The organism is Cryobacterium sp. MP_3.1 (assembly GCF_035984795.1).
Taxonomy (GTDB): domain Bacteria; phylum Actinomycetota; class Actinomycetes; order Actinomycetales; family Microbacteriaceae; genus Cryobacterium; species Cryobacterium zongtaii.
Map to the genome: position 1 here is coordinate 1 of NZ_JAXCHV010000012.1, position 103,542 is coordinate 103,542.

Below are 103,542 nucleotides of genomic sequence, written 5' to 3' on the forward strand. Positions count from 1 at the left end.
CGGGGACCTCCCCGTCAATTCCTTCATCCACCCTGCTGGACGCCCCATCGGACACCTCCATGATCGGGGCGTTGCTTCGACTGGTTGAATTCGCCCAGTACGCGTCGGAACAGATCACCCTCTTCGCCGCCCAGAACGGCATCACCCGGTCGATGGGATACACCGGGATCTGCTGGGACAACGCCATGGCCGAGAGCTTCTTCGCGACCTTGAAAACCGAGTTCTACTACCGCCGGGTTTGGCCCACCCGAGCCCGCGCGATCCAAGGCGTCGCGGACTGGATCGAGGACCGCTACAACCGCCGCCGCCGGCACTCCTCGATCGGGCACGTCACCCCAGTGGACTTCGAGATGCAATACTCGTCACAGGCCGCAGAGATCCAACTCGCCGCTTAACCCGTGTCCACTCTCCGGGGTCAAGGCCACATTGGGGCTGTCTGCGTAAGAATTTCGAGCGCTTGGTGCAACCGAACGAATATCTGGGCTCCATCTTCCGCCGCTACCAATAAGCTGGCAACGATCTGGCTAAACGCTGGGTACCGTCGTGCGCCCATGATTTGCCGGGCACGAATCAAAGCATCAGGGGACTTTCATGACACAATCGCTCGCGCCCGCCGTTGTTCCGATGAATGATCTGTCACGCGGCATCGACCGTGACAGGGAAGACTTCGCTCGCGTATTCGACGAGGTACTGGCATCCGGATACGTGATCATGGGCCCCAAGCACGCCGCGTTCGAGCAAGAGCTGGCGAAGTACCTCGGGGTTCTGAGTGCTTCCGGCGTTGCGTCTGGCACGGATGCCTTGGAGATCGCAATCAAGGCGGCTATGCCCGCGGGGCGGAGCATCGTGATGACGGCCGCGAATGCGGGCGGATACACCACGACCGCTGCTCGCCGAGCGGGCTACAACGTGCGATACGCGGATGTCGACGCGAACTCGATGTGCCTGAGCGTGGAGACCGTCGAACAGCACCTGTCGTCCGAGATCGGCGTGGTCGTGGTGACCCATCTCTACGGTAATCTCACCGACATCAACGAACTCGTTGCCGTGTGCCATTCCCACGGAGTGAAGGTCGTCGAAGACTGCGCGCAAGCGATTGGAGCGCGTTTGAGCGGGGTCGCCGCTGGATCTATCGGTGATATCGCGGCTACCAGCTTCTATCCGACGAAGAATCTAGGTGCCCTTGGCGATGGAGGAGCAATTTTCACGAATAGTGAAGAGCTCGCCGTGCGCGTCCGAGAGCTCCGCCAGTACGGATGGTCGTCGAAGTACCGCGTCACGCGCGCGGGTGGAACCAACTCCCGGCTCGATGAGCTACAAGCCGGCTTCCTTGGTGTACGCCTGCCGCTTCTCGACGGGTTGAACGAGCGCCGACGGTCTATCGTGGCGTCCTACGTCGCCGCCGCCATGGACGGACCGCTGCAGGTGCTGCCCGCCGCCAGTGCCCACCACGTGGCCCACCTGGCTGTCGCGCTCACAGATCGCCGCGACGAGATACGGGCCGCACTCAGCCTCGGTGGCGTACAGACCGATGTGCACTTCCCTGTTCCGGACCACCTGCAGCCTGGTTTCGCTGCTGCCGCGCAGTCCCTTCCCATCACCGAACGCCTCGCGCAGGAAGTACTGTCCCTACCGTGCTTCCCGGAGATGACCGATGATGAGATCGACGCAGTGTGTACTGCGATCTCGGCGTTGCGGTGACCCAGCCGGTGAAGTACTCAATCGTCATTCCGGTTTACGGCAACGCCGGGAGCATCCCCGCACTGCTGGAACGGCTCGAGAGCATCTCTGGCGTTCTCGACAACGAGGTCGAAGCAGTGTTCGTGGTCGACGGATCACCCGATGATTCGTTCGAAATTCTCGGCCGGCTCCTGCCCCGATACTCTGTTCCTTCCCAGCTCATCCACCACTCGCGGAACTTCGGCTCTTTCGCCGCCATCCGAACCGGCATGGCAGAGGCCAGAGGCGATTTCATCGCAGTGATGGCGGCGGATCTGCAAGAGCCCCCGGAACTGGTCATCGACTTCTTCCGCATTCTCGCCAACGATGAGGCAGACGTGGCCGTCGGCCGCAGAGAAGGCCGGAACGATCCTGCGATCAGCAGCTGGTCTTCATCGACCTTCTGGCGGCTGTATCGTCGCTGGGTGTTCCCGAGCATGCCAGCCGGCGGCGTTGATATCTTTGCCTGCAGTCGTCCGGTTATGGAGGAAATCCTCGCTTTAGACGAGTCCCATTCCAGTTTGGTCGGGCTGTTGTATTGGGTTGGGTTCCGTCGAGCAGAAGTTCCTTACGAACGCCAGGAGCGGGAGCATGGCAAGAGCGGGTGGTCGATCTCAAAGAAGATCAGATACCTGCTCGACAGCGTGTTCTCCTTCACGGACCTTCCATTGACTTTGCTCATCGCGGTCGGGGCATTCGGAGGATTTCTGACGCTGGTGATCGGGCTTGTCGTACTGATCGCGTATCTCGCTGGAGCCATTGCCGAGCCCGGCTATACGCCGCTGATGTTCGTCATGCTGTTCTCAACGTTTAGCATTCTCGTCGCCTTGGGAATTGTCGGAACCTATGTCTGGCGGACATTCGAGAACACCAAGCGGCGCCCACATGCCGTGACCTCGAGTCGCTGGAGGTCAGATGTCGATGCAAAGGTCTGAGCCCTGGCACCACAGGCCCTCTTTTCGGTTCCTGCTCGTCGGTGGTACCAACACCCTGGTCACCTCAGCCATCGTGGTTGTCCTCAGCTTTGTCATGCCAGGCATTTGGGCCTTCACAATCGCGTTCTCTCTTGGCCTTGTTTATTCGCTCCTGCTCACCGGGCGCTGGGTTTTCAAGTCCCAACTGACGGCCAGTCGGTCTGCAACCTATGTGGGGGCCTATGCGGGCATCTACCTGTGTGGACTCGCTTTCGTATGGGCTGTGGGCGCGGTCGGCGGTCCGCCCTGGGTGAACGGCGCCAGCGTTCTCCTCACCGCGCCACTGAGTTTTGTGGCCGGCCGCTTCATCTTTCCCCGTACCCAACCAAGTCAGGTAGAAATCGCATGACCACACCATTCGTTCACCCCCAGGGCATTTGCGAGTCTGACAAGGTTGGGGTCGGCACGACGATCTGGGCCTTTGCGCACGTGCTGCCGGGCGCCGTGATTGGCCAAAACGTCAACATCAATGACCACGTCTTTGTTGAAAATGACGTCGTTATCGGTGATCGGGTGACGGTGAAGTCGGGCGTTCAGCTATGGGACGGCATCGAGCTTCACGACGACGTGTTTGTCGGTCCGAATGCGACGTTCACCAACGACCGCTTCCCTCGCAGCAAGCAGTACCCTGACGAGTTCCCGCGCACAGTGGTGGAGCGTGGCGCTTCTATCGGGGGAGGCGCGGTGATTCTCCCCGGAGTGCGCATCGGGCAGAGTGCGATGGTCGGAGCGGGTGCCGTTGTCACCCGGGATGTCCCTCCGTTCGCGATCGTAGTCGGCAACCCCGCCAGAATCACCGGTTACGCTGACGGTGCCGGCCGCCGTATGTCGAACTCCGGCGTTCAAAATGTCGTGCGACCGAGTGCGACGCGAGTGGCACCACTGGTCGCTCTCAAGCAGGCGACCGACATGCGCGGCAGCCTGATGGTCGCTGAGTTCGGCACGGACCTGCCCTTCGTACCTCGCCGATTCTTCAGTGTGTTCGACGTCCCCTCTATCGATGTGCGCGGCGAACACGCCCACAAAGTGTGCGAGCAATTTTTGGTCTGCCTGTCGGGATCGGTACGGGCAATAGTCGATGACGGTGCCAAGCGGGAGGAATTCCTGCTTGACAGCCCGGACCACGGTCTCCACATGCCCGCTATGACCTGGGGAACCCAATACGCCTATTCTCCTGACGCCGTCTTAGCCGTTTTTGCGTCTCACCCGTACGACGGCGATGACTACATTCGCTCATACGCCGAGTTCCAGGTTCTGGTCGCGGCTCAGTAAATGGTCGACGTCGGCACGCGCGACCTGTCGCGCCCTGAAACATTCTCCACGGAGTCCAGAATGCGAAGGGCCGGCCCGATTGCCGCATTTGTGCTGGCGATTACGATGACCTACGGCTTCGAGATCTTCTCGTTTCACTTGACCCTTGACGAGGAGCTATTCGGCGAGGCTGCCCAGGGCTCGTATAGCCTCCTCTGGCTCGCGCAGGGCCGCTGGGCAATGGGCGCATTGACGATGTTGGTGCCGAGTCCGGTTGTGCCCGTCGTGTCGGCGCTGCTGGGCGTGGTGCTGACGTCCGCGGCTGTCTGGATCGTGTGCCGGCGGTGCATGCGGATGGGGCTGTGGCCGACCGCGCTTGCTGCCTCTCTGGCCTGCACGTTGCCGACTCTTCCGTTCATGTTCTCGTTCTCAACGATCGCGTACGGAATAGGGGTCGGAAACTTACTCCTGGTCGCCTACTTCGTCGGCATCACGTCTAAGTCATGGCTCTGGCGATCTGTCGGGGTCTTTGCCTTTGCGTTCGCCATCGGCATCTACGATTCCTTCCTCGCCGCCGGGGCCGCGCTGGCGATTGCCGTCATTTGCCGGCGGCCCACGTGGTTGAAGACCGTGATGGTTCTCGCATCCATCGGGCTGGCACTCTTAGCATCCAAAATCATCGCCTCGATTGCCCAAGCTGTCTTCGGCGTCGGGCAGGACGCCTACGTCGGCAAGTTCATCGACCTCGCCGGGGTCCTGGCAGATCCAACCGGCCGTGTCAAACGAGCGCTCTCCAGCGTGTGGGACGTGGCGTTCCTGTCGCAGGAACGTTTCGGTCTGCACTCGCCGTGGCTGGGTGTGATGCTGGTCGCGATGATTGCCCTCGCGATCCTAGGCGCGCTTCAAAACAAGGACGTGCGAGGTAAGGCCGTGAGTCTGATGGGTCTGGCAGCACTTTTAGCGCTCCCAGTCGCCGTGGAGTTGGTTTCCGTCAGTCCCGTGCTGTTGAGGTCCATGGTGTACCTGCCGATGGTTGTTGCAGTCCTAGCGGGTTGGGCGGCGCAGGGATTAGGTACTCTTCCGTCGAGGTCAGCTGCGATCACGTCCGGACTCCTAGCAGCGGTGACGGTGCTTGCTGTCGTTGGACAGGCGACAATTTCGAACAGGCTATTTGCCGCCTCCGAGATGACCTACGCGCAGGACCAGAACCTGGCCTTCGACATCGGTCAGGAGAAGGAACGCTTGGTCGACACCGTCACAGGCGAGAATGTTGCGCTGTACATTTCCGGAACACATCAGTGGCCGTCATCAGTCTTCGTCCCCGCCAAGGAGAACCTTGGGGTGTCGTTCTTCTCAGGGCAGGTCGGACCGGATGGCATGCAATATCGGACGGCGGCATTTCTTCGTAGCCAAGGTGTGGCGGTGAGGATGCCCGACGGCGCAGAGGCGGAGCGCAGCAAAATCAAAGCAGACTCGATGCCAAGCTATCCGCAGGCCGGCTGGGTCTCCTACGACGAGGGCGTGCTGATTGTGAATTTTGGGCCAAGCGCGCCCTAGCTTCCTAGGACGAGGGGCCGGAAACGGCCCCGCATCGTGTGGGCGAAGCCGAGTGGGTGTGGCCTAGGCTGGGACGGCAGGGGCTCAGATGGGGGAGCGATCAGCTGGTTTCCGGTATCTCGGCTACCACCGAACTATTGCCCGATTCAGGGGAGCCTTCACCGATGACGACCGAGAATTCAACCAAGCGTCGACGCCCGAAAGCGCCAAGGCTCACGCGACGCACGTGGTGGATCGCCGGGATCGCCGCAGTACTGGTCCTGTCACTTGGCGCGGTCGTTGTTGCTCAACCCTGGGCTGGGGTGGAGACCGTGCGGGAGGGTCCTACCGCCACGCCGACGGCTACTCCAGAGGCGGCCCCCGTCATCGAGACGCTGCCCACTTCTGACGACTTTGACTGGTGGACGCCCATCACACCATCGGACAGTGCGGAATTCGTGGGCTCTTCGACAGCCCAAGGCGGACAGTCCGCTTTGGAGATCCGGAGTGCCGGACCACAGTCTGAGACCGACCCACCTCGGCTTCAGCAGGCCATTAGTGTCGAACCCGGCGGTGACTACACGCTGACCTTCTGGGCAAAGGGCACGGACGTCGGCGAGAACGCCATTCAGGTGCGCCTGGGTCCGTTGGCGGGGGAGACGACCTCCGTGTCATTGCCTGCAGGAACATACGACTGGACGCAGATGTCGCTCGACTACGTCTCGCCGGGGGACAGCTCGAAGATGAATGTCATGGTCATGGCCGTTGGTCAGGCAGGTTCCGCCCTGGTCGATTCTTTCGTGGCGACCGGAAACGGTATCGCGGTTGCGCAAATCATGAACTCGGACTTTGAGACCCATTCAGGTCAGGTCGCTCTGACGAACAAGTCCCTCATGCTCACCCAGGGTGAGGCTCGACTGGATGTTGGCTCGCGGCAATTCGCCGGCGGCGACATCACTTGGTCGATCGTCGATGAACTCGGCGCTGCGGTTATCGACGGCACCGAGAAGCTCGAGGACCACTACACATCCATTGACCTGACCGAACTCCCGCTCGGCTACTACCGACTCAATCTCAATGCGGCGCTCGAGAGTGGTCCGCAGGACAGGTCCACAACCTTCGGCGTGATCGATCCCTATGACGGTGTCGCTTCGACATCGGCATTTGGCACCCACCTCCACTTCCACGGCGGTGAGGCGCGCATCGACAATCTCATCGGCACACTGGCCGATATCGGAGTCGGGCACGTGCGTGCGGACGTCGGCTGGTGGGCGACCGAAGGTGAACCAGGCGTGTACAACTACGAGGCCGTCACGGTGAATGCGATGGAGGAGTACGCCAAGGTTGGCATTGATGCACTTCAGCTGCCTGTGTACTCGAACCCGTTCTATGACGACGGGCGCACGCCGAGCACGCCGGAGGGTCTCCAGGCGTATGCAAACTTCGCTGGTGACCTTCTGAACCGGTTTCCCAACGTGGGCAAGGACGTCGAGGTCTATAACGAGTTTGACCACACTTTCAACAGTGGAGTCTGCGGCCCGACACCCGAGTGCTACATGGACATGCTGTCGGTCACGTCCGACTACGTGAAGTCCGTGGATCCCGCGACCACCGTGGTGGGCCCGGGGAACGCCGGAATGGGCTTCAAGCTCGAATGGCTGCAGAAATTCTTCGATCTGGGTGGCTTGAATTACGTCGACGCGGTGAGCGCACACCCGTATGTCCAGCCTGGGGCTCCGGAGAAGCTCGCCGCGGATCTGGACACCATCCAGCAGATGATCCTGACCGCAAACAACGGTGAGTCCAAGCCGATCTGGCTGACAGAAATGGGCTGGGCCACCAAAGAAGGCTGGGTGAGCGACCAAAGCCAGGCGGACTACCTTGTTCGAGTTATGGCCCTGTCGTTCGGTCACGGTGTGGAACGCTTCTATTCCTACGAAGCCGCCGATTCGAGCCTGATGGCAGGCGACATCGAGTCGAACTTCGGACTGTTCGAGGCGTCCACATCGTTCGTGCCGAGTGCCTTCGTACCCAAGTTGGCTGCGGTAGGGCAGGCGCAGATCGCCCAGCAGCTGCAAGGCAAGACGTTCACCGTTCAAGAAGACGCCGGAGAGAACGTCAGTTCATACGTATTCGGAGAAAAGAAGGATGCCATCCGTGTGATCTGGACGGCGGCTGAAGGCTCGACCGTCACACTGGCAAGTAAGAAGCCGGTCACAGTGACTTCGTTGGACGGCGGAAGCACAGTTATGGACCCGGTCAAGGGCGTGGTGACCCTCCAACTCACCGGGACTCCTGTCTACCTGGCGGGGTCCGTCGGCCTGGCAGCCGCGGTGGGCTAGTACGGCGGGTCCGTGCACACCGCTACGATACAAATTGGGGAGTCTCCAATTTTGTGGGGCAGATACGGTGCGCGCGCACGACCCTTGCTGCGGTCCTCGACTGCGGCCGCCCGTAGTTTCCCGACACTTGGAGTTCGAATTCCGTGAATACCCGCTGGACCCTGATCACCGTCACCTGGAACAGCGCGGAGACTCTGCGTACATTCTGGGGCAGTCGACCCCCGGAAAACGTGCAGTGGATTGTCGTCGATAACGCGTCCACGGACACAAGCGTTGGAACGGCGGAGTCACTGGGTGCATCCACTGTCATCGCACTGGAGAAGAACATCGGATTTGGCGCGGCCAATAATCGCGCCCTTGCGTTGGCCACGGGGGAGTACATCGCGTTCGTGAATCCCGACGTCTCGGTTGAGTACGCCGACCTTGACGGGCTCGCTCGAATGATCGACGTTCGCGGTGGCTTAGTCGCTCCCCAACTGGTCAACCCGGATGGAAGTCTTCAGGCCAACGGGCGGGGAATGCCCACTCTCTCGAACAAGATCAGGAATCGCACTCGCACCACCCCTGGCGTCGAGGATTCGTACAATATCTACGCCGCATCCGGCGAAGCCCGTTACGTCGTTTGGGTGATGGGGGCCGTTGTCGCCGGCAGCGCACAGACGATCCAAGCGCTCAAGGGCTGGAATGAAAAGTTCTTCCTGTACTACGAGGACAGCGAGATCGGTGTCCGCGCTTGGCACGAGGGGTACACAGTCGTTCTCGATGGTGCCTTCCGTTGGGTACACGGGTGGGCGCGGGAGACGAAGACCTTCCGGTTGAGGCCGTGGATGCGTGAGATAGCGTCAATGACTCGTTTTTACAGTCTTTTTCCGGAGTTTCTCTGGCGCAAGGGCAAGATCGCGTCTCGACACGGCAGCGCTCATCAAAAAATGGGTCGGGTTCTGGCGGAGGTCTCGTGACGCCTGTACGGTTCGTGCCCACTCCAACGAGCCTCATCTTCACGGTGCTCAACGAGGAGCTCGCGATGGCCGCGTTCCTGCAAAGCATCCACGAGCTGTCCGAGAAACCACAGGAGATCGTGATCGTGGACGGCGGCTCAACGGACGCCACGGTGGCGATCATCCACAATTGGATCCCACCGGAGGGCGTGGAGGTCCGAGTCGTGGTGACACCGGGAGCAAATATCTCCGCCGGGCGGAACCAGGCGATCGGGATGGCCTCCAATCCCATCATCGCGGTGTCCGATGCAGGCGCCACCCTGGATAACCGCTGGTTGGAGCGACTTGTTCGACCGCTCGGAGTCAACGCTGACGTCGCGAGCGGATTCTTCGTCTCATCTGGGACGACCTTCTGGGAGCGCGCCATCGGAGCCGTGATCACGCCCTCGCTGTCTGAAGTGGACGGCGAGTCCTTTCTGCCGTCGAGCCGCTCAATTGCCTTTCGCAAGTCGGTGTGGGAAGCAGCCGGGGGGTACCCGGAATGGCTGGACTACTGCGAAGACCTTCTGTTTGATCTTCAGCTCAAGGAAGACGGCGCTGTTTTCGTTTTTGTGCCCGACGCCATCGCATCGTGGAACGCCAGACCTAGCCTGAAAGCCTTCGCCAAGCAGTACTACCGGTATGCGCGCGGAGACGGGAAATCCGGTCTCTGGCGACGACGGCATCTGGCCCGTTACAGCGCGTATGCCCTGGGCCTGGCTCTGGTGGCTGCAGCCTGGCTGAGTCCGTGGTTCCTTGTGATCCTGCTCGCCGGAGCCACGGTCTACCTCGCGAAATTCCTGCGCCGTGTGGTGAAGGCCAGAGGGTCACTGGGTGCCGAGACCGCCGGAGTCTTCTTGTTGGCGCCGCTCATTGTTGTGACGGGGGACATCGCCAAGATGGCTGGATACCCGGCCGGACTCTCGTGGCGTTCGCGTAACCAGCACTTGTGGCAGGTGGCCGTATGAGCGTCAGCGACGGATTGCAGCTTTCCTGCATCGTCGTGCATTTTGAAAGCCCTGCGACGTTGCCGGCAACTCTGGCGGCGCTAGAAGCGGCGCAGGTGCTGAGCGCGAAGACCGTGGTGGTGGACAACAGCATGTCCGACGAGGCGAGCGAGTCTGCCCGAGCAATTGCGGAGAGCGCTGGGTGCCTCTTTCTTCGTGTCGACAATCGGGGATACGCTGCGGCAGCAAACTCCGGCTTGCAATTCCTGACGTCGCGGGGCCTTCGCACAGAACGGGTCTTATTGTCGACTCACGAGTCGCTCCCCGAGCCGGATGCTGTGAAGAAACTCCTGGCGGCCTTCCAGAGCGATCAGGCCATCGCGGTCGCGGGTCCGCTGCTCTTCAACAGCGGGACCGTCGGGTCAGAAATCTGGTCCGCCGGCGGGCGTCTGTCGCGAGTGTTGAAAAGGCCTCGCCACCACACCGACAAGCTCGACCTTCAGGGCGCCCCGGTGGACCGGGCTTGGCTGGACGGCGCATTCACACTGTACGAAACCGCTGTCCTCGAAGAGGTGAAGCTCGACGAATCGTATTTCCTCTATTTCGAAGAGACGGATCTGCACGTACGCCTCGCCCGGCTGGGCCGCCGGGTTGTTGTCGTTCCTGGAGCGCATGCTTCGCAGAGCTCGAACGGCATCCCACCGCGGCTGCTGGGACGGAACCTGTTCCTCTTTCAGGCGAAACTGTTCTCGCCCTGGCGGGGCAGGCTCGCAGTCGGCTTCGAAGCAGGCCGGTCCCTCGCGAGAAAGCTGCTCACCAGGCGCGGCCAATGGAGAGATTCAGCAAGCATCATCAGCGGCTGGCTGGAAGGCGAAAAGAGCGTTCGCGCCGGCGCCCGAAGTGATGAGTCAGCAATAGCAAGGAGCGCCCATTGAACGGGGTCTCGACCGCAACCAAAGCACCGCCGAAGAGCAGGGCTCGCACGTCTATCGGGGGGGTCTTGCTGGCGTCGTACGTCGTCGTCATCCTCCTCGCCACCCTGTGGCCGACCCCGCTGGACCAGGGATACAGTGCGGCGATTCAGAAGGTGCTCGATGTCGTGCATCGCAACGGCGTGCCGGAGTGGTTCGGCTACAACAAGCTCGAGTTCACGGCGAATGTGGCGATGTTTGTGCCGCTCGGATTTCTGGCCGCCCTTCTGTTGCCCACCAGGGTCTGGTGGCTGGCACTGCTGATCTGTCCTGCGTTGTCCATCGCTATCGAGTGGACCCAGGCGACCTTTCTGGCGGCCCGATTCGCCACTGCGACCGATGTCATGTCGAACAGCATTGGTGCCGTGATTGGGATACTTGCCGCCGTAATCCTGCGATCGATCGTTTATGAGCGCGATCAGAAGATCATTGCGCGCGCGTTGTGGCAAAACGGTATCCGCACCTGAGTCGCCGAGGCCGACCGTAAACGGGTGGTCTAAGATCCTTGTCGTCTCGTTGTACACGAACTAAATACCAATACTGACCAGGGGTGAGCACAGTTTCGGACTTTGCAGATGAGACGACGACAATATGACAAGCATGACAGCGCGGCCGCCGAGGTCCAGCGAGTCCGTGGTTAGACGTCAGCGCACGCGAACCTGCCTTCGGATCGCGAGTGCTTTACTTCTATCGTTCGGGCTCTTCTTCCCCTATTTCCTCGAGCAGCTCGGTAGCTTGCGTCTCTTCACCGTGGGGATCGGCTTCGCGGCACTCGCGCTCGAGATATTCCTCATGGAGCTTCTCCTGAGACTCCGGATTATTGCGATTGCTGTCGTCGGCGGGTATCTGGCCGTGGCTGTGGGGGCAATTGAACTCGTGGCACGCCGCATAGACGATCGACTGTTCGCGGTAAACGCTGAGCACCTGTTCGTAATGCTGCCACTCTTCGCTCTCCTTGCGTGGCTCATCTATCGATCAGGCCAGGGTCGAATCTACGTCGTCGTTCTTCTCTGCGTCGCGACTTCGGTATCGGTCCTGGCGATCGCTGAGTCTCTGTTGGGCCAATCGCTCTTGGGCCGTGAGTACAAGTTCGCTACCAGCCAACGAGAGGGGCTCACACGAGCACTCGTTGGCTCCGAGAACGTACTGGTACTGGGCGCAATCCTGGCGACCATGGTTCCGCTGTCGCTCAAATTCCGACGGCTCCGAGTCAAGCTGCTCGTGAGTGCGATCCTGGTGGCCGGGGTATGGGCAACGGGTAGTCGAGCCCCGGCGGTTATCTGCACCGCGATTGCGGCTGTCCAGCTGTTCCCGGTGCTCCGTGCGCTTCTCGTGCGATTCTTGTGGGTTGTCCATGCAGCAGCAGCAGCTGCCCTAGCAGGCCTGGGCTATATGGCCCTCTTCGTGTGGGCCCCATTTATCGCCGGAGCGACGGGACTGGAGTACAGCTCCAATTATCGCTGTGCGATCTATTCATTGGCGCCGCAGTTCCTGGCAGACCGCCCACTCGGATACTTCCTCCAATCGGCACCGGCAGGGCGATGGCTCGTCGATTCTGAACTACACGGTGGCGTCGACATCGCCAGATCGGTCGACTCTGAAATCGTCTGGGCCATCTTCGGATTGGGCTGGATTGGGCTCGCGATGTTCGTTGCCGCGGTCTTCGTCTCGATCGCTGCGATCAAGTACGACGTTGCGATCGGCCTGTCAGCGCTGACCCTGACATCGTTGGGCTTCATCCTTGCGCTGCATGGGTGGGACGCGATGAGTGCACTGTGGTATGCCCTTCTCGGCATCTGCGTGGGTATTGCGGTTCTGCCGTGGGTTCGACGCCGGATGGGACCAAGACGCCCACTTCGTGCTGATAAGAATCCGTTGTCTGTCGATAGCCGCTAGGACCTGCCCGCCCTCTGGCGCAGCGACGAGGGTTGTCTACCGTCGGTGCTCTCGCAGGGCAGCGCGTTCCGTCAGCTTAGGGACGACGCCGAGACCTGTGGGCGAGACTGGCCAGCCGGATTTTGACCTTCGAACGCAGCGCGTCGGGAACCATGAATTTCAGGGCGTCACGGCGATGCCCGGTGGGCACGGATATGAGCAGTCGCGCGCGGTCCAAACCGGGCATGTATGGCGCGTCACGTAGCCGGGAGGCCCACAGCGGTTCGGCCAACCCTGAGGCAGACTGGAAGTCGACGAGCGCCTCTTCCAGCTCACTGAGCCCAGTGGCGGGCGGGCCGCTTCGCGCGGGCGTCGCGGCTGCCTCGTCGGGCGAGGTGGCCGACGTTTCAAGGAGCCTGTCAAGGTACCTGTTCCATCCTGGTGACAGGTGATCCTCGACAACTGCCCTCTGAATGACTTGACCCTGCTGTCGACGTTCGTGCGGCTGGGTTGTCAACGCTGCGAGTGCCTGGATGTACTGGGCCCGGTCTGTGTAGTGCACGCCATGGTCCGTGAGGGACAGGTCATTCGAGGTGAGGACTGAGTCCGCAACAGTCTCGCTGAGCGCCAAGACTGGCACGCCTCGCGCTGCGGCATCCAGGAGCGAAGTGAGCGACGCGAATGGGATCGAGTCGACATAGAGGTCAGCCGCACCGTAGTAGTCGTCCAGGCCTTGGACCATCCCGACGGCCCTGAACCGCCCGTTGGTCTCCTCACTGACGGCCTGCCATCGCCCTTCTGGTTCCGGGCCAATGACCAGAAGAATCGCCTCGGGATGCACCAGCACGAATTCTCGGTGGATGTCAATGAAATGGTCCCCGGGCAAGGCTCCGTATTTATAGCCTGATGCGATGGAAATGATCACGACGGCATCCTGCGCAATGCCGAGTCGATCACGCGCAAGTCGTCTGTCGGTCTGCGGCGGAGCAGTGAGAGGAATCGGCAGAATGGTCGAAATGGACCCGGGCAGATTTCGTTCCGCGATCGTCAACTGTTGACCGGCGGGCCTGATGTCAGCCACCGCATCCGCTATCGAACCGCCAGCCCAGAAGACGTGATCCGCGTGATTGAGGAAGACGATCCTGGCAGGGACGTTGGCGAGGGCGATTGACGGGACCACGTCGTAGGGGTGCACATGAAGCACCATCGTGTGGACGCCGCTCTCGGCGATTCGCCTCAGCTCAGCCGCGCGAACAAGGAGACTGCTCGACGTCACTCCAAGCGAGACGATCTGGCCCCCCGAGGCCGCAACCGCATCCGCCAGCTGGTGCGGCACTGGGATACCTTGCTGTCCCGTGAGAACGACGGAATTGATGTGGCTGGCGTCGTTTTCGATCCACCGCCAAACCAACCTTGTGTGGCCACCCGCTGCATAAGCTTGAGAGAGCACGTGTACGACGTGGCCTGAGAGATCAACTCGCATCCCCTGCGCTGGAGGGAGGCGCTCGCCTATTCGTGCTGCCAAGTCCTCCAATTTCACACTCCGGAACATCCCTGGGTGGTTGTACCAGGCAAACCTCGCGGCCGACTGCAGCGAGACGGCAGCACTGCGAAAGCGGTTCTTGTGGATGGCGTGAGCTGCCTGAGCAACGAGTCCGTCGAATGCAATGCGGTTCTCAGCGGCATGGGCGCGAGGATGATCGGCAACAGGCTTAGACAAGGACGTTCCCTTCGTTCTCGGCCTGTCGCTCTGTGGCCCGCATACGAAACAGGCCCGTAAGGGCGGTGGCGGAAACGACTACGGCGACGACGATGCCAACGATGAGGCCCGCGGGCGTATCCGCCTCCATGCCCCACAGTGCAAGGGCGCCACCGGCGAGCAGCGCGAGAATCAGAAGCCATGTGGCACGACGAAGCGCGAATCCCGTCTCGCGATACGCGAGAACCAGGACTACGAGGACATAGAGTGCGTATGCGCCCACGTATGCAACGCCGAGCCCCGCGAGTCCTCCCTGCGAAGCGATGGGAATTCCGAGGGCAAGATAACCGACGTTGAAGCTCAACTCACCGATGAAGAATGCCCCGCGAGCCTTGCGAGCCAGAAGCAGAAATGCCACTGCCCAACCGACAACCTTGAAGATATCGCCGAAGAGCTGCAGGCGAAGAATCCCTGTCGCGGCTTGAAAATCCTCCGCGTAAAGAATGTGAAGAACGACCGGCGAGAACACAATCATCCAGAGCAGGACCGGGCCGCCCAAGAGCAAGGCGATGCGGACTTGATAATCGACGCTTGCGTTCAGGCTGCGGAGATCCTGGATCTGTGCGCTGATGCGCGGATAGTACTCAACCGCGAGAGCTGAGAGCACGAAGCCTAGATACATGCTGGTGATCGTCCAGGCGGCCTGGAAATGCCCCGCCGCAGTGATGCCTCGGCCCTGCTCAAGCCACACCCGAATAGCCAGCTGTGTGCCACTCGTGAGGAGCAGACCAAACATCACTACCCCGCCGAGTGTGACCAAGCCCCTCAGCTCTGGCCACCACTGACTGCGCGTGGGGAGAGAAGCCGCCTTGGGCTCCCGGAAGACGAACCAGGAGCTGCACGCCAACGTGGCGAGGGGCGCAGCCGCAAGGGCGGCGATGACTCCCGCCTGCCCGGAAATCTGAAGTGCGCCGATGGTCGCCACGGTTCCCACGAGGGCGCCAAATGTATTGCAGATGGCCAGCGATTTGACGCGGCCCATCCCATTCAGAAGCGCGATCTGGGCGCCCGAGATCACCATGGCGGTGAGGGCTACCCCGAGGGCCACCATGGTCGCCGGGTCAGCGTCGCCGGGGAGGAGGAGGCCGCCGAGCGTGAGCCCGAGCAGAACGACGATCAACCCGCCGAGTCCACCGAACCAGCTCGACGCGATGAGGAGCGCGGACTTCACTCGTTGGAACTTGGCCGGATCGGCTGCGGCTGCAGCAGTGGCCTGGATTCCGCTGGTGTTCATTCCCAGGCTGAACAGGACAACGCCGAAGTTCGCTGCTGAGGTGAGAATCCCGAGCAAGCCGACGCCAGGTGCGCCGACTTCGAGTGCGATGAATTTGTAGCGTACGGCCCCAAGCGCAACCACCATGATGGAACTGAGTCCCACGGTCGCAGTTGCCCAGAGAATTCGTTTCATTTTTCAGTCCTAAAGCCCAGGCGCGCCGCGAGCCAGCGAAGACCTTGATTAAAATATGCGGTGATCAGCACGTCTGGCCTTGCCGCATAGACGCATACGAGTCTATCTGTATGTCAGAACGACTCTGGAAAGGCATCCTGGCCAATGGGGCTCGACCACCACACAACAGAGTGCTCGCGAGGGAATTGCGAGCGCGTGCCACGATCACGGCGTCCGAGGCAATCCTGCGTCAGCTAAGGCTGAGGATATTTGTGCGGCAAGGAAAGGCGCGAGCGTTCGGGAGAAGTCCAACGTCATGTGGTGGCTGTCGAAGTACGTTATGAGCCCGCCGATGACGGCGTGGCAACGCCCGTCAGCTGAGCAGAAGTTCGAAGAAATATCGATGTATGGAATTCCTCGCGCCTCGGCAATCGCCGCATCCGTTTCAGCGAGGGCGACGGGAATCCACGAGCACGGGTCGTAGCTCACTTTGCTCGCCTCCACGCATTCCGCAGCGGTCGTGGCCCCCGGCAGGGCGGGCGAATCACCCAACATAACGACTGCCTTGCCCGCATCCACCAATCTTTGTATTTGCGCGGTTGCCTCAGGATTCGCGGACACGCCAGATGCCGAAATGATGACAGCGTCGATGTCAGCGCGCTGAGCAAGACTGTCGATCACGGCGTGCCCCCACTTATAGCACTCCGCCTGATCCTCGGCGATAGAGCTGTCGGCGCTTCGCTGTTCGATCTCTTCCGCAGACTCCAGACCTGAGCACCGGGCGCGCACATGCGGTATCAGACGCCAGTTCTGCGCTTTAGACGCAAGGGCGAGCGGCTCGACCATGTGCTCGCCATGAGAGTTTCCGATCACGGCGATCGTCAGATCGGGATTGTCGACGGCTCCGAGTTCACAGGTAGCGAGGACCGAGCCTGCTTCGGGCTGGCACCCGCCTCCAGCCAGCGCGCTGCCTTCGTTCCAGTAAAGGTCGCTCGACGCGTAGCCGGGGTCTACCGATTCGGTGATTGCGAATGGGGCGTCACAGCCGTTCTTCGTGTTTATGGCGCCGGCCCCGAGGCAGACTCCGACTTTGTCGAGGGTCTCGGCGCGAGATTGATAGGTCGCAGCGAGGTGGATGCTCGAGAGGACTGTGACTGTGGTCAGAACCAATATCCCTGCAGCCATGAATGCGTAAGAGGGTGTCTGTCGCGCGGCAAGCTTTTTTGCCTTTCGGACGGGATCCTCAATCACAAGTTTGGTAGCGACTGCGAGGACCAGTGTGACGGCCAGGATGCCTAGCTTGCCCGCGAGGGTGAGGTCGTGACCCAGAACGAACGGAAACAGCACGATGAGCGGCCAATGCCAGAGGTAGATCGCGTAAGAGGTGTCGCCGACGAGCTGTACGGGCGAGGCCTTCACTAACCAGCCTGGTGTCCATCGCGTCTCCCGCTGGCCGGCATGGAGGAGCAGCATTGACCCAACGACCGGGATTAGTGCGATGTAGCCGGGGAACTGCGATTCAGCGCTGAACCGGAGCGCAGCGTAGAGGATGAGGCCCAGGCCGCCCCAACCTGCAATCTGACGCAAGGCACTGTCGAGACGTGGTCTGGTCCCGCTCACTGCCCACGTTGGGAAGAATGCCAGCAACCCACCGCCGGCGAACTCCCAAGCACGAGTGAAAGTGCTGAAGTACGCGGAGGGCTGGCTGCGTGCTGTTTCAAATATGGAGTACGCCAGGGACAATGCAAAGACGATGGTCAGGGCGATGCCAACAGCTTTCCGATTGACTTCGTCGGTGCGTCGGATCTTTGACGCTACCCAAACAGCGATCAGGATGATGATCGGCCATGCAAGGTAGAACTGTTCCTCGACGGACAGCGACCAGAAGTGTTGCGCCAACGTGGGCTTGTTATCGGCGCCCAGGTAGTCCACGGAGCTGCCCGCCAACACCCAGTTCTGGACGTACAACGCACTGGCGCCGAGCTCATTCAGGGTCTGTTGGAGCAGAGATTTAGGCACGAACACCAACGCCGCCAGCAGGGACGCGCCCAACACTGTGAACGCGGCAGGAAGGAGTCGCCGGATGCGTCGCGCCCAGAACTTAGCCAATCCGACGGTGCCGGTGCGCTGCACTTCGCTGAGCAAATGGCTTGTGATCAGGAAGCCCGAGATCACAAAGAAGACGTCAACCCCGACGTATCCGCCCGGAAGATACCTGGGCCACACATGGAATACAACAACGAGAGCAACTGCGATGGCGCGAAGCCCCTGAATGTCTAACCGTTTCCCCTGCACCGCGCGAGCCTATCGTGACGGCAAGGTGAGGAATGAACCGTCTAGCCGCAGGCCGGTTCCACGTCCTGGACCGTGGCATGGATCATCGGGGTGCCCCGGACTTCAAGAGGTCCGTAATCCCCCTCGGCGCCGGTGAACGAGGCGGTGACCGTACTCGACTCGCCAGGGGCGAGATAAGCCGTGAACGAAGCCACGGGCCGTCCAAGGTCATTTCCGGCAGCGTTCACGGTGGTGTCATGGCCCGCAGCGTCAACATGGGCGTCGGTGAGAGTCGCTCCTACCGGCCCATACACGAAGACTTTGGTGCTCGTGAGTTGTGGACCGTAGTTCCCGCTCGAGACGTAGTCAGGGAGCGCGTTCGCCTCATCGGGCGTCAGCTTGGACTGCAAGGTCACCGAGGTACTGAAGCTTGGGGTTGGCCCCGCGACGCAGATGTCGCTCGTCGTGGTCGTTGCGGTGTGAAGAAAGTAGTCCATTTTGGACGCGGAAGTGTCCTGGTAGTAAACGCCGATGGCGGTGCTAGCGGTGTTGTCCTTGGGCAGAACTCCCTGGATCCGAGTTCCGTCCAAGGCCTGCTGTTCCGTTGGGTCAGCACTCCAAGCCATGATGCTGCCCTGGTTCACCCCTTCCGTGACGGCCGAGATCATGGCATTCATGTCGAACTCGCCACTGATTACCTTGTTGAGGATGGCGGACGCGGCGGATTGGAAGAAGGCATCGATCTTTTCCGGCTCCTGGTACGAGTCATAGCGGTAGTAGACGTCGTGCACGAGCAAACTGACAGCGTTATCGCTGGACAAGATGTCGCCGCTGGGCAGGTCGATGGGTCCCGTAGCGGCGAGAATACGCGCGAGAGCGAGAGGGTCAACGGAGATCACGCCGTTGGCCGTCAGTCCCTTGTCACGGATCCAGTACGCACGCATGAGTTCAGCCGCGGTCGGAAAGTCGGGGCGGCTTGTGGAGGTATTCGGGTAGCGAACCAGGTAGTCGGAATAGAGATCGATTGCGCTCTGGTCAACAGCCACGTCAAGTTTCGTTCCCTCAATCAGGTCCTGACTGCCGGCGCCCTGGGCCGCTATGGAAATTGCGCCATTATCAACATTGATGAGGGTGTACGAGGCCGCGCTGCCTCCAAGCGCCGTGCTCTCTGCATTGTTCTGGAAGGCCAATAAGTACGTTCGAGGGCCATCTGCCCCAAGGGCAGGTCCCGCCAGTTGCAACAACGGCGCGGCACTTTTGACGGCAGAGTTGGCCTTGACCAGGAGGTCGTCCACCTTCGTCACTGCAGCTGAGACTGGTCCGACGGTCGCGGATGCGTCCACTGTTGCCATTCGCGCCAACGACGCCTCGAACACAGTTTGAGCGGTTGCTGCGATGTCTTTCACGTCCTCGAGGGGCGTGATGTCGAACCCACCGGTAACGGGGTCTCTGGCCGTGATGTCGTAGCTCGCAATGAGTTCGACCGCGGGCGTGGCGACGTCCTGGACTATCGCGTCGATGCTTTCCGAGACGGCACGCACGGCTCTGAGATTCTCACCGGCGAACGGGATGAACTCGGCGGCGCGCCAGGTCAGGTCCCGGGTCCCAGCGGCAGCGCTTGCGGACTTGTCCTGCAGTTCAGTACTCGTCGCGGTCAGAGTGGTGGAATCCCCGCTCCCGATCTCGGCTTGCAGCTGGTCGACGAGTGCCTGGGACGCTTCCAAGTCTGTCTTGACGACGAGCACGCGCGTGGCAAGCCACGTGACGGATCCCAGCACGAGTATCCCGGCGATAACGAGGCCGATTTTCACTCGCCGTTTCGCGACGGACTTGCGACGACGGTGACGTACGTCCGTGCGCGAAGGGCGGGAAGACGCTCGTTTGGATGCTCGTGAATTCACAGGTCCACCTTATGGGAGTGCGGCTGAGAGGTCTGGGACCGCACCGCAAAGGTGTCGCGAACGGCCCCAGTAAAGGGGACGCACATGCACCCTGGCAAAGCACTGAGTAGTGTCGAGTCTGTGTAACTATGAATTTGGTGTGTCTGGGACAGAGGTTTCCAGATGCATGTATGTCAGGCGACGGGGGAACGAGTGGCAATCGGCGATACACGCACCGCGGGGGTGTTGCGACGTCGTTCTTGGCAACGTGCCTATGCGGTGCGGCTTTTCAGTACCGACATCGTCGTGGTTTTGGCTGCTGTTTTCGGATCCCAGTTCATCTGGTTCGGGCTCGAGACTGTGGAGGTGGCGGCTCCGGAAGTTTTCAGCTTGGGCGCCAGCTACACGGTCGTCTCGCTTGTTCTCGTGGTCGCCTGGATGATCATGCTCGACGTGTTCGCCACTCGGGACCACAAGGTGATCGGCAGCGGAACGCTCGAATACAAGCGGGTCGCCGATGCAACCATCCGACTCTTCGGCCTCTTTGCGATTATCGCGTTCCTCTTCAAGATCGAGGTTGCGCGGGGGTACTTCCTCTTGGCGCTGCCTCTTGGTTTGGCGCTGCTGATCGGCACACGCTGGCGCTGGCGCCAGTGGTTGCGTAGGCGGCAGGCCAGGGGCTTCTATCTCTCCCGGGCATTGCTCATGGGGGAGCGGCGGAAGTCCGCCCATGTGGCGACCACCATCGCCCGCACGCCCGGCTCCGGGCTGCTGCTCGTTGGTGCCCTCACGCGCGAAGGCAGCCTCAGCGAGGGACCGATCAACGGGGTCCCAATCTCGGGGGACTACGCGGATCTACTCAGCGCCGTGGACGAGACCAACGCCGACACCGTGATCCTCACCGGCGCGGACGACATCGACCCCGAGGACATGCGCCGGGTGGGCTGGGAGCTCGAGGCCCGCGGCGTGGAGCTGATCGTGGCGCCGGCGCTCACCGACATCGCTGGGCCCCGCATCCATTCACGGCCCGTGGCCGGTATGCCGCTCATTCACGTGAGCTACCCGCAGTTCGAGGGCGCGAAGCGGGTGACCAAGCGCACCTTCGACATCGTCGGTTCGGCGTTGCTCATTCTGCTCTGCTCGCCCGGGCTCATTTGGGTGGCCATTGCGGTCAAGCGCTCCAGCCCCGGCAACATCGTCTACCGGCAGGAGCGTATCGGCCGGCATGGCGTCACGTTCGGCATGTACAAGTTCCGCTCCATGGTGCAGGATGCCGACGACCAGCTGGAGAGCTTGCTCGACGCGCAGGGCACCTCGGACACCCCGCTGTTCAAGGTGACCAACGACCCGCGCATCACCCCGGTCGGCAAGATCCTGCGCAAGTACTCCATCGACGAGCTGCCGCAGCTGTTCAACGTGTTGTTCGGTGAGATGAGCCTGGTGGGTCCGCGGCCGCAGCGCGCCGCCGAAGTGGCTCTCTACGACGACGCCGCACACCGCCGGTTGATCATGAAGCCGGGCATGAGCGGGCTTTGGCAGGTCAGCGGCCGTTCCAACCTCAGTTGGGAAGACAGCATCCGCCTGGATCTGTATTACGTGGAGAACTGGTCGCTCACGGCCGACGTCCTGATTCTGTGGCGCACGGTGCGTGCCGTGGTGACTCCCGAAGGGGCCGTTTAGTCGGCTGCTGGAGGGGTCGCGACAGGCTCGACCAGCGAAAGAAAACTCGGGGTCTCGACACGCTCCACCATCGGATGAATTCAGGGGTCTCGAGGAGCTCGAGCAGCGGAGGGGCGTGGCTGAACTCCCGCGGAACGACGCGGATCGCGCGACACGCCCAACGCGACACGCCCGGGTTGCACAATGACCTATTCCTGTGGCAGACTCTTCTAGTTCAACACTTTCGGATCGCGCTGCACGCGAGACCGGAATCACTACCAGGCAGTGCATAGCTCGCCCCTTGAGGGTCGGAGTAAGGCCGCGGGTAGCAGAACGAAGCTTAAATCAACTCCTTGGATGCTTGGGTAAAACCATGTCATCCGCCAGGCCCCGGCCTGGGGGAGTTGGCTCGAGAAGGTCGGATTCCCGGCCGGATCGAAATTGACAGATGAACAGTGGTGCGATAGCAGCAGTGCTACTACGGCGTCCAATGCAGCCCTCGGGATGTAAGAAGCCTTGACAAGAAAGAGAGTTCGACATGGCGGGACAGAAAATCCGCATTCGACTTAAGTCGTATGACCACGAGGTCATCGACATCTCGGCGCGCAAGATCGTCGACACCGTCACCCGTGCGGGTGCAACCGTTGTCGGCCCCGTGCCGCTTCCGACCGAGAAGAACGTGGTGTGTGTCATCCGTTCCCCTCACAAGTACAAGGACAGCCGGGAGCACTTTGAAATGCGCACCCACAAGCGTCTGATCGACATCATTGACCCGACGCCGAAGGCCGTCGACTCGCTCATGCGTCTCGACCTCCCGGCAGACGTCAACATCGAGATCAAGCTCTAGGGCCCGCGATGTCGTACGCAGATACCAAGACCACCAAGGGCCTCCTCGGCAAGAAGCTCGGCATGACTCAGGTGTGGGACGAGAACAACAAGCTTGTTCCCGTTACCGTCATCGAGATCTCGCCGAACGTCGTCACCCAGATCCGCACGAAGGACATCGACGGCTACGCCGGCGTCCAGATTGCCTCTGGCGCCATCGACCCCCGCAAGGTGAACAAGCCGTCCGCAGGACACTTCGAGAAGGCCGGCGTCACGCCGCGCCGTCACGTTACCGAGCTCCGCACCGCGGATGCCGCTGACTACACCCTGGGCCAGGAGCTCACCGTTGACGGTGTGTTCGTCGCCGGCACCAAGGTTGACGTCATGGGCACTTCCAAGGGCAAGGGCTTCGCCGGTGTTATGAAGCGTCACAACTTCAAGGGTGTTTCCGCTTCGCACGGTTCGCACCGCAACCACCGCAAGCCCGGTTCCATCGGTGCCTCCTCGACCCCCAGCCGTGTCTTCAAGGGCATGCGCATGGCCGGTCGTATGGGTGGCGAGCGCGTGACCGTGCTGAACCTCAAGGTTCACGCGATCGACGCCGACAAGGGCCTCATTCTGGTCAAGGGTGCCGTTCCCGGCGCCAAGGGCCGCCTCGTATTCGTCCGCACCGCAGTGAAGGGAGCGTAGTCCTATGGCTACCGCACTCGACCTCATCGATGCCAACGGCAAGAAGGCCGGCTCCGTTGAGCTGCCCGCCGAAATCTTCGACGTCCAGACCAACATCCCGCTGATTCACCAGGTTGTTGTCGCGCAGCTCGCTGCCGCACGCCAGGGAACGCACAAGGTAAAGAGCCGCGGAGAAGTTTCCGGTGCCGGCCGCAAGCCGTTCAAGCAGAAGGGAACCGGTCGCGCTCGTCAGGGCTCGATCCGCGCCCCTCAGATGACCGGTGGTGGCATCGTCCACGGACCGACCCCGCGCAGCTACGACCAGCGCACCCCGAAGAAGATGATTGCCGCCGCGCTCAAGGGTTCACTCTCTGATCGCGCCCGTGGTGACCGTCTGCACGTGGTGACCGCGCTGTTCTCGTCCGAGACGCCCAGCACCAAGGGCGCCATCACGCTGCTCACCCAGATCGCCAGCAGCAAGCACGTGCTGGTCGTTCTCGAGCGCACCGACGAGATGACTCTCCGCAGCATCCGCAACCTCCCGACGGTGCACGTGCTGTCGTGGGACCAGCTGAATGCCTACGACGTTCTCGTCTCTGACGACATCGTCTTCACCAAGGGCGCGTTTGACGCGTTCGTGGCGCACAAGACCAAGAAGGAAGAGGTGTCCGCATAATGGCTACCCCGATTCAAAAGGACCCCCGCGACGTCATCATCGCTCCGGTCGTCTCTGAAAAGAGCTACGGCCTGATCGACGAGGGCAAGTACACCTTCATCGTGGACCCGCGTTCGAACAAGACCGAAATCAAGCTGGCGATCGAGAAGATCTTCAAGGTTGAGGTTGCGTCGATCAACACCATGAACCGCATCGGCAAGACTCGCCGTACCAAGTTCGGCATGGGTAAGCGCAAGGACACCAAGCGTGCCATCGTCACGCTCAAGTCCGGTTCCATCGACATCTTCACGGCCGTCGGCTAAGCGGCCAGGACTAGAGGAATAAGAAATGGCTATTCGTAAGTACAAGCCCACGACCCCCGGTCGTCGCGGTTCATCTGTTGCGGACTTCGCAGAGATCACCCGTTCGACGCCCGAGAAGTCGCTGCTTCGTCCGCTGTCCAAGACCGGTGGTCGTAACAACCAGGGTCGCATCACGACGCGTCACATCGGTGGTGGCCACAAGCGCCAGTACCGCGTGATCGACTTCCGTCGTAACGACAAAGACGGTGTCAACGCCAAGGTCGCTCACATTGAGTACGACCCGAACCGCACGGCGCGCATCGCGCTGCTGCACTTCATGGACGGCTCCAAGCGCTACATCATTGCGCCGAACAAGCTGAACCAGGGCGACATCGTCGAGTCGGGTGCCGGTGCTGACATCAAGCCCGGCAACAACCTGCCGCTGAAGAACATCCCCACCGGTACCATCATTCACGCCATCGAGATCCGTCCGGGTGGTGGCGCCAAGCTGGCCCGCTCCGCCGGAGTGTCGGTTCGCCTGGTCGCGAAGGATGGCATCTACGCCCAGCTGCGCCTGCCGTCCGGAGAAATCCGGAACGTCGACGCTCGCTGCCGCGCCACGATCGGTGAGGTCGGCAACGCCGAGCAGTCGAACATCAACTGGGGCAAGGCCGGCCGGATGCGCTGGAAAGGCGTTCGCCCGACCGTTCGTGGTGTTGCCATGAACCCGGTCGATCACCCGCACGGTGGTGGTGAGGGTAAGACGTCCGGTGGACGTCACCCCGTCAGCCCCTGGGGCCAGAAGGAAGGGCGCACCCGCCACCCGAACAAGGAAAGCGACAAGCTCATTGTTCGTCGCCGTACCGTCGGCAAGAAGCGTAAGTAGGAGTAGACGATGCCAAGAAGTCTTAAGAAGGGCCCCTTCGTTGACGACCACCTGCTTCGCAAGGTTGTCAAGGCGAATGAAGCCTCAAGCAAGAACGTAATCAAGACCTGGTCGCGCCGTTCGATGATCATCCCCGACATGCTCGGGCACACCATCGCGGTTCACGACGGTCGCAAGCACATCCCGGTGTTCGTCACCGAGAGCATGGTTGGGCACAAACTCGGCGAGTTTGCTCCCACCCGCACCTTCCGTGGTCACGTGAAGGATGACAAGAAGGGTCGTCGCCGCTAACGCGGTGACGTGAAGGAGGAGAAATGGTGGAGTCGATCGCACGCGTGCGTCACATCCGCGTTACCGCCCAGAAGGCCCGTCGCGTTGTCAACCTGATTCGTGGCAAGCAGGCGCACGAAGCGCTGGGAATTCTCAAGTTCGCGCCGCAGGGCGCGTCCGACCCCGTGTACAAGCTGGTCGAATCGGCCATCGCGAACGCACGGGTCAAGGCCGATGCTGCGAACGAGTTCCTGGACGAACAGGATCTGTTCATCTCCCAGGCATTCGTCGACGAGGGCACGACGCTCAAGCGTTTCCAGGCCCGCGCACAGGGTCGCGCATTCCAGATCAAGAAGCGTACGAGCCACATCACTGTTGTGCTCGCCACTCCTGAGGAGGGTACGAAGTAATGGGTCAGAAAGTAAACCCGTATGGCTTCCGTCTGGGAATCACGACCGACCACGTGTCGCGTTGGTTCTCTGACAGCACGAAGCCGGGCCAGCGTTACAGCGACTTCGTCGCTGAAGACGTCAAGATCCGCCGCCTGTTGAGCACTAGCCTCGACCGCGCCGGCGTGTCCCGCATCGAGATCGAGCGCACCCGCGATCGTGTCCGTGTCGACATTCACACCGCCCGTCCGGGCATCGTGATCGGTCGTCGCGGCGCGGAAGCAGAGCGCATCCGGTCCGACCTTGAAAAGCTCACCGCCAAGCAGATCCAGCTGAACATCCTCGAGGTCAAGAACCCCGAGCAGGATGCACAGCTCGTCGCGCAGGGCATTGCAGAGCAGCTCTCCGCTCGTGTGGCTTTCCGCCGCGCGATGCGTAAGGGCCTGCAGGGCGCCCAGCGCGCCGGCGCCAAGGGTGTTCGCATCCAGGTGTCCGGTCGTCTCGGTGGCGCTGAGATGAGCCGTTCGGAGTTCTACCGCGAAGGCCGTGTGCCGCTGCACACCCTGCGCGCGAACATCGACTACGGCTTCTACGAAGCCAAGACCACCTTCGGCCGCATCGGCGTGAAGGTCTGGATCTACAAGGGCGACATCACCAACAAGGAACTCGCTCGTGAGCAGGCCAACGCTAAGTCGTCCCGCCCCGAGCGTCGTGACGACCGTCCCCGCCGTGCGCCTCGCGCAGAGGGCGCGGCTCCGGTTGCAGCAGGAGTTGAGGCTAAATAATGTTGATTCCCCGCAGAGTTAAGCACCGCAAGCAGCACCACCCCGGCCGTACCGGCCACGCAACCGGTGGTACCACTGTTTCGTTCGGCGAGTATGGCATTCAGGCCCTCACCCCCGCGTACGTGACCAACCGTCAGATCGAGTCCGCTCGTATCGCCATGACGCGTCACATCAAGCGTGGCGGCAAGGTCTGGATCAACATCTACCCGGACCGCCCGCTCACCAAGAAGCCTGCCGAAACCCGCATGGGTTCCGGTAAGGGTTCGGTCGAGTGGTGGGTCGCGAACGTCAAGCCGGGCCGCGTGCTCTTCGAGCTTTCCGGTGTCTCTGACACCGTTGCTCGCGAAGCGCTCACCCGTGCAATTCACAAGCTGCCCCTCAAGGCACGCATCATCAAGCGCGAGGAGGGCGACGCATAATGGCGATCGGATCCAAGGAGCTCGCCTCAGTCGAGCTCGACACCTTTGAAAACGAACGACTGTTCGACGAGCTGAAGAAGGCCAAGGAAGAGCTGTTCAACCTGCGCTTCCAGTCGGCCACCGGCCAGCTCGAAAGCCACGGCCGCCTTCGCGCGGTCAAGCGGGACATCGCACGCATCTACACGGTTCTCCGTGAGCGCGAGCTGGGCATTCGTGCCACTCCCGTCGCAGTCGAGGCTCCGGCCAAGGCTGAGAAGAAGACGACCAAGAAGGCCAAGGCCAAGGACGCATCCACGGATGCTCCCGAGGCTGACGCCGTCGAGACGAAGGAGGCCTAATCATGGCGAAGACTGACGAAACGGTCGTCCCCGCCGAGGCTCTCGTGCGCGGCTACCGCAAGACGATGCGTGGTTACGTGACCAGCGACAAGATGGATAAGACCATCGTTGTCGAGGTCGAAGACCGCGTGAAGCACCCCCTGTACGGCAAGGTCATCCGCCGTACGTCCAAGCTGAAGGTTCACGACGAGGCGAACACCGCCGGCGTCGGCGACCTGGTCCTGATCAGCGAAACTCGCCCGCTGAGCGCCACCAAGCGCTTCCGCCTGGTCGAGATTCTCGAGAAGGCCAAGTAAGCCTCGCGCTTACTTGATAGAAGGAGTTAGAAAGTGCTTCAGCAAGAATCACGACTCAAAGTTGCCGACAACACCGGTGCCAAGGTCCTGTTGACGATCCGCGTTCTCGGTGGCTCCGGCCGTCGTTACGCCGGCCTGGGTGACGTTATCGTCGCCACCGTCAAGGACGCCATCCCGGGCGGCAACGTCAAGAAGGGTGACGTCGTCAAAGCCGTCATCGTTCGCGTCAAAAAGCAGACCCGTCGTCCAGACGGCTCGTACATCAAGTTCGATGAGAACGCCGCAGTGATCTTGAAGGCTGACGGAGACCCCCGTGGTACCCGTATCTTCGGACCGGTCGGTCGCGAACTCCGCGACAAGAAGTTCATGAAGATCATTTCGTTGGCACCGGAGGTTATCTAAATCATGGCCAGAATCAAGAAGGGTGACCTCGTAGAGGTCATCACCGGCCGCACCCAGGCTCGCGGCGGAGACCGTGGCAAGCAGGGTCGTGTGCTCGAGGTACAGGTCGAGAAGAACCGCGTCCTGCTCGAAGGAATCAACTTCGTCAAGAAGCACGTTCGCGTCGGCCAGACCCAGCGCGGCTCCAAGACCGGCGGCATCGAGACTGTGGAAGCATCGATTCACGCTTCCAACGTCGCGCTCGTCGACCCGGAGACCAAGAAGCCGACCAAGGTCGGGTTCCGTCTCGAAGAGGTAACGAAGGACGGCGTCACCAAGACGGTCCGCGTTCGTTACGCCAAGAAGTCAGGTAAGGACCTCTAATGACTGACATCGCAACCGAGGGCGCAAAGCCCGTCGTTCTGCCGCGTCTCAAGCAGAAGTATCGCGAAGAGATCTCCCTGCAGCTCGCCAAGGACCTGGGTTTCACCAACGTCCACCAGGTACCCAACCTGACGAAGATCATCGTCAACATGGGTGTCGGCGAGGCAGCACGCGACGGCAAGATCATGGATGGCGCCGTCGCCGACCTCACCAAGATCACCGGCCAGAAGCCGCAGGTCACCAAGGCACGCAAGTCCATTGCGCAGTTCAAACTGCGTGAAGGACAGCCCATTGGCACGCACGTCACACTTCGTGGCGACCGCATGTGGGAGTTCCTCGACCGGCTGCTCAGCCTCGCCCTGCCCCGTATCCGCGACTTCCGCGGCCTCTCGGACAAGCAGTTCGACGGCGCCGGCAACTACACGTTCGGTCTCACGGAGCAGGTCATGTTCCACGAGATCGACCAGGACCGGATCGACCGTGTTCGCGGTATGGACATCACTGTTGTGACGACCGCCAAGAACAACGACGAGGGTCGCGCGCTGCTCAAGGCGCTCGGCTTCCCGTTCAAGACGGCCGAGAACTCCTAAACTAGCTTTACCCCGGGGGCCGGACAACCGTTCGGCCCCCTCCACCACCACAGGTCGTCATCCGTGTAACGGGTGCACGAAACCAGGCGAGAAAGGCACCACAAATGACAATGACAGATCCGGTCGCAGATATGCTGACCAGACTGCGCAACGCTAACTCGGCGTACCACGACACAGTGTCGATGCCGCACAGCAAGCTCAAGGCGCACATCGCAGACATCCTCAAGGCACAGGGTTACATCTCTGCCTGGGATGTCAAGGATGCAGAGGTCGGAAAGACCCTCACGCTGAACCTCAAGTTCGGCCCCAACCGCGAGCGTTCCATCGTCGGCATCAAGCGGGTTTCCAAGCCCGGCCTGCGCGTGTACGCAAAGTCGACTGAGATCCCCACGGTTCTCGGCGGCCTCGGCGTTGCCATCCTGTCCACCTCCAGCGGTCTGCTCACCGACCGCCAGGCTGAGAAGAAGGGCGTAGGCGGAGAAGTTCTCGCCTACGTGTGGTAGCCGACAATGTCACGTATTGGAAGACTTCCGATCGAGATCCCCGCGGGTGTCACGGTCGAAGCTAACGGCCAGGCCGTTAGCGTCAAGGGTCCGAAGGGTGAGCTCGCGCTCACCGTCGCCAACCCCATCGAGGTTCAGGTCACCGATGGCCAGGTTCTGGTCACGCGTCCCGACGACGAGCGCGCTTCGCGTTCGCTGCACGGACTGACCCGTACCCTGATCGCCAACCAGATCATCGGCGTCACCGTGGGTTACACCAAGGGACTCGAGATCGTCGGTACCGGTTACCGCGTTGCGCAGAAGGGCACCTCCGTTGAGTTCGCCCTTGGCTTCTCGCACCCGGTCCTCATTGAGCCGCCCGTTGGTATCTCCCTGACCGTCGAGGGCGTTAACAAGCTCACGGTCAGCGGTATCGACAAGCAGGCCGTCGGTGAGGTTGCCGCAAACATCCGTAAGATTCGCAAGCCTGAGCCCTACAAGGGTAAGGGTGTGCGTTACGCCGGCGAGATTGTTCGCCGCAAGGCCGGAAAGAGTGGTAAGTAACCATGGGTCTCGGAACTAGAGGAAAAAGCAAGTCGGCTGCCCGCGGACGCAGGCACGCACGTCTTCGCAAGAAGATCGAGGGGACCGCGCTTCGTCCGCGTCTCGTCGTCACCCGCTCGGCTCGCCACGTATTCGTGCAGGTCGTTGACGACAGCAAGGGTTTCACCCTCGCGTCGGCGTCGACTCTCGAAACCGGTCTGCGCACCTTCGATGGTGACAAGACCGCCAAGGCGCACAAGGTCGGCGAGCTCGTCGCCGAGCGCGCCAAAGCCGCCGGTATCGAAGCCGTCGTATTTGACCGTGGTGGCAGCAAGTACGCAGGACGCGTCGCAGCCATCGCCGAAGGAGCCCGAAAGGGAGGGTTGGACCTGTGAGCACTGAATCCAGTAGCACCGCAGCAGCGAAGGAAGCTGACGTCGTCACTGAAGTTCCGGTGGAAACCGCAGCTTCGACCACGCCGCCGCAGAACGAGCCTCGTGAGGCTCGCCGTGGTGGCCGTGAGCGCAGCCCGAACCGTGAGCGCGGAAGCCGTGACGCCGAGAAGAGCCAGTTCCTCGAGCGCGTCGTCACGATCAACCGTGTTTCCAAGGTCGTCAAGGGTGGTCGTCGCTTCAGCTTCACCGCTCTGGTCGTCGTCGGAGACGGTAACGGCCTGGTAGGCGTTGGTTACGGTAAGGCCCGCGAGGTCCCGACCGCAATCAGCAAGGGCGTCGAGGAAGCGAAGAAGAACTTCTTCCGCGTTCCCCGCGTCGGCCTGACCATCCCGCACCCCGTTCAGGGTGAAGCAGCTGCCGGAGTCGTTCTTCTCCGTCCGGCCGCAGCAGGTACCGGCGTTATCGCCGGTGGCCCGGTGCGCGCCGTACTCGAATGCGCCGGCATCCACGACGTTCTGAGCAAGTCGCTCGGTTCGTCGAACACCATCAACATCGTGCACGCCACGGTGGAGGCCCTGCACCAGCTCGAAGAGCCTCGTGCAGTCGCGGCTCGCCGTGGCCTTCCCTACGAAGACGTGGCTCCGGCCCGTTTTCTGCGTGCCGACGCGGCTGCAGCAGCAGCCGCCGCAAGCGCGAAGGCAGGTGCCTAATGGCTCAGCTGAAGATTACGCAGATCAAGTCCAAAATTAGTGAGAAGCAGAACCAGCGCGACACACTGCGCAGTCTGGGCCTGCGTCGCATTGGCGCCGTCACGATCCGCGAGGACAACTCGCAGAACCGTGGCTACGTCAACACCGTTGCTCACCTTGTGAAGGTCGAGGAGATTGACTAATGGCTGACGAGAAGGAAGCTACCGAGAAGGTAGCAACCAAGCCCGCCGCTAAGAAGGCCGCCGCCCCCAAGGCGACGACCACGAAGGCTGCTGCAGCCAAGGCTCCGGCCAAGACTGTTGCCGCTAAGAAGGCCGCCGCGCCGACTGAGCCCACTGAGGTCCGTCCGCAGGTACTGAAGGTGCACCACCTTCGTCCCGCGCCCGGATCGAAGAAGGACAAGCAGCGCGTTGGCCGTGGTGAAGGATCCAAGGGTAAGACCGCGGGTCGTGGAACCAAGGGCACCAAGGCGCGCTACACCGTGCGTATCGGTTTCGAGGGTGGGCAGATGCCGCTGCACATGCGCACCCCGAAGCTGCGCGGGTTCAAGAACCCGTTCCGCGTCGAGTACCAGGTTGTAAACCTGGAGCGCCTCGCCGAGCTGTACCCGACCGGTGGCGATGTAACCATCGCTTCTTTGGTCGCCAAGGGTGCCGTTCGCGACAACGAGAAGGTCAAGGTTCTCGGCAATGGTGACATTGCGGTTAAGCTGACTGTTGCAGTCGATAAGGTCTCCCGCTCAGCAGAGCAGAAGATCGTCGCAGCAGGTGGCTCGATCAAGTAGTAAGACCCGTAGACGAGATCGAGCTTGTCGAGCCTGCCCAGCGATTAAAGCGCTGGTGCTGACTCGGCAAGCTCGTTCTTTGTTACTAACTGGAGGCCTTTTTTGTTTAGCGCCATTGCGCGGATATTCCGCACGCCGGACCTTCGTAAGAAGATCGGGTTCACCCTGGGCATCGTCGCCCTGTTCCGTCTGGGCTCGTTCATCCCCGCCCCGTTCGTGGACTTCGGCAACGTGCAAGCCTGTCTTGCAGCGAACCAGGGAACGAGCGGCCTCTACGAGCTCGTGAACCTGTTCAGCGGTGGCGCCCTGCTGCAGCTGTCAGTCTTCGCGCTGGGGATCATGCCGTACATCACGGCCTCCATCATCGTGCAGCTGCTGCGCGTGGTGATCCCACACTTCGAGACCCTCTACAAGGAGGGTGCGGCGGGCCAGTCCAAGCTCACGCAGTACACCCGGTACCTCACCATCGCCCTGGGCATCCTGCAGTCGACCACGCTGATCACCGTGGCCCGCAGCGGCGCCCTGTTCGGCACCTCCGCCTCCTCCGAGTGCTCCCAGCTGCTCACCAACGACGCCTGGTACGCCATCATGCTGATGGTCATCACCATGACCGCCGGTACCGGCGTGATCATGTGGATGGGTGAGATGATCACCGAGCGCGGCATCGGCAACGGAATGTCGCTGCTGATCTTCACGTCGATCGCTGCCCAGTTCCCCAACTCGCTGATCTCCATCGCCCAGCAGAAGGGCATCGAGATCTTCCTGGTCGTCCTCGCGATCGGCCTCGTGGTCGTGGCGGGTGTGGTCTTCGTCGAACAGTCGCAGCGCCGCATCCCGGTGCAGTACGCCAAGCGCATGGTGGGTCGCCGTACCTACGGCGGCAACAACACCTACATCCCGATCAAGGTGAACATGGCCGGCGTTGTGCCCGTCATCTTCGCGTCGTCGCTGCTGTACCTGCCGGCCCTGATCGCCCAGTTCAACCAGCCCGCCGCCGGCGAGACGCCGCAGGCCTGGGTCACCTGGGTCACCAACAACCTCACCCAGGGCAGCCACCCGCTGTACATGGCGTTCTACTTCCTGCTCATCGTGGGCTTCACCTACTTCTACGTCGCGATCACCTTCAACCCCGAAGAGGTCGCCGACAACATGAAGAAGTACGGCGGCTTCATCCCCGGCATCCGTGCCGGCCGGCCCACCGCCGAGTACCTCGACTACGTGCTCACCCGCGTGACTCTGCCCGGTGCTCTCTACCTCGGCCTCATCGCGCTGATCCCGCTGATCGCGTTCTCGCTGATCGGCGCCGACCAGAACTTCCCGTTCGGTGGCGCCAGCCTGCTGATCATCGTCGGCGTCGGCCTGGAGACGGTCAAGCAGATCGACTCCCAGCTGCAACAGCGCCACTACGAAGGGCTCCTGCGATGACCCGTCTTCTCGTGATCGGACCCCCCGGGGCCGGCAAGGGCACTCAGGCCGTGCGCCTGGCCGAAGCGTTCGGCATTCCCGCCATCTCCACCGGCGACATCTTCCGTCACAACGTGAAGACCGAAACCGAGCTGGGCCTGAAGGTCAAGGCGTTCATCGAGGCCGGCAAGTACGTGCCCGACTCCCTGACCAACGAGATCGTCGCCGACCGCCTTCAGGAGCCGGATGCCCGTGGCGGCTTCCTGCTGGACGGCTACCCGCGCACCACCGACCAGGTGCTCGAGCTCGACCGCCTGCTCGACGCCGAGGGCACCTCGCTCGACGCCGTGGTGCAGATCGTCGCGGACACCGACGAGGTCGTCGCCCGGCTGCTCAAGCGGGCCGCCGAGCAGGGCCGCGCGGATGACACCGCCGAGGTCATCCGGCACCGTCTCGACGTGTACGAAGAGCAGACCGCACCGCTCATCGACCTGTACGACAAGCGCGGCGTCGTGGTCACCATCGACGGCCTCGGTGCCGTCGACCAGGTCACCGACCGCATCGTGGCCGCGCTGGCCGAACGCGGTCTGCACGCCGTCGGGCCCACCGACGCCGTGGCGGCATCCGTCTAGATTTGCTGTGATGGGGCGTCGGCTTCGGTCGGCGCCCTTTCGTTTTTTCACCCGGGCGCTTTCCGGCACCGGCTCCGCACGACGACTTAGTTTGCAGGTATGACCGTGGCCCTTCGCCGCTCCATCTACAAGTCCCCGGCGCAGATGCGCCTGATGCTGGCCCCCGGCCTGGCGACCGCTGCGTCGCTCGTGGCGGCGCGGGAAGCCATGCAGGTGGGTGTCACTACCCTCGAGCTGGATGCCGCCGCTGAGGCGGCCATCGTGGCGCTGGGCGGCCAGCCCAACTTCAAGCTCGAGCAGGGCTACTTCCACACGGTGTGCGCCTCCGTGAACGACGACGTGGTGCACGGCATCCCCAACGGTCGAGTGCTCGGTGCCGGCGATATCGTCTCGATCGACAGTGGCGCGATCATCGACGGCTGGAACGGCGACGCGGCATTCACCTTCGTGCTGCCGGACCCGTCGCGGCCCGAGCTCGTCGCCGAGCGCGAGGAACTTTCGCGGGTGACCGAGCAGTCGCTCTGGCACGGCATCGCCCGCCTGGCCGAGGCGCGGCACCTCAACGAGGTCGGCGAGGCCATCGAGGACTACATCGAATCGCAGGGCAACTACGGGATCCTCACCGACTACGTGGGCCACGGCATCGGCAAGTCGATGCACGAGGCACCGCCGGTGTTCAACTACCGGGTGCGCCAGAAGGGCCCGGACGTGAAGCCCGGCCTGGTCGTGGCGATCGAGCCGATGGTGGTGCTCGGCGACATCGAGACCTACACCCGTGATGACGACTGGACCGTCGCCACCAGCGATGGCAAGGCCGCCGCGCACTGGGAGCACAGCGTCGCCGTGCACAAGGACGGCATCTGGGTGCTCACCGCCGAAGACGGCGGCGCCGCTGGCCTGGCCCAGTTCGGCATCACCCCCACGCCCCTGGCGTAGCCGCCTGGCGCCCGTCCGGCCGCAACTGTTACCGGTGCGGACAATTGCGCCCGGTGTGCCGGGTGCATTTGTCCGTTTCGGTAACAGTTGGCCGTGGAGCGGGGGAGCGAGCGGGGCTAGGCGTCCATGACGTGGACCAGCTCGTCGATGAAGGACGCGAAGTCGACGGAGCGCTTGATCAGGCGCTGCACCTCGAGGCGGTCGGAGAAGACCTCCACGAACTGGTCGAAGACCGCCTGGAAGGTGCTGCGGCCGGCGGCGCTGAAGGCGATCAGTGCGACCACATTCACCCGGTTGTCGCCCCAGTCCATCGGGGCGTCGTTGATCACGATGGCGATCGAGGTCTGCTGGGCGCTCATCGCCATGGCGTGCGGCACGGCAAGGTTGTCGGTGAACGCGGTGGATGACATCAGCTCTCGCTCGATGGCGCCATCCACGTAGCTCTGATCGATGATGCCCCGCGCCATCATGCGCTCGCCCAGCGCGGTGATCATCGCGGTCTCGTCGGGGGCGTAGAAGTTGCGGGAGAACAACGACTCGTCGAAGAACTGCAGCAGGTCGTCCTTCAGGCGTGCGCGCCGGCGCATCCGTCGCACCCGGCTGGCCTGCTGGCGGATGCGGTCGATGTCGTTCTGGGTGAGGAACGGCTGGATCACGATGACCCCGTCGGTGTGCAACTGCGGGTCGATGGTGGTGAGCACCAGATCGGCGTCCAGAGCGTCCCAGTCCACATCGGAACGGGTGATCACCGCGACGACCTCGAGGTCGTCGCCGAGCACCCGTTCGATGCGTTCGCGCAGCAGCACGTGCATGTCGTAGTAGTTGGGGCACACTATCGCGCAGGTCACCAGCTCCACCCGGCGCACCTGCTGCTCGAGGTGGGCGCCCACGTGCATGGCGATGTAGGCGATCTCGTCGTCGTTGATCACGATCTGCTCGGCGCGCTGCAGTTGGCTGGCGATGTACACGGCCAGCTCGTAGATCAGCGGGTACGAGGTCTTGATCGACCGGGTGAGCGGGTTGCGGGAGTACGACTTGTCGTGTGCCCGGTTGATCAGGTTGCGCACGTGCAGGGTCAGCCGCACGATGAAGTCGTCGTCGTCGAGGTCGACGAGGTACTCCCGGCTGGCCCGGTCCACGATGGCGCGCATCATCGCGAGCTCCTCCGGCCGCACGTAGCTTTCGATGAGGGTCTCGGCCGGCTGGTCATGGCCGGGGGTGATCACCCGGGTGGTCAGCAGGAACGCCAGGTAGGCGAGGTCACCGCTGCCCAGGCGCACGTCGAAGTGCTTCGTGATCAGGCCGGACAGAGAGGTGGCGAGCTCCGACGGGGGTTCGGCGACGGCCGGGGCGGGGGAGAGGTGCTTGGTGACCCTGTCGATCGCGATGGCCACGTGCAGCAACACGTTGTTGATGCCGTACTCGTTGACGAAATAGCCCTGGCCGTCGAGCAGCTCGATGAGGTCGGTCTTGAACGCGCCCAGGCTGTCGGCGCCGGCCTGCCCGGAGGTGAACTCGCGCTGGATGGTCTCCAGGTCGATCATGCCGCGGGCGCTCTCCTCGCGGAACATCCGGCTGAGCAGCCGCCGCCGGTCGGTCTCCGAGCCGGTGAGGGTGACCACGCTGCCGTGCCGCACCAGGGTCAGGCCGCTGTCGGGCAGCATCAGCCGCACCCGGGCCAGGTCGGCCTCCACCGTGGAGTCGCTGACGAAGTTCTCGGCGGCCAGTTCGTAGACGTCCAGCCCGTCGGGCGATTCGGTGAGCCGACGCACCAGGCTGGACAGCCGTTGCTGCGGGGTGTCCGCATCCGTTTCGCGCGGCTTGGACCGGTGCTGGGCGGTGAAGCTGGCGAACTCGTCGCGGTTGAGCCTGTAGCCGGCGGTGCCGGATTCGATGACGGTGAGCGGATGCGCGGCCGCCTTCACCGCCGTGACATAGCTGCGCACACTGCGCGGGGTAACCCCCAGGCGGTCAGCAAGTTCGCCTGCCGTGATCCAGCTGGATGTCTGGGACAGGAAGTCCAGCATCCGCGTCTGTTTATCACTCATCGTGCGCAACTCCATCGTCTCAAGAGTAGTCAAGCAGAGTGCGAGCCCGGCACGGTAGGACCCCGACGTGTTTCCGCACCCTGCGGAAAAGGGTCTGGTGGCGCCGCAAGTCCGAAGAGAGGACAGTAAGTGTTGAATTCAAAAGATCGATGAAAGGAAAGAATCAATGAAGATTCTCATCGTGTGTGGTGCCGGAGCGTCCAGCGCATTCGTGGCGCACAGGCTGCGGGTCACCGGCAAGGAACGCGGGCTCACCCTCGCGGTCGTCGCCGGTAGCGAAGGGGATCTACCGTCCTCGCTCGACACCATTGACGTACTCCTGGTCGGTCCCCACCTCGCCCCCCGCTTCGAGCGCATCAGCGCCCAGGCGAAAGAGCGCGGCGTGGGCGTGGCACTTCTGCCCGAATCGGTGTTCTCGGCGCGTGACGGCGTCGTGGCACTGGATCTGGCCGTGGATGCCGAACACGAGCGGTCCTGGGTCTGACTTCGTAGGTCACCCGCACCGTTCCATCCGTTATTTGTTGTGCCGGCCGCCGCCGGCTGCCCGCACGAAGCCGGGACCTCGACTGAGGCCCCGGTGACACTCCCGCACGTTGGAAAGGCAGGCGCGACACATGGTCGAACGCACCGTACAGATCGGATCGACGCACGGGCTGCACGCGCGCCCCGCGAAACTCTTCACGAAGGCCGCCGCCGCCGCGGGAGCCCCGGTCACCCTGCAGAAGGGCGACGGCAAGCCGGTCAATGCCGCCAGCATCCTCGGCGTCATCTCGCTGGGCATCAACCACGGTGACAGCGTCACCCTCACCACCGACGGCGACAACGCCGACACCGTGCTCGACGGCCTCGTCGAGCTCCTCCTCACCGACCACGACGCCTAGGCGGGACGCGCACATGATTGAGCTGCAGGGCATCGGGATCGGCCAGGGCGTTGCCATCGGCCGGGTCCTGCGCATGCCCTCACCGTTGCCGGAGCCGGTCACCACCCGTAGCACCCTCGACCCGGATGCCGAATTGGCCCGGGCGACCGCGTCGATGCACACCGTCGCCGAAGACCTCGAAGCCCGGGGCGAACGCGCCGGCGGCACCGCCCAGGAGGTGCTCGAGGCCCAGGCCATGATGGCCGAGGACCCCACCCTCCTCGAGGAGGTCACCGCCCGGCTGCACAAGCACCAGACCGCAGAACGCGCCGTGTTCGAGGCCTTCGCCGTCTTCCGCGACCAGATGCTGGCCCTCGGCGGCTACCTCGGTGAGCGCGCCGCCGACCTCGACGACGTGGCCCAGCGGGTCATCGCGGACCTCGGCGGCCTGCCCGCGCCTGGTGTGCCGGACCCCGCAGAGCCTTTTGTGCTCGTCGCCCACGACCTCGCCCCCGCCGACACTGCCCTGCTCAACCTCGACAAGGTGCTCGGCCTGATCACCATCGACGGCGGACCCACCTCGCACACCGCCATCCTGGCCCGGGAGAAGTCGATCACCGCGATCGTGGGCACCCACGCCGCCGCGCAGCTCGCCGACGGCGACGAGGTCATCATCGATTCCGCCAACGGCATCGTGCTCGTGGCCCCCACCGCGAAGCAGCTCACCGAGGCCCGAGCCCGCATCGCCGCCCGCGAGGCCCGCGCGCTGGCCCCGATCGGCCCCGGCCGGCTCAAGGACGGCACGCCGGTGCCGCTGCTGGCCAACCTCGGTTCGGCGGATGGCGCCGCCAAGGCTGTCGCCCTCGGCGCCGAGGGTGTGGGCCTGTTCCGCACCGAGTTCCTCTTCCTCGACTCCACCTCCGCGCCCACCGTGACGCAGCAGCGTGAGCAGTACGAGCGGATGCTGCGCGCCTTCCCCGGCCAGAAGGTCGTGGTGCGGGCGCTCGACGCCGGCGCCGACAAGCCCCTGGCGTTCCTCAACGACGCCGCCGAGGAGAACCCCGCCCTGGGCCTGCGCGGCCTGCGCGCCCTGCGCGCCAACGAGGACATCCTGCGGGAGCAGCTCACCGCCCTCGCCGAGGCCGACGCGGCCACCGACGCGGACCTCTGGGTGATGGCGCCGATGGTGTCCACCGTGGAGGAGACGGTGTACTTCACCGCCCTCGCCCATGAGCTGGGTCTGAAGACTGCCGGGGTCATGGTCGAGGTGCCGAGCGCGGCGCTGCTCGCCACCCACATCCTGGCGCACGCCGACTTCGCGTCGATCGGCACCAACGACCTGACCCAGTACACGCTTGCGGCCGACCGGATGCTCGGCAGCGTCGCCGCGTTCCAGGACCCGTGGCACCCCGCGGTGCTGCGCCTGGTCGGCGAGGTCGGCGCCGCCGGCGCGAGCCTCGGCAAGCCCGTCGGTGTGTGCGGCGAGGCCGCGGCCGACCCGCTGCTGGCCGTGGTGCTCGTGGGCCTCGGCGCCACCACCCTGTCGATGTCGGCGTCAGCCCTCGCCGACGTTCGGGCCTCCCTGGCCGACTTCACACTCGAGCAGGCCCGGCACCTCGCCGACGCCGCTCTGTCCGCCGACGGCGCAGCATCCGCTCGCGCCGCGGCAACCGCAATCGCACACAGCTACACCAGCACCGCCCCCACCGGCACGGGCCCTACCGTGCTTGCCAACCCCGAGAGAGGTATACAGAAATGACAACGACGTCTGTCACCGAGAAGAAGGGCGCGAGGGTCCACGTACAGGCCTTCGGCACCTTCCTGAGCGGCATGATCATGCCCAACATCGCGGCGTTCATCGCGTGGGGCATCATCACCGCCTTCTTCATCCCCACCGGCTGGACCCCGAACGAGACCCTGGTCACGCTCGTCGACCCGATGATCTTGTACCTACTGCCGTTGCTGATCGCCAACACCGGTGGCCGGATGGTCTACGGTACCCGCGGTGGAGTGATCGCCTCGATCGCCACCATGGGTGTCATCGTGGGCAGCTCGATCCCGATGTTCATCGGCGCCATGATCGTCGGCCCGCTGTCCGCATGGATCCTGATGAAGGTCGACAAGATCTGGGCCGGCAAGATCCGCCCCGGCTTCGAGATGCTGGTGGACAACTTCTCCGCCGGTATCCTCGGCTTCGCCCTGGCGCTGGGTGCGTTCTTCGGAATCGCCCCGCTGGTCACCGGCCTGAGCGCCTTCCTCGAGATGATCGTGGACTGGCTCATCGTCAACGGCCTGCTGCCGATCGCGTCGATCTTCATCGAACCGGGCAAGATCCTCTTCCTCAACAACGCCATCAACCACGGTGTACTCACCCCCATCGGTGTGCAGCAGGTCCAGGAGTCCGGCAAGTCCATCCTGTTCCTGCTTGAGGCGAACCCCGGCCCCGGCCTCGGCATCCTGCTCGCGTTCTCGTTCTTCGGCGTCGGCCTGGCCCGCGCGAGTGCACCCGGCGCGATCATCATCCAGTTCCTCGGTGGCATCCACGAGATCTACTTCCCGTACGTACTGATGAAGCCGATGATGGTGCTCGCCGCCATCGGTGGCGGCATGACCGGTGTCGCCGTGAACGTCGCCTTCCAGACGGGCCTCCGCGCCCCCGCCTCGCCCGGCAGCATCATCGCCGTGCTGGCCCAGACCCCGGCCACCGACTTCATCGGCGTCCTCCTCTCGGTCCTCGCCTCTGCCGGTGTCTCGTTCGCGATCGGTGGTGTCATCCTCCGCGCCAGCCGCAAGAAGGACCTCGCCGCTGAGAACGACAACGAACTGGCCGCCGCGATCGCCAAGACCGAAGCCAACAAGGGTAAGTCCAGCTCTGTTCTGGGCAACCTCGGCGCCTCGGCCACGACGGGTACCGCAGTGAAGAACATCGTCTTCGCCTGCGACGCCGGCATGGGCTCCAGCGCCATGGGCGCCTCGGTACTGCGCAACAAGATCAAGAAGGCCGGCATCGAAGGGGTCACGGTGACCAACCAGGCCATCGCGAACCTCGACGGCACCGCCGACCTCGTGATCACCCACCAGGACCTGACGGACCGGGCCCGCGGCAAGAGCCCCAAGTCAGTTCACGTCTCGGTGGACAACTTCATGAACAGCCCGAAGTACGACGAGGTAGTCCAGTCCCTCCAGGGCACCAACGAAGGAGTGACCAAGTAATGACCCAGAGCATTCTGGAACCGCAGAACGTGGTGGCCGCGGGTGCGGCCACCACGCGGGACGAGGCCATCCGTGAGGCCGGTGCCCTGTTGGTCGCCGCCGGAGCGGTGAAGCAGGAGTACGTCGACTCGATGTTCGAGCGCGAAAACTCCGTCTCGACCTACATGGGTAACTTCCTGGCGATCCCGCACGGCACCAACGACGCCAAGGAGTCGATCGTACGATCGGCTCTCTCGCTGGTGCGGTACGCGGAGCCGATCGATTGGGACGGCCAGCCCGTCAAGTTCGCGGTCGGCATCGCCGGCCTGAACAACGAACACCTGGAGATCCTCTCCAAGATCGCCGTCGTCTTCTCCGACGAGGACGAAGTACAGAAATTGATCGACGCTGGTTCGCAGGACGAGATCTTCGCCCTGCTCGAGGAGGTAAACGCAGAATGAAAGCCATTCACTTCGGCGCGGGCAACATCGGCCGCGGCTTCGTAGGTCTCCTGCTCCATGAGGCCGGTTATGAGGTTGTCTTCGCCGATGTGAATGCTCCCCTCATCGAGGCGCTGCAGCAGGCGCCGTCCTACACCGTGCATGAGGCGGGGGAGACCCCCACCGACAAGGTGGTCGACAACTTCCGTGCCCTCAACAGCGCCACCCACGAGGCCGATCTCATCAACGAGATCGCCACGGCGGATGCTGTCACCACCGCTGTGGGTCCCACCGTGCTGCGCTTCGTGGCCCCGGTCATCGCGGCGGGCCTGGCCCGCCGCGAGGCCGGGTTGCCCCCGCTGGCCGTGATGGCCTGCGAGAACGCGATCAACGCCACCGATGTGCTCGCCGAGCAGGTCTGGGCGAACGTGCCAGAGGGTGACCGCGCGGCCCTGGAAGGCCGGGTGGCCTTCGCCAACACCGCCGTGGACCGCATCGTTCCCGGTCAGGCCGCGGACGCCGGCATCGACGTCACCGTCGAGGCCTTCTACGAGTGGGTCATCGAGAGCCCCGCTTTCGGCGGCACCCCGCCGGTGATCCCCGGCGCCACGTTCGTTGAGGACCTCGCGCCCTACATCGAACGCAAGCTCTTCACCGTGAACACCGGCCACGCCACCGTCGCCTACCTCGGTAAAGCGGCCGGCGTCTCCAAGCTCTCCGAAGCCCTCCTGGTGCCGTCCGTTGCGGATGGTGCCCGCCGGGTGCTCGAGGAGACCAGCGCCCTGCTGGTGGCCAAGCACGGCCTCGACGAGGCCACCCAGCGTGCCTACCGACAGAAGATCCTCGGCCGCTTCGCGAACCCGTCGCTGCCGGACACCGTCGAACGGGTCGGCCGTCAGCCGCTGCGCAAGCTCAGCCGGCACGAACGATTCATCGGCCCGGCCGCCGAGATCGCCGAACGGGGAACCCGCCCGGTGGCGCTGCTCGAGGCGATTGCCGCGGCCCTCCGCTTCGACGTGGCCGACGACGAGCAGAGCGTCGAGCTGCAGCGGATGCTCGCCACCGACTCCGCCGAGACCATCGTGGCGAACGTGTGCGGGCTGGAGGCCACGCATCCGCTCTACGCCGATGTGCTCGCGGTCGTGGCAGCGGCGACCAGATTATAGGGATGAATTGCCAAAGGGCAATCGCATAGCATAGGATAAATCCTTGGTGTCTAGCACTGCCTTTACTGGCGTGTCTGGAGGCCACAATCCCGCAAGACCAGCAACCAATACTTTAGCGATAGTGAGTTATGGCCAAAAAAGACGGTGTCATCGAGATCGAGGGCGCAGTAGTCGAAGCTCTTCCCAACGCGATGTTTCGCGTTGAGTTGACCAACGGCCACAAAGTTCTTGCCCACATTTCGGGCAAGATGCGTCAGCACTACATCCGCATCCTTCCTGAGGACCGTGTGATCGTGGAACTGAGCCCTTACGACCTGACCCGCGGTCGGATCGTATACCGCTACAAGTAAGCGTTGCTGTAAGTAACGGCCTGCGGCATTCCGTGGGTACGAAGACAGCGATTACAAGGACACACCCATGAAGGTCAAGCCCAGCGTCAAGAAGATCTGTGACAAGTGCAAGGTCATCCGCCGTAACGGCAACGTGATGGTCATCTGCGAGAACCCGCGTCACAAGCAGCGTCAGGGCTAGGTCTCGACAAGCTCGACCAGCGATGGTCGTTCTCGAGATCCACGCACGACACAACTAAATACATAGCAGTGCCGGGAACCCTTCGGGGGGACACCATCGGTTGGAGGCCGATGCACAGGTGCTGCTACAGACCTCCACTCATCCCACAGGAGAAGCCACAATGGCACGTCTAGCCGGCGTAGACATTCCGCGCGATAAGCGCGTGGAAGTTGCACTTACTTACATTTTCGGTGTTGGCCGTACGAGGGCACTCAAGACCCTCGCCGACGTCGAGATCGATGGAAACATTCGCGTCAAGGACCTGACTGACGAGCAGCTCGTCCAGCTCCGCGACTACATCGAAGGAACCTTCAAGATCGAGGGTGACCTTCGCCGTGAGATCGCCGCTGACATCCGCCGCAAGGTCGAAATCGGTAGCTACGAAGGTATTCGTCACCGCAAGGGCCTGCCCGTTCGCGGCCAGCGCACCAAGACCAACGCTCGTACCCGCAAGGGCCCGAAGCGCACCGTAGCCGGCAAGAAGAAGGCGCGCTAGGCCTCGCCTAGCCCGTCACGCCTCTAGGATTCAGGAGAAATCATGGCAGCACCAAAGTCGGCCGTACGGAAGCCGCGTAAGAAAGAAAAGAAGAACATTGCTGTGGGCCAGGCCCACATCAAGAGCACCTTCAACAACACCATCGTCTCGATCACCGACACCACCGGTGCGGTCATCAGCTGGGCGTCCTCAGGTGGAGTTGGCTTCAAGGGTTCGCGCAAGTCGACCCCGTTCGCCGCTCAGCTGGCTGCAGAGTCTGCAGCTCGCCAGGCCCAGGAGCACGGCATGAAGAAGGTTGACGTCTTCGTCAAGGGACCGGGTTCAGGCCGCGAAACGGCTATCCGTTCGCTGCAGGCCGCTGGCCTCGAAGTTGGCTCGATCAACGACGTGACGCCCCAGGCCCACAACGGTTGCCGTCCCCCGAAGCGCCGCCGCGTTTAATTCCTTTCAGTGACTGGCGATTGGGCTTGTCTGGGTCGAAAGATCCGGGCAGGCTCACTCGCCGTTCACCGCGACAGGGCCGCTTCTCGCGGGCCCGTCGAGACTCACAATTTCACAACTCGCCACTAAGTGTCATATAGCGGACACTTCGCCGAAAGGAATCAATAGTGCTTATTGCACAGCGCCCCACGCTCACCGAAGAGAACATCTCGGAGTTCCGGTCCCGGTTCGTCATCGAACCCCTCGAGCCCGGCTTCGGCTACACCCTCGGTAACTCGATGCGCCGCACCCTGCTTTCCTCGATTCCCGGCGCTGCTGTCACCAGCATCCGTATCGATGGAGTGCTTCACGAATTCAGCACCGTTCCCGGGGTCAAGGAAGATGTCACCGAGATCATCCTGAACATCAAGGGCCTGGTCATCTCCAGCGAGCACGACGAGCCGATCACCGCGTACCTGCGCAAGCAGGGCTCCGGCCAGGTCACGGCCGCCGACATCTCGGCTCCGGCCGGCGTCGAGGTTCACAACCCCGAGCTCGTCATCGCGACCCTGAACGACAAGGCCAAGTTCGAACTCGAACTGACCATCGAGCGTGGCCGTGGTTACGTGTCGGCTACCCAGAACCGCAACGAGTACTCCGAGGCCGGCCAGATTCCGGTCGACTCGATCTACTCGCCGGTTCTCAAGGTGACCTACCGTGTCGAGGCAACTCGTGCCGGTGAGCGCACTGACTTCGACCGCCTCGTCGTTGACGTGGAGACCAAGTCGGCTATCTCGCCCCGCGACGCCATCGCATCCGCCGGTCGCACGCTGACCGAGCTGTTCGGTCTGGCCCGCGAGCTGAACACCGCTGCTGAGGGCATTGAGATCGGCCCCGCGCCGGTCGACGCCGTCCTCTCCACCGAGCTGTCCGTGCCGATCGAAGACCTCGATCTGTCCGTGCGCTCGTACAACTGCCTCAAGCGCGAAGGCATCAACAACGTCAGCGAACTGGTCGCCCTCTCGGAGACCCAGCTGATGAACATCCGCAACTTCGGTCAGAAGTCGGTGGATGAGGTCAAGGACAAGCTCGTAGAGCTCGGCCTGTCGCTGAAGGATTCTGTGCCCGGCTTTGACGGTGCGCACTTCTACAGCGGTTACGACGAAGAAACCATCTAAGGCTCGTCGTTCCTCGACGCCTTTCGACTTTGATACTGGAGATTACCGATAATGCCTAAGCCCACTAAGGGAGCCCGTCTCGGTGGCGGACCGGCGCACGAGCGCCTCATGCTCGCGAACCTGGCTGCCGCCCTGTTCACCCACAAGTCCATCAAGACGACCGAGACGCGCGCCAAGCGCCTGCGTCCGGTTGCCGAGCGCCTGGTGACCTTCGCCAAGCGTGGCGACCTGCACGCTCGTCGTCGCGTTCTCGCGACGATCGGCGACAAGACCGTCGTGCACGAGCTCTTCACCGAGATCGCGCCCCAGGTTGCGCTGCGCGATGGCGGCTACACCCGCATCACGAAGCTCGGCTTCCGCAAGGGCGACAACGCCTCCATGGTGCAGATGGAGCTCGTTCTCGAGCCCGTTTCGCCCAAGGTGAAGTCGAACAAGGCCTCCGCAGCGAAGGCGTCCGCGCCCGTCGCCGAGGAGACCCCGGTTGAGGCTGAGACCGAGACCGTCGAAGCCGAGACCGTTGAGGCCGACGCTGTTGACGCATCCGCTGAGGAAGCCAAGTAACACCAGCTTCACCCGCTGTACCTGAAAGGGCCCGACTTCGGTCGGGCCCTTTTTGTGTGCCCGAGGATGGTGCTGGTTGCCCCCGCTTCGGCTCGACGCGCCCCCTGCGGCTGGATGCGCCCGCTAGAGCGGGCGTGCTCGGCCACACGAGGTGCAGTGTGGGCGTGCCGGCGGGTCACGCAGAGGTCGATGGCGGTGTGGGTGGCTCCGCCGGCGGTTCGCGGGTCAGGCGCCGCTATGCGCCTGGCGCGCCACCCGCATGGCGGCGCCTGACCCGCATACCTCGAGAGGTCCCGCCCGCATGCTTCGAGACCCCGCCCGCATGCCTCGAGGTGTCTCGCCCACATGCCTCGGATGCCCGGTCGGCGCATCCGCCGCACGGCCCAGGGGCTGCGGTGGGCGGGTCAGCGCACGCGGAAGGCCTGCAGGGTGTCGGCGCCGGGCGCGCGGCTCGGCGCGGCACCGGGCAGCCGGTCGAGGGCGACCGCCACCGAGTCGGCGTAGATGGCCCCGCCGGTGGGGCCGGGGTGGATGCCGTCATCAGCGAGCACGTCGACGTGCGGGGCGATCGCGGCGCTCCAGTCGGCGAGGACCACTTGGCTGCGGCGCGCCGAGAACTCCGCCAGCTCCGTGTTGACCCCCGCGGTCCAGTCCCGGTCCGCGAACGCGTTCACCACGATCAGTTCGCGGGAGGGCCCGATCACCCGCATGACGGCGGCGAGGTCGGCCTGGTCGACCGGACCGTTCGTGCCCAGGCCCAGCAGCACCACGGGGCGCAGGGTGCCCGCGGCACGTTGCGCGGCCAAGATCTCCGGGGCGGCGTCCATGCCGCGGGACACGGCGGCGTCGATCGTGATGCCGGGGAACTCGGCCTGCAACTCGGCCGCGGAGGCGAGCATCACAGAGTCCCCGACGGCGGTGATGTTGGACCCCCTGGTGGATTCCGTGACCACACCTGCGGCCTGGGCGGCGGCATCCTTGGCGGCCTGCGCCTGCGCGGCCTGCGCGGCCTGGGCCAGCGCCTGCTGGCCGCGGAGCACCTCCGCCTGGGCCGTGGTGACGGTGGGCGCCGTGACCACGGATGCGCCGGTGCCCACCAGCAACATCAGCACGACGGCCGCGGCGAGAACGAGTGCCGCACGGGAGCGGTAGCGGCGGCTGGTGCCCGGCGCAGACGCCCGCGTGACCCTGGCGCGCAGCTGCCCGACCGCGCCACGGAGGCCCTGCCGGCGGATCGGCATCTCGAGCCACCGGTACGAGGTCGCAGCGGCCGCCACGGCCAGCACCAGGGTGAGCAATCCGGTCGCCGCGACACTCGCCGGGCCGCGGCCGAACGGCGCCACGAGCTGCACCAGCACCAGCAGCGGCCAGTGCCAGAGGTACAGGCCGTACGAACGTTCACCGAGGTAGCGCAGCGGAGCGGTGTCGAGCATCCGCCCGAACCGGTCGCCGGCCACGCCCGCCCAGATCGCCACGGCGGTGAGCGCGCTCACCAACAGGAGGCCGCCGCGGTAGGTGGCGGCGGCGTCTGCCGGCAGCCAGATCGCGGCGGCGATCAGGCCGGCCACCGCTGTCGCGCCCCACCAGGGCCGGATCATGGTGAGGGTCCGGCGCGCGGCCGGGGCCGCCGCCGTGCCGCCCGAAGCCGCGGGCCCCAGCGGACGCAGCAGCAGGGCCAGTCCGGCGCCGATCAGCAGGCCGAAACTGTGGGTGTCCGAGCCGTAGTACACCCGAGTGGGGTCGCTGCCCGGAGAGAAGCCGACGCCCATCCAGGCCGCCGACGCGAGGGTGAGCGCCGCGACGAGGCCCAGGCGCGGGCCCGGCCGGCGGACCCTCAGCAGCAGCAGCAGCGGCCAGAGCAGGTAGAACTGTTCCTCCACGGCCAGCGACCAGAGGTTGCGGAGCAGCTCGGGCTGGCCGGAGCCGAAGTAGCTGGTGTTCGCGGCCATCGACACCCAGTTGTAGCTGAACGTCGCGGCGCCGAGCAGCTTCCAGCCCAGGCCCACGAGCACATCGCCGCCGAGCAGCCAGGCGGCCGTGCAGGCCACCAGCACCACCGGCACCAGCGCCGGCACCAGGCGCCGGGCCCGACGCAGCCAGAACCGCCGCGGCGAGAACCGGCCGGTGCGGTCGTGTTCGGCCACGATCAGGCCGGTGATCAGGAAACCGCTGATCACGAAGAAGATGTCGACGCCGATGAAACCGCCCTGCAGCACCGGCGGGAACAGGTGGTAGACAACGACCAGGATGACGGCGATGCCCCGGAGGCCGTCGAGGCCGCTGAGCCGGCGGCCGGCCGGAACGTCCGGGTGGCGAACGGCGACAGCTGTGGCCGGGGAGCGGGGCGCGGTGCGAGGGAGACTGGTCATAACTGTGCGGCCTGAGACGGGCCCGTCCAACGATAACCCGGCCCGGCCTCTACACTGACCTCTGTGAGTTTTCCCGAGCCCGTCGACGGCGCCCTTCCGCTGGTGCCGGCCGAGCTCAACCCGGATGGCGCCCTGGCGGCACCGTCCGATTCGATGCCGCCGGCCGGCTCCAAACGCATCCGCCTCGACGTGGGATACGACGGAACGGACTTCTTCGGCTGGGCCAGCCAGCCCGGGTACCGCACCGTGCAGGGCCAGATCGAGGAGGGCCTCGGCGCCATCCTCAAGCGCCACCAGCCCACCCCCACCCTCGTGGTCGCCGGGCGCACGGACTCCGGTGTGCACGCGCTGGGCCAGGTGGCCCACTTCGATCTCAACCCCGACCAGGTCAACGCCCTCGTGCGGGTCAAGCGGGGCAAGGCCGCACCCACATACCCCAACGAGCTGGCCACGATGGTGCAGCGTCGCCTCGGCGGCATCCTGGTCACCCAGCCCGAAATCGTGATCCACCGCGCCAGCCTGGCCCCGGCCGGTTTCGACGCCCGCTTCTCCGCACTGTGGCGCCGCTACGAGTACCGCATCTCCGACACCGGCGCTCTGCGCGACCCGTTGCAGCGGCTGCGCACCACCTGGCACGGCTTCGCGCTCGACCTCGCCTCGATGCAGGAGGCCGCGGCCACCCTGATCGGGCTGCACGACTTCGCGACCTATTGCAAACCGCGGCCCGGAGCCACCACCATCCGTACCCTGCAGTCCTTCGAGTGGCGGCGGGACCCCGACGGGGTCCTCGTGGCGACGCTGCAGGCGGATGCGTTCTGCCATTCGATGGTGCGCGCCCTGGTGGGCGCTTGCGTGTCGGTGGGGGAGGGCAAGCTGGTGGGAACCCGACTCGTGGACCTGCGCATCGAGCGGGCCCGCACCAGCGAGTTCAAGGTGATGCAGGCGCACGGCCTGACCCTGATGGAGGTGGGCTACCCCGAGGACGCGGGGATGGCCATCCGTGCGGCGCAGACCCGCGCCCGTCGCGAGCTGCCCGAAGACGAGTAGCTAGCACGCCCGGTTTACCGGCCCGAGTTGTGCCGGGGCGTGTCGTGAACTAGTGTTGTTCCTTGGTGTCTTAGGCGTTGCAGCCAGGCACACGAACGTGAGCCCTCCATCGATCGTGTTCTCTTCGAGAACACACCCGGAGCGGGATTCACGAACACCTCCGTTCGAAAACAAGAAAGCAGCACAACAGTGACGCGCACTTACACTCCCAAGGCAAGCGAACTCCAGCACGACTGGGTCGTTATTGATGCCACCGACATCGTTCTGGGTCGGCTCGCCAGCCACGCCGCGATTCTTCTTCGCGGCAAGCACAAGGCGACCTTCTCCCCCCACATGGATGGTGGCGACTTCGTCATCATCATCAACGCCGAGAAGATTGCCCTGACCGGCAAGAAGCTCGACCTCAAGATGGCGTACCGCCACTCCGGTTACCCGGGCGGCCTCACGGCCACGAACTACTCGGAGATGCTCGAGAAGCACCCCACCCGTGCGGTAGAAAAGGCGATTCGCGGCATGCTGCCGAAGAACTCGCTCGGCCGTGCACAGCTGCTGAAGCTCAAGGTCTACGCAGGCCCCGAGCACCCGCACGCTGCGCAGCAGCCCAAGCCGTACACCCTCAGCCAGGTCGCTCAGTAGCGTCGGCCCCAGACTTCTCGATATCTAAGAAAAAAGGATTCACACCATCGTGGCGAAGATCGCAGACCAGATTGACGCAACTCCCGAGAGCTACTCCACCGAGACTCCCGCTGAAGTTGCAACCAAGGCGCCCCGCGCCGTTCTCAACGTTCCCGGCGCAGCCGTGGGCCGTCGCAAGCAGGCCATCGCCCGCGTGCGCATCGTCCCCGGCGCCGGCAAGATTGTCGTCAACGGGCGCGAGCTCGACGACTACTTCCCGAACAAGCTGCACCAGCAGCTGATCAACGACCCGTTCAAGGTCCTCGACCTCATCGGCAGCTACGACGTCATCGCCCGCATCACCGGTGGTGGCCCGTCCGGCCAGGCCGGCGCGCTGCGCCTCGGCATCGCCCGCTCGCTGAACCAGATCGACGAAGAGAACAACCGCGCCATCCTCAAGAAGGCCGGCTTCCTCAACCGTGACGCTCGCGTCAAGGAGCGCAAGAAGGCCGGACTCAAGAAGGCCCGTAAGGCGCCGCAGTTCTCGAAGCGCTAACCCGTTAGTCGAGTACACACTCATATGGCTCGACTTTTCGGCACGGACGGCGTCCGGGGCCTGGCTAACCGTGATCTCACGGCTGGCCTGGCCCTGGGCCTCGCCCAGGCGAGCGCCGTTGTGCTCACCAGCGGCCGCCGCGCAGAGGAACGACGTGCCCAAGGCCGTCGTCCCGTCGCCGTGGTCGCCCGCGACCCCCGCATTTCCGGTGAATTCATCACCTCCGCCGTTGCAGCAGGCTTGGCCAGCTCCGGCGTAGACGTGTTGGATGCCGGCGTCATCCCGACGCCCGCCGCCGCCTTCCTCATCGCCGACATCGGCGCCGACTTCGGCGTGATGATCTCCGCCTCGCACAACCCGGCGCCCGACAACGGCATCAAATTCTTCAACTTCGGCGGCACCAAGCTTCCCGATGACGTCGAAGACCGCATCGAAGCGGTGCTCGACGCGGGCGATCAGCTCCTCACCCCGATTGCGGGCGACGTCGGACGCATCCGTCGCTTCGCCGACGCCGAGGACCGCTACGTCGTGCACCTGCTCGGCACCCTGCCGCACCGGCTCGACGGCATTCACGTGGTGCTCGACTGTGCCCACGGCGCGGCCGCCGGCGTGTCCCCGCAGGTCTTCACGGATGCCGGCGCCCGGGTCACCGTGATCGGCGCCGACCCCGACGGCCTCAACATCAACGACGGCGTGGGCTCCACCCACCTGGACAACCTCGCCAGAGCGGTGCTCGAGCACGGCGCCGACGTGGGCATCGCCCACGACGGTGACGCCGACCGCTGCCTGGCCGTCGACCGCGACGGCAACATCGTCGACGGCGACCAGATCATGGCGATCCTGGCCGTGTCGATGGCCGAACGCGGCGTGCTCAAGGACCGCACCCTCGTGGCGACGGTCATGAGCAACCTGGGGCTGAAGAAGGCCATGGCTGCCAACGGCATCAATATGATCGAGTCCAAGGTGGGCGACCGGTACGTGCTCGAGGAGCTTGACGCGCACGGGCTGTCGCTCGGAGGCGAGCAGAGCGGTCACGTCATCATGACGAAGTTCGCCACCACCGGCGACGGCATCCTCACCGGTCTGCACATCGTGGCCGAAATGGCCCGCACCGGAAAAACCCTCGCCGAGCTGGCCAGCGTGATGAAGGTGTTCCCGCAGATCCTCGTGAACGTTCGCGGCGTCGACCACCACGCCCTCGACGGCGACGAGGTCATCGCGCAGGCCGTGCGCGACGCAGAAACCGAACTCGGCGACACCGGCCGGGTGCTCCTGCGCCCCTCCGGCACCGAGCCGATGGTGCGGGTGATGGTGGAAGCCGCCGACCAGCCCACCGCCGACCGTCTGGCGCACGCCCTGGCCGACGTCGTGCAGTCCCGCCTGGCGCTGCAGCCCAGCTAGCCTGCCCGCAACTGTTGCCCGTGCGGACAATTGCGCCCGGTGCACCGGGCGCAATTGTCCGTTTCGGCAACAGTTGCTGGACGTCTGGCCGCTCTCGGAGGAGGTGCCTACGGCGTGGGCATGCCGCCGTTCACGTTGAGCGTCTCGCCGATGACGTAGCTGGACTCACCGGACGCCAGGAACACGTAGGCCGGGGCCAGCTCGGCCGGCTGCCCCGCACGACCGAGCGGCGTCTGCTCGCCGAATTCGGGCAGTTCCTCGGTGGGCTGGCCACCGGCGGTCTGCAGCGGCGTCCAGATCGGGCCGGGCGCGACGGCGTTGACACGGATGCCTTTGGGCGCCAGCTGCTGACCCAGCGCCTTCGTGAACGCGTTGATGGTGGCCTTGGTCGAGGCGTAGTCCACCAGGTTCTCTGACGGCGAATAGGCCTGGATCGACGTGGTGTTGATGATGCTCGAGCCCGGCTTCAGGTGCGGCAGCGCGGCCTTGGTGAGCCAGAACATCGCGTAGACGTTGGTCTTGAACGTCTCGTCGAACTGCTCGTCGGTGAGCTCGAGGAGGTCCTCCACATGCTGCTGCTTGCCGGCGTTGTTCACCAGGATGTCGAGACCACCGAGTCCGTCCACCGCGGCGGAGATCACCTGCCTGCAGAACGCGGAGTCCGTGAGATCGCCGGGCAGCGCAACGGCGGTGCGTCCGGCCTCCTCGATCAGGGCGACGATCTTCTGCGCGTCCTCTTCTTCCTCGGGGAGGTAGGAGATGGCGACGTCAGCTCCCTCCCGGGCGAACGCGATCGCGACCGCGGCGCCGATGCCGGAATCGCCGCCGGTGACGAGGGCCTTGCGGCCGGTCAGGCGCTCCGAACCTCGGTACGACGTCTCGCCACGGTCGGCGGTGTTGTTCAGCTTCGCGTCGAGCCCCGGGCCATCCTGGGACTGGGCAGTGGTGTCGATATCTGAGTACTTCTTGGCAGGGTCTTCGAAGGTGTACTGGTCGGAGGACAAGGCGTTCCCTTTCGTCGTTCGTCGACGTGTGACCGCTCGGGGTGCGCGAACACAACCGAACCAGCCTAGAAGTCGCCGTCTGGACGCTCTCTGCGTAAATCCTTACAAAGTCCTTGCAGGTTCCGGAGCGCTATCCGGGGAGCCGGCAGCGGCTAGAACGTACCGGACATGACGCCGCAGCGCCGAGCCGGGGGAGAGTCGCGGGTGGTTGAACTCTCCAGTGAGCTGCATGCCGAGTCGTTCCATCACCCTGCGGGACCGGATGTTCACGACGGCGGTGATCGAGTTCACCTCGGGCAGCATCAGCTCGGTGAACGCGAAGTGCAGGGCAGCCGTGGCGGCCTCGGTCGCCAGGCCCTGCCCCCAGGCCGATGGCGTCAGCCTCCAGCCCACCTCGACCCCGCCCGAACCCGGGATGCCCTCTGGCATCGGCGCCAGACCGGTGAAGCCGATGAACGCGCCGGTGTCCAGGCGCTCCAGCGCCCACAGCCCGTAGCCGTGCACGTCGAAGAGGGCGTCGGCGCGGGTAGCAAGATCATCGCTCTGCTCCCGGTCCAGGGGTGCGGGAAAGAATCTCATCACCTCGGCATCCGCAGTGAGCTGAGCGAACGGTTCCAGGTCGTCATCCCGCCATCGCCGCAGCAGGAGGCGGTCGGTGCGCACGTCGAAGTCCATCCCTCCACCGTAACCGCGCCCGAGAGGCGCCCGCACAGAGGCAACTGTCACCGCTGCGGACGTGTGCACCCGGTGTGCCGGGACCATTTGTCCGCAACGGGAACAGTTGCGCGGGTGTCGGCCGACACTCAGACCTTGCGGAGCAGCACCTTGTCGACGGTGTGGTCGGAGTCCTTGCGCAGCACCAGGGTGGCGCGGGAGCGGGTGGGGCGGATGTTCTGCAGCAGGTTGGGCTCGTTGATGCTGCCCCAGATGGTGCGGGCGCGGGCCCGGGCCTCGTCCTCGCTGAGGGAGGCGAACCTGTGGAAGAACGACTTGGGGTTCGTGAACGCGCCGCGCTGGAGCCGCAGGAACCGCTCCTCGTACCATCGGGAGATGTCGGAGGTGCGGGCATCCACGTAGATGGTGAAGTCGAACAGGTCGCTCACCGCGAGCCCGTGCCCGGGGGCGGGCGGCTGCAGCACGTTCAGGCCCTCGACGATGAGGATGTCGGGCTGACGCACGACGACCTGCGCGTCGGGCACGATGTCGTAGTTCAGGTGCGAGTAGAACGGGGCGCGCACCTCGGCGGCGCCGCTCTTGATGGCGCTGACGAAACGCAGCAGCGTGCGCCGGTCGTACGATTCCGGGAAGCCCTTGCGTTCCATCAGGCCGCGACGGGCCAGTTCGGCGTTGGGGAAGAGGAACCCGTCAGTGGTGACCAGTTCCACCCGGGGGGTGTCTTCCCAGCGGGCCAGGAGCTCCCGCAGCAGCCGGGCGATGGTGGACTTGCCCACGGCGACGGACCCGGCCACGCCGATCACGAACGGGGTGCGCTGGGCGCGTTCCCCGAGGAAGTCGCTGGTGTCGCGGTGCAGCTTGCGGGCTCCCGCGGCGTAGAGGTTGAGCAGCCGGCTCAACGGCAGGTAGACATCCGACACCTCGTTGATGTCGAGCGGTTCGCCCAGGCCGCGCAGCTGCACGACCTCGGTTTCCCGTAACGGCAACCGCGTCGAGGGTGCGAGGGATGCCCACACAGCACGGTCGAGCTCCACAAAGGGGGTGCTGTGACCGTTATTACTGGGGCTCACCACCGGCTCGGACATCGAGACCAAGCATAGTGCGACTAAAATCAGGGCCATGTGCGGAATCGTAGGATATGTCGGAGACAACAAAAGCGTCGAGGTCCTCATGGGAGGTCTCCGTCGACTCGAATACCGGGGGTATGACTCCGCGGGGATAGCGGTGATCGACGACGCGGGTGTGCTCAACACCGCGAAGCGCGCCGGCAAGCTCGCCGTGCTCGCCGCCGAGCTCGAGGCGCACCCGATCAACAACGGGCGCACCGGCATCGGCCACACCCGGTGGGCCACCCACGGCGGTCCGACCGACCAGAACGCGCACCCGCACCTGGGTGACGACGGCAAGCTCGCCCTCATCCACAACGGCATCATCGAGAACTTCTCGCCACTCAAGGACGAACTCCTCGCCGAGGGTTACGTCTTCGAGAGCGAAACCGACACCGAGGTGGCCGCCGTGCTGCTCGGCCGCGAATACCGCCGCCTGGGTGACCTGGGCGAAGCGTTCCGCACCGTCGTCGCGCGCCTGGACGGCGCATTCACGCTGCTGGCCGTGCACCAGGACCAGCCCGGCGTGGTCGTCGGCGCCCGCCGCAACTCGCCGCTGGTGATCGGCCTGGGCGACGGCGAGAACTTCCTCGGCTCCGACGTCGCCGCGTTCGTGGAGTACACCCGTCGTGCCGTCGCGATCGGCCAGGACCAGATCGTGACCATCACCCCCGACCTCGTCACCGTCACCGACTTCTTCGGCGCCCCCGTCGAGGTCGAAGAATTCGACATCGCCTGGGACGCCTCCGCCAGTGAGAAGGGCGGCTGGTCCAGCTTCATGGCCAAGGAGATCTCCGAGCAGCCGGATGCCGTCACCAACACCCTGCGCGGCCGCATCCACGACGGCCAGGCCGTGGTGCCCGAGCTCGAGGCCTTCGGCGACGACGTGCTCGCCGGCATCCGCCGCATCGTGATCGTGGCCTGCGGCACCGCCGCGTACGCCGGCCAGACCGCCAAGTACGCCATCGAGAAGTGGGCGCAGGTGCCGGTGGATGTCGAACTCAGCCACGAGTTCCGCTACCGCGACCCGGTGCTCACCCCGGACACCCTGGTGATCTCGATCAGCCAGTCCGGCGAGACCATGGACACCCTGATGGCCGTGAAGTACGCCCGCGAGGCCGGCGCCAAGGCCATCTCGATCTGCAACACGCAGGGCGCCACGATTCCCCGCGAATCCGACGCCGTGATCTACACCCACGCCGGACCCGAGGTCGCCGTCGCGTCGACGAAGGGGTTCACCGGCCAGATCGCCGCGCTGTACCTCTTCGCGCTGCACCTGGCCCGGGTGCGCAACACCATGTCCCTGGAGGAGCTGGCCGCGCAGGTCGTCGAGCTGCAGGCCATCCCGGACAAGATCGCCACCACCCTGCTGCAGGAAGACGCCGTGCGTCAGCTCGCCGTGTGGATGACCGACTCGCGCGCCGTGCTCTTCCTCGGCCGCCACGTGGGCTTCCCGATCGCGCTCGAGGGTGCGCTCAAGCTCAAGGAGCTCGCCTACATCCACGCCGAGGGCTTCGCCGCCGGTGAGCTCAAGCACGGCCCGATCGCGCTGATCGAGCCCGGCCAGCCGGTCTTCGTCGTGGTGCCGAGCCCCCGCGGGTCCGCGCACCTGCACCCCAAGGTGGTCTCCAACATCCAGGAGATCCGCGCTCGCGGCGCCCGGATCATCGCGATCGCCGAGCAGGGTGACGCCGCGGTGCTGCCGTTCGCCGACACCGTGTTCCACATCCCGCTCGCCGGCCCGCTGTTCGAGCCGCTGCTCGCCGTGGTGCCGCTGCAGATGTTCGCCATCGAGCTGGCCACCGCCAAGGGCCTCGACGTCGACCAGCCGCGCAACCTGGCGAAGTCGGTCACGGTTGAATAGGCCGGTCGAGTAAGCCGGCCGACTAGGCCACGGATGCCCAGGGCTCGCCGCGTCATCGCCTCGCGATGGCACCGGGTCCTGGGCATTTCGTTGAGAACAGCACACGAGGATTGAGCAGAGCATGATCAAGGGCATCGGCGTCGACATCGTCGACCTGGCACGCTTCGACCGGCAGGTGGCCCGCACGCCCGGGCTGGTGCCGAGGCTGTTCGCGCCGGCCGAGCGCACCCTGCCGACACACTCGCTGGCCGCCCGGTTCGCCGCCAAGGAAGCCCTGATCAAGGCCCTCGGCGACAGTGTGGGCGCCAGCTGGCAGGAGATGGAAGTGGTCTCCGACCCGCACGGCAACCCGTCCTTCGCGCTGACCGGAGCGGTGCAGGCCGCCTTCACCGCCCGCGGCATCACGAGCGCGCACCTGAGCCTGACCCACGACGCCGGGGTGGCCTGCGCATTCGTGGTCCTGGAGGGGAATTCATGACCGACTTCCGTGAGGCCGTCATCGACCTCGGCGCCGTGCAGACCAACGTGGAACACCTGCGCAGCCTGATCGGCACCCGGCACACCATGGCCGTGGTCAAGGCCAACGGCTACGGTCACGGCGCCGTGCCGGTGGCCCGCGCCGCCCTCGCCGGCGGCGCCGACTGGCTGGGTGTCGCCGACATCGACGAGGCCCTCGCCCTCCGCGCCGCCGGCATCGACGCCCCGGTGCTGGCCTGGCTGCACGGCCCGGATGCCGACTTCACCGCCGCCATCGCCGCGGACATCGACCTCGGGCTGTCGTCGGCGCTGCAGGTGCGCCAGGTCGCGGCGGCCGCCGACGCACTGGGCCGGCCCGCATCCGTGCAGATCAAACTCGAGACCGGCCTCAACCGCAACGGTGTCGACGAATCGGACTGGGCCGAGGTGCTGGGCCTCGCTGCCGCGTTCGAGCGCGTCGACCGGCTGCGGGTGCGCGGCCTGTTCAGCCACCTCGCCAATACCTCACCCGATGACGACCTCGCCGCCATCGCCAGCTTCGGCCGCGGGCTTGAGGCCGCCACCGCGGCCGGGCTCACCATCGACCTCGCCCACCTGGCCTCAACGGCCGCCGCCCTGCGCCTGCCCGCCGCCCGCTATTCGATGGTGCGGTTGGGCATCGGTATCTACGGGCAGTCGCCCTTCGCCGACGCGGATGCCGTCGACCTCGGCCTGACCGCGGCCATGACCCTGCGTGGCAGGGTCGCCGCCGTGCGCCGGGTCGCCGCCGGCGCGGGCGTCTCCTACGACTACCTGTGGCGCGCCGCCGCCGACACCACCCTCGCCCTGGTGCCGCTGGGTTACGCCGACGGGGTACCCCGTCAGGCCATGAACGCCGCCAGGGTGGCCATCAACGGAACCCAGTATCCCGTGGTGGGCCGTGTCGCGATGGACCAGTTCCTGGTAGACGTGGGCGCCGACCCTGTCGCCGTCGGCGACGTGGTGGTGCTGTTCGGCGACGCCGCGGCCGGGGTGCCCACCGCCGCCGAGTGGGGCGCCGCCGCGGGAACGATCAACTACGACATCGTCACCCGGGTGGGCGCACGGGTGCCGCGTCGGTATGTGGGATCCGGGTCCCTGACCGACGCCGACAGCACCGAAACCACGAGGTCGTAGCCCGATGCGCCGCACCATCACCGACCCCGAAACCATGCACGCCCTCGGCCTGGAAATGGCCGGGCTGTTGCGCGCCGGCGACCTGATGGTGCTCACCGGCCCACTCGGCGCCGGTAAGACCACCTTCACCCGCGGCCTCGGCGAGGGCTTGCGCGTGCGCGGCGCGGTCACCAGCCCCACCTTCGTGCTCGCCCGCACGCATCCGAGCACGATCGGCGGGCCGCCGCTGGTGCACGTGGATGCCTACAGATTGAGCAGCGCGATGGAGCTCGACGACCTCGACATCGACTTCGCCCGCTCGATCGTGGTGGTGGAGTGGGGCCGCGGCCTGCTCGAGGGGATCACCGAATCGTGGCTGGACGTGGAGATCGAGCGTCCGCTCGGCGCCTCGCAGGCCGACCCGGACGCCGACGATGCCCTCGCCCTGGACCTGCCCGAACCGCGCACTGTCACGGTGACCGGCCACGGACCGCGCTGGCAGGACGGCCTCGGCCTCGACCCGGATGCGCCGGTGCACAAGTGACCGCCGCCCGGCCCACCGGCGCGTGGTACTGGAGCGCCCTCGTCCTCACCGGCGTCATCGGCGGACTGCTCTCCGGACTGTTCGGTGTCGGCGGCGGCATCGTGATGGTGCCCCTGCTCATCTCGCTGGTGCGCATGGACCAGCGCCGGGCAGCCACTACGTCGCTGGCCGCGATCGTGCCCACCTCCATCGTGGGGTCGCTCACCTACCTGGCCAACGGCCACATCGACCTGATCGCCGGCGCGATCATCGCCGCCGGCGCCGTGGTCGGCGCCCTGATCGGCAGCAACCTGCTGCAGCGCATCCCGCTGTTCTGGCTGCGCTGGCTCTTCATCGCGCTGCTCATCGTGGTGGCCGCGCGCATGCTTGTGGTGGAGCCGGAACGCGGAGCAGCCCTCGAGCTGAACTGGATCGTAGTGCTGGGCTACCTCGCTCTGGGGCTGACGATGGGCATCGCATCCGGCCTGTTCGGCATCGGCGGGGGAGTGATCGCGGTGCCGGCCCTCGTGGCGGTGTTCGGCGTGAGCGACCTCATCGCCAAGGGCACCTCGTTGCTGGTGTTGGTGCCCACGAGCATCGTCGGCACCGTCGCCAACCTGCGCGCCGGGCTCGTCGACCTGCCCGCCGGCCTCGTGGTCGGCGCCGCTGCCACCGTCGCGGCGGTGCCCGGGGTGGCCCTGGCCGTGCTGATCCCGCCGCGCCTGTCGAGCATCCTGTTCGCCGTGCTGCTGATTCTCGCCGCCGGGCAGCTGACGGTGAAGGCTCTGCGCACCAAGCGCGCCTGACGCCCACCCGACTCGCGTCTGCCGCACCCCACTGTTGCCCGTGCGGACAAATGCGCCCGGTGTGCCGGACGCAGATGTCCGCTTCGGCAACAGTTGCCGGTGAGGGAGCCGGCGAGGCACCCGGCGGGTGGAGGCGCCCGGGCCGCATAGGCTGGACGGGTGCTCCTCGCCATCGATACCTCCGCCGGCACCAGCGTCGCCGTCGTCGACCTGACCCAGGGCGTGATCGCCGAACGCGGCGTCCCCGACACCATGCGGCACGCCGAGGTGGTCGGCCGCCTCATCCAGGAGTGCCTCACCGAGGCCGCCATCCCCGTCTCGGCGCTCTCCGGCGTCGTCGGCGGCATGGGCCCCGGACCGTTCACCGGCCTCCGCGTCGGCATCGCCGCCGCCCGGGTCTTCGCGCTGGGCATCGGACGCCCTCTGGTTCCCGTGGTCAGCCACGACGCCATCGCCTACGGCCACTACCGCACCGGCCACACCGGCCCGCTGCTCGTGGTCACCGACGCCCGGCGCCGCGAGGTCTACTGGTCCGCGTACAGCGGGGCGGATGCCGAGCACCTCCCGGTGCGTATCGGCTCTCCGGCCCTGGCCAAACCGGCCGAGCTGCTCGAGGCCGACTTCGTGCACGCCGGCCTGCCCCGCCTCGACGCCGCCACCATCTCGGCCGGCGACCTCGGGATGGTCGCCGAACTCGCCTTCGCGGCCGGCCGCCCGTTTGCCGCCGACGAGGCGCTCTACCTGCGCTCACCCGATGTGACGGTGTCCAAAAACGGTCCCAAGCGGGTGAGCTGATGACCTGGCAACTACGCCGCGCCCAGCCCGCCGACGTCGAGGCGATCATGGCCCTGGAGACGCACATCTTCGAAAACGACGCCTGGTCCACCGAGATGATGGCCCGGGATGTCGCCGACCCCGGCTGCTACTACCTCGTCGCCTTCCCGCCGGACTCGCCGGAGCACATCGTCGCGTACGCCGGACTGCAGGCGGCGTTGCGCTCGCCGGAGAGCGACATCCAGACCATCGCCGTGGCCGAAGAGGCCCGCGGCCGCGGGCTCGGCCGGGTGCTCATGCTCAGCCTGATCACCGAGGCCCGCAAGCGCGGCGCCCGCGAAACCTTCCTCGAGGTGCGCGCCGACAACCCCGGCGCCCAGCACCTGTACCGCTCGCTCGGCTTCGAAGACCTCGGCGTTCGCCGGGGCTACTACCAACCAGACAACGTGGATGCGATCGTGATGCGCCTGCCCATTCCGCCCGCCGAGATGCAGTTCACGGCTGCCGCCGTCGCGCCGCCCGTCGCCGACCCGGCTGCCCCCGTCGCCGACCCGGCCCCCGCCGCCTCCCCGGACCGCCCGCTCAACCGCACCAACCCGCTGGTGCTGGGCATCGAAACCTCCTGCGACGAAACCGGCATCGGCATTGTGCGCGGCACCACCCTGCTCTCCAACACCATCGCCTCGTCGATGGACGAGCACGCCCGCTACGGCGGCGTCGTGCCGGAGGTTGCAGCTCGCGCCCACCTCGAAGAGATGGTGCCCGCCATCCACGCGGCCGTCGCCGAAGCCGGCATCCGGCTCGACGAGATCGACGCCATCGCCGTCACCAGCGGACCCGGCCTCGCCGGTGCACTCATGGTCGGTGTCGGCGCCGCCAAGTCGCTCGCGGTGGCGCTGGACGTGCCGATCTACGCCGTCAACCACCTCGTCGGCCACGTGGGCGCCGACCTCCTGCGCGGCGAGGGCGTCGACACGGATGCGCCGCTGGAGTACCCCACCATCGCCCTGCTGGTCTCCGGCGGGCACACCTCGCTGCTGCTGGTGCGCGACCTGGTCTCCGACGTGGAGCTGCTCGGCGAGACCATCGACGACGCCGCCGGCGAGGCCTTCGACAAGGTCGCCAGGGTACTCGGCCTGCCCTACCCCGGCGGGCCGCAGATCGACAGGGTCGCGGCCACCGGCGACCCCACCGCCATCCGCTTCCCGCGCGGCCTCAGTCACCAGAAGGATGTCGCCAAGCACCGTTACGACTTCTCCTTCTCCGGCCTGAAGACCTCGGTGGCCCGGTGGGTGGAACAGAAGCGTGACGCCGGCGAAACCGTGCCGATCAACGACGTCGCGGCGAGCTTCCGCGAGGCCGTGGTCGACGTGCTGCTCACCAAGGCCGTCGCGGCCTGCACCGACCTCGGGGTGCCCAGGCTGCTGCTCGGCGGCGGCGTGATCGCCAATGCGCGGTTGCGCCAGGTGGCCCAGGAACGCACGGATGCGGCCGGTATCGCGCTGCGCATCCCGCCTCTGTCGCTCTGCACCGACAATGGCGCCATGATCGCGGCGCTCGGCGCGCAGCTGATCATGGCCGGGCACGCACCCTCCAGCCTCGATTTCGGGGCGGACTCTACCCTCCCGGTGGGCCTCATCCAGGCCTGAAACCGCATCTCACCAAGAGTTTCTCGCGCGGACGCGATACTGTCATGGTGGGGGTTTTGCGCAGAGCCAGCACGTTGACACCCCCACGGCGCGGGTGCCACTATGGCACCCATCGCACCCAGTGCCCTTGCATTCCCTACGCTGCACCACGTGAAGGAGTCACCCATGACCGACCCGAACCAGCCCCCCGTGAACAAGCCGGACTCGAACGAGCCCACTCCGCCGCCGGCCTACGCCCCGCCCGCGCCGCCGGCCTACGGTGCAACCCCGGCCGCCCCGGCCTACGGCGCCGCACCCGCCGCCCCGCAGGCCTACGCACCGCAGGGCTACGGGCAGCCGGCTGGCGGCGACAAGTGGAACGTTCTCGCGATCATCTCCCTGGTCAGCGCGTTCTTCGTGTCCCTCGCCGCCGTCATCTGCGGCCACATTGCGCTCAGCCAGATCAAGCGCACCGGCGAAAAGGGGCGCGGCCTCGCCATCGCCGGCCTCGTGCTCGGCTACGTCGGCCTGATCAGCGGCCTCATCTTCCTCATCGTCATGATCGGCGTCATCATGGCGGGCATCAGCGAAGGCTCGTACTCCACCTACTAAAGGCTCGGCGGACCGCGCTCGCCGGCCACCCCGGCCGCCCGATCGGGCGGCCGGGCGGCCTGGATCAGACCAGGCGTTCACAGGAAAGGAATGACGATCATGACCGATCCGAACACACCACATCCCGAGGTTCCCCAGGTTCCCAACGTGCCGCAGGTCCCCGACGTACCGCAGGTGCCCGACTTCCCGCAAGACAACATGGCCGGCGACCCGCCGAAACGCCCGAACGGCCCCGCCGGCGATGCCGAACCCACCCCGCCGGGCGCCCAGCCGGCGCCGCCGGTTCCGCCAGTGAGCCCGGCCGGTCAGCCGACGCCGCCGCCCGCCTACGGCCCGCCCGCCCCGAGCGAAGGCACCCCGCCACCGCCCTACGGTTCGCCGCCGCCTGGCTACACCCCGCCGGGCTCCGGTTACGGCACCCCGCCGCCCACCGGCGGCCCCGCCGCCGGCTACTACGCCGGCCAGCCCGGGATGCCGTCGGCCACCAAGCAGCCGATCCTGAGCATCCTGTCGATGATCGCCGGTGTCATCGGCATCCTCGGCTCCCCGGTCGCGTTCTTCCCGATTTTCGGTGGCATCCTCGCCATCATCCTGCCGGCCGCCGGCGTGGTCCTGGGCTTCATCGCCCGCAACAAGGAACCGAACGGCAAGGGCTTCTGGCTGACCGGGATCATCACAGGCTTCGTGGGTATCGCCCTGGCGCTGCTGAGCATTCTGCTCTGGTCGCTGGTGTTCGCGACTGTGCCGATGAACAATTACAACTACTAACCGCACAGCTAGTAGTCGAGAATCGAGTCCACACGCATGTCGCAGTCCGGGCAGCCCGAAACCCGGGCGGAGCGGGAGCAGCCAGTCCCGCCCGCCGGGACACCGGCGTTGTCGCGCGCACAGGCGCGGGCCGCGGAGGCCAGGGCGGCAGAGCTGCGGGCACCCGCCGGGCGTTCGCCCGACCTGACCCGGCCGCCGGTGGCCGGCGAGCTCGCCTACGAGTCCACCATCACCGCGCCCACCGAGTGGGTGCCCTACGTGTACACCACCGCCGAGATCCAGACCCATGCGGCCCGCCGTGGTCTGAGCGTCGCTGCCGCGGTCTGCGGGGTGCTCGGGGTGCTGGCCGGCATCTTCGTGATCTGGGGGGCGCCCCTGAGCATCGCCGCGGTCGTGCTCGCCCTGGTGGCCAGGTACGTGGAGCGGCGCGCCGGCGGCCTCTGGCTGCTCGGCCTGCTCAGCGGGCTGCTGGGCATCCTGATGGCGGTGCTGTGGTTCGTCGTGATCACCCGGATGCTGCCCGCCTACTTCGGCTGAGCGGCACCCGCGAGCCGGCTGGCGCCGGTCAGACCCGTTCCACCAGCAGCGCCACCTTGTGCCCGGCCGCGCGGGTCACCACCAGGGTGGCCGATTCCGGGCCCTTGAGCTTCAACCGGGTGCGCAGGGTTGCCGGATCCACATCGACGCCGCGCTTCTTGATCTCCAGGGTGCCGATCTTCCGTTCGGCCAGCGCCAACCGCAGCTTCTTCTCGTCGGTGGGCAGCACCTCGAGCACCCGGAACGCCGTGGCGAACGGGGTGCGGGTCAGCGTCGGGCTGGTCAGGTAGGCCAGGCCCTCGCTGAGCATCGACGCATCCATCGACCTGGCGAGGTCACCGATCAGCCGGGCGCGGATGATGGCGCCGTCGGGTTCGTACACGTAGTCGCCGAGCTCGCCGACAGGCACATCCTCGCTGTCGGCGGGTGCGGTCAGCTCCGCGACGCCGTCCTTGCTCAGCAGCAGCGCCGACCGGCGGATGCCCGGCCGCGCGAGCGCACCGAACCACAGCCCCATCTCCACCAGCTTGCCGTCCACCGATACCCACTGGGCCTCCGCGGTCTCGGGGATCTGGTCGCGGTCGTGGCCGGGGCCGAGCTTGACGCCGACGGGCATCCGTGTGCTCAGGGCGTAGACGTCGTCGAGGTTGGGGGAGTAGTCCTCTGACCGGGTGAGCCGGCTGGTGTTGCCGTGCCCGGCGGTGCGGCGGGCCGGGTCGAACCAGAGCGCGTCGAATTCGGTGGGGTCGATGTCGGCAGCGTCGGCGCAGCGCACTGAGGAGGTCGGGAAGGGGGCCAGGTTGAAGCTGGCGACCGTGGCGGTGACCTCGTCGACGTCGATCGCGGTCACGGTCAGCTCCATCGCGGCCATCGCCATGGCGTCGCCGCCGATGCCGCAGCCCACGTCGGCGACCCGGGTGAGGCCGGCCTCCACGAACCGGCCGGCGTGCAGGGCGGCCACCCGCAACCGGGTGGCCTGCTCCAGACCGGCCTCGGTGAACAGCATCCGGCTGGCAAAGTCGCCGAACTTGCCGGTCGCCTTCGCCCGCAGCCGGGACTGGTAGAGCACCGCGTTGACCAGGGCGGGGGAGTGCCCGGCCTTGCGCAGGGCACTGACCGTGCGCACGACGTCGGCACCGGCCTCGTAGACGGGCAGGGAGTCCAGCAGGCGCAGGCCTTCGGGTGAGAGCAGCTCAACGAGCTCGGCGCGTTCCATCCCGCAAACCTATCAAGCCAAACCGGGCCGCACCCCGAGCACTCTGGCACTCACGTTGCGTGAGTGCCAGTTGCGCCCTAAACTCGACTTAGCACTCTCGCTGTGAGTCTGCTAACTACGTCTTAGCTAAGAAAGAGGTCAACCGTGTCGGTCTCCATCAAGCCGCTCGAAGATCGCATCGTCATCAAGCAGGTGGATGCAGAACAGACCACCGCTTCCGGACTTGTGATCCCGGACACCGCCAAAGAGAAGCCCCAGGAAGGCGAAGTTGTCGCCGTCGGCCCCGGCCGCATTGACGACAACGGCAACCGCATCCCGCTCGACGTCGCCGTCGGCGACAAGGTGATCTACTCCAAGTACGGTGGAACCGAAGTCAAGTTCGGTGGCGAGGACCTCCTCGTTCTGTCGGCTCGCGACGTTCTCGCGGTCGTCGTTCGCTAGTCACACCGCATATCGTTGAATCCCGGATGGCCTCGGCCGTCCGGGATTTTTCGCGTCCAGAGGGGTGACAACGTGCACGAGAATTCGACAGATCCCGCCGCCGCCGCCGCGCCGACCGGGCCGGTGGATGCCGGCCGGAGCGGGACGAGCCCGGGCCGCAGTTCCGCGAGCACGGGCCTGATCTTCGCGATCTGCGCCTACGGCATGTGGGGATTCCTGCCGCTGTACTTCCTGTTCCTCGCCCCGACCGGAGCATTCGAGATCGTGGCCTGGCGGGTGCTGTTCTCGCTGGTGTTCTGCGCCGTGCTGATCCTGGCCACCCGGGCCTGGCGGCCGCTCGTGGCCGCGCTGCGCTCGTGGCCGCGCTGCGCTCGCCGCGCATCGTGTGGACGATGGGGCTGGCCGGGGTGCTGATCTTCATCAACTGGCAGACCTTCATCCTCGGCACCCTGAGCGGCCGCGTCGTCGAAACGGCGCTGGGCTATTTCATCAACCCGATCATCACGGTGCTGCTGGGCGTCCTGGTGCTGCACGAGAAGCTGCGCAGGGCCCAGTGGGCCGCCGTGGTGATCAGCTTCATCGCCGTGATCGTGCTCAGCGTCGGCTACGGCACCGTGCCCTGGATCTCCCTGATCCTGGCGTTCTCCTTCGGCTTCTACGGCCTGATCAAGAAACGGGTCGGCGGTCACATCGACGCGCTCTCCGGGCTGACCCTGGAGACTCTCTGGCTCACGCCGATCGCGATCATCCAACTGGTCGTGGTGTCGGTGATCTCCGGCCTCACCTTCGGCACCGTCTCGACGGTGCACACCATCGCGCTGATCGGCACCGGTGTGCTCACCGCGGTGCCGCTGCTCTTCTTCGCGGCCGCGTCCCGGCGCCTGCCGTTGACCACGATGGGGCTCGTGCAGTACCTCGCACCGGTGCTGCAGTTCATCGCCGGCGTGGTCATCCTGCACGAGCCGATGCCGCCGGAACGGTGGCTCGGATTCGGGTTGGTCTGGCTCGCTCTGATCGTGCTGACCGTCGATATGGTGCGCGCGGGGCGGGCACAGCGCCGGCCGGTTATCGACCCGATTTAAGGGCTCAGAGCCAAGCATCCTGATCAGGGGGCCGTTCGTAACGATTTGGTCGCGTTACACGGCTGTAACACGACCGCCTTGTTTGATGTCGTTCGGGTGAATACCTTTGCAGCACGGCAACGATCGTTTGCCGTGCTCTAACCTTCGATTCCCCTTACCCTAGGAGCAACATGAGCGTATTCGCGAAGGCCTCGGCCTCCCGCTCGGCCCGCGCCGTCGTCACCGGCGTCGCCATCTTCGGCGTCAGCGCCCTTCTGCTCACCGGATGCAGCACCGACGCAGCCGAGCCGGCCGCATCGGACGCACCCGCGGCGGAAAGCACCGTCGCTGAGATCACCGCCGGCGACCGCGCGCTGGACCTGAAGGTCGGCACGATCCTCCCCCAGAGTGGTGGACTCGCCTTCCTCGGCCCGCCCGAAGAAGCCGGTGTCCAGCTCGCCGTCGAGGAGATCAACGCTGCCGGCCTGGGCATCGACATCGAAGCCATCCTCCGCGACTCGGGCGACACCACGACCGATACCGCCACCGTCTCCGTGACCGACCTGCTCTCGCAGGATGTCTCGGCGATCGTCGGTGCGGCGTCCTCGGGTGTCTCCAAGACCGTCATCGACCAGATCACCGGCGCCGGCGTCGTGCAGTTCTCGCCGGCCAACACCTCGGCCGACTTCACGGATTACGACGACAAGGGCCTCTTCTGGCGCACCGCTCCGTCCGACATCCTGCAGGGTGAAGTCCTGGGCAACCTGATCGCCGAAGACGGCAACAGCACCCTGGGCCTGATCGTGCTCAATGACGCCTACGGAACCGGCCTGGCCGAGTTCACCACCACGGCCTTCGAGGCTGCCGGCGGAGAGGTCGTCGCCAGCGCGAGCTTCAACGAGGGCGACGCCAACTTCTCGGCTCAGATCGCCGAAGTCACCGCGGCCAACCCCGACGCGATCGCTCTGATCACGTTCGACCAGGCCAAGGTCATCACCCCGGACCTCGTGGCGAGCGGCTTCCCCGGCGACAAGCTGTACTTCGTCGACGGCAACCTGGCCGACTACAGCGAGGACTTCGCTGCCGGCCTGATCGAGGGCTCGAAGGGCACGCTGCCCGGCCTGGACACCGCGACCCTCGGTGACTTCACCGGCCGTCTGCTCGAGATCGACCCGGCCCTGACCGACTTCAGCTACGCGGCTGAATCCTACGACGCCGTCATCCTGATCGCCCTGGCTGCGTTCGCAGCCAACGACGTGTCGGGTGAGTCGATCGCCAAGTACCTCCAGCAGGTATCCGGTGGCTCCGGTGAGGGCGAGAAGGTCACCGACTTCGCGTCGGGCGCCGCGCTCCTCGCCGAGGGCAAGCAGATCGACTACGACGGTTACTCCGGCACGATCACGTTCGACGAGAACGGCGACCCGACCGACGCAACCATCGGCATCTTCGAATTCGGTGCAGACAACAAGTACAGCCGCATCAACTAGTCACTACCGCCGACTCGCGGTACACCACAGCAGACGTACCGCGACACGCACAGAAGGGCCCCGGCTTCGGCCGGGGCCCTTTCGCGTGCCCGGTTTCCGGTGGCCGGTCGCCGCCGGGTGACGGGGCGCCGGCTGCCGGCCAGGGGAGCGGCAGCCGTGGGCGGCCGCAGCGGAGGCCGGCGGCAGCGGAGGCCGGCGGAGTCGAAGGCGCAGTGGATGGCAGCCGCCACGGGCCCGCTGCGGGTCTTTCGGCGGCGGAGGCGCGGAGCTGCGCGTCGAGGCGGACAACGGCGTCAGAACGGCTCCTGGCGCCGCCGGTGAAACGCGAAATGCCCCGCTGCGGACCAGTTGCTCCGGTAGACCGGGGCAACTCGTCCGCAACGGGGCAAGTCGGTGGTGCGGATGCTGCAGGGAGGGTCAGTCGTCCTGACCCAGGGTGCCCAGGTACAGGCCGATCACCTTGGGGTCGTTCAGCAGCTCGCGGCCGGTGCCGGTGTAGGCATCCCGACCCTGATCGAGCACGTAGCCTCGGTCGCAGATCTGCAGGCAGCGGCGGGCGTTCTGCTCCACCATGATCGTGGTCACACCGGCCTTGTTGATCTCCTTCACCCGCAGGAACGCCTCGTCCTGACGCACCGGGGACAAACCGGCCGAAGGCTCGTCGAGCAGCAGCACGTGCGGGCCCATCATCAGCGCCCGCGACATCGCCACCATCTGGCGCTCGCCGCCGGAAAGCGACCCGGCCCGCTGGCCGAGGCGCTTGCGCAGCTCCGGGAAGATCTCGGTGACGAACTCGAGCCGCTCGGCCAGGCCCTTGGGCTTCTGGTACATGCCCATCTCCAGGTTCTCCTGGATCGTCAGCGTCGGGAAGACGTTGTTGGTCTGCGGCACGAAGCCCACGCCCTTGGCGACCAGCTTGTTGGCCTTGAGGTTCGTGATGTCGTCACCGCGCAACCGGATCTCGCCCTCGCGTACCTTGACCAGGCCGAAGATCGACTTGAGCAGGGTCGACTTGCCGGCCCCGTTCGGGCCGATGATGCCGATCAGTTCGCCGTCGTAGGCGGTGAGCGAGCATTCGTTGAGGATGTTGACGCCGGGCACGTAGCCGGCCGTCACGTTCTTGACCTCGACGACCGCCTTCCGCACCGGGGCCGGGGTGGCGTCGATCAGCGGGCTAGAGTTCGTCATCGAGCAGCTCCTTAATGGCTCCGACATGTTCCTTCTCGGCGTCGGGATCCTCGCCGAGGTCCTCGTCGTGGTGCTGGCCCAGGTACGCGTCGATGACGGCCTGGTTGCGCATCACCTCGTGCGGGTCGCCCTCGGCGACCACCTTGCCCTCGGCCATCACGATCACCCAGTCGGCGATGTGCCGCACCATGTGCATGTCGTGCTCAACGAAGAGCACGCTCATGCCTTCGGCCTTGAGGTTGAGGATGTGGTCGAGCAGCGACTGGGTCAACGCCGGGTTGACGCCGGCCATGGGCTCGTCGAGCATCACCAGGGTGGGGTCGCTCATCAGCGCCCGGGCCATTTCGAGGAGCTTGCGCTGCCCGCCGGAGAGGCTGGCCGCGTAGTCGTCCTTCTTGGTGTCGAGCTTGAACCGGGTGAGCAGGTCCAGCGCCTTGACCTTGTTGTCGGCCTCCTGCTGACGCCAGAGGAACGGCAGGACGGCGCGGAACAGGTTCTCGCCCACCTGCGCCTTCGCGCCGAGCAGCATGTTGTCCATCACCGTCAGCAGGCCCAGGGCCTTGGTGAGCTGGAAGGTGCGCACCTGACCCATCCGGGCGACCTTGAACGCGGCCATGCCGCCGATGGGGGTGCCCTCGAAGGTCCACGAGCCGGTGTCCGGCTTGTCGAACCCGGTGAGCAGGTTGAACAGGGTGGTCTTGCCGGCCCCGTTCGGCCCGATCAGGGCGGTGATGGCGCCGCGGGGGATCTCGAGGTGCTCGACATCCACCGCCTTGAGGCCGCCGAAGGTGCGGCTGACGCCGTCGACCACGAGGATCGGGTCCTTCTTCTTGCAGCCGGGGACGGCCTCGCCGATGTGCATGTCAACTGTCTTGACGGGCTTGCCGGTGGGAACACTGTTACTTGACAAAAGCCAGCTCCTTCTTGTTTCCGAAGATGCCCTGGGGTCTGTAGATCACGATGAGCATGATCGCGACGCCCACCAGGATGAAACGCAGCTGTCCGGCCTGGATGCTCGTCAGGAACGGGATCCAGCCGGCCTCCACGGCCCGGGCGATGAACCCGGAGAAGAAGGACAGCAGCACCCAGAAGACCATCGAGCCGATGACCGGACCGAGGATGGTTGCCGCTCCACCGAGCAGCAGGATGGCGTAGACGAAGAACGTCAGCGAGGTCTGGTAGTTCGACGGCACCACGGCACGCGGCAGCACGAAGATCATGCCGGCGATGGTGCCGTAGACGCCACCGAGGATCAGCGACTGCATCTTGTAGAAGTAGACGTTCTTGCCCAGGGCGCGAACGGCGTCTTCGTCCTCGCGGATGCCCTTGATCACGCGGCCCCACGGGCTGCGCATGATCTGCCAGGTGAACAGGCAGGCGAGGATCACGATGGTCCAGGCCACGATGCGCAGCCACCAGTCGTAGGCGTTGTACTCGAACGGACCGAACCCGTAGGTGCCGTCGGGGATCGGGTTGAGGGCGGCGAATCCGCCCTTGTACCCGCTGAGCCCGTTGGCCGAACCGGTGATCGGTTCGAAGGTGTTGGTCGTGAACAGCAGCCGCACGATCTCCGCTGCCGCGATGGTGACGATGGCCAGATAGTCCGCCCGCAACCGCAGGGTCGGGATACCCAGAACCAACGCGAAGATCACGGATGCGCCGATCCCGACGAGCACCGCCGCCCAGACCGGGAAGCCGAAGCTCAGGGTCGAGATGGCGTACCCGTAGGCGCCGAGGGCCATGAAGCCGGCCTGGCCGAAGTTGAGCAGGCCGGTGTAGCCGAAGTGAATTGCCAGTCCCAACGCCGCGAGGGCGTAGGCGGCGGTGGTCGGGCTGATCAGCTCGACGGCCGCGTTGCTAAAGATTGCTCCCCAGTCGATCATCGTCAGCCCCTAGCCAATTCTCTCTTTGCGACCCAGGATGCCTTGCGGCCGAAGCAGCAGCACCAGGATCAAAACGACAAGTGCACCGACGTATTTCAGGTCGGACGGAATCCACAGCGTCGACAGCTCGACGAACAGGCCCACGATGATCGATCCCACGAGGGCGCCGAACGCCGTGCCGAGACCGCCGAGGGTGGTGGCAGCGAAGACCAGCAGCAGGATCTGGAAGCCCATGTCCCAACTGACCCCCGGCCGGAAGTAGGCCCAGAGCACACCGGAGAGGCCGGCGAGCGACCCGCCGACGATCCAGACGATGCGGATGACACCATCCACGTCGATGCCGCTGGCGGAGGCGAGGCTGGGGTTGTCGGAGACGGCCCTGGTGGCCTTGCCGATCCGGGTGCGCAGCAGGAAGTAGGAGACCGCGAGAAGCACGACGATGCTGATACCCATGCTCGCGAGGTCGATCGGCGACAGCGAGATCGGGCCGAACTTGAGGTCAGTCATGCCGGAGCCGGGCAGCTGGCTGGTGCCGCCGCCGTAGAACAGCTGGAAGGTGTACCGCAGCGCCAGCGAGAGGCCGATGCTGACGATCATCAGCGGGATCAACCCGACGCCCTTCTTCCGCAGGGGTTTCCAGATGGTGGCGTCGAGCCCGAAGCCCAACAGACCGCTGAGGGCGATCGCCAACAGGATCGCCAGCCAGATCGGCAGCCCGAGCGTCGTGCTGAGGGTGAGGGTGGCCAACGCGCCGAAGGTGATCATCTCCGCGTGCGCGAAGTTGCTCAGGCCCGTGGTGCCGAAGATCAGCGACATGCCGATCGCGGCCAAGGCCAGCAGCAGGCCGAAGTTCAGGCCGTTGACGAAGCGGTTCACGAACTGGTCGAAGAAGCTGACCGTCGTGCGTTCGCCCTCGCCGAGGAAGAAGTTCACCGACTTCACCTGGGTGAGGCCGAATTCGGCTTCGATTTCGGCGCCGCCCTTGGCGACGACCACACCTTTAGGGAGAGTGTCCTCGTCGAGGGTGACCGTGTAGGTCTCCTTCTCCGGAACGCCGATGCGCCACTTGCCCTCGGCATCCGTGACGACCTCGGCCTCATAGCCGGAGCCTTCAACGGAGATGAGCACGTCTTCGATGGGCTCGCCACCGAATTGCACATTCCCCGAGAGCACATAGTCGTACTGGTCAGTGTTGATCTCGTCGGCATGAGCCGCGCTCGCCGAGAACGTTGAAAACGTCAGGGCGGTCAGGAGTAGGCCGAAAAACAGCACCATCATCCTGGGCGTGAATCTGCGGACAGCGTGTGTATTGCTCACTGCACCTCCATGGCGGCACCGTCGGTGCGTATTCTTACCTGGCACGGACTTGCCTGCCAGCGACCTTGCTGACAGTACGTGCCGATTATGTCGCATATGTTTCGTACGCCGAATTTAGGGCAATCGATTTTGGATCGCGGAATGCGCCAAGCGCATCGTCGCTTAACATTGAGTACCGGTTGCATCCCAGGGATTTCCGGACTTTTTTCCATATCCGCGAATGCAAAAGGGGTTTCATGGATCAGCCAGATCCGTTCGGTTTCACCGGACTCACCTACGACGACGTCCTTCTCCTGCCGGGTCACACCGACGTCATTCCGAGCGAGGCCGAGACAAAGTCCCGGCTAACCCGCAGAATCAGCGTCGCGACGCCGCTGCTGTCCAGCGCGATGGACACCGTCACCGAGACCCGCATGGCCATCGCCATGGCTCGTGAAGGCGGCCTGGGCATCCTGCACCGCAACCTGTCGATCGCCGACCAGGCCGAGCAGGTGGACCTGGTCAAGCGCAGCGAATCCGGCATGATTACCAATCCGGTAACGACTTCGCCCGACGCCACCGTGGCCGAGGTGGATGCCCTCTGCGGGCAGTTCCGCATCAGCGGTCTGCCGGTCGTCGACAACGACGGTGTGCTCGTGGGCATCATCACCAACCGCGACATGCGCTTCGTCTCCGCCGTGGCCAAGCACACCACCCGGGTGCGCGAGGTCATGACCACGTCGCCGCTGATCACCGGCAAGGTGGGCATGGCCCCCATGGACGCCGTGGCCATCTTCGCCACCCACAAGATCGAGAAGCTGCCGCTCGTCGACGATGCCGGCCGGTTGACCGGTCTGATCACCGTCAAGGACTTCGACAAGAGCGAGGAATACCCCAACGCCACCAAGGACGACGCCGGGCGCCTGCGCGTCGGCGCGGCCATCGGCTTCTTCGGTGACGCCTGGCGCCGGGCATCCGCCCTGCTCGAGGCGGGCGTCGACGTGCTCGTGGTCGACACCGCCAACGGCGACAGCGCCGGTGTGCTCGAAATCATCCGCAAGCTCAAGTCAGACTCGGCCTTCGCCGACGTCGACGTCATCGGCGGCAACGTCGCCACCCGCTCCGGCGCGCAGGCACTCATCGACGCGGGCGCGGATGCCATCAAGGTGGGCGTGGGCCCCGGCTCGATCTGCACCACCCGCATCGTCGCCGGCGTGGGCGTGCCGCAGATCACCGCGGTCTACCAGGCCTCCCTGGCCGCACGGGAGACCGGCGTGCCGGTCATCGCCGACGGCGGACTGCAGTACTCCGGTGACATCGCCAAGGCGCTCGTCGCCGGCGCCGACACCGTGATGCTCGGCTCCCTGCTGGCCGGCTGCGACGAAAGCCCCGGCGAGCTCGTCTTCGTCAACGGCAAGCAGTTCAAGACCTACCGCGGCATGGGATCGCTGGGCGCGCTGCAGACCCGTGGCAACAAGACCTCCTACTCCAAGGACCGTTACTTCCAGTCGGATGTGCCCAGTGACGACAAGCTCATCCCCGAGGGCATCGAGGGCCAGGTGCCCTACCGTGGCCCGGTGTCGAACGTGGCGTACCAGCTCATCGGCGGGCTGCGCCAGTCGATGTTCTACGTGGGTGCGCGCACCATCGAGGAGCTCAAGCAGAAGGGCAAGTTCGTGCGCATCACCGCCGCGGGCCTGAAGGAGAGCCACCCGCACGACGTGCAGATCGTGGTCGAGGCGCCCAACTACCGCCGCTAACATCCCGCAACTGTTGCCCATACGGACATGTGCGCCCGGTACGCCGGGCGCACATGTCCGTTTTGGCAACAGAAGGGTCGGGGGCGGGGCTGAGTGCGGGCTGCGACTAAACTGAGCGGGTGAGTATGGAAATCGAAATCGGCCGGTCCAAGCGCGCACGCCGCGTATACGCCTTCGACGACATCGCGGTGGTGCCCAGTCGGCGCACCCGTGACCCCGAGGATGTGTCGGTCGGCTGGTCCATCGACGCCTACCAGTTCGACATCCCGTTCCTCGCCGCCCCGATGGACTCCGTCGTCTCCCCGACGACGGCGATCATGATGGGCAAGCTGGGCGGCCTCGGTGTCCTGGACCTCGAGGGCCTCTGGACCCGGTACGAGAACCCGGAGCCGCTGCTGGCCGAGATCCGTGAACTGCCCGCCGACAAGACCACGGCCCGCATGCAGGAGATCTACGCCGAGCCGATCAAGCCGGCCCTGGTCACCGAGCGTCTCGCCGAGATCCGCGCCGCCGGCGTCACCGTCGCGGCCGCCCTGTCGCCGCAGCGCACGCAGGAGCTCTACGAGACCGTCGTCGCCGCCGGCGTCGACCTCTTCGTCATCCGCGGCACCACGGTCAGCGCCGAGCACGTCTCGCGCAACCAGGAGCCGCTGAACCTCAAGAAGTTCATCTACGACCTCGACGTGCCCGTCATCGTCGGCGGCGCCGCCACCTACACCGCGGCGCTGCACCTGATGCGCACCGGCGCGGCCGGCGTGCTCGTCGGCTTCGGCGGCGGCGCGGCGTCCACCACCCGCACCAGCCTCGGCATCCACGCCCCCATGGCCACCGCCGTGGCCGACGTCGCCGGCGCCCGCCGCGACTACATGGACGAATCCGGCGGCCGCTACGTGCACGTCATCGCCGACGGCGGCCTGAGCACCTCCGGCGACATCGTCAAGGCCATCGCCTGCGGTGCGGACGCCGTGATGCTCGGCACCGCCCTGGCCCGCGCCACCGACGCCCCCGGTGGCGGTTTCCACTGGGGTGCCGAAGCGCACCACTCGCAGCTGCCCCGCGGCAAGCGCGTGGAGGTCGGCACCGTCGCGCCGCTCGAGGCGATCCTCTACGGTCCGGCACCGGTCGCCGACGGCACCGCCAACCTGGTCGGCGCCCTGCGCCGCTCGATGGCGACCACCGGTTACAGCGGAATCAAGGAATTTCAGCGGGTTGAGGTAGTTGTCGCGCCGTACTGAGTGAACTAGCGTCGAAGCAAGCACCACCGATGGCGATGGGAGTTTGCAGATGACGCACGATAACTCGGTGACCAGGTCCACGAAGCTCGGACCTGAGGAACGCGCGGCGGCGATCGAACGCCTCAAATCCAAGGAACTCGACATCCTCGTGGTCGGCGGCGGCATCGTCGGCACCGGCAGCGCGCTGGATGCCGTCACTCGCGGGCTGAGCGTGGGCATGCTCGAGGCCAGAGACTGGGCGTCGGGTACCTCCAGCCGCTCGTCGAAGCTCGTGCACGGCGGCATCCGTTACCTGGAACAGCTCGACTTTCGGCTGGTGCGGGAGGCCCTCACCGAACGCGGCCTACTGCTCAAGCGCATCGCCCCGCACCTGGTCAAGCCGGTGCGCTTTCTCTACCCGTTGCAGAAGCGAGTCGTCGAACGCGGCTACGTGGGCGCCGGGATGCTGCTTTACGACGTGCTCTCCTACATCGGCGGTCGGCCAGGCGTGCCGCACCACCGGCACCTCAGCCGCAGCCAGGTGGCGAAGCTGGTGCCCAGCCTCAGCCACGACGCCCTCGTCGGCGGCATCACCTACTACGACGCTCAGGTCGACGACGCACTCTACGTGGCGTCGCTGGCGCGCACGGCATCGGCCTACGGCGCCCACGTGGCCAGCCGGGTGCGGGTGGAGGGTTTCCTCAAGGTGGGCGAACGGGTCGTCGGCGTGCAGGCGCACGACCTGCAGACCGGGGAGCGCTTCGAGGTGCGGGCCAAGCAGGTCGTCAACGCCACCGGCGTCTGGACCGACGACACCCAGCGGATGGTCGGTGAACGCGGCACCTTCAAGGTGCGGGCGTCCAAGGGCATCCACCTCGTCGTGCCGCGGGACAGGTTCCAGTCGTCGATGGGCCTGCTGCTGCGCACCGAGAAGAGCGTGCTCTTCGTGATCCCGTGGGGCCGGCACTGGCTGATCGGCACCACCGACACCGACTGGCACCTGGACAAGGCGCATCCGGCCGCCACGGCCGCGGACATCGACTACCTGCTCGAACACGTCAACGCCGTGCTGCAGGTGCCGCTGACCCGGGAAGACGTGGAGGGTGTCTACGCCGGCCTCCGGCCGCTGCTGGCGGGGGAGTCTGAGCAGACCTCCAAGCTCTCCCGCGAGCACCTCGTCGGGCACTCGGTGCCCGGCCTGGTCGTGATCGCCGGCGGCAAGTGGACCACCTACCGGGTGATGGCCAAGGACGCGATCGACGCCGCGGTGGATGCCCTCGACGGGCTGGTTCCGCCGTCCACGACCAAGGAGATCCCGTTGCTCGGCGCCGAGGGCTACCGGGCGGCGTGGAACAAGCGCGGCAAGATCGCCCATGCGTTCAACCTGCACACCGTGCGGATCGAGCACCTGCTCAACCGCTACGGCACCCTCACCGACGAACTGCTCGACCTGATCAAGGAGAAGCCGGAGCTGGCCGACCCGTTGCCCGGCGCCGACGACTACATCCAGGCGGAGGTGGTGTACGCCGCGAGCCACATGGGCGCGCTGCACCTCGAGGACGTGCTCGCCCGACGCACCCGCATCTCCATCGAGGCCTGGGACCGTGGGGTGTCCGCGGCACCCGTCGCCGCCCGGCTGTTGGCCGAGGTGCTCGGCTGGGACACCGAGCGTGAGGAGCGGGAGGTGTCGATCTACCTCAAGCGGGTCGCCGCCGAACGGGCCTCGCAGACCCAGCCAGACGATGAATCCGCCGACCGGGTGCGGTTGGAGGCGCCGGACATCGTCACGAGCTGAGCCCGCGGGCGTCACTGCGCCTCCTGTCGGCGACCGCCCCCGCTATAGCGGGTGCGGTTGGCCGCACGAGGTGTAGTGAGTGGGCGCTGGAGGAACACTCAGCGAGCCCGGGGGATGCCGTTGCGGCTGAGGAGGTCTCCCAGAGCAGGGAGGGATGTGGCAACCGACCAGTCCCAACGGAACACGCCGAACCCCAGTGCGCGCAGTCGGTCCTCCCGTATCTTTTCGGCTATGACGATATCGGCAGTGGAGCGCCCGCCGGTGAACTCGCGGCGCAGGTACTTACCGCGCCCATCGAATTCGCCGACCCTGCCGACGGAGCGCCAGAAGAAGTCGGTGAACCCGATCAGGCCCGCGTGATCCCAGTGCGGCACCTGTAACTCGGGCAGGAGAAAACCCAGCACGAAGATGCCGGCCCGGCTGATCGATTCTCCGGCCGACCCGGAGAGCGGTGAAGCGAACTCCAGGACCCGCCCCGCGGCCGCGCGACCGGTAACCCGCCCGAGCTGGTCGAACGCGCGGTCGAGGTCTGCTCGGGTCGCCAGGGCGCGACCGTCGCGTGATTGGTGGATGGCTTTGTCCATGACCGCCACCGCCTGGCCGAACGGGAGCACCCTGGCGAGTGCCACCGCGGTCGCCGCGACCGAGGTCACCCGAAGCCCCTCGTGCTCCACGACGTCGAGGCTGTGCTCCTGCGGATGACGGATCACGCCGCGCCGAGACCGTCCGCCCGCCGCCCTGGAGGTGGCAAGGTGGATTTCCGCCGGCCAGGCACCGACAATCGGCAATCCCCATAGCGCCGCCGCCGAGACGTGCGAGTACACAGCCGGTGCCTCCGCCGTGGCGGCATGTGCGCGGATCCGACGGAGGTAACGCGCATCCGCGCCCAGGGCATCCCACTCGGCAGCGAGTGTGTACACCCCGCGGCGGAGGCGAACGACGGTGTGACGTTCGTATTCTCGGCGGAGCTCGTGATGGAGGCCGATCCGCGCCGCGTCGCTCGCCAGGATGAGCCCACTAGTGCCGGACAACGCGGCGAGGACCTCCATGCTGCCTGATGATGTGGTGGTCATGCCTCGAGGCTGGCGGATCGTCGGGCCCGGCGGCGGCGGCGGGACGTATCTGTGCACTTCCTCGGACCGTCCCCAGGCTATGGATCGCAACCCGACCGCCCAACCCGACCGCCCAACCCGCCCAACCCGCCCGTCACTGCACCTCGTGTGGCCGATCGCGCCCGCTATAGCGGGCGCCGTTACCCGTAGGAGGTGCACCGAACCCGTCCCGGGGGCAATCGCGGCCCGCCCGACCGGCGAACACGCTCCGGTAGAATGACTAGACCACCCTCAAGCCTTCAGGAGTCGCACCATGGTTGACGTTCGACGGGTCAAGCTCCCCGGTGTGGGTGTACTGCACACCTTCATCACCGACGACGGCGGCAAGGTCGGTGTCATCGCGCACCGCTCCGGTCACAGCGATCTGATCACCTTCGCCGACGACGAGGGTGGCCCCGACGCCAGCAAGGTGTCGCTGCGCCTGAGCGAGGACGAGGCGCACACCCTCGCCGAACTGCTCGGCGGCACCCAGATCACCGAGTCGCTCACCGCGCTCGACCAGATCCCCGGGCTCAGCATCGACTGGTTCACCGTGGACTACGAAGACCACATCGCCGGCCAGCCGCTGGGCAACCCCGCCGAGCGCGGCATCGCCGGGCTCACGGTGGTGGCCGTGGTGCGCGGCGAATCCGCCAACCCCGCGCCCGCGCCCGACTTCAAGGTCTTCCCCGGCGACACCCTCGTCGTGGCCGGCTCTCCCGAGAAGGTGGCGAAGGCCTTCGCCTTCTTCCGCACCGGTGCGATCACGTCCAAGCCCGTCGACGCGCCGCCAGGAGGGTAGCCGATGCACCTCGGTGAAGATCTCCTCACCCTGGGCATCCTGCTCGTGGTGGCCTACGTGCTCGGCCGGTTGGGCAAACTGATCGGCCTGCCGTCGATCCCGATCTACATGATCGTGGGCCTGCTGGCCAGCCCGTACACCGGATGGTTCCCGCTGGACTTCAATTCGGCCGACATCGAACTGATCGCGGTCTTCGGGCTCATCCTGCTCCTGTTCAGCCTGGGGCTCGAGTTCGACCAGGAGGCCTTCTTCGGCGACGCCGGAAAACTGCTGATCTCCGGCGGCTCCTGGATCCTGATCAACATGGGCGCCGGGTTCGCGTTCGGCCTGATGACAGGCTGGGGCGCCAGGGAAGCCCTGGTCATCGCGGGCATGACCGGCACCTCGTCCAGTGCGATCATCACCAAGCTGCTCATCGAACTGCGCCGGCTGGCCAACAAGGAAACCCCGATGATCCTCGGGGTGACCGTCGTCGGTGACATCTTCATCGCCGTGTACCTGGCCATCGTGTCCGTGGTGCTCAGCGGCAAGACCGAGATCTGGCCGATCGTGCTGCAACTGGGCATCGCGTTCCTGTTCCTCGTGGTGATGTTCTCCGTCGCCCGGTGGGGCGGCCGGGTCGTGTCCAGACTGATGCGCACCAAGGACGACGAACTCTTCACCATCCTGTTCTTCGGCCTGGCCGTGCTCTTCGCCGGCATCGGCGAGATCATCGGCGTCACCGACGCCATCGGCGCATTCCTTATTGGCGTGGTCCTGGGCGCGAGCACCTACCGGGGCCGCATCGAACGGGTGGCGGTGCCGCTGCGCGACGTCTTCGGGGCGTTCTTCTTCCTCAACTTCGGCCTGGCGCTGAACGTGGCCGAATTCGGCTCGGTCATCGTCCTGGTGGGAATCGCCATCGTGATGACCTTCGCGCTCAGCCTGGCCTCGGGCGCGCTGTTGGCCCGGATGCACCAGATGGGGCTGCGCGAAGGACTGAACACCGCCGCGATCTTCGTCAACCGCGGCGAGTTCACCCTGATCCTGGCAACCCTGTCGGTCAGCGCCGGCCTTGACCCGCGGCTGCAGCCCTTCGCGGCCCTCTACGTGCTGACCATGGCGATCCTCGGCCCCCTGTTCACCGCCAACTCGGAGAAGATCGGCGCTGCCCTCAGCCGGCGCTCCCGAGCGGCGCATCCGCCCACCCGCACCCCGGAGCGAGACGCCATGCGCGCCGAAGAGATCGCTCTGGTTGAGGCGGTCACCCATGACCAGAAATCCGGCGACCCGATGGTGGACTTCATCTCCGACACGTACCCGACCCCGAAGAAAAAAACCGACCAGGCCGGCCAGGACGACCAGACGGGTGATTACTCATGATGCGCATGATGGTGCGTCCCCGATGGATCGCCGCGCTGCTGCTGGCGTTGGCCATCGCCGGCGCCTTCGCTGCCCTCGGCCAGTGGCAGCTGGCCCGCGCCATCTCGTCCGGCGAGGTCATCGAGCGCACCACCGAGACCGTGCAACCACTCAAAGACACGGTGTCACCGGATGGGCCGCCCGCGAAGGTCGCGGAGGGCCAGATGATCGAGACGATCGGCTCGTTCGTGGCCGGTGACGAGCAGATCATCAGCGGCCGACACAACGGCGGCGAATCCGGTTTCTGGGTAGTCAGCCACTTCGTCACCGATGAGGGTGCCAGCATCGCGGTGGCCCGCGGCTGGACCGCCGACGCCGACCAGGCGGCCGCGGTCCGCGAACGGCTCGCCACACAGATGTCGATCCTGTCCCTCCAGCCGCTCACCGGCCGGTTCCTCTCGTCCGAGGCGCCCGCGCTGCCCGACGAAGACGCCGACCCGCACACGATGACCACGGTGTCCACGGCGGCGCTGATCAACCTCTGGGCCAACTGGTCCGACCAGTCCGTCTACCAGGGCTACATCGTCGACACCGTCGCCCCCGACGGTCTGACGGTCATCGACTCCCCGGAGCCCGAAGTCGAGGTTCCGTTGAACTGGCTGAACATCTTCTACGCCCTCGAGTGGGTCGTCTTCGCCGGCTTCGCCGTGTTCCTCTGGTATCGCCTGGTGCGGGATGCCTGGGAGCGCGAAACCGAGGAGGCCGAGGTCGCCGCTGCCGCTGCGGCCGAGGACGCCGCCGGTACGCCGGACGAGGCAGCCGGCCCGGCCGCTGGCACCGACCGGTCGCACGCCAACGCCCCGTAGAATTAGCCCATGCCACTTGAACCCAAGCCCGCCGACCTGCCCAGAATCCCCGGTGCGCTTCGGCTGTACCAGGTCTCGTCGATCATCACCGGTGTTCTGCTGCTACTGCTCTGCGCCGAGGTGATCGCCAAGTACCTCTTCGGCACCGAGCTTGAAGCCGGCGGCCCGAACGGTTTCCTGGCCCTGGTGCCGGATGGCACCGTGACGGCCGTCAATCTGAGCACCGGACTGCTGATGGTGCACGGCTGGTTCTACGTTCTGTATCTGTTCGCCGATTTCCGCATCTGGAGCATCATGCGCTGGCCTTTCCCCACCTTCCTACTCATCGCACTCGGAGGCATCATCCCATTCCTGTCCTTCTTCCTCGAGGCTAAGGTCGGCCAGCGGGTCAAGGCATATCTCGCCGCGCACCCCGTCGCCGTCGTCGAAAGCGGGGTCCGCGCATGAGCGCCGTGAACCCGATGGACGTCGTGGGCGCCGACGGCGCCGAGGGCCTGGAGAACCTGATCGGAACCGAGGAAGGCGCCGCTTCAGTTGCCACCTCCGGCATCAGCCGCCCGGTGCTCGTGGTGGACTTCGGCGCGCAGTACGCGCAGTTGATCGCCCGGCGCGTGCGCGAGGCATCCGTGTACTCGGAGATCGTGGCGCACTCGATCACCGCCGCGGAGGTCGCCGAGAAGAACCCGATCGGCATCGTGCTCTCCGGCGGACCGTCCAGCGTCTACGCCGAGGGTGCCCCCACCTTCGACCCGGCGATCTTCGACCTCGGCATCCCGGTGCTGGGCATCTGCTACGGCTTCCAGGTGATGGCCACCGCCCTCGGCGGCGAGGTCTCGCACACCGGCCAGCGCGAATATGGTTCCACCCCGGTGGTCGTCTCCGACAGCACCAACGCGCTGCTCGCCGACCAGCCCGCCGAGCAGACCGTGTGGATGAGCCACGGCGACTCGGTGTCCAAGGCCCCCGACGGCTTCACGGTGCTCGCCTCCACGGTGTCGACCCCTGTGGCCGCGTTCGCCAATGACGAACGCCAGCTCTACGGCGTGCAGTGGCACCCCGAGGTCAAGCACTCCGCGCACGGCCAGCACGTGCTGGAGAACTTCCTGCACCGCGCCGCCGGCATCCCCGCCGACTGGAACAGCGGCAACGTCATCGCGGAGCAGGTCGCGCTGATTCAGGCTCAGGTGGGCACGGGCAAGGTCATCTGCGGTCTCTCCGGCGGGGTCGATTCCGCCGTCGCCGCCGCCCTGGTGCACAAAGCCATCGGCGACCAGCTGGTTTGTGTGTTCGTGGACCACGGCCTGCTGCGCGAGGATGAGCGCCGCCAGGTCGAAGAAGACTACGTCAAGGCCACCGGCATCCGCCTGGTCACGGTGGATGTGCGCGAGCAGTTCATCAACGCGCTGGCCGGCGTCAGCGACCCGGAGACCAAGCGCAAGATCATCGGCCGCGAGTTCATCCGCACCTTCGAGCAGGCTCAGGCCGAGCTCATCAAGGAGGCCGCGGAGATCGACGGCGACCCGATCCGCTTCCTCGTGCAGGGCACCCTGTACCCCGACGTCGTCGAGTCCGGCGGCGGCAGCGGCACCGCCAACATCAAGAGTCACCACAACGTGGGCGGCCTGCCAGAGGACCTGCAGTTCGAGCTGGTCGAGCCGCTGCGCGCCCTGTTCAAGGACGAGGTGCGGGCCATCGGCGCCGAGCTGGGTCTGCCCGCCGAGATCGTGCAACGCCAGCCGTTCCCCGGACCCGGCCTGGGCATCCGCATCGTTGGCGAGGTCACCCAGGAGCGTCTGGACCTGCTGCGCCAGGCGGATGCGATCGTGCGCGCCGAACTGACCGCCGCGGGCCTTGACCGGGAGATCTGGCAGTGCCCCGTGGTGCTGCTGGCCGACGTGCGCTCGGTGGGCGTGCAGGGCGACGGCCGCACCTACGGCCACCCGATCGTGCTGCGCCCGGTGTCCTCCGAGGACGCCATGACGGCCGACTGGACCCGCCTGCCGTACGACCTGCTCGCGAAGATCTCCAACCGCATCACCAACGAGGTCGACGGGGTCAACCGCGTGGTTCTCGACGTCACGTCGAAGCCGCCGGGGACCATCGAATGGGAGTAGGCGTTCCGCCGCTCCCGTAGTTGTGCCGGAGGCACCCTCGCCTTGCGCGAGGGTGCTTCCGTCGTTAGGGGGCCACGGGCGCGGTATGCGGGTCAGGCGCCGCTCTGCGGGTGGCGCGCCACCCGCATAACGGCGCCTTGCCCGCTTAGCTGGAAGTGGGCGCTGGCGCCTGCGAGACGACGAAAGGGCCGGCCCGTGGTGGGCCGGCCCTTTCGGGGTGTGCGGGGGAGCGCTACTCGCGGGCGATCATGAAGATGCGCAGCAGCTCGATGTAGAGCCAGACGACCGTGACCATGATGCCGAACGCGCCACTCCAGCCGTACTTGCGGGGAGCGCGGTTATTGACGCCCTTCTGGATGAAGTCGAAGTCGAGCACGAGGGAGTACGCCGCCATCAGCACGGCCAGCACCCCGATGAGCAGGCCCAGCTTGATCTCGAAACCGGCGATCGCGATGGTGCCGCTGCGCATGCCGAACGCACCGTCGACGGCGCCGAACATCATCATGCCGAAGTTGACCAGGGAGAAGACCGCGTAGCCGACCATCGCGATGAGGAACACCTTGGTGGCCCGCTTCGAGGCGCGGATCTTGCCGCTGGAGAACAGCGCCAGGGTGACACCGACGACCACGAGGGTGGCGATGACGGCCTGCACGACGACCCCGGGGGCGATCTGCTCGAAGATGCGGGAGATGCCACCGACGAACAGTCCCTCAAGCGCTGCGTAGGCGAGGATCAGGGGCGGCGACGGCTCCTTCTTGAAGGCGTTGACCAGGCCGAGCACGAGCCCGCCGATCGCACCGAGGATGACCAGGAACGGCATCACCGGGGTGAGCACCCACGCTGTCGCCGCGGCGGCCAGCAGGATCGCGAAGGCCAGGACGGTCTTCCCGATGGTGTCCTCGTAGGTCATCCGGTCGGTGTCCTGCGAACCGGCGGAGGGCGAGTTGTAGAGCGCCTGCAGGTCGTTGTCGGAGAGCACCTTGGACGTGGCAACGGCGCCGGGAGCGCCGAACGCGGCGTTTCTAAATGCGGGGTTGGAGGTAGCCATGGTTTCCTGCCTAACAATCAGCTGGTGAGGGGTGCGCGCCGGTGTCCGACGCGCGAGTCTGTGCCACAAATCTACCGGATCAACCCGTAGTTTGCTGAGAGTCTACTCAGCCTTGACCGGGTCGTGAACGGTGGCTGCGGCGGGCCCGGCGGCCATCTCGCGTTGACGCCAGAGCGCCAGCGCCCAGCCCAACCAGGCGCAGGCCACACTGGCCAGAGAACCACTCAGCAGCCCGATCCAGTGCTGGCTGTACTCGTTCAGGGCGCCCTTGAGCACGAAGCTCAGGACGATCACCGGGATCAGGGCCAGATAGCTGCGCCCCGGCCGGTGCCGGGCGAACAGCCATCCGGCCAGCAACACCGCGAATGCTCCCGCGAAATCCGGGCCGGCGATGAGCACGAGCGCGGCCAGCAGGCACGGCAGGATCACGACCAGCCGGCGCCAAAGGGCACCGGGCAGGATCAGCCAGCCGAGCAGCTGCGCGCAGGGCCCGACCACCACGAACCACAGGCTGTAGGTGCTGACCATGTTGGTCAGGGCCGCGCCGAGCAGGATCATCAGGAGGCCCACCGCATACCGCCATCGGGGGTCGCCCCAGCGCACGCGGGGTGTCGGGTCGATCCAGGTGGTCACAACACAAGATTCTGGCAGGCCGCGGCTAACCTTGGGACATGCCACCCCTCGTGATCGCTCACCGCGGTGCCAGCGGCTACCGCCCGGAGCACACCGAAGCCGCCTACAGGCTCGCGTTCGCCCTGGGCGCCGACGCCGTCGAGCCCGACATCGTCGCCACCAAGGACGGCGTGCTGGTAGTGCGGCACGAGAACGAGATCTCCGGCACGACGGATGTGGCCTCCCACCCCGAATTCGCCGGCCGCCGCACGGAGAAGGTGATCGACGGTGTCGCCATGACCGGCTGGTTCACCGAGGACTTCACTTGGGCGGAGCTGCGCACCCTGCGCGCCCGCGAGCGGCTGCCCGCCCTGCGCGGCCTGAGCGCCAGCTTCGACGGACTCTTCCCGATCCTGCGGCTGCGCGACGTGTTCCGTCTGGTCGATCGGGTGGAGGCGCCGTTGGACCGGGAGCTCGGCGTTGTCGCCGAGATCAAGCACGCCAGCTACTTCGAGTCCATCGGGCTGCCGCTGGACGAACTGTTCGCCGCCGAGGTCAACGAAGCCGGCTGGAACACCGGGGAGGGCCGGCTCACCATCGAGAGCTTCGAACGCACGGTGCTGGCCCAGGTGCAGGCGCGCGGCGTCTTCGGCCGTCGGGTGTTCCTGCTCGAGGCCAGCGGAGCACCCGCCGATCTCGTTGCCAGGTTCGGCGACCGGGCCACCACCTACGCGGATTACCTCACCGACCTGGCGCTGTACCAGCTCGGCCACCAGCTCGACGGCATCAGCGTGCCCAAATCCCTCATCCTGCACACCGGCCCCGACGGCAACATCGACGGCGCCTCAGACCTGGTGGACGCCGCCCACGCCGCCGGCCTGGCGATCTACACCTGGACGCTGCGACCGGAGAACCGGTTCCTGGCCCCCAGCTTCAGGGTCGGCACCCGCAAGGCCGACTTCGGCAATTGGCAGGCCGAGTTCCGCACCATCATGGACACCGGCATCGACGGGGTCTTCGCCGACCAGCCCGACCTGGCGGTACACGTGCGCGACGGGCTGTCCGCCGGGCTGCCGCATCCGCTCTCACCCGCCTGACCCCTACCCGCCGCGGGGCGGATGTCGGCGGCTGCGCCTAGAATTGGCTGGCCATGACTTTGTCTCCAGACCTGCCCAACGCCCCCGCGACCAGGGCGTCCGCGACCCCGATCATCCTCGACGGACGAGCGGGCCCCGACGCCGGTTCCGAGCAGCAGAGCCCGCTCTTCGACGGCCTCAACCCGCAGCAGCTCGAGGCCGTCAAGTACCGCGGCCCGGCCCTGCTGATCGTCGCCGGCGCCGGCTCGGGCAAGACCAGCGTGCTCACCCGCCGGGTCGCCGGCCTGATCGAGACCCGCGAGGCGTGGCCCAGCCAGATCCTGGCGATCACGTTCACCAACAAGGCCGCCGCCGAGATGCGCGAACGAGTGAAGGCCCTGCTCGGTCAGGCATCCGACGGCATGTGGATCAGCACCTTCCACTCCTCGTGCGTGCGCATCCTGCGCCGCGAGGCCGAGAGCGCGGGGCTGTCGGCGAACTTCAGCATCTACGACTCGGCCGACTCCAAGGTCACCATCAAACGCATCATCAAACAGCTCGACGCCGACACCCTCGGCTTCACACCCGGCAACGTGGCGTCCAAGATCTCCAAGCTCAAGAACGAGCTGGCGGATGTCGATTCCTACGCCCGCAACGCGAACATGAGCGACCCGCAGGAGGTCATGTTCGTCGAGATCTTCCGCCAGTACACGCGGCGGCTGCGCGCGGCCAGCGCCCTCGACTTCGACGACCTGATCGGCGAGACCGTGTTCCTGTTCCGGGCTTTCCCCAAGGTCGCGGCACTGTACCGGCGCCGGTTCCGGCACATCCTGGTCGACGAATACCAGGACACCAACCACGCCCAGTACGCGCTGGTGCGTGAGCTCACCCGCCCTGTCGACGCCGAACTGGCCGACGACATGGAGGATGCGGGCCTGCACGTCAAGAACCTGCAGGATGCCTCCGGCCAGATCCCCGGTGCGTCGCTGACCGTCGTCGGCGACTCCGACCAGTCCATCTACGCGTTCCGCGGCGCCTCCAGCCGCAACATCACCGAGTTCGAACGGGACTTCCCCGGCACCAAGGTGATCCTGCTCGAGCAGAACTACCGCTCCACCCAGAACATCCTCTCGGCCGCGAACGCCGTGATCGGCAACAACTTCGACCGCCGCGAGAAGCGGCTCTGGAGCGCCGGCGGCGACGGCGAGAAGATCGTGGGCTACACCGCGTACAACGGGCACGACGAGGCCCAATTCGTGGCCGACGAGATCGAGGTGCTGCACCGCGCTGGTATGGCCTACCGCGACATGGCGGTGTTCTACCGCACCAACGCGCAGACCCGTGCGCTGGAAGAAATCCTGGTACGCGCCGCGGTGCCGTACCGCGTCGTCGGCGGCACCAAGTTCTACGAACGCGCCGAGATCAAGGATGCGCTGGCCTACCTCGTCGCCGTCGCCAACCCGCTGGACGAACTGGCGCTCCGCCGCATCCTGAACACCCCCAAGCGCGGCATCGGCCCGGCCACCGAAACCCAGCTGGCCAGCTTCGCCGAGACCAACGGCATCTCCTTCCGCCAGGCCATGCGCGACTCCGGCGGGCTGGGCCTGGGGCCCAAGGTGACCGGCGCGATTCTGCAGCTGGCAACCCTGCTCGATTCGGCCGCCCTCATGATGGACCCGGAGAACCCGGCCGGAGCCGCCAACGTCAGCGACCTGCTCACCTTCCTGCTCGACGGCAGCGGTCTGCTCGCGGTGCTGCGCGCCAGCCGCGACGCGCAGGACGAGGTGCGGGCGGAGAACATCGAGGAGCTCGTCGCCCAGACCAAGGACTTCAACCGGGAAAACCCCGACGCCGGCCTGGTCGACTTCCTCACCCAGGTGTCCCTCGTCGCGGCCGCCGACGACCTCGACGACGCCTCCGGCACCGTGTCGCTGATGACGCTGCACACCGCCAAGGGCCTCGAATACGAGGCCGTGTTCCTCACCGGCGTCGAGGAGGGGCTGCTGCCGCACCAGATGTCGGCCGGTGAACCCGGCGGGCCCGCCGAGGAACGGCGTCTCTTCTACGTGGGCATCACCCGGGCCCGGCAGCGGCTCTACCTGTCGCTGGCGATGACCCGCGCCCAGTTCGGCGAGGTCAACGTGGCCATGCCCAGCCGCTATCTGCAGGAGATCCCGGCCACGCTGATCGACTGGAAACAGTCGCCCGGCATGGCCAATTCCCGCGGCGGCACCCAGCCCCGGGCGCTCAACGCGCGCCGCGACGGCGGCGGCTTCGGCAGCCGCAGCGGCACCCCGGGCCAGCTGCCGCCGGCACCCAAGCCGAAGACCGAGTGGGCCAACCGGGTCACCGCGCAGGTGCGCGACAACGGTGACCTCAGCCTGAACGCGGGAGACCGCATCCGTCACGTCGACTTCGGTGACGGCAAGGTCAACCAGGTCACCGGCGAAGGCACCAAACGCATCGCGCACGTGCAGTTCGACACCAGCGGGGCGAAGAAGCTCTTGATCAAGATCGCCCCGATCGAGAAGATCGAGTGACGGCGCCACACCACGACGATTCAGCGGATGCCCGCTCCCGGCCCGAGACACTGAGGCAGTGGGCGCGGTCCCTGCGCGCCCTCGACCTGGAGGTCGCCACCCGGGCGACGCTGGCTATGGTGATTCCGCTCATCGTGCTGGTGCTTGCCGGGCGCATCGACTGGGCCGTGTACGCCTCGTTCGGCGGCATGACGGCCCTGTTCGGACGCAGCGAACCGTACCGGCTGCGGGCCAGGTCGGTGAGCGTGGCGGCCGTGGGGATGGTCTGCAGCATCGGTTTCGGGTTGCTGTTGGCGGCGCTCGGGGCGCCGCTCGGCCTGCTGACGCTGGGCCTGATCGTGGTGTTGGTTCTCGGAGTGCTGCTAGTCAACACGATGGGACTGTTCCCCGGCACGCCGCTGTTCTTCGTGTTCGCCTACACGGTGTGCGCCCAGGTGCCCACCGAGCCCGACCAGGTGCTGACCCGGCTGCTCGTGGGCGTGGCCGGTGCCGCCTTCGCTTGGCTGGTGACGATGTCGGGCGCTCTGCTGCGCAGGGCCGCGCCGGAGCGGTCGGCCCCGCTGTTCAAGCAGCTGCCGAGGCAGCCCCGCCTCAACCCGACCGCGTACCGTGACGGCCGGGTCTGGCTGTCGATCGGGCAGATGGTGGTGGGCAGCCTGGTCGCCGGCGGCCTGGCCATTCTCGTGGGCATCGGTCATCCGTACTGGGCGGTGGTGAGCGTGGTGGCAGTCTTGCCGCCGCCCGGCGCCAGGCACTCCACCTCCCGCGCGTTCCACCGTATTTTCGGCACCGCGCTCGGGGTCCTGGTGACGGGGTTGGTGCTGTTGCCGGGCCCGCCCGTCTGGGTGTTGATCCTGGTGATCGCGATCGGCCAGTTCGGCGCCGAGATCCTGGTGGGCAAACACTACGGTGCCGCGCTGCTGTTCATCACACCGCTGGCGCTGACGGTGTCGCACCTGGGCAGCCCGGTGCCGGTGTCGGACCTTCTGGTCGACAGGGTCGTGGAAACGGTTCTGGGCGGCGCCGTCGCCCTGGTGATCGTGGTCGCCACCCGCGCGGGCCTGGCCCGGCGCGCCGGCACCCCACTCTGACCCGTGCCGTGTGGGCCACCGACGCCTTGTCGCCGACCACCGACGACGGTACGGTGTCCTGCACCGGGACCCGCGCACTGCAGCCGTCCCGGTCACCCGATACCCGCACCGTTCAGGGTCGGCTCGCGTCCGAAGGAGGTTCGATCATGACCCAGGAATCCGACGGCCTGTGGCCGCACGACCCCGAGGCGCTCGACGATAACCGCGTCGTCGACGACCTTGAGATCCCCGCGGACGAAGAGCTGCTTCCCAACGCCGAGGACATCGCGCCGACCGACGTGGAGACCACCGACGAGTGGGGCGACGACGCCGACAACCGGCTCGTCGACCTCGGCGACGACACTGACGATGACGAGTCTGTCGACCGCTGACCCTGGTAGGACGGTTCGGCAGCGTCGCGCCTGGGCGACTGCTCGTGCGGGGCCTCGTGCGGCTGACGGCCGTTTATCAGGACATCGGTCGAAAAAAAGGATGCTGCGTCCCTTGGGCTCAAGGGGTCAGCGCAACACTCTGACTTCTTGGAGTGATGATGCGTATTCCTGTTTCCCGTGCTGTGCGTCGGGTGTTCTGGACAGCGATTCGGGACGGAGCTACGACGCAGGACGCTGCCGCGGTTGCGGGCATGTCATCGCAGGAGGGTGACGTGTGGTTCCGCAATGCTGGTGGCATGACACCGTTGTCGTTGAATCCGCCATCCGAACGGTTTTTGTCGATTCGTGAACGCGAGCTGATTCTGGCCGGGATCAGCGCCGGCCTGTCGATCAGAGCGATCAGCCGGTCGATCGGACGCAATCCGTCGACGGTGCTGCGGGAGTTGGAGCGAAATCTGCCTCATCAATACCGACCGCGGTCGAGGATGGGGCGGCCCCGTTCGACGCCGGTGAAGTACTCGCCGTCGTTAGCGCAGCGTCGCGCAGATCTGAGGATGTCCCGCCCGAAACCAGCGAAACTGGCCCTGAATGACAGGCTCCGGGACGAGGTTCAGAATCGGCTATCGGAGAAGGCCAGCCCGGAGCAGATCATGCGACGATTGCGGTTGGACTTCCCCGACGATCCGGAGATGCGGGTGTCACACGAAACGATCTACCAATCCCTGTATGTTCAGGCCGCGGGGCGTTGCGCCGCGACCTGACAGTGGCGTTGCGCACTGGGAGAGCGCTCCGTAAACCGCAACGCCGGGCCACCCAACGCCAGGGCCGGATCCGCGACATGGTGCTGATCAGCGACCGGCCCGCCGAGGTCGAAGACCGGGCAGTTCCCGGACACTGGGAGGGTGACCTGATCGTCGGCAAAGACAGCGGCTCCGCGATCGGCACCCTGGTCGAACGCACAACCCGGTTCGTGATGCTGCTGCACCTGCCCGACAAACACGGCGCCGACGAGGTCCAGCAGGCGATGATCGAGACCATGGGCAGGTTGCCGGAATTCCTCCGCAAATCCGTCACGTGGGACCAGGGCAAAGAAATGGCCAATCACGCGCAGATCCGAATCGCCCTCGACATGGACATCTACTTCTGCAACCCGCACTCACCCTGGCAGCGCGGCAGCAACGAGAACACCAACGGTCTGCTGCGCCAGTACTTCCCGAAAGGCACAGACCTCTCCGGCTACCACCACGACTACCTCGACTACGTCGCCAACCAGCTCAACGACCGCCCCCGCAAAACCCTCGACTGGAAAACCCCGAAAGAAGCCCTCAACGAGCTACTCTCGAAGCCACAACCGACCGGTGTTGCGCTGACCGGTTGAATCCGCCTCCGATCCCGTCCTTGTAAAGTCACTTTTTCCTTACCTCCAGCCGGGTGACCGCCGGGGGCACCCAGGCGCCGTCGAGCACCTCGCGGCGAGGGCCGTACAGGCGCATCGTCACCCCGAGCGGCCCCAGCGGCGCCGGCAGCCAGTTGGCGATCAAGTCATCCGCCGGCCGCTCGTGCTGCAGGACCAGGTCGAGGGACCCGTCGGCGTTGTAGTGCAGCGCATCCCTGTCGCCGATCGCGTACCTGTCGATCGGGTTGGCGGCCGGGAAACCGTCCGCGTCGTACATGGTCAGGGACCAGAACGCGTCGACGGGCGGCAGCTCGTGCCTCTCGAAATGCAGCCGATAGCGGTTCCCGCCGTCGAGGGGCCGGCCGTCGGCATCCGTCATGAGGATCGGGTAGACCGCGTCCTCCGGCGGGTTCGCGCCAAGGCCCACCAGCGCGACCACGGCGCGCTTGAGGTAGTCGTTGCCGTAGTTGCCCATGGTCTCCACGTTGAGCAACCAGCCGTTCACACGCCGGCCCATCAGCGGCAGGGTGGCCAGCATGGTCGCCCTGGCCTCGGCCACCCCGTCCTCCAACAAAGCGGTGTCCGCCGCATCCAGCCGCGTGCTGTCGAAGGACAGGCCCGGCACGATGCCGAGGTGCCGGATCCGGGCAAGGACCGAGAAGTCGGTCCCGTGCACCGGCACGGTCCGCAACGCCGAGGCGGCGCGGCGGAAGAACTCCACACCGCTCAGCTGGGCCACCGTGCGCAACGGCGGAGTGGTTGAGTCCACCGTCGGGTCGAGCGGAAACTCCACATATTCCGGCGGCAGAGTGAGCGACAGCTGGTCTTGCAGCGCCCGCACCACCGGGTAGTCGTCGACACCGTTGGTCTGGAACCGGCCCACGACCCAGACGTGCGGGGTGGGCGCCTGGATGAGCGCGTGGCCGTCCGGCGGCTCGCCCGACCAGCCGGGCGGCACCACGAGGATGTCCAGCGCCGCGGTCCCCGTGGTGCGCTTGCCCGGGTTGGCGAAGACCTCGGTCCACATGTCGATCAGGGGCAACAGGTAGTAGCGGTCGGCTGTGTCGGGCAGGTGGATCACGACAGGGCCCGCGCCGAGCTCGAGCCAGGCGATCGAATAGAGGGTGTCGAAGTTGGGCCGCACGACGTCGCGGAACTCGGCCGCCGGGAAGCTGCGGGTATGCACGAAGGTGTTCTCGGGACCCCGGCCGAAGATGCGTCCCGGCGCCGTGTTGATGCTCTGCTGCCGGGTGACCTCCATCAGCACCAGCGGGTACAGGTAGAGGTAGGCCTCCTCGGCCAGGGTCTTCGGGTCGATCGACAGGGTGCTCATGAGTGATCCTCCTGCGGGGTCGGGCCACCCGGGGATGCCAGGGCGAGCGAACCGTTCGCAGATATTGTGGCCCAGCCCGGCGGCCGGGCACAGGGCATCGGCGGGGTCGGGGCGCGCGAGCGGGCCGGGTATCGCCGGCACGTCACCGGGTTTCGACAAGCTCAACCCGCGAGGGCAGGCTCAACCAGCGAGGCGGGAGCCCTCTACGGATGCGCCGCGGCGGCGCTGGCGTTGCACTAACAGCGCGATGGCGCGCCAACCGAGCAGGAACACCCCGAGGACGAGGAAGGTCACAATCACAAAGCTGAGCTGCACGCCCTGACCGCTGACGACTCGTAGCAGCATCGCCACGGCTACGGTGATCAGCCACACGCCCACCCCGGTCCAGACGATCCGCAGCGGTGTGCGCCGGGCCGTAAGAACCAGCCAGGCAACGACCAGACCGGCCAGGAACGGCCACCAGGTGACCAGCACGCCCCAGAGGCCCTCACCGTGGCTGGCCCGACCGATCACCACGAAGAGCAGCAGCATGGCCGCATCCAGACCTGCCGCAAGCGAAACGATGGCGAGGCTGGCATTGCGATTCGGCATGGGCCCAGAATACCGGCGCTCGACCAGCGGGCACGGCCGCTCATCTGAGAAGGTAGAGTTTGAGATGGTCAGTATCTCTCGACGTCGAGCTAGTTTCGCGCCGGGAGCCAGACCACACCTACCCCATGCACGGAACGCTATGACGCGGATTGGAAGAGCAGCGTGGATCTTTACGAATACCAGGCCAGAGACCTGTTTGAGCAGTATGGAGTCCCGGTTCTGCCGGGCATCATCGCAGACACGCCCGAGGAGGTGCGCGCCGCAGCCGAGAAGCTCGGCGGTGTCGTCGTCGTCAAGGCGCAGGTCAAGGTCGGCGGCCGCGGCAAGGCCGGCGGCGTGAAGGTCGCCAAGACCCCGGATGAAGCCGAAGCCGCCGGGCGCGCCATTCTGGGCCTGGACATCAAGGGGCACACCGTGCACCGGGTGATGGTCGCCGGGGGAGCCCGCATCAAGCAGGAGTTCTACTTCTCCGTGCTGCTGGACCGTTCCAACCGCTCCTACCTCTCGCTCGCCAGCTACGAGGGCGGCGTGGAGATCGAGGTCCTCGCGGTGGAGAAGCCCGAGGCTCTCGCCTACGTGGCCATCGACCCCACCGCCGGCATCGACCTGGCCAAGGCCAAGGAGATCGCCGTCCAGGCGAAGTTCCCGGCCGAGCTGGTTGACAAGGTCGCCCCGGTCTTCGTGCAGCTGTACAGCGTGTTCGCCGGCGAAGACGCCACCCTCGTCGAGGTCAACCCGCTGGTGCTCACCGAAGAGGGCGACATCATCGCCCTGGACGGCAAGGTCACCATCGACGAGAACGCCGGCTTCCGCCACCCGGGCCACGCCGCGCTCGAGGACAAGGCCGCCGCCGACCCGCTCGAGGCCAAGGCCAAGCAGAACGACCTCAACTACGTGAAGCTCGACGGCGAGGTCGGCATCATCGGCAACGGCGCCGGGCTGGTCATGTCCACCCTCGACGTGGTCGCCTACGCCGGCGAGGAGCACGGCGGCGTCAAGCCGGCCAACTTCCTCGACATCGGCGGCGGAGCATCCGCTGCCGTCATGGCCGCCGGCCTCGACGTGATTCTCGGTGACCCGCAGGTCAAGAGCGTCTTCGTCAACGTCTTCGGCGGCATCACCGCCTGCGACGCCGTGGCCCACGGCATCGTCGGCGCGCTCGCCACCCTCGGCGACGCCGCGAACAAGCCCCTCGTGGTGCGCCTCGACGGCAACAACGTCGAAGAAGGCCGCCGCATCCTCAACGAGGCCAACCACCCGCTGGTCACCCTGGCCGCCACCATGGACGAGGGCGCCGCCAAGGCCGCCGAACTCGCCAACGCCGCGAAGTAAGGGAACAGAATGTCAATCTTCCTCAACAAGGACTCCAAGGTCATCGTTCAGGGCATCACCGGCGGCGAGGGCACCAAGCACACCGCCCTGATGCTCAAGGCCGGTACCCAGATCGTCGGCGGCGTCAACGCCCGCAAGGCCGGCACCACCGTCACCCACGGCGACGTCGAACTGCCCGTCTTCGGCACTGTTGCCGAAGCCATGGAGAAGACCGGCGCGGATGTCTCCATCGCGTTCGTGCCGCCGGCCTTCACCAAGGACGCTGTTCTCGAAGCGATCGACGCCGAAATCGGCCTGCTCGTGATCATCACCGAGGGCGTGCCCGTGCAGGACTCCGCCGAGTTCTGGGCCTACGCCCAGGAGAAGGGCAACAAGACCCGCATCATCGGGCCGAACTGCCCCGGCATCATCACGCCCGGTGAGGCGCTCGTGGGCATCACGCCGGCGAACATCACCGGCAAGGGACCGGTCGGCCTGGTCTCCAAGTCGGGCACCCTGACCTACCAGATGATGTACGAGCTGCGCGACCTGGGCTTCTCCACCGCCATCGGCATCGGCGGCGACCCGATCATCGGCACCACCCACATCGACGCGCTCGCCGCGTTCGAGGCCGACCCGGAGACCCTCGCGATCGTCATGATCGGCGAGATCGGCGGCGACGCCGAGGAGAAGGCCGCCGAGTACATCAAGGCACACGTCACCAAGCCTGTCGTGGGCTATGTGGCCGGCTTCACCGCACCGGAGGGCAAGACCATGGGCCACGCCGGCGCCATCGTCTCCGACGGGGCAGGAACCGCGCAGGGAAAGAAGGAGGCGCTCGAGGCCGCCGGGGTCAAGGTCGGCAAGACGCCGAGCGAGACCGCGACCCTGCTGCGCGAGGTCCTCGCCGCGCTGTAGACCGCACCGAACGACGAAGGGCCCGCCGATCCGGCGGGCCCTTTGTCGCGCGCGGGGCGGCGAGTACTATGCACGCACGCGTGTACCCGCACAAGCGGATGCCGCGGCCTTCGATCGGAGGACCATGTCCCGCAACGACGCCACGGCCCCGGTCCGGCGCGAGCCCGCCCCCGCCTCGGGCAAGGGCCTGGCCGCCGGAACGCTGGGCCTATTCGGCTCCACGGTCATCGGGCTCGCTTCCACGGCCCCGGTGTACTCCCTGGCCGCCACGCTGGGTTTTGTGGTGCTCGCCGTGGGTGCGCAGGCCCCCGTGGTGTTCGTCATCGCGTTCATCCCGATGCTGCTGGTGGCGTTCGCCTACCGGGAGCTGAACCGGGACATCCCCGACTGCGGCACGACGTTCACCTGGGCGACCAAGGCGTTCGGCCCGTGGGCGGGCTGGATGGGCGGCTGGGGTGTGGCGGTGGCCGGCATCGTGGTGCTCGGCAACCTCGCCCAGATCGGCGGAATCTACTTCTGGCTGCTGGTGGCGCCGGACCTGGCCGAGAACGCGCTTCTCGTGACCCTCACCGGGGTGGTGTTCATCGCTCTGATGGAGTGGGTGAGCTACCGGGGCATCGAGATCGGCGAAAAGCTGCAGAACGTGCTGCTGGGCTTCCAGTACCTGGCGCTGATCCTCTTCACGGTGTTCACCCTGTGGGCGGTGTTCGACGGCTCCGCCCCGGCCGGCTCGACCACCCCGCAGGCGGAGTGGTTCAACCCGTTCGCCCTCACCTCGTTCTCCGGCCTTGTCGAGGGCGTGCTGCTGGCCCTGTTCATCTACTGGGGCTGGGACACCTGCCTGTCGCTGAACGAGGAGACCAAGGATCCCAAACGGATCCCGGGCCAGGCGGCGGTGCTGACCACGATCATCCTGCTGGTCACCTACGTGGGCGTCGCCGTCGCGGCGATGGCCTACGCCGGCCTCGGCACCGAGGGATTCGGCCTCGGCAACGAGGGCAACGCCGATGACGTCTTCTTTGCGCTCAAGGACGCCGTGTTCGGGCCGTGGGCCTGGCTGCTCGTGGCCGCCGTGATGATCTCGGCGATCTCGTCGACCCAGACCACCATCCTGCCCACCGCCCGGGGAACCCTCGCGATGGCCGTCTACAAGGCCCTGCCGAGCCGGTTCGCCCAGGTGCACCCGCGCTTCCACACCCCGTCGTTCTCCACCCTGATCATGGGCATCGTCGCGGTGGCCTTCTACGTGGGAATGACCCTGGTCAGCTCCAACATCCTCAACGACACCATCCTCTCCCTAGGCCTGGCGATCGCGTTCTACTACGCCATCACCGGCTACGCCTGCGTCTGGTACTTCCGGCACGACCTGTTCACCAGCTGGCGCAACGCCTGGATGCGCTTCGTCTTCCCGCTGCTCGGGTCGCTGCTGCTCACCGCGGCGTTCGGGTTCTCGGTGTGGGACATGCTCGATCCCGACTACGGCTACACGGTGCTGTTCGGCGTCGGCGGTGTCTTCGTGGTCGGCGTCGGGTCGCTGTTGTTCGGGGTGCTGCTGATGATCGTCTGGTCGTTCTTCGCCGGCGCCAAGCCGTTCTTCCGCGGCGAGTCGCTCAACCGGGATACCGCGGTGCTGGTGCCCGACGAGGATCTGCCGGTGATCCGGTCGGTGGACGGCGGGATCTAAGGCGGATTCGCCGGGGATTCGGCCCGAGCCCGGCGGGGTACGACGAACCCGAAGCCGGGCCAGGATAAGCTCCCTCTCGGATATGAACCGTATAACGACTGCCCTGCTCGCCGCGCTCGAGGCGCTCATTGTCGTCGCCATCGGAGTCGGCATCGCCCTGGTGCCGCTCACGATCCTGTGGGGCACCCACTACGGTCTGGGCATCGACTGGTTCGTCTTCTGGCGTGCCGCCGTGGACGTCTGGCTGCTCGGCAACGGCGTCGACCTCACGGTGCAGCTGCCCGTCGACGTCTCGGCCTCGCTGGGCCTGGCCGGCGCAGAACTGCCGTTCACCCTGAGCATCGCGCTGCTCGGTTTCGCCCTGCTCTCGGTGCTGTTGGGTGTGCGCACCGGCCGCCGCGCCGCCGGCACCGAGTACAGCCTCACCGCGGCAGGTGTGGCCGTGCTCAGTTATGGGCTGCTCGCCGCGCTGCTCACCTTCTCCGCCGGAACCGCCGTCGTCACACCGGCGCCGGTGCAGGGCATCCTGCTGCCCACCCTGGTCTTCGCCACCGGTGTGCTGATCGGCCTGGTCGGTGCGAACCGCACGGCCGGGACGGTGCTGCCGGACCGGGTGAGACGACCGGTCGCCAACCAGCTGGCCCGGATCCCCGCCGAACTGCGCAGCCAGCTCGGCACCGCGCTCCGCGGTGGCACCGCCGTCGTCGCCGGCATCATGGTCGTCTCCGCCGTGGCCGTGTGCGTGTCGGTGCTGGCCAATTTCGCCACCGTGATCGGGCTCTACGAGACTCTGCAGGCCGGGGTGATGGGCGGCATCACCCTCACGATCGGGCAGCTCGCTTTCATCCCGAACGTCGTCGTCTGGGCGGCCAGCTGGTTCGTCGGCCCCGGGATCGCCCTCGGCACCGGCAACAGCGTCTCCCCGCTCGGCACGACGCTCGGCTCCGTGCCCGGCCTGCCGCTGTTCGGCGCGCTGCCGAACGGCACCCTGGAGTTCGGTTTCCTGGGCCTGCTCGTTCCGGTGCTGATCGGCTTCGTTGTGGCGGTGCTCGTGCGGCAAAGCGTCGACAAGCGCGCCAACGCCCTGCACGGCACGGCGCGGATGCTCGGCACCGGTGCCCTGATGGGCGTTGTCGCCGGCATCCTGCTTGGCCTGCTCGCCTGGTGGTCGGCCGGGGCGATGGGACCGGGGCGGCTCGCCGAAGTCGGTCCCAACCCGCTGCTCGTCGGGGCGTTGACCGTCCTGGAGGTGGGCATCGCCGCCGCGCTCGGTATGCTCGTCGGTGGCCGACGGGCCCGGAGCACGGACTCCGGTGCCGAGGAACTCTCAACGAAACGGTAGGCTCGGATGGTGCTGTCACTGGTCGTATTGATCTCCGGCGGAGGCTCGAACCTGCGCGCGCTTCTCGAGGCGTCCGCCGATGCGGAGTTCCCCGCCCGGGTGATCGCCATCGGTGCAGACCGCGACGCCGAGGGGCTCGCGCTCGGCGAGGAATTCGGCATCCCGACCTTCACGGTGCCGTTCGCCTCCTACGCCGACCGTGACGCGTGGGGCGACGCGCTGCTCGAGCAGATCCAGCAATGGGAGCCCGACCTCACCGTGCTCAGCGGCTTCATGCGGCTGCTGCCGCCGCGGGTCGTCGGCGCACTGTCGCCGCACCTGATCAACACCCATCCCGCCTACCTGCCCGAGTTCCCCGGCGCCCACGGGGTGCGCGACGCGCTCGCCGCCGGGGCGACCCAGACGGGCGCCAGCATCATTGTTGTCGACAACGGCGTGGACGACGGACCGATCGTGAGCCAGGAACGGGTGCCGGTGTTGACCGACGACACCCAGGATTCGCTGCACGACCGCATCAAACTCGTCGAACGCCGCCTGCTCGTGCAGGCCGTGCTCGACATCGCCAACGGACACGTCGATCTCAAGGAGCATTCCCCCATATGAGCGGTCACACCAACGCCCGGAGCCTCTACCGCGACCGGGACGTCATTCCCGTGCAGCGCGCGCTGATCTCGGTTTCAGACAAGACCGGCCTGGTCGAACTGGCCAACGCCCTGGCCGCCGCCGGGGTCGAGATGGTCTCCACCGGTTCCACCGCCGCCACCATCCGTGACGCCGGCCACGACGTGACGGATGTCGCCGCCGTCACCGGGTTCCCGGAGTCGCTTGACGGCCGGGTGAAGACCCTGCACCCGAGCGTGCACGCCGGCATCCTCGCCGACCTGCGCCTCGAGGCGCACGAGAACCAGCTCGCCGACCTGTCGATCGCCCCGTTCCAGCTCGTGGTGGTGAACCTGTACCCGTTCGTCGAAACCGTAGAGTCGGGTGCGGAACCCGCCGACGTGATCGAGCAGATCGACATCGGCGGCCCGGCGCTGGTGCGTGCCTCCGCCAAGAACCACCCCAACGTGGCCATCGTCGTGGACCCGGAGAACTACCCGGAGATCATCACGGCCGTCGGCGCCGGCGGCAGCACCCTTCGGCTGCGGCAGAAGCTGGCCTCGCTCGCGTTCGAACACACCGCCAACTACGACCTGAGTGTGTCGGCCTGGTTCACCGAGAACGTCTACGACCAGTGGCAGGACGACGCGGAGTCGCTCGGCGAGGAGATCCTCGAGGCGTTCGACTCCATCGTCGGCGCCGACAGCGATGACCCCACCGACCTGCAGTTCCCGGAGACCCTCGCGATCGAAGCCAGCCGCGGGGCCGTGCTGCGCTACGGCGAGAACTCGCACCAGGCCGCAGCTCTCTACCTCGGCGAGGGCGGCCAGGGTATCGCCCAGGCCGTGCAGCTGCACGGCAAGGAGATGTCCTACAACAACTACGTCGACGCGGATGCCGCCGTGCGCGCCGCGTTCGACTTCAGCGAACCGGCCGTGGCGATCATCAAGCACGCCAACCCGTGCGGCATCGCCGTGGCGAACCCCAAGGCCCCCGACGCCATCGCGTCTGCGCACCACCGTGCGCATGACTGCGACCCGGTCTCCGCGTTCGGCGGGGTCATCGCGGCCAACCGCGTCGTCACGCTGGGTATGGCCGAGACGGTCAGCCAGATTTTCACCGAGGTGCTCGTTGCGCCCGGCTTCGAGCCGGCCGCGTTCGAGCTGCTCAGCGCGAAAAAGAACATCCGTCTGCTCGAGCTGCCGGCCGACTACCGTCGTTCGTCGCTGGAGCTGCGCCAGATCTCCGGCGGCCTGCTCGTGCAGGAGACCGACACCTTCGACACCCTGGACACCTCCGAGTGGCGCCTGGTGTCGGGCCCCGAGGTCGACGACGCCACGCGCGCCGACCTCGAGTTCGCCTGGAAGGCCTGCCGTGCGGTGAAGTCCAACGCGATCCTGCTCGCGCACGCCGGCGCATCCGTGGGTGTGGGCATGGGCCAGGTCAACCGGGTCGATTCGTGCCACCTGGCCGTGAGTCGGGCGGGGGAGCGGGCCGAAGGCGCCGTGGCCGCGTCCGACGCGTTCTTCCCGTTCGCCGACGGCCTCGAGGTGCTGCTGGAGGCCGGCGTGACCGCGGTCGTGCAGCCCGGCGGTTCGGTGCGCGACGAGGAGGTCATCGCCGCGGCGACGGCCGCTGGTGTGTCGATGTACTTCACCGGGGAGCGCCACTTCTTCCACTGACCGTGAGGCAGGGACCTGACGTCGGGCGCGGCATCCGTATCTCTCGGATGTCGCCCCGGCGTTCGTTGTTGTGTGGCTCTTCTCAGTCTGGGCTGACATGATGGGAGGTCCACGTGACACCGCCGTTGCAGTCCTCCTCAGACCTGACACGGAAAGGTCCCTTGTGATCGAAGTTTTCGGGCTGTCCCTGCCCGCTTTCCCGGTTGCCGTTGTCGCGGCGATCGTTCTCGCCCTCGCGATCACCGCGATCGCCGCCTTCTCCTTCCGCATGGTCGGCAAGCGCAGGTCCTGGGCGCGGGTGCTCGTGAAGCTGATCCGGGTGCCGTTCCGCATGACCGTGCTGATCGGCGCGCTGTGGCTGGCTGTCGCCGGCTACCTCGATGTGCCCGAAGCTTGGGAGGCCACGGTGGGCTTCGTCTTCCGGGCCCTGTTCATCGGCAGCGCCACCTGGCTGCTGTGCGCGCTGCTGTATTACGCCGAGGAAATCACCGCCAACAAGTACCGCATCGACGTGCGCGACAACCGGGTGGCCCGCCGGGTACGTACCCAGCTGCGGATGCTGCGCCGCATCGGCGTTGTGATCATCATCATCTGCGCCATCGGCACGGTGTTGCTGAGCATTCCCGGCGCCGCGACCGTGGGTGCGAGCCTGTTCGCCTCCGCCGGCCTGCTCAGTGTCGTGGCAGGCCTGGCCGCCCAGTCCACCCTGGCGAACATCTTCGCCGGCATGCAGCTGGCGTTCAACAACGCGCTGCGGGTCGACGACGTCGTGATCGTCGAGGGCGAGTGGGGCAAGATCGAGGAGATCACCCTCACCTACATCGTCGTGCACATCTGGGACGACCGGCGGATGGTGCTGCCGTCCACCTACTTCACCACCACCCCGTTCCAGAACTGGACCCGGCACAACAGCGAACTGCTGGGCCAGATTGACTTCGACCTGGACTGGCGTGTCAACCCCGCCGCGATGCGCGACGAGCTCAACCGGGTCGTCGCCCAGACCGACCTGTGGGACGGCCGGGCTGTCGTTCTTCAGGTGACGGATGCCGTGGGCGGCTTCGTGCGCGTGCGCGTGCTCGTGACGGCGCAGGACGCACCCACCCTGTTCGACCTGCGCTGCTTCGTGCGGGAGAACCTGATCGACTGGGTCAACGCCGAGAACCCCGATGCCCTGCCGCTGAACCGTGTCGAGGTGCGCCAGCAGCCGGAGACCCCGCCGGTGCGCCCGTCGAGCCACTCGCGCAAGCCCGCGCGCCCGGTGATCGAGGCGCCGGGACTGTTCTCCGGCGACGAGGGTGGCAAGGAACGCGCCCAGCACTTCACCGAGTCCATCACCGTGCAGGACTGGGAAGACGCCCCCGAGACCCTGCCCGCGCCGCGCTAGTCTGGCGCCCTCCGTCGGGCCGCCGACGTGCGGCATCCTGCCTCGTCGCGGCGCGTTTAGGCGAGGTTTGTGGCAACTGACAGAGGTGGCGTTCGCCGACTTGCGGCATCCGGCCCCTTCGCGCCGAACGAAAGGGCACTTTACGGCAACTCGTGAGCGGCCGCGTCGGCGTTGCGGGGCGGCGGCGAGGCCGGGCAAGGGTGCGGGTCAGGCGAGCGCGCCCATCACGACGGTCTCGAAGATCGGCCGGGGATCGGTGCTGTCGTGCCGGGCGATGCGGTGCAGGAGGAGGCCCTCGAAACAGGCGGCAATGGCCTCCGTCGCGGCCTGCGGATCACGGGCGCCCAGCTCGGCGAGAGCGGACACGATGCCCTCGCCCAGGGCCGCCCGGCCCCGGGACAGCGCCTCTCGAAGCTCGGCGTTGTGGTTGGCTTCCATGAACAGCACGAGCCTCGCCGTGGTCAGGTCCCTGTTCTCGTGGGTCGTCACCTCGAGCAGGGTGCACATCGCGTCGATGAGCTCGGCCGGTGAACGCGGCGAGAACGCCACTCGCACTGGACGAAGCTCCTGCTCCACGATCCACTCGGAAACGCCGATCAGCAGGGCGGCCCGCGTGCGGAAGTAGTTGGAGGTGGACCCCTTCGGCAGGTCGGCGCGTTCGTCAACACGAACGTGGGTGAGCGCACGCAACCCGCCCGTCGCGAGGAGGTCGATCGCGGCTTCCAGGACGCGCACTCGAATCGGAGTCATTCTTTCACTATAGACATAGTGGACGAGACACTATGTCCGTAGTATTATGGCGGCATGAGTGCGATGAAGCCCTCGGGCAAATTCAGTCATGGAACAAGCCGCCTCGATGGCACGGGCACGGGCTCGTGGCCGGAGTTGGCCGGGGTCCGACATCGGTTCCTCGATCTTCCGGGGCTGCGGATGCACGTGGCCGAGGCGGGTAGCGGCCCGCCGCTCGTGCTGCTGCACGGGTTCCCGCAGCACTGGTGGGCCTGGCGCAAGGTCATCCCGGCCCTCGCCGCGAACTACCGGGTGATCTGCCCGGACCTGCGCGGTGCCGGCTGGACCGAGGCCCCGCCCGACGGATACACGAGCGAGCAGCTGGTAGCGGATGTCGTTGCGCTGCTCGACGCGTTGCACCTCGACAAGGTGAATATTCTCGGCTACGACTGGGGCGGCATCGTCGGGTTTCGGGTGTGCCTGGCTCATCCCGAGAGAGTCGAGAGATTCGTCGCACTTGCCACCCCGCACCCGTACCCCGAATTCCACCCCCGGGCGCTGTTGTACGTCTGGCGGATCTGGTCGATGTTCGCCATCGCAATACCGGGTCTGGGACCCTGGCTCCTCCGCACCGGACGACAACGGCTGCCGCGCCGGCTGATGACCGGTGACACGAGCGACCCGTCGGTCTTCGCACCCGAAGACATCGACGCCTTTGTGTCCCGGCTAAACCTCATTCCACCGATCGGCTGAGGTTGGGAGTCGTGTTCTGATTTGAGTTGCGGCGGCGTGCTGGGGCGTGGTTGTGCGCTGAGCCTCGCTGCTC

Annotated in this window: 106 protein-coding genes and 1 pseudogene; 87 read left to right on the top strand and 20 right to left on the bottom strand. The window is 66.0% G+C overall.

The features are described from left to right. The 12 genes from RCH12_RS09570 to RCH12_RS09625 form a co-directional block, all read left to right on the top strand. Window positions 1-395, top strand: a 395-nt coding sequence (locus tag RCH12_RS09570; RefSeq protein ID WP_327016727.1) for an integrase core domain-containing protein, incomplete at its 5' end; no start/stop codon positions are given. A 196-nt stretch (window positions 396-591) separates the two neighbouring features. Next, on the top strand, window positions 592-1,701 hold the full coding sequence (locus RCH12_RS09575; protein ID WP_327016728.1) for a DegT/DnrJ/EryC1/StrS family aminotransferase: 1,110 nt from the start codon (window positions 592-594) through the stop codon (window positions 1,699-1,701). After that, window positions 1,698-2,654, top strand: a complete 957-nt coding sequence (locus RCH12_RS09580) for a glycosyltransferase family 2 protein (protein ID WP_327016729.1) — start codon at window positions 1,698-1,700, stop codon at window positions 2,652-2,654. The genes RCH12_RS09575 and RCH12_RS09580 overlap by 4 nt, the downstream gene beginning before the upstream one ends. Continuing rightward, window positions 2,635-3,042 carry a GtrA family protein gene (locus RCH12_RS09585; protein ID WP_327016730.1) on the top strand — a complete coding sequence of 136 codons (408 nt, stop codon included), beginning with the start codon at window positions 2,635-2,637 and terminating at the stop codon, window positions 3,040-3,042. The genes RCH12_RS09580 and RCH12_RS09585 overlap by 20 nt, the downstream gene beginning before the upstream one ends. Further along, window positions 3,039-3,965, top strand: a complete 927-nt coding sequence (locus tag RCH12_RS09590; protein WP_327016731.1) for a WxcM-like domain-containing protein — start codon at window positions 3,039-3,041, stop codon at window positions 3,963-3,965. The genes RCH12_RS09585 and RCH12_RS09590 overlap by 4 nt, the downstream gene beginning before the upstream one ends. Further along, a complete protein-coding gene (locus tag RCH12_RS09595; protein ID WP_327016732.1) occupies window positions 3,966-5,501 on the top strand; it encodes a glucosyltransferase domain-containing protein in 1,536 nt (511 codons plus the stop codon). It begins immediately after the preceding gene. Between the two features lie 164 nt (window positions 5,502-5,665). Continuing rightward, window positions 5,666-7,822: a glycosyl hydrolase gene (locus RCH12_RS09600; RefSeq protein WP_327016733.1), complete on the top strand. Its 2,157-nt coding sequence runs from the start codon at window positions 5,666-5,668 to the stop codon at window positions 7,820-7,822. Between the two features lie 143 nt (window positions 7,823-7,965). After that, entirely contained in the window at window positions 7,966-8,781 is an 816-nt protein-coding gene (locus tag RCH12_RS09605) for a glycosyltransferase (RefSeq protein ID WP_327016734.1), read from the top strand. Beyond that, entirely contained in the window at window positions 8,778-9,767 is a 990-nt protein-coding gene (locus RCH12_RS09610; protein WP_327016735.1) for a glycosyltransferase, read from the top strand. The genes RCH12_RS09605 and RCH12_RS09610 overlap by 4 nt, the downstream gene beginning before the upstream one ends. Continuing rightward, window positions 9,764-10,681, top strand: a complete 918-nt coding sequence (locus RCH12_RS09615; protein ID WP_327016736.1) for a glycosyltransferase family 2 protein — start codon at window positions 9,764-9,766, stop codon at window positions 10,679-10,681. The genes RCH12_RS09610 and RCH12_RS09615 overlap by 4 nt, the downstream gene beginning before the upstream one ends. Further along, window positions 10,678-11,184 carry a VanZ family protein gene (locus tag RCH12_RS09620; protein ID WP_327016737.1) on the top strand — a complete coding sequence of 169 codons (507 nt, stop codon included), beginning with the start codon at window positions 10,678-10,680 and terminating at the stop codon, window positions 11,182-11,184. The genes RCH12_RS09615 and RCH12_RS09620 overlap by 4 nt, the downstream gene beginning before the upstream one ends. 166 nt (window positions 11,185-11,350) lie before the next feature. Further along, window positions 11,351-12,613: a hypothetical protein gene (locus tag RCH12_RS09625; protein WP_327016738.1), complete on the top strand. Its 1,263-nt coding sequence runs from the start codon at window positions 11,351-11,353 to the stop codon at window positions 12,611-12,613. Window positions 12,614-12,689: 76 nt separating this feature from the next. On the opposite strand, the gene RCH12_RS09630 is transcribed toward RCH12_RS09625, so the two are convergent. The 4 genes from RCH12_RS09630 to RCH12_RS09645 form a co-directional block, all read right to left on the bottom strand. Then, window positions 12,690-14,312 (bottom strand): hypothetical protein, encoded by a 1,623-nt coding sequence (locus RCH12_RS09630; RefSeq protein ID WP_327016739.1) that lies wholly within the window; start codon window positions 14,310-14,312, stop codon window positions 12,690-12,692. Further along, a complete protein-coding gene (locus RCH12_RS09635) occupies window positions 14,305-15,759 on the bottom strand; it encodes a hypothetical protein (protein ID WP_327016740.1) in 1,455 nt (484 codons plus the stop codon). The genes RCH12_RS09630 and RCH12_RS09635 overlap by 8 nt, the downstream gene beginning before the upstream one ends. 204 nt (window positions 15,760-15,963) lie before the next feature. Further along, entirely contained in the window at window positions 15,964-18,033 is a 2,070-nt protein-coding gene (locus RCH12_RS09640) for an acyltransferase family protein (RefSeq protein ID WP_327016741.1), read from the bottom strand. Window positions 18,034-18,074: 41 nt separating this feature from the next. Beyond that, window positions 18,075-19,823 carry a DUF4012 domain-containing protein gene (locus tag RCH12_RS09645; protein ID WP_327016742.1) on the bottom strand — a complete coding sequence of 583 codons (1,749 nt, stop codon included), beginning with the start codon at window positions 19,821-19,823 and terminating at the stop codon, window positions 18,075-18,077. Window positions 19,824-20,171: 348 nt separating this feature from the next. Here RCH12_RS09645 and RCH12_RS09650 point away from each other — a divergent pair, with 348 nt between their 5' ends. From RCH12_RS09650 to map, 24 genes are all read left to right on the top strand, one after another. Then, a complete protein-coding gene (locus RCH12_RS09650; protein WP_327016743.1) occupies window positions 20,172-21,572 on the top strand; it encodes a sugar transferase in 1,401 nt (466 codons plus the stop codon). Window positions 21,573-22,089: 517 nt separating this feature from the next. Continuing rightward, window positions 22,090-22,398 (top strand): 30S ribosomal protein S10, encoded by a 309-nt coding sequence (gene rpsJ, locus RCH12_RS09655; RefSeq protein ID WP_035834607.1) that lies wholly within the window; start codon window positions 22,090-22,092, stop codon window positions 22,396-22,398. 8 nt (window positions 22,399-22,406) lie between these two features. Further along, a complete protein-coding gene (gene rplC / locus RCH12_RS09660; protein ID WP_088457178.1) occupies window positions 22,407-23,066 on the top strand; it encodes a 50S ribosomal protein L3 in 660 nt (219 codons plus the stop codon). Between the two features lie 4 nt (window positions 23,067-23,070). After that, the gene (rplD, locus tag RCH12_RS09665) at window positions 23,071-23,721 is read left to right on the top strand and encodes a 50S ribosomal protein L4 (protein ID WP_088457177.1); all 651 of its coding nucleotides are present in this window, start codon (window positions 23,071-23,073) and stop codon (window positions 23,719-23,721) included. Beyond that, complete coding sequence (rplW, locus tag RCH12_RS09670) at window positions 23,721-24,023, top strand: 50S ribosomal protein L23 (protein ID WP_088457176.1); 303 nt, start codon at window positions 23,721-23,723, stop codon at window positions 24,021-24,023. Before rplD ends, rplW begins: the two co-directional genes overlap by 1 nt. A gap of 25 nt (window positions 24,024-24,048) precedes the next feature. Continuing rightward, complete coding sequence (rplB, locus tag RCH12_RS09675) at window positions 24,049-24,888, top strand: 50S ribosomal protein L2 (protein ID WP_066597631.1); 840 nt, start codon at window positions 24,049-24,051, stop codon at window positions 24,886-24,888. A gap of 9 nt (window positions 24,889-24,897) precedes the next feature. Next, window positions 24,898-25,179 carry a 30S ribosomal protein S19 gene (gene rpsS / locus RCH12_RS09680; RefSeq protein ID WP_066597628.1) on the top strand — a complete coding sequence of 94 codons (282 nt, stop codon included), beginning with the start codon at window positions 24,898-24,900 and terminating at the stop codon, window positions 25,177-25,179. Window positions 25,180-25,202: 23 nt separating this feature from the next. Beyond that, complete coding sequence (gene rplV / locus RCH12_RS09685) at window positions 25,203-25,568, top strand: 50S ribosomal protein L22 (RefSeq protein ID WP_066597626.1); 366 nt, start codon at window positions 25,203-25,205, stop codon at window positions 25,566-25,568. Then, a complete protein-coding gene (gene rpsC / locus RCH12_RS09690) occupies window positions 25,568-26,332 on the top strand; it encodes a 30S ribosomal protein S3 (protein ID WP_066597624.1) in 765 nt (254 codons plus the stop codon). Before rplV ends, rpsC begins: the two co-directional genes overlap by 1 nt. After that, window positions 26,332-26,751 carry a 50S ribosomal protein L16 gene (rplP, locus tag RCH12_RS09695; RefSeq protein ID WP_066597622.1) on the top strand — a complete coding sequence of 140 codons (420 nt, stop codon included), beginning with the start codon at window positions 26,332-26,334 and terminating at the stop codon, window positions 26,749-26,751. Before rpsC ends, rplP begins: the two co-directional genes overlap by 1 nt. Beyond that, the gene (gene rpmC / locus RCH12_RS09700) at window positions 26,751-27,089 is read left to right on the top strand and encodes a 50S ribosomal protein L29 (protein WP_066597620.1); all 339 of its coding nucleotides are present in this window, start codon (window positions 26,751-26,753) and stop codon (window positions 27,087-27,089) included. The genes rplP and rpmC overlap by 1 nt, the downstream gene beginning before the upstream one ends. Before the next feature lie 2 nt (window positions 27,090-27,091). Then, window positions 27,092-27,385: a 30S ribosomal protein S17 gene (gene rpsQ / locus RCH12_RS09705; protein ID WP_088457175.1), complete on the top strand. Its 294-nt coding sequence runs from the start codon at window positions 27,092-27,094 to the stop codon at window positions 27,383-27,385. A gap of 33 nt (window positions 27,386-27,418) precedes the next feature. Further along, a complete protein-coding gene (rplN, locus tag RCH12_RS09710) occupies window positions 27,419-27,787 on the top strand; it encodes a 50S ribosomal protein L14 (protein ID WP_066597616.1) in 369 nt (122 codons plus the stop codon). 3 nt (window positions 27,788-27,790) lie between these two features. Next, window positions 27,791-28,150 carry a 50S ribosomal protein L24 gene (rplX, locus tag RCH12_RS09715; protein WP_327016744.1) on the top strand — a complete coding sequence of 120 codons (360 nt, stop codon included), beginning with the start codon at window positions 27,791-27,793 and terminating at the stop codon, window positions 28,148-28,150. Beyond that, a complete protein-coding gene (gene rplE / locus RCH12_RS09720) occupies window positions 28,150-28,740 on the top strand; it encodes a 50S ribosomal protein L5 (RefSeq protein ID WP_088457173.1) in 591 nt (196 codons plus the stop codon). Before rplX ends, rplE begins: the two co-directional genes overlap by 1 nt. A gap of 104 nt (window positions 28,741-28,844) precedes the next feature. Further along, on the top strand, window positions 28,845-29,243 hold the full coding sequence (rpsH, locus tag RCH12_RS09725) for a 30S ribosomal protein S8 (RefSeq protein WP_066597609.1): 399 nt from the start codon (window positions 28,845-28,847) through the stop codon (window positions 29,241-29,243). 6 nt (window positions 29,244-29,249) lie between these two features. Next, window positions 29,250-29,786 (top strand): 50S ribosomal protein L6, encoded by a 537-nt coding sequence (gene rplF, locus RCH12_RS09730; RefSeq protein ID WP_088457172.1) that lies wholly within the window; start codon window positions 29,250-29,252, stop codon window positions 29,784-29,786. A gap of 2 nt (window positions 29,787-29,788) precedes the next feature. Further along, a complete protein-coding gene (gene rplR / locus RCH12_RS09735; protein WP_088457171.1) occupies window positions 29,789-30,160 on the top strand; it encodes a 50S ribosomal protein L18 in 372 nt (123 codons plus the stop codon). Beyond that, a complete protein-coding gene (rpsE, locus tag RCH12_RS09740; protein WP_088457170.1) occupies window positions 30,157-30,870 on the top strand; it encodes a 30S ribosomal protein S5 in 714 nt (237 codons plus the stop codon). Before rplR ends, rpsE begins: the two co-directional genes overlap by 4 nt. Further along, the gene (gene rpmD, locus RCH12_RS09745; RefSeq protein WP_066597599.1) at window positions 30,870-31,052 is read left to right on the top strand and encodes a 50S ribosomal protein L30; all 183 of its coding nucleotides are present in this window, start codon (window positions 30,870-30,872) and stop codon (window positions 31,050-31,052) included. The genes rpsE and rpmD overlap by 1 nt, the downstream gene beginning before the upstream one ends. Then, entirely contained in the window at window positions 31,052-31,654 is a 603-nt protein-coding gene (gene rplO / locus RCH12_RS09750) for a 50S ribosomal protein L15 (protein WP_088457169.1), read from the top strand. The genes rpmD and rplO overlap by 1 nt, the downstream gene beginning before the upstream one ends. A gap of 102 nt (window positions 31,655-31,756) precedes the next feature. Then, a complete protein-coding gene (gene secY, locus RCH12_RS09755; protein ID WP_088457168.1) occupies window positions 31,757-33,079 on the top strand; it encodes a preprotein translocase subunit SecY in 1,323 nt (440 codons plus the stop codon). Next, on the top strand, window positions 33,076-33,690 hold the full coding sequence (locus RCH12_RS09760; protein WP_088457167.1) for an adenylate kinase: 615 nt from the start codon (window positions 33,076-33,078) through the stop codon (window positions 33,688-33,690). The genes secY and RCH12_RS09760 overlap by 4 nt, the downstream gene beginning before the upstream one ends. A gap of 99 nt (window positions 33,691-33,789) precedes the next feature. Next, the gene (gene map, locus RCH12_RS09765) at window positions 33,790-34,626 is read left to right on the top strand and encodes a type I methionyl aminopeptidase (RefSeq protein ID WP_243399026.1); all 837 of its coding nucleotides are present in this window, start codon (window positions 33,790-33,792) and stop codon (window positions 34,624-34,626) included. 116 nt (window positions 34,627-34,742) lie between these two features. Here map and RCH12_RS09770 read toward each other — a convergent pair whose 3' ends face one another. Beyond that, entirely contained in the window at window positions 34,743-36,674 is a 1,932-nt protein-coding gene (locus tag RCH12_RS09770; RefSeq protein ID WP_327016745.1) for a BglG family transcription antiterminator, read from the bottom strand. Between the two features lie 166 nt (window positions 36,675-36,840). Between RCH12_RS09770 and RCH12_RS09775 the strand changes: the two genes are divergently transcribed. The 12 genes from RCH12_RS09775 (at window position 36,841) to rplQ (ending at window position 45,557) form a co-directional block, all read left to right on the top strand. Next, window positions 36,841-37,158, top strand: a complete 318-nt coding sequence (locus RCH12_RS09775; RefSeq protein ID WP_103429963.1) for a PTS sugar transporter subunit IIB — start codon at window positions 36,841-36,843, stop codon at window positions 37,156-37,158. Window positions 37,159-37,288: 130 nt separating this feature from the next. Continuing rightward, window positions 37,289-37,555, top strand: a complete 267-nt coding sequence (locus RCH12_RS09780; RefSeq protein WP_103429962.1) for an HPr family phosphocarrier protein — start codon at window positions 37,289-37,291, stop codon at window positions 37,553-37,555. A 13-nt stretch (window positions 37,556-37,568) separates the two neighbouring features. Next, window positions 37,569-39,293, top strand: a complete 1,725-nt coding sequence (gene ptsP / locus RCH12_RS09785) for a phosphoenolpyruvate--protein phosphotransferase (protein WP_327016746.1) — start codon at window positions 37,569-37,571, stop codon at window positions 39,291-39,293. After that, complete coding sequence (locus RCH12_RS09790) at window positions 39,290-40,747, top strand: PTS mannitol transporter subunit IICB (protein WP_103429960.1); 1,458 nt, start codon at window positions 39,290-39,292, stop codon at window positions 40,745-40,747. Before ptsP ends, RCH12_RS09790 begins: the two co-directional genes overlap by 4 nt. Beyond that, window positions 40,747-41,187, top strand: a complete 441-nt coding sequence (locus RCH12_RS09795; RefSeq protein WP_088457158.1) for a PTS sugar transporter subunit IIA — start codon at window positions 40,747-40,749, stop codon at window positions 41,185-41,187. The genes RCH12_RS09790 and RCH12_RS09795 overlap by 1 nt, the downstream gene beginning before the upstream one ends. Continuing rightward, window positions 41,184-42,332, top strand: coding sequence for a mannitol-1-phosphate 5-dehydrogenase (locus RCH12_RS09800; RefSeq protein WP_103429959.1), 1,149 nt, complete (start codon window positions 41,184-41,186; stop codon window positions 42,330-42,332). Before RCH12_RS09795 ends, RCH12_RS09800 begins: the two co-directional genes overlap by 4 nt. A gap of 128 nt (window positions 42,333-42,460) precedes the next feature. After that, window positions 42,461-42,682, top strand: coding sequence for a translation initiation factor IF-1 (infA, locus tag RCH12_RS09805; RefSeq protein WP_022883252.1), 222 nt, complete (start codon window positions 42,461-42,463; stop codon window positions 42,680-42,682). Window positions 42,683-42,749: 67 nt separating this feature from the next. Further along, a complete protein-coding gene (gene rpmJ, locus RCH12_RS09810) occupies window positions 42,750-42,863 on the top strand; it encodes a 50S ribosomal protein L36 (protein WP_035834639.1) in 114 nt (37 codons plus the stop codon). A 160-nt stretch (window positions 42,864-43,023) separates the two neighbouring features. Then, on the top strand, window positions 43,024-43,398 hold the full coding sequence (gene rpsM, locus RCH12_RS09815) for a 30S ribosomal protein S13 (RefSeq protein ID WP_066597575.1): 375 nt from the start codon (window positions 43,024-43,026) through the stop codon (window positions 43,396-43,398). A 42-nt stretch (window positions 43,399-43,440) separates the two neighbouring features. After that, entirely contained in the window at window positions 43,441-43,839 is a 399-nt protein-coding gene (gene rpsK, locus RCH12_RS09820; RefSeq protein ID WP_055821293.1) for a 30S ribosomal protein S11, read from the top strand. Window positions 43,840-44,006: 167 nt separating this feature from the next. Continuing rightward, complete coding sequence (locus RCH12_RS09825) at window positions 44,007-44,996, top strand: DNA-directed RNA polymerase subunit alpha (RefSeq protein WP_066597571.1); 990 nt, start codon at window positions 44,007-44,009, stop codon at window positions 44,994-44,996. 51 nt (window positions 44,997-45,047) lie between these two features. Beyond that, complete coding sequence (gene rplQ, locus RCH12_RS09830; RefSeq protein ID WP_103429958.1) at window positions 45,048-45,557, top strand: 50S ribosomal protein L17; 510 nt, start codon at window positions 45,048-45,050, stop codon at window positions 45,555-45,557. Window positions 45,558-45,961: 404 nt separating this feature from the next. Here the strand turns inward: rplQ and RCH12_RS09835 are convergent, their stop codons facing one another. Beyond that, window positions 45,962-47,926 carry an acyltransferase family protein gene (locus RCH12_RS09835; protein ID WP_327016747.1) on the bottom strand — a complete coding sequence of 655 codons (1,965 nt, stop codon included), beginning with the start codon at window positions 47,924-47,926 and terminating at the stop codon, window positions 45,962-45,964. A gap of 153 nt (window positions 47,927-48,079) precedes the next feature. Between RCH12_RS09835 and truA the strand changes: the two genes are divergently transcribed. The 4 genes from truA (at window position 48,080) to glmM (ending at window position 51,545) form a co-directional block, all read left to right on the top strand. After that, a complete protein-coding gene (gene truA / locus RCH12_RS09840) occupies window positions 48,080-48,973 on the top strand; it encodes a tRNA pseudouridine(38-40) synthase TruA (protein WP_088458111.1) in 894 nt (297 codons plus the stop codon). Window positions 48,974-49,162: 189 nt separating this feature from the next. Further along, window positions 49,163-49,609, top strand: coding sequence for a 50S ribosomal protein L13 (rplM, locus tag RCH12_RS09845; RefSeq protein WP_088457154.1), 447 nt, complete (start codon window positions 49,163-49,165; stop codon window positions 49,607-49,609). 49 nt (window positions 49,610-49,658) lie between these two features. Then, window positions 49,659-50,144: a 30S ribosomal protein S9 gene (gene rpsI, locus RCH12_RS09850; protein WP_088457153.1), complete on the top strand. Its 486-nt coding sequence runs from the start codon at window positions 49,659-49,661 to the stop codon at window positions 50,142-50,144. 24 nt (window positions 50,145-50,168) lie between these two features. After that, the gene (glmM, locus tag RCH12_RS09855; protein WP_327016748.1) at window positions 50,169-51,545 is read left to right on the top strand and encodes a phosphoglucosamine mutase; all 1,377 of its coding nucleotides are present in this window, start codon (window positions 50,169-50,171) and stop codon (window positions 51,543-51,545) included. A gap of 107 nt (window positions 51,546-51,652) precedes the next feature. On the opposite strand, the gene RCH12_RS09860 is transcribed toward glmM, so the two are convergent. The 3 genes from RCH12_RS09860 to coaA form a co-directional block, all read right to left on the bottom strand. After that, complete coding sequence (locus RCH12_RS09860) at window positions 51,653-52,549, bottom strand: glucose 1-dehydrogenase (RefSeq protein WP_103429955.1); 897 nt, start codon at window positions 52,547-52,549, stop codon at window positions 51,653-51,655. 102 nt (window positions 52,550-52,651) lie between these two features. Next, window positions 52,652-53,224 carry a GNAT family N-acetyltransferase gene (locus RCH12_RS09865; RefSeq protein WP_327016749.1) on the bottom strand — a complete coding sequence of 191 codons (573 nt, stop codon included), beginning with the start codon at window positions 53,222-53,224 and terminating at the stop codon, window positions 52,652-52,654. A 128-nt stretch (window positions 53,225-53,352) separates the two neighbouring features. Continuing rightward, entirely contained in the window at window positions 53,353-54,309 is a 957-nt protein-coding gene (coaA, locus tag RCH12_RS09870) for a type I pantothenate kinase (protein ID WP_088457150.1), read from the bottom strand. 34 nt (window positions 54,310-54,343) lie between these two features. Between coaA and glmS the strand changes: the two genes are divergently transcribed. The 10 genes from glmS to RCH12_RS09920 all read left to right on the top strand — a co-directional run bounded on the left by glmS (window position 54,344) and on the right by RCH12_RS09920 (window position 63,453). Beyond that, window positions 54,344-56,194: a glutamine--fructose-6-phosphate transaminase (isomerizing) gene (gene glmS / locus RCH12_RS09875; protein ID WP_327016750.1), complete on the top strand. Its 1,851-nt coding sequence runs from the start codon at window positions 54,344-54,346 to the stop codon at window positions 56,192-56,194. A 121-nt stretch (window positions 56,195-56,315) separates the two neighbouring features. Beyond that, the gene (locus RCH12_RS09880; RefSeq protein ID WP_088457148.1) at window positions 56,316-56,672 is read left to right on the top strand and encodes a holo-ACP synthase; all 357 of its coding nucleotides are present in this window, start codon (window positions 56,316-56,318) and stop codon (window positions 56,670-56,672) included. After that, window positions 56,669-57,826: an alanine racemase gene (gene alr, locus RCH12_RS09885; RefSeq protein WP_327016751.1), complete on the top strand. Its 1,158-nt coding sequence runs from the start codon at window positions 56,669-56,671 to the stop codon at window positions 57,824-57,826. The genes RCH12_RS09880 and alr overlap by 4 nt, the downstream gene beginning before the upstream one ends. A gap of 4 nt (window positions 57,827-57,830) precedes the next feature. After that, on the top strand, window positions 57,831-58,349 hold the full coding sequence (tsaE, locus tag RCH12_RS09890) for a tRNA (adenosine(37)-N6)-threonylcarbamoyltransferase complex ATPase subunit type 1 TsaE (protein ID WP_327016752.1): 519 nt from the start codon (window positions 57,831-57,833) through the stop codon (window positions 58,347-58,349). Then, window positions 58,346-59,134, top strand: coding sequence for a sulfite exporter TauE/SafE family protein (locus tag RCH12_RS09895; protein ID WP_327016753.1), 789 nt, complete (start codon window positions 58,346-58,348; stop codon window positions 59,132-59,134). Before tsaE ends, RCH12_RS09895 begins: the two co-directional genes overlap by 4 nt. 159 nt (window positions 59,135-59,293) lie before the next feature. Continuing rightward, window positions 59,294-59,929, top strand: a complete 636-nt coding sequence (gene tsaB, locus RCH12_RS09900; protein WP_327016754.1) for a tRNA (adenosine(37)-N6)-threonylcarbamoyltransferase complex dimerization subunit type 1 TsaB — start codon at window positions 59,294-59,296, stop codon at window positions 59,927-59,929. Beyond that, complete coding sequence (gene tsaD / locus RCH12_RS09905; RefSeq protein ID WP_327016755.1) at window positions 59,929-61,557, top strand: tRNA (adenosine(37)-N6)-threonylcarbamoyltransferase complex transferase subunit TsaD; 1,629 nt, start codon at window positions 59,929-59,931, stop codon at window positions 61,555-61,557. Before tsaB ends, tsaD begins: the two co-directional genes overlap by 1 nt. 165 nt (window positions 61,558-61,722) lie before the next feature. Beyond that, entirely contained in the window at window positions 61,723-62,148 is a 426-nt protein-coding gene (locus RCH12_RS09910; protein ID WP_103429950.1) for a DUF4190 domain-containing protein, read from the top strand. A 99-nt stretch (window positions 62,149-62,247) separates the two neighbouring features. Next, window positions 62,248-62,916 carry a DUF4190 domain-containing protein gene (locus RCH12_RS09915; protein ID WP_327016756.1) on the top strand — a complete coding sequence of 223 codons (669 nt, stop codon included), beginning with the start codon at window positions 62,248-62,250 and terminating at the stop codon, window positions 62,914-62,916. A 36-nt stretch (window positions 62,917-62,952) separates the two neighbouring features. Next, window positions 62,953-63,453 carry a hypothetical protein gene (locus RCH12_RS09920; protein ID WP_327016757.1) on the top strand — a complete coding sequence of 167 codons (501 nt, stop codon included), beginning with the start codon at window positions 62,953-62,955 and terminating at the stop codon, window positions 63,451-63,453. Between the two features lie 28 nt (window positions 63,454-63,481). On the opposite strand, the gene RCH12_RS09925 is transcribed toward RCH12_RS09920, so the two are convergent. Continuing rightward, complete coding sequence (locus RCH12_RS09925; protein ID WP_327016758.1) at window positions 63,482-64,669, bottom strand: class I SAM-dependent methyltransferase; 1,188 nt, start codon at window positions 64,667-64,669, stop codon at window positions 63,482-63,484. Window positions 64,670-64,813: 144 nt separating this feature from the next. On the opposite strand from RCH12_RS09925, the gene groES reads away from it, so the two are divergent. From groES to RCH12_RS09945, 4 genes are all read left to right on the top strand, one after another. Continuing rightward, entirely contained in the window at window positions 64,814-65,110 is a 297-nt protein-coding gene (groES, locus tag RCH12_RS09930) for a co-chaperone GroES (protein WP_066597535.1), read from the top strand. Between the two features lie 72 nt (window positions 65,111-65,182). Continuing rightward, window positions 65,183-65,524: a hypothetical protein gene (locus RCH12_RS09935; protein ID WP_327016759.1), complete on the top strand. Its 342-nt coding sequence runs from the start codon at window positions 65,183-65,185 to the stop codon at window positions 65,522-65,524. Then, on the top strand, window positions 65,467-66,192 hold the full coding sequence (gene rarD, locus RCH12_RS09940; RefSeq protein WP_327016760.1) for an EamA family transporter RarD: 726 nt from the start codon (window positions 65,467-65,469) through the stop codon (window positions 66,190-66,192). Before RCH12_RS09935 ends, rarD begins: the two co-directional genes overlap by 58 nt. Before the next feature lie 170 nt (window positions 66,193-66,362). Beyond that, a complete protein-coding gene (locus RCH12_RS09945) occupies window positions 66,363-67,658 on the top strand; it encodes an ABC transporter substrate-binding protein (protein ID WP_103432171.1) in 1,296 nt (431 codons plus the stop codon). A gap of 417 nt (window positions 67,659-68,075) precedes the next feature. On the opposite strand, the gene RCH12_RS09950 is transcribed toward RCH12_RS09945, so the two are convergent. The 4 genes from RCH12_RS09950 to RCH12_RS09965 are packed head-to-tail and all read right to left on the bottom strand — an operon-like array spanning window position 68,076 to window position 72,046. Next, window positions 68,076-68,846: an ABC transporter ATP-binding protein gene (locus RCH12_RS09950; RefSeq protein WP_088457136.1), complete on the bottom strand. Its 771-nt coding sequence runs from the start codon at window positions 68,844-68,846 to the stop codon at window positions 68,076-68,078. Beyond that, window positions 68,833-69,708, bottom strand: a complete 876-nt coding sequence (locus tag RCH12_RS09955; protein WP_088457135.1) for an ABC transporter ATP-binding protein — start codon at window positions 69,706-69,708, stop codon at window positions 68,833-68,835. Before RCH12_RS09955 ends, RCH12_RS09950 begins: the two co-directional genes overlap by 14 nt. A gap of 37 nt (window positions 69,709-69,745) precedes the next feature. After that, window positions 69,746-70,726 carry a branched-chain amino acid ABC transporter permease gene (locus RCH12_RS09960; RefSeq protein ID WP_103432244.1) on the bottom strand — a complete coding sequence of 327 codons (981 nt, stop codon included), beginning with the start codon at window positions 70,724-70,726 and terminating at the stop codon, window positions 69,746-69,748. A 12-nt stretch (window positions 70,727-70,738) separates the two neighbouring features. Further along, complete coding sequence (locus RCH12_RS09965) at window positions 70,739-72,046, bottom strand: branched-chain amino acid ABC transporter permease (protein ID WP_442784574.1); 1,308 nt, start codon at window positions 72,044-72,046, stop codon at window positions 70,739-70,741. Window positions 72,047-72,282: 236 nt separating this feature from the next. On the opposite strand from RCH12_RS09965, the gene guaB reads away from it, so the two are divergent. The 3 genes from guaB to RCH12_RS09980 all read left to right on the top strand — a co-directional run bounded on the left by guaB (window position 72,283) and on the right by RCH12_RS09980 (window position 76,794). Then, window positions 72,283-73,785, top strand: a complete 1,503-nt coding sequence (guaB, locus tag RCH12_RS09970) for an IMP dehydrogenase (RefSeq protein ID WP_327016761.1) — start codon at window positions 72,283-72,285, stop codon at window positions 73,783-73,785. A gap of 125 nt (window positions 73,786-73,910) precedes the next feature. Next, window positions 73,911-75,020, top strand: a complete 1,110-nt coding sequence (locus RCH12_RS09975; RefSeq protein WP_103432174.1) for a GuaB3 family IMP dehydrogenase-related protein — start codon at window positions 73,911-73,913, stop codon at window positions 75,018-75,020. Window positions 75,021-75,069: 49 nt separating this feature from the next. After that, complete coding sequence (locus RCH12_RS09980) at window positions 75,070-76,794, top strand: glycerol-3-phosphate dehydrogenase/oxidase (protein ID WP_327016762.1); 1,725 nt, start codon at window positions 75,070-75,072, stop codon at window positions 76,792-76,794. A 98-nt stretch (window positions 76,795-76,892) separates the two neighbouring features. Here the strand turns inward: RCH12_RS09980 and RCH12_RS09985 are convergent, their stop codons facing one another. Further along, entirely contained in the window at window positions 76,893-77,867 is a 975-nt protein-coding gene (locus RCH12_RS09985; protein ID WP_327016763.1) for a hypothetical protein, read from the bottom strand. 292 nt (window positions 77,868-78,159) lie between these two features. Here RCH12_RS09985 and RCH12_RS09990 point away from each other — a divergent pair, with 292 nt between their 5' ends. The 5 genes from RCH12_RS09990 to guaA are packed head-to-tail and all read left to right on the top strand — an operon-like array spanning window position 78,160 to window position 83,008. Continuing rightward, on the top strand, window positions 78,160-78,687 hold the full coding sequence (locus tag RCH12_RS09990) for a cation:proton antiporter regulatory subunit (protein ID WP_088457129.1): 528 nt from the start codon (window positions 78,160-78,162) through the stop codon (window positions 78,685-78,687). A 3-nt stretch (window positions 78,688-78,690) separates the two neighbouring features. Further along, complete coding sequence (locus RCH12_RS09995) at window positions 78,691-80,049, top strand: cation:proton antiporter (RefSeq protein ID WP_327016764.1); 1,359 nt, start codon at window positions 78,691-78,693, stop codon at window positions 80,047-80,049. An 8-nt stretch (window positions 80,050-80,057) separates the two neighbouring features. After that, window positions 80,058-80,894 (top strand): SURF1 family cytochrome oxidase biogenesis protein, encoded by an 837-nt coding sequence (locus RCH12_RS10000; protein ID WP_327016765.1) that lies wholly within the window; start codon window positions 80,058-80,060, stop codon window positions 80,892-80,894. Between the two features lie 9 nt (window positions 80,895-80,903). Continuing rightward, window positions 80,904-81,341 carry a DUF3817 domain-containing protein gene (locus tag RCH12_RS10005; protein ID WP_088457126.1) on the top strand — a complete coding sequence of 146 codons (438 nt, stop codon included), beginning with the start codon at window positions 80,904-80,906 and terminating at the stop codon, window positions 81,339-81,341. After that, a complete protein-coding gene (guaA, locus tag RCH12_RS10010) occupies window positions 81,338-83,008 on the top strand; it encodes a glutamine-hydrolyzing GMP synthase (RefSeq protein WP_327016766.1) in 1,671 nt (556 codons plus the stop codon). The genes RCH12_RS10005 and guaA overlap by 4 nt, the downstream gene beginning before the upstream one ends. Before the next feature lie 232 nt (window positions 83,009-83,240). On the opposite strand, the gene RCH12_RS10015 is transcribed toward guaA, so the two are convergent. Together RCH12_RS10015 and RCH12_RS10020 are read right to left on the bottom strand one after the other, a co-directional pair. Next, window positions 83,241-84,056: a Bax inhibitor-1/YccA family protein gene (locus tag RCH12_RS10015; RefSeq protein WP_134479930.1), complete on the bottom strand. Its 816-nt coding sequence runs from the start codon at window positions 84,054-84,056 to the stop codon at window positions 83,241-83,243. A 102-nt stretch (window positions 84,057-84,158) separates the two neighbouring features. Next, window positions 84,159-84,689 (bottom strand): hypothetical protein, encoded by a 531-nt coding sequence (locus RCH12_RS10020; RefSeq protein ID WP_134408918.1) that lies wholly within the window; start codon window positions 84,687-84,689, stop codon window positions 84,159-84,161. Between the two features lie 38 nt (window positions 84,690-84,727). Here RCH12_RS10020 and RCH12_RS10025 point away from each other — a divergent pair, with 38 nt between their 5' ends. From RCH12_RS10025 to RCH12_RS10045, 5 genes and pseudogenes are all read left to right on the top strand, one after another. Beyond that, complete coding sequence (locus RCH12_RS10025) at window positions 84,728-85,765, top strand: glycerophosphodiester phosphodiesterase family protein (protein WP_103478920.1); 1,038 nt, start codon at window positions 84,728-84,730, stop codon at window positions 85,763-85,765. 53 nt (window positions 85,766-85,818) lie between these two features. Further along, complete coding sequence (locus RCH12_RS10030; RefSeq protein ID WP_088457122.1) at window positions 85,819-88,284, top strand: ATP-dependent helicase; 2,466 nt, start codon at window positions 85,819-85,821, stop codon at window positions 88,282-88,284. Further along, window positions 88,281-89,375: an FUSC family protein gene (locus RCH12_RS10035; protein WP_241983597.1), complete on the top strand. Its 1,095-nt coding sequence runs from the start codon at window positions 88,281-88,283 to the stop codon at window positions 89,373-89,375. Before RCH12_RS10030 ends, RCH12_RS10035 begins: the two co-directional genes overlap by 4 nt. Before the next feature lie 146 nt (window positions 89,376-89,521). Then, complete coding sequence (locus RCH12_RS10040; RefSeq protein ID WP_133159732.1) at window positions 89,522-89,746, top strand: hypothetical protein; 225 nt, start codon at window positions 89,522-89,524, stop codon at window positions 89,744-89,746. A gap of 155 nt (window positions 89,747-89,901) precedes the next feature. Beyond that, window positions 89,902-91,124, top strand: a pseudogene (locus tag RCH12_RS10045) (IS30 family transposase). Window positions 91,125-91,152: 28 nt separating this feature from the next. On the opposite strand, the gene RCH12_RS10050 reads toward RCH12_RS10045, so the two are convergent. Together RCH12_RS10050 and RCH12_RS10055 are read right to left on the bottom strand one after the other, a co-directional pair. Beyond that, complete coding sequence (locus tag RCH12_RS10050; protein WP_327016767.1) at window positions 91,153-92,475, bottom strand: DUF1254 domain-containing protein; 1,323 nt, start codon at window positions 92,473-92,475, stop codon at window positions 91,153-91,155. A 180-nt stretch (window positions 92,476-92,655) separates the two neighbouring features. Beyond that, a complete protein-coding gene (locus RCH12_RS10055) occupies window positions 92,656-93,066 on the bottom strand; it encodes a DUF3054 domain-containing protein (RefSeq protein WP_327016768.1) in 411 nt (136 codons plus the stop codon). A 162-nt stretch (window positions 93,067-93,228) separates the two neighbouring features. Here RCH12_RS10055 and sucC point away from each other — a divergent pair, with 162 nt between their 5' ends. The 7 genes from sucC to RCH12_RS10090 all read left to right on the top strand — a co-directional run bounded on the left by sucC (window position 93,229) and on the right by RCH12_RS10090 (window position 101,987). Beyond that, the gene (gene sucC, locus RCH12_RS10060) at window positions 93,229-94,398 is read left to right on the top strand and encodes an ADP-forming succinate--CoA ligase subunit beta (RefSeq protein ID WP_103432187.1); all 1,170 of its coding nucleotides are present in this window, start codon (window positions 93,229-93,231) and stop codon (window positions 94,396-94,398) included. A 9-nt stretch (window positions 94,399-94,407) separates the two neighbouring features. Then, window positions 94,408-95,295: a succinate--CoA ligase subunit alpha gene (gene sucD / locus RCH12_RS10065; RefSeq protein ID WP_088457117.1), complete on the top strand. Its 888-nt coding sequence runs from the start codon at window positions 94,408-94,410 to the stop codon at window positions 95,293-95,295. 124 nt (window positions 95,296-95,419) lie between these two features. Further along, a complete protein-coding gene (locus RCH12_RS10070) occupies window positions 95,420-96,979 on the top strand; it encodes an APC family permease (protein ID WP_327016769.1) in 1,560 nt (519 codons plus the stop codon). An 82-nt stretch (window positions 96,980-97,061) separates the two neighbouring features. Beyond that, a complete protein-coding gene (locus tag RCH12_RS10075; protein ID WP_327016770.1) occupies window positions 97,062-98,321 on the top strand; it encodes a cell division protein PerM in 1,260 nt (419 codons plus the stop codon). Window positions 98,322-98,330: 9 nt separating this feature from the next. Next, window positions 98,331-98,924 carry a phosphoribosylglycinamide formyltransferase gene (gene purN / locus RCH12_RS10080; protein ID WP_103459277.1) on the top strand — a complete coding sequence of 198 codons (594 nt, stop codon included), beginning with the start codon at window positions 98,331-98,333 and terminating at the stop codon, window positions 98,922-98,924. Further along, on the top strand, window positions 98,921-100,603 hold the full coding sequence (gene purH, locus RCH12_RS10085) for a bifunctional phosphoribosylaminoimidazolecarboxamide formyltransferase/IMP cyclohydrolase (protein WP_327016771.1): 1,683 nt from the start codon (window positions 98,921-98,923) through the stop codon (window positions 100,601-100,603). Before purN ends, purH begins: the two co-directional genes overlap by 4 nt. Window positions 100,604-100,766: 163 nt before the next feature. Then, complete coding sequence (locus tag RCH12_RS10090; RefSeq protein ID WP_241980198.1) at window positions 100,767-101,987, top strand: mechanosensitive ion channel family protein; 1,221 nt, start codon at window positions 100,767-100,769, stop codon at window positions 101,985-101,987. 207 nt (window positions 101,988-102,194) lie between these two features. On the opposite strand, the gene RCH12_RS10095 is transcribed toward RCH12_RS10090, so the two are convergent. Then, window positions 102,195-102,737, bottom strand: a complete 543-nt coding sequence (locus RCH12_RS10095; RefSeq protein WP_327016772.1) for a TetR/AcrR family transcriptional regulator — start codon at window positions 102,735-102,737, stop codon at window positions 102,195-102,197. A 186-nt stretch (window positions 102,738-102,923) separates the two neighbouring features. On the opposite strand from RCH12_RS10095, the gene RCH12_RS10100 reads away from it, so the two are divergent. Continuing rightward, complete coding sequence (locus tag RCH12_RS10100; RefSeq protein ID WP_327016773.1) at window positions 102,924-103,469, top strand: alpha/beta fold hydrolase; 546 nt, start codon at window positions 102,924-102,926, stop codon at window positions 103,467-103,469. Window positions 103,470-103,542 lie beyond the last annotated feature (73 nt).

What these genes read in the sequence shown, in the direction of transcription:
- RCH12_RS10030 (WP_088457122.1), top strand. Translation starts at nt 85,819, where the DNA reads ATGACTTTGTCTCCAGACCTGCCCAACGCCCCCGCGACCAGGGCGTCC.
- RCH12_RS09600 (WP_327016733.1), top strand. Translation starts at nt 5,666, where the DNA reads ATGACGACCGAGAATTCAACCAAGCGTCGACGCCCGAAAGCGCCAAGG.
- RCH12_RS09865 (WP_327016749.1), bottom strand. Translation starts at nt 53,224, where the DNA reads ATGGACTTCGACGTGCGCACCGACCGCCTCCTGCTGCGGCGATGGCGG.
- RCH12_RS10015 (WP_134479930.1), bottom strand. Translation starts at nt 84,056, where the DNA reads ATGGCTACCTCCAACCCCGCATTTAGAAACGCCGCGTTCGGCGCTCCC.
- RCH12_RS09835 (WP_327016747.1), bottom strand. Translation starts at nt 47,926, where the DNA reads ATGACCAGTCTCCCTCGCACCGCGCCCCGCTCCCCGGCCACAGCTGTC.
- RCH12_RS09760 (WP_088457167.1), top strand. Translation starts at nt 33,076, where the DNA reads ATGACCCGTCTTCTCGTGATCGGACCCCCCGGGGCCGGCAAGGGCACT.
- tsaD (WP_327016755.1), top strand. Translation starts at nt 59,929, where the DNA reads ATGACCTGGCAACTACGCCGCGCCCAGCCCGCCGACGTCGAGGCGATC.
- RCH12_RS09985 (WP_327016763.1), bottom strand. Translation starts at nt 77,867, where the DNA reads ATGACCACCACATCATCAGGCAGCATGGAGGTCCTCGCCGCGTTGTCC.
- guaA (WP_327016766.1), top strand. Translation starts at nt 81,338, where the DNA reads ATGAGCGCCGTGAACCCGATGGACGTCGTGGGCGCCGACGGCGCCGAG.
- tsaE (WP_327016752.1), top strand. Translation starts at nt 57,831, where the DNA reads ATGCGCCGCACCATCACCGACCCCGAAACCATGCACGCCCTCGGCCTG.
- RCH12_RS09880 (WP_088457148.1), top strand. Translation starts at nt 56,316, where the DNA reads ATGATCAAGGGCATCGGCGTCGACATCGTCGACCTGGCACGCTTCGAC.
- glmS (WP_327016750.1), top strand. Translation starts at nt 54,344, where the DNA reads ATGTGCGGAATCGTAGGATATGTCGGAGACAACAAAAGCGTCGAGGTC.
- glmM (WP_327016748.1), top strand. Translation starts at nt 50,169, where the DNA reads ATGGCTCGACTTTTCGGCACGGACGGCGTCCGGGGCCTGGCTAACCGT.
- coaA (WP_088457150.1), bottom strand. Translation starts at nt 54,309, where the DNA reads ATGTCCGAGCCGGTGGTGAGCCCCAGTAATAACGGTCACAGCACCCCC.
- rpsC (WP_066597624.1), top strand. Translation starts at nt 25,568, where the DNA reads ATGGGTCAGAAAGTAAACCCGTATGGCTTCCGTCTGGGAATCACGACC.
- sucD (WP_088457117.1), top strand. Translation starts at nt 94,408, where the DNA reads ATGTCAATCTTCCTCAACAAGGACTCCAAGGTCATCGTTCAGGGCATC.
- RCH12_RS09590 (WP_327016731.1), top strand. Translation starts at nt 3,039, where the DNA reads ATGACCACACCATTCGTTCACCCCCAGGGCATTTGCGAGTCTGACAAG.
- rplQ (WP_103429958.1), top strand. Translation starts at nt 45,048, where the DNA reads ATGCCTAAGCCCACTAAGGGAGCCCGTCTCGGTGGCGGACCGGCGCAC.
- rpmD (WP_066597599.1), top strand. Translation starts at nt 30,870, where the DNA reads ATGGCTCAGCTGAAGATTACGCAGATCAAGTCCAAAATTAGTGAGAAG.
- RCH12_RS10070 (WP_327016769.1), top strand. Translation starts at nt 95,420, where the DNA reads ATGTCCCGCAACGACGCCACGGCCCCGGTCCGGCGCGAGCCCGCCCCC.
- RCH12_RS09920 (WP_327016757.1), top strand. Translation starts at nt 62,953, where the DNA reads ATGTCGCAGTCCGGGCAGCCCGAAACCCGGGCGGAGCGGGAGCAGCCA.
- rpsQ (WP_088457175.1), top strand. Translation starts at nt 27,092, where the DNA reads ATGGCGAAGACTGACGAAACGGTCGTCCCCGCCGAGGCTCTCGTGCGC.
- RCH12_RS09980 (WP_327016762.1), top strand. Translation starts at nt 75,070, where the DNA reads ATGACGCACGATAACTCGGTGACCAGGTCCACGAAGCTCGGACCTGAG.
- rplC (WP_088457178.1), top strand. Translation starts at nt 22,407, where the DNA reads ATGTCGTACGCAGATACCAAGACCACCAAGGGCCTCCTCGGCAAGAAG.
- rpsK (WP_055821293.1), top strand. Translation starts at nt 43,441, where the DNA reads ATGGCAGCACCAAAGTCGGCCGTACGGAAGCCGCGTAAGAAAGAAAAG.
- RCH12_RS09945 (WP_103432171.1), top strand. Translation starts at nt 66,363, where the DNA reads ATGAGCGTATTCGCGAAGGCCTCGGCCTCCCGCTCGGCCCGCGCCGTC.
- RCH12_RS10055 (WP_327016768.1), bottom strand. Translation starts at nt 93,066, where the DNA reads ATGCCGAATCGCAATGCCAGCCTCGCCATCGTTTCGCTTGCGGCAGGT.
- rpsH (WP_066597609.1), top strand. Translation starts at nt 28,845, where the DNA reads ATGACAATGACAGATCCGGTCGCAGATATGCTGACCAGACTGCGCAAC.
- alr (WP_327016751.1), top strand. Translation starts at nt 56,669, where the DNA reads ATGACCGACTTCCGTGAGGCCGTCATCGACCTCGGCGCCGTGCAGACC.
- RCH12_RS09995 (WP_327016764.1), top strand. Translation starts at nt 78,691, where the DNA reads ATGCACCTCGGTGAAGATCTCCTCACCCTGGGCATCCTGCTCGTGGTG.
- RCH12_RS09800 (WP_103429959.1), top strand. Translation starts at nt 41,184, where the DNA reads ATGAAAGCCATTCACTTCGGCGCGGGCAACATCGGCCGCGGCTTCGTA.
- RCH12_RS09910 (WP_103429950.1), top strand. Translation starts at nt 61,723, where the DNA reads ATGACCGACCCGAACCAGCCCCCCGTGAACAAGCCGGACTCGAACGAG.
- RCH12_RS09615 (WP_327016736.1), top strand. Translation starts at nt 9,764, where the DNA reads ATGAGCGTCAGCGACGGATTGCAGCTTTCCTGCATCGTCGTGCATTTT.
- purH (WP_327016771.1), top strand. Translation starts at nt 98,921, where the DNA reads ATGAGCGGTCACACCAACGCCCGGAGCCTCTACCGCGACCGGGACGTC.
- rpsS (WP_066597628.1), top strand. Translation starts at nt 24,898, where the DNA reads ATGCCAAGAAGTCTTAAGAAGGGCCCCTTCGTTGACGACCACCTGCTT.
- RCH12_RS09575 (WP_327016728.1), top strand. Translation starts at nt 592, where the DNA reads ATGACACAATCGCTCGCGCCCGCCGTTGTTCCGATGAATGATCTGTCA.
- RCH12_RS10095 (WP_327016772.1), bottom strand. Translation starts at nt 102,737, where the DNA reads ATGACTCCGATTCGAGTGCGCGTCCTGGAAGCCGCGATCGACCTCCTC.
- rplX (WP_327016744.1), top strand. Translation starts at nt 27,791, where the DNA reads ATGGCCAGAATCAAGAAGGGTGACCTCGTAGAGGTCATCACCGGCCGC.
- RCH12_RS09635 (WP_327016740.1), bottom strand. Translation starts at nt 15,759, where the DNA reads ATGAAACGAATTCTCTGGGCAACTGCGACCGTGGGACTCAGTTCCATC.
- RCH12_RS09925 (WP_327016758.1), bottom strand. Translation starts at nt 64,669, where the DNA reads ATGGAACGCGCCGAGCTCGTTGAGCTGCTCTCACCCGAAGGCCTGCGC.
- RCH12_RS09780 (WP_103429962.1), top strand. Translation starts at nt 37,289, where the DNA reads ATGGTCGAACGCACCGTACAGATCGGATCGACGCACGGGCTGCACGCG.
- rpmJ (WP_035834639.1), top strand. Translation starts at nt 42,750, where the DNA reads ATGAAGGTCAAGCCCAGCGTCAAGAAGATCTGTGACAAGTGCAAGGTC.
- RCH12_RS10000 (WP_327016765.1), top strand. Translation starts at nt 80,058, where the DNA reads ATGGTGCGTCCCCGATGGATCGCCGCGCTGCTGCTGGCGTTGGCCATC.
- RCH12_RS10005 (WP_088457126.1), top strand. Translation starts at nt 80,904, where the DNA reads ATGCCACTTGAACCCAAGCCCGCCGACCTGCCCAGAATCCCCGGTGCG.
- guaB (WP_327016761.1), top strand. Translation starts at nt 72,283, where the DNA reads ATGGATCAGCCAGATCCGTTCGGTTTCACCGGACTCACCTACGACGAC.
- ptsP (WP_327016746.1), top strand. Translation starts at nt 37,569, where the DNA reads ATGATTGAGCTGCAGGGCATCGGGATCGGCCAGGGCGTTGCCATCGGC.
- RCH12_RS10025 (WP_103478920.1), top strand. Translation starts at nt 84,728, where the DNA reads ATGCCACCCCTCGTGATCGCTCACCGCGGTGCCAGCGGCTACCGCCCG.
- rplV (WP_066597626.1), top strand. Translation starts at nt 25,203, where the DNA reads ATGGTGGAGTCGATCGCACGCGTGCGTCACATCCGCGTTACCGCCCAG.
- RCH12_RS09790 (WP_103429960.1), top strand. Translation starts at nt 39,290, where the DNA reads ATGACAACGACGTCTGTCACCGAGAAGAAGGGCGCGAGGGTCCACGTA.
- RCH12_RS10040 (WP_133159732.1), top strand. Translation starts at nt 89,522, where the DNA reads ATGACCCAGGAATCCGACGGCCTGTGGCCGCACGACCCCGAGGCGCTC.
- rplW (WP_088457176.1), top strand. Translation starts at nt 23,721, where the DNA reads ATGGCTACCCCGATTCAAAAGGACCCCCGCGACGTCATCATCGCTCCG.
- RCH12_RS09775 (WP_103429963.1), top strand. Translation starts at nt 36,841, where the DNA reads ATGAAGATTCTCATCGTGTGTGGTGCCGGAGCGTCCAGCGCATTCGTG.
- RCH12_RS09990 (WP_088457129.1), top strand. Translation starts at nt 78,160, where the DNA reads ATGGTTGACGTTCGACGGGTCAAGCTCCCCGGTGTGGGTGTACTGCAC.
- rplR (WP_088457171.1), top strand. Translation starts at nt 29,789, where the DNA reads ATGGGTCTCGGAACTAGAGGAAAAAGCAAGTCGGCTGCCCGCGGACGC.
- infA (WP_022883252.1), top strand. Translation starts at nt 42,461, where the DNA reads ATGGCCAAAAAAGACGGTGTCATCGAGATCGAGGGCGCAGTAGTCGAA.
- rplF (WP_088457172.1), top strand. Translation starts at nt 29,250, where the DNA reads ATGTCACGTATTGGAAGACTTCCGATCGAGATCCCCGCGGGTGTCACG.
- RCH12_RS09770 (WP_327016745.1), bottom strand. Translation starts at nt 36,674, where the DNA reads ATGAGTGATAAACAGACGCGGATGCTGGACTTCCTGTCCCAGACATCC.
- RCH12_RS09795 (WP_088457158.1), top strand. Translation starts at nt 40,747, where the DNA reads ATGACCCAGAGCATTCTGGAACCGCAGAACGTGGTGGCCGCGGGTGCG.
- rplP (WP_066597622.1), top strand. Translation starts at nt 26,332, where the DNA reads ATGTTGATTCCCCGCAGAGTTAAGCACCGCAAGCAGCACCACCCCGGC.
- rplE (WP_088457173.1), top strand. Translation starts at nt 28,150, where the DNA reads ATGACTGACATCGCAACCGAGGGCGCAAAGCCCGTCGTTCTGCCGCGT.
- RCH12_RS10075 (WP_327016770.1), top strand. Translation starts at nt 97,062, where the DNA reads ATGAACCGTATAACGACTGCCCTGCTCGCCGCGCTCGAGGCGCTCATT.
- RCH12_RS10050 (WP_327016767.1), bottom strand. Translation starts at nt 92,475, where the DNA reads ATGAGCACCCTGTCGATCGACCCGAAGACCCTGGCCGAGGAGGCCTAC.
- RCH12_RS09595 (WP_327016732.1), top strand. Translation starts at nt 3,966, where the DNA reads ATGGTCGACGTCGGCACGCGCGACCTGTCGCGCCCTGAAACATTCTCC.
- rpsJ (WP_035834607.1), top strand. Translation starts at nt 22,090, where the DNA reads ATGGCGGGACAGAAAATCCGCATTCGACTTAAGTCGTATGACCACGAG.
- truA (WP_088458111.1), top strand. Translation starts at nt 48,080, where the DNA reads ATGCCGCCGGCCGGCTCCAAACGCATCCGCCTCGACGTGGGATACGAC.
- map (WP_243399026.1), top strand. Translation starts at nt 33,790, where the DNA reads ATGACCGTGGCCCTTCGCCGCTCCATCTACAAGTCCCCGGCGCAGATG.
- rplO (WP_088457169.1), top strand. Translation starts at nt 31,052, where the DNA reads ATGGCTGACGAGAAGGAAGCTACCGAGAAGGTAGCAACCAAGCCCGCC.
- rpsM (WP_066597575.1), top strand. Translation starts at nt 43,024, where the DNA reads ATGGCACGTCTAGCCGGCGTAGACATTCCGCGCGATAAGCGCGTGGAA.
- rplB (WP_066597631.1), top strand. Translation starts at nt 24,049, where the DNA reads ATGGCTATTCGTAAGTACAAGCCCACGACCCCCGGTCGTCGCGGTTCA.
- RCH12_RS09915 (WP_327016756.1), top strand. Translation starts at nt 62,248, where the DNA reads ATGACCGATCCGAACACACCACATCCCGAGGTTCCCCAGGTTCCCAAC.
- RCH12_RS09955 (WP_088457135.1), bottom strand. Translation starts at nt 69,708, where the DNA reads ATGCACATCGGCGAGGCCGTCCCCGGCTGCAAGAAGAAGGACCCGATC.
- rpmC (WP_066597620.1), top strand. Translation starts at nt 26,751, where the DNA reads ATGGCGATCGGATCCAAGGAGCTCGCCTCAGTCGAGCTCGACACCTTT.
- rplD (WP_088457177.1), top strand. Translation starts at nt 23,071, where the DNA reads ATGGCTACCGCACTCGACCTCATCGATGCCAACGGCAAGAAGGCCGGC.
- RCH12_RS09950 (WP_088457136.1), bottom strand. Translation starts at nt 68,846, where the DNA reads ATGACGAACTCTAGCCCGCTGATCGACGCCACCCCGGCCCCGGTGCGG.
- RCH12_RS09585 (WP_327016730.1), top strand. Translation starts at nt 2,635, where the DNA reads ATGTCGATGCAAAGGTCTGAGCCCTGGCACCACAGGCCCTCTTTTCGG.
- RCH12_RS09975 (WP_103432174.1), top strand. Translation starts at nt 73,911, where the DNA reads ATGGAAATCGAAATCGGCCGGTCCAAGCGCGCACGCCGCGTATACGCC.